A 115,343-nucleotide genomic window follows, 5' to 3' on the forward strand; every position below is an offset into this window, starting at 1 on the left:
ATTCTGGCCGAACTCCTTTGCCGCCGCCATTTGCAGGATGATAGCCTGGATCGAGACCTTCACCGCCGGCAGGGCGATACGGTCCTTGGCGGTGAAGTCCCGGATCGTTTTCACCGCCGGGTTGTTCGTATTCAGGTAGTTAGGCGATGAAATCAGGGCCGAGACCCCTTTGACGGCGCCCTTGGACTTGTCCCACAGCAGGATCATCGGCGCCACGCCCGAGGAGATGTAATCGACGCTCCCGGAGAGGAGCGCGTCATTGGTCGCGCTACCGCCCCCCAGGGTTGCCCAGGTGACTTTGATATCGCCGAGACCGGCCGCCTTGGCATGTTTTTCTATCAGATGCTGCTTTTCCATGATGATCAGCGGCAGGTAGCCGAGGCCGTACTGCTTGGCCAGTCGTACCTCCTTGACCTCGGCCGCGGCATTGAACGGCACGGCAGCGAGGCCGACGAGCGCCAGCGCCGCGATGGCGACGAATGTGTACATGTTTTTTCCCATGTGTGCAGCTCCTTATGGTTGGAATGGTTCAGACAACAGCAGGAGATGGCCGATAACGGGGTAGCCGCGTTCGTTACGGTGCACCGCCATGCCGTACCGCCAGGCGGTCCAGATGCCGATGAAACGGATGCAGCACCTCTTCCCGCTCCTTGCGCACGGCATAGGTTTCATCGCGGATCTGCTCCGGCTCGATCAACCAGACCGCCGCCAGGCCGACATCACCCAGCCGGGCGCGGACCTCGCGATAGTACTCGCTGAACAGCGGGCCCGAAACGAGCGCCTTGTACGTTCGCCCCGTCGTTACCAGCACCCGATTATCGCTCCCGGCGACGGTGACGGACACCGGGCGTTCGAACCAGATGCTGCGCAGCAGGTTGCGGTGGGTTGCGGATGTTTCCAAAAGTTCGAGATGCACCAGCCGACCGTCAGCGTCGAGCCTGAGAAAAGGGCTCGGCACGCTGTGGGGTGCGCCGTTTTCATCCAGGGTGGCGATGCTGGCGACGGTGGCCGGTTCTTTCAGCAGCGACCCGATTGCGTTCCGTAAATCTTCAGACATGGTTTATTCCTCCCACAGCGGCAACAGCCGGGACAGATCGGTGTCGGGATGATTGCCGCAGTTGCGGTAGCTGTCATGTTCGATGGGGAGCCGGTACTTCACCCGCAGGGCGTGCAGGCCGCGGGCCAGGCGGATGTAATAGTCCAGCGAGGCGTTTTTGTAGGCGCCCAGCGCCGTATCCGGCCGGGGCGACCAGACGATGAGCACCGTGCTCACCCCCTGCCGGGCCAGATCCTCGGCCTCGGACAGGGTCCGCTCCAGGGCCTCGTCCTCACTGCGAAATCCGTGGGGACCAGCCAGTTCGATGCCCGCCACCAGGCCGGTGTTCACCCTGCCCGGCCCGAATATCTCCACCGCATCCACCAGCCGCTTTTTCCACTCGCGATACCCGATCCATTCCGCTTTGCCGGGGCAATGCCGGTTGAACAACTCCTCGTTCAGCACCTCGATGTCGGAGGTGTAGCTGGTCAGGCCGGTTTCGGCATAGAGCCTCTTCAACTGCTCCTTCTCGAACGCCGTTCCGATCAACTGGCTGGGAAACTTTGGGGTGCGGAAATTTTTGCCGACCTCTTTCAGGATGGCGATGTAGTAGTCGATCTCGTCGTCAAAGGGGCGTGACCCGCCGACGATGGAGCCGGAGGTCAGAAAGACCGTCGAAAACCGTCCCTCCTCCTTCAGCGCCTCGCCGATCACCGCCCCCACCTCAACCGGATCGAGCCGCGCCGGTATCTTGAGCTCCCTGCTCCCTTTTTTCAGTTGGGTGACGATATCGCAGAAGGCGCACCCCTTGCCGTTGTTCCAAAAGGTGCAATAGCGGTACGGAAAGATGTTCAGCCGCTGGGGACGGGCGCTGACGATATTTTTCATCGGCACGCCGGAACTGCTGTCTTTGCCATAGAATGCCGGGGCGGGCCAGTAATCCACCTCTTCCAGCGCCACTCCCGCATCGAACAGCCAGGGCCGGCCGTCGTGCAGATCGACAACATAGGGGTTCTCTTCCGGCGGCGTCGGTGTCGTGATGATCGAGGTGCCGTCCCGCAGAAGCAGCGACTCGGGCCTGAGGGCGATCACCCCGTCGCGGGTGCCGAAAATGTGGGTACCGGTGGTCTGGTGCTTTTCCGGATCGAGATAGGAGACCGCCTCTTCGGTGTAGTGCACACCCCGACGCTGTACATCGGTCTTGAGGATAATCAGGCGCGGTACGTCCGGGTAGCGGCGAACGGCATCCTCCAGGGGCGTCCCAGGAATTTTTCTTGCCAGGGCAAGAGTCATGACATCACTCCTTTCTCGTCAAACGGTCACCAGTGGATACAACAAAAAAAGAGGTCAAGGAGAGAGAGCGCTTCGCTCGTTCCTTGGCCTCCAGTTTTTCTGGTCAGTCGTTGGAATACTGCGGTGTGATCCTGGGGACATTCCCTGGTATCATCACGTGTAATGTGGAAAATCTAGCAAATCGGATACGGGGTGTCAATCAAATAATATAATTTCTATAAATTTTATATACAACCAGGAACGACACCCATCATAACCCGAAGGTCATGAATAGCAGAGAAGCCCGGTTATAGAAAACTTTCGCACTACCACGTCATAACCTTCGTCCCTGTCTCTAATCCGTCCAGAACATAGCTGGACAACAAAAAAAGAAAAAGCCCCGGAAATTCCGAGGCTTTTTGACTTATCCGGATGGTGCCGGACTTTAAAATGGTCGGTGCGACTGGATTCGAACCAGCGACCACTAGACCCCCAGTCTAGTGCGCTACCAGGCTGCGCTACGCACCGCTATGCTACATCTGATTCCGCAAGAGCAAAAGTTCATCTCTGATATTCCGCAACAGCAGGAGATACTTTTCCTGGGGGGCTGTCGGGAGCTGTTCATCAGCAGCGATGATCTTGCCCTTTGGGGTTATTCTTCTCTTTACACCTTCAATGGTAAACTTCTCGTCATACAGCAACCGGCGGACCAGGAGAATGATATCTACTTCCCGTTTGGAATACAGCCGCTGACCGGTGGTGCTCTTCTCAGGTGACAAAAACTCGAACTCAGTCTCCCAGAAACGGAGTACCGAAGTCTTTACGCCCGCCATCTGGGCAACCTCGCCGATCTTGTAGTACAGTTTGTCGGGGAAGGTGGTGCCCATAACAGTGTATGCTTATTTGGCCTCTTTCGCGACAGTATTGATCGCGTTTTTTAGAACCTGACTCGGTTTGAAAGTAAGGATGCGCCGAGCATCAATGGTAATGGTTTCTCCGGTTTGCGGATTGCGCCCTCTCCGGTCAGCCTTCCGCTTGACAACGAAATTGCCAAACCCTGCTATCTTAATCTTTTCACCATCCTCCAAGGTGCTCTTCAGGATGCTGAAAACGGTTTCAACCATTTCAGCGGACTCCTTTTTCGAGAACCCGATTTTCTGGTGAATTTTTTCTACGATGTCGGCTTTGGTCATAACAACCTCAATCTGCTAAGTTCTACGGCTTCTTTACAAAGGGCAATTTTTATAACATAGGGAACGGCATTACGCAACAGGTTTTTATCTTATTGATACTTTTACCTTATTCAAAAGGCTGTCAACAATCTTCCCATGCACTCTTCCGGTCTCGTCATCGGTGAGCGTGCGCTCATATGAGCGATAGCGGATGCGGACAGCGATGCTCTTAAACCCCTCAGGGATGCCCTTCCCCTGATACACGTCAAAGATATCAACCTGTTCAACCTCTTTGGCCTTGACGCTGTGGATGCACTCGACGATCTTTTCCACCGGCAGTTCCACGGGGGCCAGCATGGCAATATCACGTGTGCTGTCCGGAAAACGGGAGGGGGCCGAAATGGTCCGTTTCTGCCGTGCCAGGGTCAGCATCTTTTCGAAATCAAGCTCAAAACAATAGACCGGCTTATCCAGGCCAAAATTATCCTGAACCGTGGGATGCAGTTCACCGACCGATCCGATCCTCTCCCTGCCGGCTACGATGCTGCATGATTTACCGGGATGATAAAACGGCTCCGGCGCATCGGCCACCCACTTCACACCGCCGATGCTCAACTGGCTGAGCAGGTTTTCTATGATGCCCTTGGCATCGTAGAAATCGACCGCCTCGTTGGCGCGACTCCACCCCAGCCCGTCGCGTGAGCCGGTCAGGGCTCCCACCACATAAAGCGGCTCGTGCGGCATCTCCTCACCCGGAACGGGCAGATACACCCGGCGCATCTCAAAGAGCTTCAGGTCAAGCGAGCGAAAGCTGATGTTGCGGGCAACCGTTTCGAGAACACCGGGCAAAAGGGTGGTACGCATGACCGACTGTTCATCCACCAGGGGGTTGGCCAGACGGATCGTGCTCCGCCGCGAATCATCCCCGGGGAGCAGCAGTTTATCCGCGGCACCCGGTGCAGTAAAGCTGAAATTGATGATCTCGTTCATGCCGTGCTTGACAAGGATATCCCTGACACTCTTCTCGAGCTGCTGGTGCCGCGTCGGACGGTCCGAGACGACGCGCGCCAGCGGCAGGGTCGCTGGAATACGGTCGAAGCCGTTCAAGCGGGCGATCTCTTCTACCAGATCAATCTCGCGCTCGAGGTCGATCCGGTAGCTGGGCGGCACCACCGCCAACGCCCCTTCCGGTAGTTCCTTTACAGCACATTCGAGCCGTTTGAGGATGCCAATGGCCTCCTCCCGCGGCAGATCGATCCCGATCATGGCGTTGGCGCGTTCCGGGCGAAATACGATCGTTTCCGGCTCACGCCTGCCAAGGTAGACATCGAGGCTTCCCTTGGCCACACGGCCACCGGCAAGTTCCATAATCAACGACGCAGCCCGGTCAAGGGCATGGATCACACCGCCGATATCGACTCCGCGCTCGAAACGGTGGGAGGACTCCGTATGCAGGCCAAGCCGCTTACTGGTTTTGCGGATCGCTGACGGCAGAAACCAGGCGCTCTCGAGCAGAATGTTCGTGGTGGTATCGGCAATTTCGGAGTTTTCGCCCCCCATGACACCAGCCAGGGCGACCGGCCGCTCGGCGTCGCAGATGACCAGATCGTCGCCGGTGAGGGTACGCTGCTGGCTGTCCAGGGTTGTAAAACGCTCTCCTTCGCCGGCACGGCGCACCACAATCCGCTGCCCGGCCAGACGATCGCAGTCAAAGGCGTGCAGTGGCTGCCCCAGTTCCATCATCACCAGGTTGGTGACGTCCACAACGTTGTTGATGGACCGCACACCAATGGCGTTGAGCCGCTTCACCAGCCACTCAGGAGAGGGAGCTATGCGGCAGCCGCTCAGATAGCGCGCGGCATAGCGCGGACAATATTCGGCGTCTTCAACCGTTACGCTGATGTTTTTGTCGACCGGCTCACCAGACTCGTTGATCGCGTTTTCAGGACAGCGGATCTTTTGTCCCAGTTTGGCGGCAATCTCACGGGCAATGCCCACGGCACTGAGACAGTCGGCGCGGTTGGGGGTCAGGCCGATCTCAAGAAGGGTGTCCTTCAGCCCCAGGGCGGCAAAGATTGGAGTACCGAGTTTCAGGCCGGCAGGCAGGACCATGATGCCAGCGCTTTCCGCGGACAGCCCCAATTCCTTTTCCGAGCAGAGCATGCCGCAGGATTCTTCGCCGCGGATTTTGGAACGTTTGATTTTGAAATCACCCGGGAGTGTTGCGCCGATCTTGGCCAAGGCAACCGTGTCGCCCTGTTTGAAGTTCTGGGCGCCGCAGACCACGTCCAGCACCTCGGTGCCGCTATTCACCCGGCAGAGGGAGAGTTTGTCGGCGTTGGGGTGTTGTCGTTTTTCCTCGACCACCGCCACCACGACGTCGTCCATCCCCTCGCCAAGCTTCTCCATCCCCTCTACCTCGAGGCCGAGCATGGTAAGCAGATCGGCCAACTGATCGGGGGTGAGATCAAAATCGACGAATTCCTTGAGCCAGTTATAGGTAACGTTCATATCAGGACACCTAGAATATTCTGAATTAGGAGGTTGTTCAAAAATAGTCAGATCGTCGCACCCGCAGAATGCCCCAAGGAGGCGTAGCAGCGCTACGCTGCACGAAGGGGCGTTCGAGGAGGGCGGCGAGATGGCTGTTTTTCAACAACCTCTAGAATTGCCGCAGGAACCGCACGTCGTTCTCGAACAGCAGGCGCATGTCGCTGATGCCGTACTTCAACATGGCGATGCGTTCGATGCCCATCCCGAAGGCAAAACCGGACACCTCTTCGGCATCGTAGTTGACGTGACGGTAGACCTCGGGATCAACCATGCCGGCTCCCAGTATCTCGAGCCAGCCGGTGTTTTTGCAGACCCGGCACCCCTTGCCGCCACAGATGACGCAGGCGATGTCCACCTCGGCCGAAGGCTCGGTAAACGGGAAAAAGCTGGGACGCAAACGAACGCCGGTCTTTTGGCCGAACAACTGATTGGTGAATATGGTCAGTATGCCCTTCAAGTCGCCGAAGGTGATGCCCTGGTCCACCATCAGCCCTTCGACCTGATGAAACATGGGGGAATGGGTGGCGTCGGAATCGCAGCGGTAGACCGTACCAGGGGCAATGATGCGCACCGGCGGCTTTTGCTTCAGCATCGTCCGGATCTGGACCGGAGACGTATGGGTGCGCAGCAGCAGGTTGTTTTCGACGAAGAAGGTGTCCTGCATGTCCCGGGCAGGGTGCTCCGGGGGAAAGTTGAGCGCCTCGAAGTTGTACCAATCATGCTCGATCTCGGGGCCTTCCGCAACGGAAAATCCCAGGCCGGCGAAGATATCGCAGACCTCTTCGACCACCAGGGAGATGGGATGCTTGGTGCCGTTGACCGGGCGACGGCCAGGCAAGGTGACATCGATCCGTTCGGATTGCAGCCGCTGGCTCCGGGCCGCTTCACGCGTTGTTTCCAGTGCGGCATCAAGGCTGGCCTCGACCTCTTCCTTGACGGTATTGACCAACTGTCCGACAATCGGTCGTTCCTCGGGGCTGAGCGCACCGAGCCCCTTCATGAGAGCGGTCAACTCTCCTTTGCGGCCGAGGAATCTGACCCGTATTTCCTGAAGGGCTTCCTCGCTGGAAACGGCGGCTATGGCCTTTGCGGCCTCGTCTCTCAATCTTTCAAGTTGTTCCCGCATGTAGTACCCCGTAATCAAATGAATCTGCAAAATCACTCGGATGCCCGATACGAATCCCGGAGAATAGGGAGAACTCACGGTTGTCTGCCAAAACGGCAAGCAAGGGGACTGAACGGGGCAATGAAGGGATCAGGCCGATTCGTGAACCTTACAAAAAAAGGAATGGGACTGTTTCATCCCATTCCCTCAGTTTTGAAACCAAAACCGGTCTGCTTAGATGCCAGCCTTGGCAAGGGTAGCGATCTGGCTGAACCCGGTCGGATCGGATACGGCGATGTCGGCCAGAACCTTACGGTCGATCTGCACATTGGCCTTTTTGAGACCGAAGATGAATTTGCTGTACGACAGCCCGTTAAGACGGGAAGCCGCGTTGATGCGGGTAATCCACAGACTGCGAAAATCACGCTTTTTGACACGACGGTCGCGGAAAGCGTAATTAAGGGCCCGATCAACCGCTTCGGTCGCACTGCGGAACAATTTGCTCCGTGCGCCCCGGAAACCCTTGGCAAGTTTTAATACCTTGTTGCGTCTGCGTCTCGCTTTGAATCCTCTTTTTACGCGTGGCATGTTCTACTCCTTCGTGATGAATTTCGCCCGATCCATAAGGGGAGACAGGTCCTCATGGTTCTTGGCATTATGCCGTTTCACCTGTGTGCACAGGATTGGGGGGGGTCCCATGGCGGCGAAGCGGTACTGTCCGCATCCGTCACCACATTCCGCACCCAACCGAGTGGTGCAAGCGGTGAAAGCAGGTTATGAAATCGCCCTATTTGTAGGGAATCAACTTGGCAATATTTTTCTGGTCCACATCGGCAACCATGGAGCTCTGACGCAGATTCCGTTTATTCTTGCGGGTCTTGGGGGTCAGAATATGGCTGGTAAAGGCTTTGCTACGCTTGATGCGGCCGGTTCCCGTCTTTTTGAAGCGCTTGGCGGCACCCCGATTTGTTTTGATCTTCGGCATGGTTCTTCTCCTTATGTGCAATGGTAAACGGTAATTATAATCCGCTATTTTTTAACCTTCGGAGCAACAATCATATACATATTACGGCCATCGACACGCGGCTGAGATTCGATCACGGCGACGTCCTGCAGCTCGGTGGCAAAGCGTTCAATGACGGCACGTCCGATATCCATGTGGGTGATTTCCCTCCCCCGGAATACCAACGTCACCTTTGCCTTGTTCCCCTCTTCGAGGAAACGCCTGACGTGCTTGATCTTGAACATGAGGTCATGTTCATCGGTTTTAGGCCGCAGCTTGATCTCTTTGACCTCGACATGAACCTGTTTTTTCTTGGCTTCCTGCAGCTTTTTGCTCTGCTGGTATTTGAACTTTCCGTAGTCCATGATCCGGCAGACAGGCGGAACCGCTGTCGGAGAGACTTCCACCAGGTCGAGCTGCTGTTGTTCGGCGAGTTCAAGCGCCTTGGAAGTAGGAATGACGCCGAGCGCCTCGCCATCGGCGCCGATGACACGGATTTCTGTGGCGCGGATGGTATTGTTGATGTTCACGGTCGGTTTTGCTATGACTGCACCTCCTGAATTACTTGAAGTTCCTGCATTCTAAGGCAATGAAATCAACGAAATCGGCAGGCGTCATGGGGTGCAGGTTTTTGCCGTCGCGATATCGCGGCGTCACGGTCCCCTGCTCCACCTCTTTGTCACCGATCACCAACATATAAGGAACCTTCTGCAACTGAGCCTCGCGAATCTTGAAACTCAGTTTTTCATTACGGAAATCGGACTGCACCCTGACGCCGGCTGCCCTGAGATGCGCCTGCACTTCCTGAGCGAACGCAATCTGGTTGTCGGTAACGGTCAGCACGGTGGCCTGAACCGGCGAGAGCCAGAGCGGGAAACTGCCGGCAAAATGTTCTATCAGAACCCCGATAAAACGCTCGATGGAACCGAGAATCACCCGGTGGACCATGACAGGCCGTTTTTTCTCTCCATCCGGGCCGATATAATTGAGATCAAAGCGCTCCGGAAGGGTAAAATCACACTGGATAGTAGCACACTGCCACCGTCTGTCAAGACAATCACGCAATTTGATGTCGATCTTGGGTCCGTAGAAAGCACCGTCGCCCTCGTTGATCTCGTAGGGACGGCCGGAATCCTTGAGCGCCGACAGGAGCGCGTTGGTGGCCAGCTCCCAGGAGGCATCGTCACCGATGGACTTTTCCGGGCGGGTGGACAGCTCCATCTCGTACTCGAACCCGAAGATCGCCATGACGTCGCTGACAAAGGCAAGAACGCCCTTGATCTCGGCATCCAGTTGTTCGGGAGTGCAGAGTATATGGGCATCGTCCTGGGTGAAGCAGCGGACCCGCAAAAGGCCGTGCAGTACGCCGGCCCGCTCGTGGCGGTGCACCGTGCCCAGTTCGAAATAGCGCAACGGCAGGTCGCGGTAGCTGCGGAGCTGGGACTTGTAGATCATCATATGGGCAAGACAGTTCATCGGCTTAATGCCGAAGCTCTGCTCGTCCACCTCGGTAAAATACATATTCTCGCGGTAGTTCTCGTAGTGCCCGGAGCGCTGCCACAATTCGGTCTTGAGAATCTGGGGACCCACCACGATGTCGTAACCGCGCTTGAGGTGTTCCTTGCGTTCGAAGTCTTCCAAAACCGTACGCAACATGGCCCCCTTGGGGTGCCAGATGGCAAAGCCTGCGCCGACCTCGTCGGAAAAGGAGAAGAGATCCAGCTCACGCCCCAGCTTGCGGTGGTCGCGGCGTTTGGCCTCTTCCAGGCGATTCAGATAGGCTTCAAGCTCCTTCTTGTCCACAAAGGCCGTGCCGTAAATCCGTTGCAGCATACGGTTCTTCTCATCGCCGCGCCAATAGGCGCCGGCAATGGAGAGCAGCTTGAAAGCCTTGATGCGGGAGGTGCTGGGCACATGGGGGCCGCGACAGAGGTCGGCAAATCCACCCTGACTATAGACCGACACCGTTTCAACGCCTAAGTCGTTGATCAGTTCGGTCTTGTAGGGCTCACCCATTCCCTCAAACATGCGGATAGCGTCAGCACTGGCCAGCACACGACGCTCGAGTTTCAGATCGGCCGCGGCAAACTCGGACATCTTGGCCTCTATACGCTCCAAATCTTCCGGGGTAAAGGGCCGATCCATATCGAAATCATAGTAAAAGCCGGTCTCAATGGCCGGACCGATGGTCACCTTGGCCTGGGGAAACAGTTCTTTCACCGCCTGGGCCATCAAATGGGAGGCCGAATGACGAATAATTTCCAAGGCTTCGGGGCTTTTTTCGGTGATGATCTCCACATGCGCGCCATCGCTCATGGGCGCCGTGAGGTCAACCAGTTCGCCATTGATCTTGCCGGCCAAGGCGGCTTTCGCAAGACCGGCTCCAATGGATGCTGCCAGATCGAAAACGTTCGCGCCTGCGGGAAGTTCCCTTACGGAACCGTCAGGAAGCGTGATATTGATACTTGCCATACCAATCTCCTGTGTACTACCGACCTTATGACATCCAAACAGAAAAGGCATCGAAACATCGATGCCCACGCTTGCAGCTTTGCTTAAGCACTGCTTCTTCTTTTAAATGGTAGGCGCGGGCGGTCTCGAACCGCCGACCTCTACCGTGTCAAGGTAGCGCTCTCCCCCTGAGCTACGCGCCTACAAAAAGCTGGAAAGTAATAGCAACATACCGCGAGCTTGTCAAGCAGATATTTTTGAAAATCACCGTAAAGGGAATATGCGATCGGCAGTGGTATCAGTCGCTAACGGCTGATACCACTCGCTATGGTGGAACAAGGGGGCTCTAACGGGCACTACTTGCAGCCGATGGCCGTTGTCGTAAATTCTCCATAACTACCATTGTCATCAACCTTGACATCCAAGGCAACCGTAGCTCCACCGGTTGAGGTGGTGTTGTATATAATTTTGAATTGCGAGGTCAATATGTTTGATATTTTACCGTATATCCCCTGAAGATCGGCAGTGTCAGAAGTCGAAGCCGAAAAACTCTGCCCGCCGGTCTGAAGTGCCAATTGCTGCATCAGCGCCGGGTAGGAATGGTTTGGATGGAGAATCGTGACCGTGAAAACCGGTATTTTTTGGGCGATGGCATGGTTGATGAGATCGGTCAGGGTATGCGTTTTCGGGATATCCTCCCCGTCGGAAAGCAGGATCACAATTCGTTGATCGTTGGTTCGCGCAGCGGTATTATCAACCGCGGCATAGGTCGAATCCCAGATCGAAGACGTTGATGAATCATAGACATAAGGTGCATCGATAGCGTTTTTCAAGACCTGTACCGAGGAAGCCAATGGATAAAAAGGCGTTGGATGGTAGTCTGTCGCAAATTTCATGATCGACACTTCATCGGTTGTTTGCACTGTTGAAACCAGCGAATCAATGAAGCCTTTCGTGTTGTCTTGCATCCATTGTTGTTCAGCAAGACTCAAACTGCCGCTATAATCCATCACAACGGTAACGGAGAGGGAAGATCTTGTCGTGACCGGTGTTATGGCCGGGGCCGGGCTAGTAATTGGAACCCCATTTTCGAATACCGTAAAGAGCGGGGAGGTCAAAGCCGCCGGCTGACCGGTGCTGTCAGCTACGGTCACAAGGAGTTGCAGCTGGGGAGGGATTGCGGTACAGCCAGTTCTTACGACCCCGGTGCTTTTCAGATCCAGGGCCGTCCCTTTCCCGCTTAATGCTACCGTTAGCACCTTGTTCGCGGGGTCATTCGAGGGGATCATCAGGGTGGCGGTGTAACCTTGCTGCCCCGTAGGGGTCAACTGAATGGACGACGTACAGGCGGACGATGGCGCGACGCTCTTCTTGGAGCAGGTATCCGTGCCAGGATCGATTTTGAATTGCGCGTCGCCGGCCAGGGAAAGCTGCCCGAGTGCCAGGGCCGCCGTACCGGTGTTCCGGATCGTCAACAGCTGGGCCGAAGTGCCGTTAACAACAGTCGTCCCAAGGTCAACAGAGCTTTGGGTCGAAATTGTGGGAGATGCCGTAGATGGCGAAGGTGTCGACCCCCCTCCACCCCCGCTCGTGCCAGCGCTCCCCCCTCCTCCGCCGCAACCAGAGAGCGTTAAAATAAACAGGCCGATGACATAGGGAGAACGCAGACGTCGAACGGTTTTCTTGATGTGCTTGAACATGGCAGCCTCTTTCTGACCGGAAGACTTCTGTACCACCGGTTCTCAATACGTTTATGATCTGGACGTGAGCACCTACCCCATACTACAGGGCTTCTGGTATCAGGCATATTTTACAACCACATCTCCTGAGCTATCAGAAAGCACACTTAATGCCAGCCTGCTTTTCAACTGGCATAAATTCTGGCGACATTTACCGGGTCTCAGGAAAATCCTTGAATTTTGGCCCTATCTTTCCATTGCAATATTCATTTTTTCAGTCGGAAGGATGATGCTGTTTCTTGTTCTTTGGTTCTCTATTTCATTATATTTTTGATAATTTTTGTGTTTTACGGATTAGAGGTGCGCCCTCTCCCGGGGCAACGAGGCGCATTAACGTAACAATATTAAGCGCTCTGTTGATAGGGTACCGCAGAACCGCATTTTTGCAAGCCTACCTACCGAATATGTCGGAATTATTAACACCCGTCGCACAAATATTCCGACAACGCACCAACAGCAGATAAGTGGTGAATGCAAGGCCGGAAAATCAGCGAAAGGAAATACCTGATTCCGTAGCAACCAAGGGATTTATGTATGGGGAGGGTAATTCGGGTAAACGAAGCGTTTCGAGGTGACACGCGCCAACGTTTCTATTCAGGACCGGCATAGCCGGTCCACATCACCACGCCGTAGAATGCGGATTTCAACTTTACACAAGAAGGGTCACTGCAAGCTCGTCAGGGATCAACACTCTTTATGGAGTTACCTGCCTTTCCAGCAGGGCCACGTTTTCCACATGAACCGTCTGGGGAAACATGTCTACCGGCTGGATTTCCCGGCAATGATAGCCACGGCTTTTCAGGGCCACCAAGTCGCGTGCCAGGCTCTGGGGATAGCAGGACACATAGATAATCCTGGAAGGTGCCAGACCTGCAACCGTATCCAGCACATCCGGCGCACACCCCTTGCGGGGAGGATTGAGCACCGCAACGTCGATCGACTGCCCCTCCTCCGCCAGATCTTCGAGTAGCTCCGCTGCATCACCGGCTTCGAAGCGGCAGTTTTTGCGGCCATTGAGCTTGGCATTCCGACGGGCATCCGCCACCGCCTCTTCCACAACCTCGATGCCGATCACCTGCGCCGCCTGATCGGCCAGAAATAACGCTATCCCGCCGATGCCGCAATAGAGGTCGAGCACGTTCTCCCCGCCCCCCAGACCGGCCCAGCGCTTCACCTGTTCGTAGATCAGGCGCGCACCCGAGTTATTGACCTGGAAAAACGACCGGGGGGAGACCTGAAACGCAACATCGCCGATCCTCTCCGTCAGGTAGTGCTGGGGCGTCAGGAAGTAATCCTTCTGCCCCAAAATGACATTCCCCTCGGAGGCATTCACGTTCTGGGCCATGACCTCGATTTCGGGTATCATTCCCTGGACAAAGCGTCCCAGGTGATGAACCTCATTATAGGAACGTTGGGCCGTCACAAAGACCACCATGGCTTTGCGCTCGTGCGCGGAAACCCGCACCACAAGATAGCGCAGCAGCCCCATTTTGCTATGGGGGTTGTAGACCGGCACCTTCAGCTTGACGATCCCCAGCCTTACCGCCTCCACAACCCTATTGATCAGCGGGTGATGGAGCGGACATTGATCCAGATCGTAGACATCGTGGCTGGCGCGACGATAAATGCCGATAAACGGATCGGACCACTTGCCGGCGATGGTCAGTTTAGCCGTGGTGCGATAGTGGATCAGATTCTCCGGGGAGAGCAGCGGGTGAACGGTAATACCCGCCAACTCACTATGTTTGGCCAATTCCGCCAGGATCATCCCACGCTTCCAGGCGGTCTGCTCACGGTACTTCATGGCGATCAAAGGACAACCGAGGCAATCGGCGCTTTCCGTACAGGGAGGGCGTTTACTGCGCAGCGGCGAAGGGGTCAGCAGCTTAAGCATGTGGCCATAGGCCGTGCCGCGGGAAATTTGATCAATTCTGACCAGGACGACATCACTCGGCAGGGCTCCGCCGACCCGGAGCGTCATACCGTCGTCGGTACGCGCCGTACCGTAGCCATCCTCATCCAGGGCGGTTATGGCAAACTCCATCACCGCATTGCGTTTGATTTGGGGGGTCCAACGGGTGTCCTTGGATACAACAGGAGCAGTACCGCGCGGGGAAGCGGGCTGTTTTACGGGGCGTTTTCCCCCACGTTTTATTTCACGTTCATCTTTCACGATTTATCGCACCCTTCCTGTAGATACCCATGAAACAGACGGAAGGCCTGTCCCCGGTGACTGATACGATTCTTTTCATCGACGCCGAGTTCCGCCATGGTCCGGTCACAGCCATCGACCAGAAAAAGCGGATCATAGCCAAAGCCGCCTTCGCCGCGTGCGGCGTCGAGAATGCGCCCCCCCACCCTGCCGGTGAAGAGATGCGTATCGCCGGCGGGTGTCACAAAAGCCAGCGTGCAGACAAAGGCCGCCGTTCTCGATTCAGGCGGCACTCCCGCCAGTTCTGTAAGCAGCTTGGCATTGTTGGCGGCATCCCCGGCTCCTTCGCCGGCAAAACGGGCCGAATAGACACCAGGGCGACCTTCGAGCGCATCCACCACGAGGCCGGAATCGTCTGCCAGGGCCGGCAGCCCACTGAAGCTGGCGGCTTCACGAGCCTTTTTCAGGGCATTTTCCGCAAAAGTAGCACCATCCTCCACCGTATCCGGAAATCCCGCGAAATCGTCGGCGCAACGAACCGAAGCGACCAAGCCGGCCAGCAGTGCCTGAATCTCCACCAGCTTTCCCCGGTTACGCGTGGCAACGACGAGCTCTTTCATACCCGCAGAGCCTCCTGCTGAAAGGCAAAGAGTCGCCGTATGCCAGCCATAGCCTGGCCGCGCATGGCATCCATCTGCTCAATGGTGAACGGTTCGGCCTCCGCAGTCCCCTGAACCTCCACAAAGCGGCCACTGGATGTCATGACAAAATTCATGTCGACCTCAGCACTGGAATCTTCCAGGTAATTCAGGTCCAGCATCGGTTCGCCGGCAATAATACCGACGCTGACCGCAGCCACGGCCTCCTTGAGCGGAATATCGACAAAAACACCCTTGTCGCGGAGCCCGACCAACGCATCGGCCAGGGCGACATACGCCCCGGTGATGGAGGCGGTTCGCGTGCCGCCGTCAGCCTGGATAACGTCGCAATCGATATAAATGGACCGTTCGCCCAACCGGGCCAGGTCGGTAACGGCACGCAACGAGCGCCCGATCAGGCGCTGGATCTCCAGTGTCCGGCCGGTTTGCTTCCCTTTTGCCGCCTCACGCGGCGACCGGGTGTGGGTGGCCCGGGGCAGCATTGCGTACTCGGCAGTTACCCACCCGGTTCCCTTGCCCTTCAAAAACGGCGGGACGGATTCCTCCACCGATGCCGTACAGATGACCCGCGTGTCGCCGAATGCGATCAGCACGGAGCCCTCGGCGTGCTTGGTGAAGTTTCGCGTGATGGTGATGGGGCGCAAATCGCAACATCCCCTGCCGTCATTCCTTGTCATTGCCTCACTCCTTCCGGTAAAAAACTGGAAGGTGTTCAATATCCTTTCGTTGCCCGCGTGTCAAACAAAAAGGGAACCTGAAACAGGTTCCCTGGTTTGTTAAAACCTCATGTACAGTGTTCTATCAGCCGAGGTGGGTGTCGTTGCAACGCGTCCGGTTGGCAAGAATGGTGGAGTCAAGCATTTCACCACAGCACGTGCATTTCCATGCATCGAACGAGCGGACGAAATCGTAGAATTTCTCGGCGAACATACGGCCCTTGCAGCGTGGACATTGCATAGCACTCCTCCTCATAGCGAAATTTCAGTAAAATCAGTACCTATGAGTGTTTACACCATGCGTGCCAATTCCAGCTGTGCAATCCAACATAAATTGTCGTATTAAAATATCACCTTTATCTTCATATAGTTAGAAATACCTTTTAATTGTTTCATACCTCTTTTCCCCTATTCCCTCCACATTGAGCAACTCTTCCAGCGCCATTGAACCGCCATTATTTTGACGATAGGCAACAATGCGCCCGGCGATTAAGGGGCCGATGCCGGGGAGCCGGTCAAAATCAGCCGCCCCCATCGTATTGATATCCAAGGGAATTCCCATGAGCATTCTTTCAGAAGCTGGCAGCGGGATGAAGGTCACGTCCCCCTGCCCGTCCTCCCGGATCGTGAGGCGAATATCTTCGCCGTTTTTGAGACGCCGCTCAGCAACGCCTGCCGGTGCAAGTCTTTTGAGAGGCCGCAATGGTTCCGCCATTTTTATGGCGCTTTGCGTCATAATATTGGCGGCCAAAGGATACATGCCGGGATGCGCCACATCCCCTTCCACACGCACGAATCCTTTGACGGAAAAACCCGCCAAAGCGGCCTTTTGTGCGCTTTGACGGGTTCTTATACCAGCAGGGATCAAAAGAGCCGCTGCGACAAGAAGAAGGATTATGCGCTCATAACGAACCATGTCCTGCCTCCCATGCTCCCTCGCGGCGCCATTATCCGGACCAGCGCGGCGCTGGTCCGTGGCTTTTGCCCGCTCACGGTGACGCTGTTCACAAACCGGCTATTCCTGCTCCTCCGATTTGTGCAGCTTGAAATCAATACTGTCGATCAGCGCCTGGTAGGAGGCATCGATGATATTATCGGATACGCCGACGGTCCCCCAGCGCGTATGCCTGTCACCCGACTCGATCAGAACGCGGGTCGATGAAGCCGTACCCTGCCCTGCAGGCAGAACGCGGACCTTGTAGTCCAGGAGTTTGACCTCCTTGAGCTTGGGATAGAATTTTTCCAATGCCTTGCGGATGGCGTTGTCCAAAGCGTTGACCGGACCGCTGCCTTCGGCGGCGGTATGCTCGACCTTGCCGCCGACCCTGACCATGATGGTCGCCTCTGCCAGGGGCTTCTGGTCTTCGCCCCGCTTTTCGTCGATAACCCGGAAGCCAAGTACGGTGAAAAACTTGCGATGGGTTCCCAACGCCTTCATCATCAACAGCTCAAAGGATGCCTCGGCACCTTCGAATTGATACCCACGGTTTTCCATCTCCTTGATATTGTCGAGGATTTCCAGAGTGACCGGATCCTTGCTGTCGAGATTTATGTTGAACTCTTCAGCCTTAGCCAGGATATTCGAGCGGCCGGAGAGGTCTGAAACCAGAACCCGGGTGCAGTTGCCAACCAGTTCAGGCCGCATATGTTCGTAGGTTTCCGGGTGCCGCTGGATGGCGCTGACATGAACCCCACCCTTATGGGCAAAGGCTGAATTCCCCACATAGGCTTGGTGCTTGTCGGGGGAGATATTTGCCAACTCGTAGACAAAGCGGGATAGCTCCCTGAGGTGGCGCATCTGCTCGTCACTGATGCACTCCTTAGCCATCTTGACCTTGAGGGCGGGGATGATGGAACAGAGGTTGGCGTTGCCGCAGCGCTCGCCAAAACCGTTGATGGTTCCCTGAACCTGTACGATCCCCAAGTCCACGGCGTGCAGGGAATTGGCTACGGCACACTCGGAGTCGTTATGGGCATGAATGCCGAGCGGCGTTTTGATCTGTTCCTTTACCGCCTTGATGATCTCGGCCACCTCGAACGGCATGGTCCCGCCATTGGTGTCGCACAGGATGATGCAATCGACGTTGGCCTCTTCCGCCGCCTTGAGGGTTTTAATGGCATAGTCGGGGTTGGCCTTGTAACCGTCGAAGAAATGCTCCGCATCGTAAAAGACTTCCGGCGCATGCTTTTTCAGATATTCCAGAGAATCATAAATCAACTCCAGATTTTCCTCCAGGGAGATGCGCAACGCCTCACGGACATGAAAGTCCCACGTCTTGCCGAAGATCGTGATTGCATCTGCCTCAGCCTTGATCAGGGTGACAATATTGTTATCCTTGTCCGGCGTCACCTTGGCCCGGCGGGTGGAACCGAAGGCGGCAATCTTGGCCTGTCGAAGTTTTTCCTTCTTGATATCCTTGAAAAAAGCGACATCCTTTGGATTACTTCCCGGCCAGCCCCCCTCGATATACTGAATCCCAAGCTCGTCCAGTTTACGGGCTATGCGGACCTTATCCTCCACCAGTAACGAGATGTCTTCTGCCTGGGTACCATCCCGCAGTGTTGTGTCATACAGTTTTACAAGGCTCATCGTTACCTCCCCAAGCATTAACAATATGAAGATTCTAGACCGTTTTACATGAAACAGAAACTATGTTTGTATACTTATTCTGAAAAATTTTCAACAAGCCCGTGGCGCAGAAATCGCCCCCGCACCCAGAATGCACAAAAGGGCTTACAGGTACAACCTGCAAAGCCCTTTTGTCGTTTCATGCTGGTGCCCGGAGCCGGGGTCGAACCGGCACGACCCGAGAGTCGAGAGATTTTAAGTCTCTTGCGTCTACCAGTTCCGCCATCCGGGCGGCGGTTCAACCATTGAGGGGACTGCTTAGCAGTTTACCCGCTCCTTCAATTCCTTACCGGTCTTGAAAAACGGCGTCTTTTTCGCCGGGATGCGCACAACCTCGCCACTCTTGGGATTGCGGGCCTCACGCCCCGAACGTTCACGTATCGTAAAGCTGCCGAACCCGCGGATTTCCACCTTGTCTCCGGTCTTCAGGGCATCTTCTATCGAGTCGAAAACCGTGTTCACAAGGGCTTCAGACACCTTCATATTCAACATCCCATGTGTCTGGACGACTTTCTCGATCAGTTCGCTTTTGGTCATCGCATCAATCTCCTGCTTCGTAGTAAAACGTATATTTATTGATTGTTTTTGTTGTTAAGTTCCTGCTGCAAAAGCTCACCTAAGTTGGAGGTCGCCTCGCCCTGGGAGCTCAGGTATTGGGCAAACTCGGCCTTCTCCGCCGCAGCCTGCATTGCCTTGATGGAGAGCGAAATGCGGCGTTCACGCGAATCGCAACTCAACACCACCGCCTCAAGGCTGTCGCCGATGGCTGCGAATTCCTTGGCAGACGGCACTTTTTCGCGGGACAGCTCGGATACGTGGATCAAACCTTCAATCCCCTCTTCGAGTTCGACAAAGACGCCGAAATCGGTCAGGGAGGTCACCTTGCCGGTCACCTTGGCACCGGCCCGGTACTTGTCGGGAGCAAGGCTCCAGGGGTCCGGCTCAAGCTGTTTGATGCCGAGAGAGAGACGCTCGTTGTCCACATCCACCTTGAGTACCACGGCCTGGACGAGTTGCGCTTTTTCGTAGACATCGCCGGGGTGTTTGACCCGCTTGGTCCACGAGATATCGGAGACATGGACCAGACCGTCGATGCCGTCTTCTATGCCGATGAACATACCGAAATCGGTCATGTTCTTGATCTGGCCTTCGATCTTGGTGCCAACGGGATACTTTTCGGCAATCGTTTTCCAGGGGTTTTCCGACACCTGCTTCAGCCCCAGGGATATCTTGCGGTTGTCCATGTCAATCCCCAGCACGACCGCCTCAACCTCGTCGCCGACCGTGAGTACATCGGCGGCGCGACGGACCCGCTTGGTCCAGGACATCTCGGAAACATGGATCAAACCTTCGACACCCGGTTCCAATTCCACAAAGGCACCGTATTCCATCAAGCTGACAACGCGGCCCCTGATGCGGCTTTCCAGGGGATAGCGGGAGGGGACTTCCAGCCAGGGATCGGAAAGGGTCTGTTTGATGCCGAGGGAAATTTTTCCCTTGGCGCGATCGAACTTGAGTACCTTGGCGGTCACTTCCTGACCCGGCTTGAGGATATCGGACGGCTTGCCCACCCGGCCCCAGGAGAGATCGGAGACATGCAACAACCCATCCACGCCACCAAGATCCACAAATGCCCCGTAATCGGTGACGTTTTTGACAACGCCATTCACAATCTGCCCTTCCTCGAGCTTTGCGAGGGTTACGTCACGGATTGCGGCCCGTTCCTCCTCAAGGATGGCGCGACGGGAGAGAACGATATTGTCGCGTTTCTGGTTCAGCTTGATGATCTTGAACTTGGACTTCAAGCCAATATAGCTTTCGGCATCGGACGACGGCCTGATATCCACCTGAGAGGTGGGGAGGAAGGCGGGAACGCCGATATCCACCGTGTAACCGCCGTTGACCCGTGCCGTAATGGTCCCTTCGATAATGCCGCCTTCCTGCCCGGAACCGCCGATCTTTTCCCAGGCGGCCAGGTAGTCGGCCTTTCTTTTCGAGAGGATATACCCTTTTTTCCCGTCTTCGCGCGTCATGAGGACCCGAATGCGCTCACCGACCTGAACCGTAATCTCGCCATTGGCATCACGGAACTCGTTGGCCGAAACAAAACCCTCCGACTTAAGGCCGATATCCACCAACACGGTATCCTGGTCAATACGGACGACCGTACCTTCTATAATTTTATCCCGTTCAGGCCTTTCTTTGAGACTCTCGTTGTAGAGCGCGGCAAATTCACTGCTTTGCTGTTCAGCGTCGTCGTCTTGCTCACCGGTGTCTGAAGTGTCGAGCCTTTTGAAATCAACCATTAAAACTTACCCCCTGGACGTTTTTCTATCTTGCTGTTTTCCTGTTTTGTATATGATGTTATTGTAAGCATAATAATATAGCAACGAGTTGGAAAAAATTCAATTGCTTTTATTCAGCTCCTCAATCCGGCTCACCACTTCATCGATAATCCATTTGGGAGTCGACGCCCCGGCCGTGACCCCGACCCGCTCAACCCCGTCAAACCAACCGGGATCGATCTCGGCGGCGGTTTCTATGTGGTGGGTGCGCGGCTGGATTTCAACACATACCTCGGATAACCGGCGCGTGTTGGCGCTGTTGAAGCCCCCCACCACCAGCATGCAGTCAACCTGGTACGCCAATTCCTTGGCTTCCTCCTGGCGTATCGCCGTGGCGTCACAGATCGTGTTGAACACCCGGATCTCGCCGCCCCGCAAAAGGCACTCCGATACGACGTTTTTGAGGTTTTCAAACGACTGGGTCGTCTGGGCGACAACCCCGATCTTGTTCATCTTGGGAAGTTTGCTGACCTCCTCGCCGGAACCGACGACAAACACTTTATCGCCGCCATAGGAGACGATCCCCTGCACCTCGGGGTGGTCCGCATCCCCCACTACGACCACGCCGTAGCCGGTCTCGGAGAGCCGTTTGACATGTTCCTGAGCCTTCTTGACAAAAGGACAGGTTGCGTCAACGATCTCCAACTGCTTTTGCACCGCCTCTTCGATCTCGTGGGAAGCTACCCCGTGGGAGCGGATGATGATGGTGCCGCGATCCATGGTGTCCAGGTTCTTGAGTACCTTGACCCCCATCTCCTCCAACTTGTTGACGACCTGGGGGGAGTGGATGATCGGTCCGAGGGTATAGGTTGTTTTATCGATCCCCGCCGCCTCAAAGGCCATCTGGGTGGCCCGCTTGACGCCGAAGCAGAATCCTGCGCGCTTTGCGAGAAGTACTTTCATAGTAGTGTTCCAGCCTGTTGGATTTTTCCCCTTGCAATGTCTTCCATTTTGTTCAGCACCTCTTCAATACTGCTATGGGACGAATCAACGGGAATTGCGTCCTCGGCCTGCCTGAGCGGGGCGATATCACGCTGGGAATCCTGGCGATCCCTCCGGGTGACCGCTTCGATGGTCTCTTCCAGGGTTACCGGTTCCCCGTTACCGACCAGTTCCGCGTAACGACGCTTCCCCCGTTCCTCGGGGGAGGCGAAGAGGAAAAATTTGAGCTCGGCATCGGGAAAGACAGCCGTGCCGATGTCCCGCCCTTCGAGCACCACACCGCCGTCCTGTCCCAACCGGCGTTGAAGCAGCATCATGGATTCGCGCACCGGCCTGAGGGCCGAGATGCGCGAGGTCATCAGGGACATCTCCGGCGTCCGGATCAACTCGGTCACATCCTGTCCGTTGGCATACACCCGCAGGGAGCAGTTGGCGTTATCAAGGCGGATATCCGCGCTGTTGCAGAGACGTTCCACGGCGGCGACATCGCCCGGATCGATCCCCGCTTGACCGACCAGAAAGGCCACAGCCCGATACATGGCACCGGTATCGATCTGCAGATAGCCAAGCCTCTTGGCCAGCAAACGGGCGATGGTACTCTTACCGGCGCCGGAAGGGCCGTCTATGGCGATGATCAGGCCGTTGGGACGTGCGTTCACGGCCATCACCTGTTTGCGACCTGTTCCAACAGCGGGAAAAAGGAAGGAAAGGACGTTGCCACGCACTCAACATCGCGGATGGTAATCCCTCCGTGAGACACCAGGGCCGCAACCGCCAGGGACATGGCAATGCGGTGATCCCCGTAGCTTTCCACCGTGCCGCAGCCGAGGCGTTCCGTGCCGAGGATGTCCATACCGTCGTCGCACTCCTCAACCACGACCCCAAGCGTGCGCAGGTTCGTTGCCATGGCCGCAATCCGGTCGGTCTCCTTGACCCGCAATTCCTTGGCCCCCCTCACCGTGGTCCGCCCTTCCGCGCAGGCTGCCGCCACGCAGATGACCGGGAATTCGTCGATGGCCCGCGGCACCACGTCGCCGGAGATCTGGATGGCCTTCAAGCGCGATGAGCGGACCAGGACATCGGCCACCGGCTCGCCGGAAACTTCGCGTTCGTGGAGCAGTTCGAGAGCCCCCCCCATGGACCTGAGTATGTCGATGATCCCCGTGCGGGTCGGGTTGATGCCCACGTTGCGGATGAGCAATTCCGCCCCCGGCGTGACCAGGGCCGCGACCATGAAAAAGGCCGCCGAGGAGATATCGCCCGGAACCCCGATTTCCTGACCGGTGAGTTCGGTCCCCCCACGAACCGTGACGCCATTTTTGAACACCTCCAGCGAGGCCCCGAACAGGCGGAACATGCGCTCCGAGTGGTCGCGGGAAAGGGTCGGTTCACGGACGGAGGTTTCCCCGTCGGCATACAGGCCGGCCAGCATGATGGCGGACTTCACCTGGGCGCTGGAAACCGGCGATTCATAGCCGATGGCATTCAGGGCGCCGCCGGTGATGGCAAGCGGCGCCAGGGTCCCCTTGTCGCGCCCCATGATGCGGGCGCCCATGCGGACAAGCGGTTCCACTACCCGCTTCATGGGGCGCTTACGCAGATACTGGTCGCCGGTTACCACCGAGAAGAAGGATTGGCCTGCCAAAAGGCCGGTCAAAAGGCGGATACTGGTGCCGGAATTACCGCAATCGATGATGTCCGCAGGCTCCTTGAGACCACGCAGCCCCTGGCCGTGTATCGTCACGGTTTCGCCGTCGTCCTCGATCCGCACCCCCATGGCGCGGAAGGCCCCCATGGTCGCCATATTGTCTTCACCGCGCAGAAAACCTCTGACAGTGGTGACGCCGTTGGCAATAGCCCCCAACATGATGGAACGGTGGGAGATGGACTTGTCCCCAGGGACAGTGATCTCACCTTTGACAGACGATGCTGGTTGTATTGTGATGGATTTCACGCAAAACTCCGTTGGTGCACAGTTGATCTTTCTCGTTCAGAGGATACCATCGCGAAACTGCTTGGCAATGGTAAAAAACTCGGCTAACGCCGCAGGATCGCTGCAGTCGATGCGCCGGCGCAGCTCCGCCAGACTCGCCGAAAAGCCATCGATGCTCGTCAGGAGGGCCGCCCTGTTCATCAGGGTGATGTCACGCCACATGACCGGGTCGGAAGAGGCGATGCGGGTAAAATCTCTGAAACCGCCGGCAGAGTAGGAGAGCACGTTTTCCCCTTCCACATCGGCCGTTCCCACGGCATGCACCAAGGCGTACGCCACGACGTGTGGCAGGTGGGATATTTCAGCGAAGATCCGGTCGTGGTGCCCCGGTTCCATGGAGCAGACATTGGCTCCGGCAGACCGCCAGAGCCGCGCCATTGTATCGTATGCCCCGGCATCGGTGGCAGGGGTCGGCGTCAGGATACAGCGTTTGCCGGTAAAGAGTGCAGCAAAGGCTGCCGCTGCGCCCGAATGTTCGGTGCCGGCAATGGGGTGCCCGCCGACAAAGGTGCATCCCGGCGGCATGAGCGCCTCGCACTCCCGCACAATGGCGAACTTGACGCTGCCGCCGTCGCTGACAATGCAACCCGCGGGGAGAAAGGGGGCAATCTCCCGGACCACCATCGGGATGGAACAGACCGGAACCGAAACGAACACCACCTGGGCATCCCGCACGCCGCGAGCGACGTCGGGTGTGATCTCATCGACAACCCCCAGGGAAAGGGCCTGGTTCAGGTTATCACGATCGGTGTCGACGCCGACGATGGTGCCGACCGCGCCTGCTTCACGCAGGGCCCGCGCAAAGGAACCGCCGATCAAGCCAACGCCGATGACGGTCAGACGCTCAATGATCATGGACATGCCGTCTCGCTCCTATATCGACCGCGGATAGGAACCGAGGACTTTGAGAAATTGACAGCACTCTTTGAGTTCGTCCAGGGCCGCCGCCACTTCCGGTTCGGAAACGTGGCCAAACAGGTCGAGAAAAAATATGTATTCCCAGGCCTTTTTCTTGTAGGGGCGCGATTCGATCTTGGAGAGATTGATGCCGCGCTTGGCAAAAGGCTCCAGCATGCGGCAGAGGATGCCCGGCTCATCCTTGACGGAGAACAGTATGGAGGTTTTGTCGTTGCCGGAGCGTTCGATCTCCTTGCGGGCGATCACCAGGAAGCGTGTAAAGTTGTTGACCTGATCCTCTATCCTGGTCCTGACCACCTTGAGATCATAGAGCGAACCCGCCAGTTCACTGGCGATGGCGGCGGCGGTACTGTCTTCGCTGACCATCTGTGCCGCCACGGCCGTGGAGGCTACGTCCACCAACGGCACGCCGGGCAGATTTTCGTCAAACCATTGACGGCACTGGGCAATGGCCTGGGGATGGGAATAAACCTTCTTGACGTCTTCAAGTCGCCCGGAACGGGACAACAGATCGTGGTGGACCTCCAGCAGGACCTCGGCGGTGATCTTCAGGCTGCTCTCCACGAACATGTCGAGGGTATGGGAAACGACCCCTTCGGTGGAATTTTCCACCGGCACCATGCCGTACAGCGCCTTGCCCTTCTCCACCTCCTCGAAGACCGATGGGATCGACTTGAGCGGCACCAGTTCCGCGGACAACCCGAACTGCTGCATGGTAGCCAGGTGGCTGAAGGTCGCTTTGGGTCCCAGAAAGGCCACTTTCATGGGGGATTCCAGGGCCAGGCTGGCCGATATGATTTCACGGTAGATACTGCGCAGGGCGTCGTTGGGGAAGGGCCCAGGGTTGCGACTCAGCAGGCGTTCATAAATCTGACGTTCGCGACCGGGAACATGGAACTCCATATTGCTGCCGGACTTAAGCTTACCGACCTCGACCACCACCCGTGCGCGCTCGTTGAGGAGCTCGACAATCCGGTTGTCGATAGTGTCGATGCTGGTGCGAAGCTGTTCGATTGTGGGGGCATCCTGTTGCAATGAGACCACCTGAAAAAATACGGGATTTCCCAATAAAAAGAGGGTTAATTTACTGCATAGCCGGTTTAAATGCAACCACAATTAAGTATACGGAATAACCGTCTGGAAGCAAGGCACCTCACGAAACAGGTTTCGGACCGGTCATCCCCCCAACTCGGAGAGCCGCCCCGAAGCGTTCCATCCATGCGTCAAAAATTTGAAGTTTGTCTTTTCCAAAGCCGGAAAGCTTTTCACGAACCCGCTCAGGCGGTGCCCTGTGGGACAACCTGCCCGGTTTTTTGGAGAAAAACAGGTCGGCAAAGCAGATGATCTCTTCTGCCGCCGTTCTGGGAACCATATCCCGAGGGGGAAGCGGCAGCTCCTGGACAGCGATATCCCTGATCGTCAAGCCGACGCCGATGTGGCGTTCGCACACCAGGGCGTGCTGCGGCAAGCCTTCGCGCTCAAGGATCTCCCGCCCCAGAATGCCATGCATGATGTAGGGATGGGGCCCCAGAGCGCCGATCCCCGGGGCAGAAACCCTACATACGCCAATGTCGTGCAGCATGGCCGCTTCCTGTATGAAGGTGCATTCCTCAGGGGAAAGAGAGACCACATGGCCGACAGCCAGGGCAAGTTCCGCCACTACCCTCCCATGGGTGGCCACGATCTCCAACCCAGCACCCTCAAAGTACCTGCCCAGCATTGCCATCACATCCACCATCTGTACACTCACCGCCAAAAGTCAAATTTCAGACACATATTTATATCCCAAACAGGCCCAATCGAGTCAATATTTTGTTACAACCATGCAACATGCTGTTTCTATTGCGTTATTTTTTAGGCATGCCTTATGCTTATACAAAGAAGACTTTAAGCAACGCAGGCACGACCAGTTGCAAACAAACAGGAGCGGTTACCCGTGTACGCCAAGTTCCCATTTTACTCCATAGCGCAAATGTATGCCATCAGCATTGAAGAGCCGGTTGCCATCCTTCTGGGACAGGACAACCTCTACTGGGTCGTCGATCAAGTCTGCGCATCCGACTATCTTGACGACGGGTGTTCCCTGCTCAGCGCTGTCGATTAAGACGTCCGACGCTTCAAACCGATCACTTGTCGAACGAACCGCCTGCATCACCCTTTATACCTCAACCCCCTTCCAAATAAAAGAGTTCTCATCTCCGCTTCCTTCTCCGTTTCACGGCAAACCAATCCCCTTACCACCCCATATTCGACAAAATATTGACCTGCATCATTACTTTCCCCGCTTGGGCAGGTTATCCTGCAACCATACTTAAGAAGGCGAGGAGGTTGACCATGGAACTCAGAAGCGGTCTAGGCGACAAGGCCATCCAGGACGTAATCCAGACACACCCGGAGATCGGCGGGATTCTCAAGCACTATGATATCGGCTGCGTTACCTGCACGGTGGGTGTCTGTCTCTTAAAGGACGTAGTCGCCATCCACGGCCTGACAAAGGACGACGAGGCGGCAATCCAACAGAAAATCAACAGTTACCTTACGGCAAAAGGAGAATAATCATGACACACCCCGGATGCGGCTGCCCCGGCAGCATGGCGCGTACCATCGAACAACCGGAACCAGATGAAGGCAGTACGGTCAGGGTTCGTTCCGAGCTGCGACAGTGGCCGGTGCAACTCCATCTGATACCATCAACGGCATCCTACCTCCAGGACGCGGACCTCCTGATCAGCGCCGACTGTGTGGCCTATGCCATGGGTGGCATGCACCAGGATCTGCTGAAGGGAAAAGCCCTGGCCATCGCCTGCCCCAAACTGGACGACACCACACCCTATGTGGAAAAGCTGGCCGGCATCTTCAGTACCAACGCCATCAAGAGCATCACCGTGGCCATTATGGAAGTGCCCTGCTGCCGCGGTCTGGACATTCTGGTCAGGGAGGCACTGGCCCGGAGCGGGCAGGATACCCCCCTTGAGTGCGTGGTAATCGGCGTCAACGGAGAACGGAGGAATTAATGGAAACCGAGATTACCCAAGCGCTGGTCAACGAACATCGCCTGATTCTGAGGATGGTGGCCCTTCTGGAACGTAATGCCCGCCGGACCGCCGCAGGGGCGTACGACGGATGGCAATTCTACCTGGACGGCGTGGACTTTATCCGCAATTACGCCGACCGCTTCCACCACGCCAAAGAAGAGGATGTCCTCTTTGCGGCACTGTTTGAAAACGGCATGCCCCGCGAGCACAGTCCGGTGGCCGCCATGCTGCTGGAGCATGACCAGGGAAGACAGTATGTGGGGGCCATGGAGACAGCGGCCAAAGAGGCCATGGCGGGCAACGGCGGCGCCGCCGAGCTCGTCGTGGAAAATGCCCTGGCCTACGCCGAACTGCTGCGCGCCCATATCGCTAAAGAGGACGGAATACTCTACCCCCTTGCCGAACGGCTCATACCTGCTAGACTGAAAAGCGATATCATCGCGGGCTATGCAGCGGCAGAAGCGGAAAAACCGGCCGGTTTCGCGGCCCATTATGAGGCGCTCGTAACGAAATACGAACGAGAGGTTGAGGGCATATGGATACCGAACGACTCTGTAGCACCATCATTGAAAATGCCAATGACGCCGTGATGTTTTCCGACAGCAAGGGGATTATCCAATTCTGGAACAGCGGCGCTGAACGGATGTTCGGCTACCGTAGCGAAGAGGCGCTGGGCAAATCCCTGGACCTGATTATACCCGAGAACCTGCGCCAACGGCACTGGGACGGCTACTTTCGGGTCATGGCAAGCGGTACGAGCCGCTACAGCGTCGAAATGCTCTCCGCACCCGCCCTGCGCAAGGACGGTAGCCGCATCTCCACCGAATTTTCCATGGTCGTGGTCACGGACACGGCCGGGCAGGTTCAGGGTGTTGCCGCGATCATCCGCGACGTGACGGCGCGATGGCAGCGGGAGCGGGAGCAGAAGGAACGCATCAGGGAGTTGGAGTTGCTGCAGAAGAACGCGCCACAAGGGTAAGGGGAAACAGGCCTGTCAGGTTTCCCTGCGGCCCTGCAGTCTGGCTTCGCAGTCAGGACAGATGCCGTAGCTGAACATGGCGCCTGAGTGTTTGCTGATATAGGTTTCCAGTTGGTTCCAATACCCCTTGTCGTCACGGATCTTCTTGCAGGAGTCGCAGATGGGCAGCAAGCCGCTCAATATTCTGACATCGCACAGTGCCCCCTGAAGATCCCCGATGAGCCCTTCACGCTCTTTTTCAACCCTCTTCCGGTCGCTGATATCCTCGATCTGAACGATAAAATATTCCGGATCGCCTTCGTCGCCCTTGAGGACTGAGGCGGTCAGTTGCCCCCAGACCAACTCGCGGCCCTTGGTTATGTACCGTTTTTCCACGGTATAGGCGGAAACCTCTCCATCCAGCAGCCGCTCCACATTGGGAATATCCAGATTCAGGTCGTCCGGGTGGGTTACCTCCGCGAAGGTCAAACCTTGAAGCGCCTCTTTTTCATATCCCAGGATGGCGCACAGAGCGCGGTTAACCAGGAGAAACGCACCGTTGAGAGAGACGAGTGCCATCCCGATGGGAGCGTTTTCCAAAGCGCTGCGGAATCGGGCCTCGCTTTCCCGCACAGCCTTCTCCCGGACGGAAAGCTGATCCGCCATCTGGTCGAAGGTCTGGGCCAAATCTCCCAACTCCCCCCCCTGCAGGCAAGCGGAAACCCGCGTGTGAAGATTTCCTGCCGCCAGGCGGTGGGAAGCCTCCTGCAACGCAGTGATCCTGTTGACAAAACAGTGCTTGCCGATAAATAGGGCCAGAAAAATTGCTGCAAGCAGGAACAGTGACAGGAACGCCATATTGTAAAACTGCTTTTCCGCCGCTTTACTCAGGGTCGCCTGGAGAGGAATACCGGCACGAACGTACAGGTAAGGGAACGTTTCATTGCGTAACCGCAATTTGGTGTACGAAATGATCCGCCGGTCGCCGGACACCCCCACATCAATAAACGAGTTTTCCTCAGGACCGTTCACCATGCTCATGAAGATCCCGTCGTTGGCCTTTTTACCGACAAACCCCTCGGGATTCAGGTTTCTGTCGATTATCACCCCGTTATAGTCGATGATATTGAAGGTCGTCCCCTGGGGCAAGCCTGCCTGGTTAAACAGGACATTGTAATGGTCAAAATTGAAGTTGACTGCAATAACGGCCTTAACCTCACCTTTTTCATCAAGAACCGGATACCCGAAACCGATGGTCGGTTTTGTGGAAATTTGACCAATGACATATTCACCGGAAGAAAACTGCCTGGTTTTGACGGCATTCCGGAAGGTACGCTTATCGCGCAGGGAGAACGGCTTGGTAAGAGGCAGAGCCGATGCCCACACATCTCCGGTTGTTGGGTCGGCGATTACAATATTGGCATACTGGGGATTCAAGGCGAGGACACTCGTCAGAATACCGTTGACGGCCGCCGTCTTGTGTTCTCTGACCTGGGGCAATTGCCCCAGCACGGTCACCAGCTGGTGTGCGGCCGCAGTAAGATTTCTCTGCTCGGAGGCAATGCTGTGGGCCAGTTTCCTCGTCTCGGCGACGCCTTCCTGTAGCGCATCATGGTGCTGGTCCAGACCAAAATGGACGATCAACCCCACAGCCGGCAAGGCAAGCAGCAGGGTCAGCAGGAGCAGAAGTTTCCGCAACGAAAGGGAGGAGAGGTAATCGAGCAGGCTTTGTATCATGAACGCGTCCTCGAGAGGCTGTCGGGCAGGCGCTTACAAGATGGCTTGGTTCCGTGAGGCCGGGGCGACAATCGTCACCTCGTGGCATGTTCGCATGTACCTCTAACACGGCACGGCATGACCGCCGCAAAATTAAATGCATTCAAAACTTGCAAAAGCCGGGCCTCAAATTGGATCAGGGAGGAGATCGGTGCTCTATTCGCAAGTTTTCCCCCAAAAGAAGCGACAAAGCCGCCACCCTCATGGGAGCCGGAACAGTGATTGTGCGCCGGCTAGCCGGGCGGAGAGGCTATCGGGCCAAAGGTGGGCTGGAAAACGATAATGGGGATACTCTATCAGGGTATCCCCATCGTCACGGCAGTTTTTCCGACAAGCCCTTATTTACATTCCGCCAAATAGCTGGGTTTCTCCTGGCGAAAACATCTTGTCCAGGGAAAGAAGCACGAGCAGGCGATCCGTTCGGTTGATCACGCCCGTGATGCACTCCTGATCTATACCGCCCGACACCACGGGTGGGGGAGGCTGTATTTCGCTATCGGAGATGCGGACGACCTCCGACACGGCATCGACGATAAATCCCGTTAAATCGCCGTCCACATCCACAACAATGATGCGGGTCTGGCTATTGTTCGCCACTTCGGGCAAACCAAATTTACGACGCATGGAGATAATGGGAATCACCCGCCCGCGAAGGTTTATGATGCCCTCAACGTAGTGCGGGGTGTTGGGCATGTGCGTAATGGCGGTCATGCGGATGATTTCGCGGACCTTCAGGACCTCTATGCCGAATTCTTCGTCCCCCAGGTTAAAGCTGACGAGTTGGTTGAGCTCACCCTTGGACTCATCACTCTTGACCATCAGTTCGTTGGACATTATCTCATTCCTTTCAGTGGTTCAAATCGTTGCCATGCAGCCCATTCTATACCAGTTTGCCAAAGCCCTGTCAAAGCCTGAACAGCCCCAGCCGCAGACATTGACGGAATGCACACGATTGCATCAACGCCGGCGATTTCGTTTGTGCTTCTTTTCCCTCACGTTAACACGGTGCTTCTGCGCCTTTTGCGCCTTCTGCACCTTATGTTTTCTGGCCTTGGCGGACGGGGCGTCATTCTTGATGCTGCTCAGTAACAGTTGGGGTTCTGCAAAGGTGGGATCGGCCTTTTTTGCTGCCTCCAACATCTCCCTGGCCTCGGAGATACGCCCGCTTTTCAGGTAGGCCCGGCCAAGGGCAAAGAGCGCCCGGGCATTATCCGGCTTCAACTCGAGTGACTTTTTGTACTCGCTGAAGGCCAATTCATAATCTTTTTTGAACTCATACACGATCCCCAGGCGGTAGTGGCGTTGCGGATCGTCCGGCGACCGTGCCAGCCAATCCTTGACAAGCCCGGTCAGATCATCAAAGCGCTTCTGCTTGACATAGAGCGTAATCAGGGCATTGCGGGCTTCCTCGTCTTCAGCGTTCAGCCGGAGGACTTCCCGGTAATGATACTCCGCCTTTTCGGGAGACGAACGGCGCATGAATATCCGCGCCAACTCCCGATGCCCTTCGATGCTGGTCGGATCGAGACGCAAGGCCTCTTCATACTCCGGGACGGCGTTCTTCAGATCCTTACCATGGACATAAACCCGCCCCAAGTTCAGGTGGTACAGCGGGTTATCCGCTCTCGTGCGAATCAACTCGCGGTACTGCTCCGCCGCTTCAGCAAAATTGCCGCGCCACGTCAATATCTCAGCCAGCCTGCGCCGGGCATTGACGTCCGAAGGATCGGACTGGAGCGCGCCACGATAGAACGACAGCGCCTCATCGAGCTGTCCCTTGCGCTCATTGAGCAGACCAAGGCGATACAACGTTGCGCCGTCCTTAACTCCTCCCTTGACCAGTGCAGCGAATGTCGCAGCGGCGTCTTCGTCATGACCGGCCGCCATTTGAGCGTCTCCAAGTTTCTGTTGCACACCGGTCCAGTTTGACCGCCCCTTGAGGGCCGTCTGGTAGGCGGTTATTGCCTTGCCGTATTCACGTTCCGCCATGAACACATCGCCTTTGCGGGCAAAATCTTCCGGGTCGATGGTGACATCGATCCCCGCCAGCAAATACTCCTTCCGGGCCGCCTCCCGGTCTCCCTTTTCCATAAGGATATCCGCCAGCAGCTTGTGCCCTTTGGGGTCAGAGGTAGTGGTTGCAAGGTAGCTCCGAAGCTGGCCGGCCGCTTGGTCGAGCTTGCCGGCCTTACGGTAGAGTCCGGCCAAACCGAGATGGGCAGCCGCGTCTCCGGGCTTCAATATCAGGAGCCGGTCGTATTCGCTTGCTGCCCTGTCGTATTGTTTAAGATCTTCATACGCCTTGGCAAGGCCGGCCTGAATGGCTGGGTCACCGGGAAATGCCCGGCGTGCCGAGCTGTAATGAAACAGCGCCAGAGCCGGCAGCGCCCCCTCCCCCATGACCCTGCCCAGGGCACGATGATAGCGGGGATCGGGCTTACCCATGAGCCCTTTAGTCAGTTCAACCGACGCTTCCCGATCATGTCCCCGTTCAAGGAGCAACAGGCCAAGGTTTCCGTGGGCTTCAGCTAAGGTGGCGTCTTTGGCCACTACCTCACGGTACAGTGTAATTGCGTTGTCAACCTTGCCGGACCGTTCGGCCCTGAGTGCCTTAACGAAACGCCCGGCAACACCATCCGGGCATACTTTGAGAATGTCCTCTTCCTGTTTTAAACGTTGCGGGGTAACGCTGACGGCAGTGAGTGTATCGAGAGATTTTCGTGCCTCCGTACAGGGGTCGGACTTGGACAACCCCCAGGTAAAACCGCAACAGAACACGACGGTCACTCCCAAGACAAGCGAACGAACAAATGTCACACCTTGCATCATGGTTATCCAATCCTTCCTTCAGCCCGAGGGGGACCTTACCCCCCCGGACTGAAAACAGCTTTACGGCGTCACGACGACAAGCTCGTCGCGGCGGTTCTTTTTCCAGGCCGCCTCGTCATGCCCCTGGTCGGCAGGCCGCTCTTTGCCATAGCTGATGGTTGCAAGCCGCCCATCGGAAACGCCCAGTGTCGTCAGGTACTTTTTGGCGGCCTGAGCGCGGCGCTCGCCCAAAGCCAGGTTGTATTCGGCAGAACCATGCTCATCGCAATTACCCTCGATACGAACCTTGGCCTCGGGTGCTTTCACGAGCGCAGCAGCGCTCTTTGCCAGCGTGGCGCGGGCTGCATCGGACAGTTGGGAGGAGTCGAAATCGAAATAAATCCTGTCCAGGGCAGATTGGAGTTGTGAAGCCGACGAGGTGCTTTGGGCCTGCGGTGCAACAGCGGCCTGCTTGGCCGGAACAGCCGCCTGTTCTTTGCCGGCTACCGGCGTTGCGGCATCGTTTTTCTGCGGTCCGACCGTCTTGGCGACAGGTGTCGCTGCTATCCCCTCGTCCTTTTTCACGACCTCCTGGTTTGCGCAACCCCCCACAAGCAAGAGCCCACAAACAAGCATCGCGACGCAAAATTTCATACTGTTTTTCATAATTTATACTCCTCTGAAATAAGATAAGATAAGACAAAAATAAGACGCACGCACGCGGCAACCGTTGTCGACGGCATCGCCACGGGCGCTAGATACGGTTACGGGATTAAACGTACGAAGGCGAACGAGGGGGAGCGCGGGGCGTTAATAGCCTTAACAGCAGCAGAGAGGAAACGAACACAATCACGATGTGAAACGACAGCGGCTGACCTACGGGAGTAATGGGAGAGATCGACCAGCCCAGGGCAACTGGCTCATCGCACTGGTTGGCCGGTGCCAGCTGGGCCGATTTTTCAGCCGGCGTTTCCAGGACGGCACGCGGTGTGGCTTTCGGCTTTTGCGGACGTGATATATTAGGAACCTTTATCCCGAGGAACAGGAGGAATAAAGGCAAGGTGAAGATAACCAGACGCCTGGTCGAGCGTTGCCGCATAGCATGGTACATGGTGATAGTAATATCAGATTGTTGCAGCAAAGTGCAATCGAATTGGCCGGCACGCCTCTCGGCAGGCCCCACCGCCCCTGCTACTGTTTGCCATGAGGCGGATCTTTCACTTTATTCTTGTGTTTGGCACCTCGGTCCCCGAGGTCGCAGGCGTTGGACATTCAGGTGGACACACCGAGGCGCGGAAGGATGTACTTTTGGAGTACCACCCACACAACGAGGAATATGATCAGCACTAGCAGTTCTTTCACTCCATCACCTCGCTCATTCGGATTGGGGCTGGGCAGGCATACCGGAATCATACCCCTGCCTCAGGCCTATTATTCAATTTATAATATATAACAAAGAATATATCAATAACAATCGAGACCGGAAGTAAGAATCATGCCGCCTCCGGCCAAGCCAAGCCACTCCTCTCTTAGCCTCCAACCACTGTGATGGTTGTGGACAGTCCATGGTTGAGGTATAGTGTACCCATGTTTTTGATGCCCGAGCGCCAGCCCCCGGAGGTAAGTCCCTTGTTCATCCCCCTGTTTTTAACGGTCCTCTTGTTGGCCGGTGAACTTCATCATCCCTGCCTGTCCGCGGCGGAAACCACAACAGGGATCGCCCAATCGGCCCACGATGACGGAAAAGGCGCGGAGAAGGGGAAAAAGGAGTCGAGCCCGGCCGCGGAAACACCGGCCGTAACCCGTCACACCATCACCATGAAGGGCAAGACACTGACCTATACAGCGACCGCCGGCGAGCTGCCGGTGCAAAACGATGCCGGCGAAACCGAGGCCCAGATCTTTTTTGTCGCCTATAGCGTTCCCAACCCTTCGCCCACCGCCAAACGTCCGCTGCTGTTCATCTTCAACGGCGGCCCCGGTGCGTCGTCGGTCTGGCTGCACCTTGGGGCGGTCGGTCCCCGTATCGTGCGGATGCTGCCCGACGGCAGGATGCCCGCCCCTCCCTTTCATCTGGAGGACAACGACACGACCTGGCTGGAGTGGGCGGACCTGGTGTTCATCGACCCGGTCGGCACCGGCTACAGCCGGGCGGCCAAGGCGGATCTGGCGAAAAAATTTGCCACGGTCCAGGGCGATGTGGACTCATTGGGGCGGTTCATCAGGCTTTATCTGGGACGTTACGAACGCTGGGGAGGGCCATTGTTCCTGGCGGGAGAAAGCTACGGGGCATTCCGCTCCGCGGGTCTGTCCGAATACCTGCTTGAGCACGGCATCGCGCTCAACGGCATCGTGCTGATTTCCTCGGTTATGAACATGCAGCCTCTCAGCTTCGACCAGGGCAATGACCTCCCCTACCCCTTGTTCCTCCCCAGTTATACGGCAACGGCATGGTACCATCACAAACTGGCGCCTCAATTCCAGGCCGACCTGGACAAGACGCTGGCCCAGGTGGAGTCATGGGCGGCCACGGAGTACACGGCGGCACTTGTCCAGGGAGATAGCCTGCCCGCCGAAAAACGCCGCGAGGTTGCCGACAAACTGGCTGAATTCACGGGACTGGATGCGGCCTTCATCGCCAACCGCAACCTGCGTATCGACAACAGAAGCTTCGTCAGGGAACTCCTCCGCGACCGGCAGCAGATGGTTGGATATCTGGACAGCCGCTTCACGGCTCCAGACCTGGAACCGTCGAACCCTCGCGGCTTTGACCCCGCCGTGGCCATCATCAAGCCTCCCTATACCGATGCTTTCAACCGCTATATTCGCACGGAATTGGGGTACAAATCCGACCTGGAATACTTTGTCCTGGGCGGCGGCATCGGACACTGGGATTGGGAAGCGAAGAACAGCTACGCCGACACAAGTGATAATCTGCGCAACAGTTTTGCCAAAAACCCCTACATGAAACTCTTTGTGGCCATGGGGCTGTTCGACCTGGCAACCCCTCATTTTTCCAGCATGTACACCCTCAATCACTTAGGATTGACGCCGGCACTCCAGAAAAGCATTTCAACCCATCGTTACCGTGCCGGACATATGATCTATCTGGACAGCACCTCCCGGGGGCAGTTGAATCGCGACGTGAGGGAGTTCGCCCATAAAGCGCTGGCCGAAAACCCACGCTAGTCTCCTGTGTGGTCCATTCACTGTTGTAACTTCTCCCGGCAGGTGAACCGCCTCCTGAATGTATCATTTCCCTATACAGGTACATTTCGGTCCTGTTTCTTGTAAAATTGAATAATATCAGCATATTGTCGCAACATAACCCTCCGTACGCATCGTCATCGCTGTATGGGACTGGTATACAGACACCCATGCAGCCCCCCACCTTCTGAGCCGCCCCAGGCACGGTTACGCACAATAATATTCAATAATATACGTATGTTAAATTATTGTTCACACCATATATGAGTTATGGCACGGCCGATGCAAATTATATGGGTAAGGAAACACGCTGGACACCCGATGGAAGAAAGGAGAGAGCCATGAGAACCTTATCAGCAACGCTATTGTCCCTGATGATCACTGCAACCAAGGTGCTGGCAGCGGGAGGGGGAAGTGAAGGTGAAGGTTTGGGCTTGCTGGCGACATTCTTCATCGCATTCGGGATATTGATCGTCCTGTTCCAGTTCATCCCCGGTGTTATGCTCTTCGTCGGGATGTTGAAGGGAATCTTCTCAGCCGGTGATGAAAAATCACACGGAACCACGGGCGCAAAATAGCACCACAACCGGTTACCGCGAGAATGGAAATACTCACACAGGTAGTCGTACGGAGAATAAAGGGGAGGACGCCATGAAAGCCACAGTACTTAAAAACGCTCTGCTGTTGAGCATAGGTTACGTTTCCAACGCGTTTGCGGCAAGCGGCGCACGGGAAGATAATAGCGGTCTGTTCGTATGGATATTCCTTGGATTCTGCGCCCTGATCGTCATTGCCCAACTCATGCCGGTCATGCTGCTGCTGTTCGGCTTTGCCAAGGGGCTCAGCAAGGATAAAACCGCCGAACCGCAGACGGTAAAGACCAAATAGGGAAACCGGGCGGGAACGGCTGCCCCGGTTCAGGGATTAATAGCCACGGCAAGCAGAACCGAGTAGACGCGTTCACCTTTGTGCATGGTGGTCGCCCTGCGGATAGCGATGGAGGTAAAACCGGCCTGGGCAAGAAACCCCTCAAGTTCTTCCCGGCTAAAACCATGGTGGAACACGCCGGTCTGGTTATCGTGGAAGCTGCCGTCCTCGGTCTCCAGGTCAGCCAGAGCGACCCAGCCGCCGGGGTGCAACAACCGGCGCAGCGACGTCAAAAGCGGGACGATCTCCGGGATGTGATGCAGGGCCATGGCACTGGTGATGAGATGAAAGGGACCTGCGGACAGTTTCCCCTGTTCCAGATTGCAACAGAGCGCACGCGTATTTTGGATGCCTGTCGCGGCGCATTTGGCGGTCAGGCGATCGACCATCCCTTGGGAACTGTCCATGCCGACCATGCTGTGCAGGGCGGGTGCCAAATCAAGGGTCAGCAGGCCGGTGCCGCAACCGTAGTCCATCCCGTCCCAATCCGCTGAAAGCGGGACCGCATCTCTTATGGCTGCCCCGATGTCCGCTGCCAGCTTTACCCGGCGCGGTTCTTCGTCCCACGTTGATGCTACGGTATCGAAATTTTTCCGTTCCATGGCAATTCCTCCCAAAACAGCTTGATATGGCGTACTCCACGGCGGGCGCCTGACGCTGCGCGTGCGTTGCAGAGAACGCCCCGCCAGAACCGCTTTCCGATGATCACACCTCAAGGGTATACCCAACCAGCGCAACCTGGAATTCCCGCGGCAATTCCCGCGACAGACGTGCCGAGGCGGCAAAACCGGTGCAATGCCCGGCCGCTATCTTCCTGATCCCCCACTCCTTGAGCGCCTGAATGGTTTTTCCCGTTTGCTCCTGGCTGCAAAAGGCCAGGTGGGTCCCGCCGATCACGGCGTACACATCGCGCCGGCCGGTCATATAGGCGATATGCTCCAGCGTATTGACCAGCCCGGCATGGCAGCATCCCAGAACGACCACCAACCCCTTATCGGTCTCCAGCACCAACGACTGGTCGTCAATCGTGGCGTCCAGTTCCTGCCCGGTGCAATCGCAGTACAACCCCTGATCACCGGTTTCGAACGCCGTGGCGCGAGGAACCTCGCCGGACAGGTGGACTCCGGGAGCCAGTTCGCGGAATGCCGTCGAAAGATCGAATGTCGCCCCGGCGTTTTCCAATGTTTCCCGCCCCTGGGACAGGCCGATGGGAAAGCACTCACCCGTATCCTTTACCCGGTAGCGTGGGGCGAAGATACCCGTGTGCCCGTACACCCGACGGGGGCCGAACTCCTGCAGGTAGGGAAGCAGGCCTCCCGTATGATCGAAATGGCCGTGGGAAATAGCCACTTTTCCGACTGCGGAAAGATTCTTGTTCATCCGGCGGGCGTTGTGCAGCAGGGTAAGCCCTTGACCGGTATCGAACAGGATGGCCTCCCCCCCGGACGGTTCGATCAGGGCGGCAAAGCCGTGCTCTCCCAGAGTGCCGCAGATGGGTCCGACTGAATTTTCACACAGGACGGTGATACGAAAGTTCATATGTCACCCTTTCGGCATCTTCGATTCAGGGTGCAACCACGTCGCCCTTAAACATATTAATATACATATATTTAATACCGTGTCAACAACTGCAACAAAAAACCGCCCGGCAGCATCAGGCTGCCGGGCGGCAAAAAGGAGATTCCAATGGCATTCATGGGGGAGTTGCCGCAACCGTCTACCGTCCGACCTCGACGATGGCCTCTTTTATGGCGCTTCTGGTTATGTCGCGGCTGCCGACCAACAGTTTTCGTTTTTTGGTTCTGGTGTTGTCGACCACCACCGTGGGGGTGGCTTTGACCCCAAAGCCGCGAAACAGGGATTCAAAGAGCTTGACGCCGTTCATCAGTTCAACAAAGTTGTGTGGTCGAAGCTTGATACCCAGGGGAGCCACCGCCGCCTGGACCTGCTCCGGGGTGGGGTTCTTCGTTGACCGGGAGAGTTCGTCCAATACATGGCGCAGGCGCATGTATTTATCCTTGTTGTACATGATGAATTGCAGGTTATAGGGGGTATAGTTGGAGGTGTCCGGGTGGATCGGCATGTCGACGAACGCGACGCGGGCCGTTGCGGCAATCTCCGGAAACACCTTCTCTATTTCAGGCTCCACCCTGCGACAGACGGGGCAGAACCAGTCGCTGACAACGTACACCGTGGTGTCGCTCTGGCGCTTCCCGAAGTAGATGTCGGGGCCTGCCGCCTCTGCCTCCTTCTGTACACCGACCAAAGCTGCGCCGAGGCCGATCAGAAGTGCAAGGGCCATCACCACGACATGGGTCAATTTTGCTTTCATGCTTCCTCCTAACGCTGTTTGCGTAGCCAGTAATTCGTAGAGCAGGACGAAACCTGTCGTGACGACCATTGCTGCGATGCCGAGGCAGACCGGGCACCAGGCGCCAATAATGTACTTTTGGATCCAGATCAGCCGCAGTTCGGCACCGGCGGCCCCGCTGACGCCGTAGAGCAACAGCGCACCGGCAAGGGGGATGCGCTTGCGCAGAGCCGCAAGCAGGATCAGCACCCCGAAGAAGAGACAGCCGAACCAGCCGAAATCCATTCCAAAGATTGCAAATTTTGCCGTTTCGCTGCACATGGCCGTGCATATTTTCAGGCCGGAGAGTACTGAGAGGGTCAGGCCCGCCAGAAGCGCCAGCCAGAGCACAACGCCGGCGACCGCTTTGCCTGCACCGCATGATGATAAAGGCATCGAGTTACTCTTGCTTGCTGAAGAATTCATAGAATCGCAAATAATGTATCGCTTATTCCCGTGGGCATCAACCCCATGTGTGATTAAAGCCTCAATATAACACGGCGGGCGTAAAATGCGAGTGCAATTTTCCGTACCGCGTGGGCCCTGAGGCGGTTGCAGGACTCGGCAATAACGGCATGTCGCACCTGTCGTACCACCGGGACGCTCACCCCGCTTGACCCGGCCGCGCATCATATCTATAGTAATGGCAGATTGACTCCATTCAGATCAACGATACCACCTGAGACGAGCGAGATGACATCACCTTTGCACCACAAACCGTTCCTCCTCTTTTTGCTGGCGCGCGCCGCAGCCACCATCGCGTATCAGATGACCGGCGTCGCCGTGGGGTGGCAGATCTATTCCCTGACCCACCGCGCCTTTGACCTCGGTCTGGTCGGACTCGTACAATTCATCCCCTCGGCAGCGTTGGTACTGCTGGTGGGGCATGTTGCCGACCGTTATGATCGTCGCCGGATCGTCTCTCTCGCACAATTCGTGGAGGCGGCGGCGCTGTTCGGCCTCTGTCTGGGAAGCCACGCCCAGTGGGCCGGCAAGGAAGCCATCCTTGCGTTCATCTTCCTGATCGGCATCGCCCGCGCCTTTGAATTCACCACCCTCCAGACCCTGGTCCCCTCGCTGGTGGATCAGGAAACCCTGCCCCGGGCCATGGCGCTCAACGCTTCGGTCAGACAGGCGGCCGTCATTATCGGTCCGATGATGGGCGGTTTCCTCTACATTGCCGGCCCTGCCGTGGTATATGCCGTCAGCGGCGCGCTCTTTCTCCTGTCGGCGGCGGCTATTGTGGCAATCAGGATCGAACGACCGCCGTCACTACTCCGTGAACCGGTTTCCCTCCACTTTGTCTTTGCAGGTATTTCCTATATCCGCAGCCGCCGGGTCGTGCTGGGGGCCATATCCCTCGACCTGTTCGCCGTGCTGCTCGGCGGCGCCACCGCCCTGCTGCCGATCTATGCCCGCGACATCCTCTCCGCCGGCCCTTGGGGGCTCGGTTTCCTGCGTTCCGCACCGGCCGTCGGTGCCTTTGCCGCATCCATCTACCTGGCGCGCCAACCATTGCAGCGCAAGGTGGGGAAGGTCATGTTCGCCGCGGTAACCTGGTTCGGCATCGCCACCATCGTCTTTGCCCTCTCCACGTCCATCGCCCTGTCGTTCGTGGCGCTGGTGGTGCTCGGCTGGTCCGACATGTTGAGCGTGGTCATCCGCTCCACGCTGGTGCAGTTGGAGACCCCCGATGAAATGCGCGGACGGGTCAGCGCCGTCAACGCCATCTTCATCGGCACCTCCAACGAGTTGGGAGAATTTGAGTCGGGGTTGACCGCCGCCTGGTTCGGGGCAATGCCCGCCGCACTGATCGGCGGTATCGGCACCTTGCTGGTCGTCCTGCTCTGGAGGCGTTTTTTCCCCGAGCTGGCGCAACGCGAGCGGCTCCAGGCGGATTAAGACCTGTCCGCACAGACCTTGCAGATCGTTCTCAGTACAATCTGACACTTTCTTTCCAGCACGCCACTGTGGTATTACTAGCGGGACGTGACTCCATCACGGGGAGCCGATTCATGCTTCTTTGGCACATATTCTGGGTTTATACGCGGGTTGCCCTCTTTTCCTGGGGTGGCGGGCCGGCCTCACTTGCGCTGATGCAGCGCGAAACCACGACGGCGTTCTGGTTGCCGCCCGGGGGTACGGCCCCGGTGCCGTGGATGTCCCCTGAAGAGTTTGCCGATGCCGTGGCGGTGGGCAATGCCTTGCCGGGCCCGGTTGCGCCCCAAGTATCGGCCTGTGTCGGCTACAAGCTGGCCGGGGTTCCCGGCGCCGTGGCCGCAGCAGCGGGAACGGTGGTCCCCACGACCCTGTTGATGCTTATCATGGTGGCCTACTTTTTCCATGTCAAGGACAGCCCGAACATAGCGGCGGCCCTCAAGGTGGTGCGGCCGCTGGTGGTCGGTCTCCTGCTCTGGACCGCCTACGACATGGCCTTTTCGGTCTTCGGCGCCGGCAAGAACGGGTGGGGGTCGGCTCTGACCATCGGCTGGGACAAGATCATCTTCGTCCTGGCGGCCTTTGTCCTTTTAACCTTCACCAGGACCAATCCGGCGCTGATCATCTTCGGCGGGGCGTTGATCGGCGGGCTGCTCTACCGCTGACGCACGGCAACATTTGAGAGACAAGGAGCAGGGACAACAGTGATCACACGACCTGGGCAAAGACATCGGCACACCTACGGCCCCCGGGCCGGCCTCGGACGCCTCCTGCGGACCTGTCTTGCCGTTCTGTTCCTGTGCCTCCCGGCCCTGCCCGCCTTCGGCGCCACCGGCGACCAGAGCCGGAATCCCGGCGACAAGGTCATCATCGTCGGCGGCAACCGCGCCTACCCTCCCTACGAGTTCCTTGACAAGGACGGCCAACCGGCGGGGTACAATGTGGATCTCACCCGGGCCATCGCCAAGGTTATGGGGATGAAAGTGGAATTCCGCTTCGGCGCGTGGTCCGAGATGCGCACCGCCCTCATGAATGGCGAGATCGACGTCCTCCAGGGGATCTCCTTTTCGGAAGAGCGATTAGGGTCCATCACCTTTTCCCCTCCCCACACCATCGTGCACCACGCCATCTTTGCCCGCAAGGACACCAAACCGGTCAACTCCATCCAGGAGTTGCACGGCAAGGAGATCATCGTTTTCCGCGACGGGATCATGCATGATTCCCTGAGGAATCTCGGCTTCAGCGGCGACCTGCACTTCTCCGACACCCCGGCCGACGCCCTGCGCCTTCTCGCCTCCGGCGCCCACGACTACGCGGTCGTCGCCATCTTGCCCGGCATGTACCTCATCCGGGAACTCCACCTGACGAACGTCGTTCCGGTGGCGACCAGCATTGCGGCCCAGAAATACTGCTATGGCGTCAGAAAGGGGAATGACGAGCTGATGACCCGCATCAGCGAAGGGCTCGCCATCCTCCACAAAACCGGCCAGTACCAGGCGATCTACGACAAATGGCTCGGCACCCTGGAGCCGCCGCCGGTCTCCTGGGAGCGGGCCGTGCGCTATGGCGCCCTCGCCCTGGTCCTGCTCCTGCTCATTCTGGCCGCCACGGTGGTCTGGTCCCGAACCCTCCAGAAGCGCGTGGCGCTGCGGACCCAGGAACTGGCCCGCGAGTCGGCGGAGCGTAAACGCGCTCTGGAAGAACTACGCCGTCACCAGGACAAACTCATTCAGGCCGACAAGATGGCCTCCCTGGGTATCCTCGTCTCCGGCGTGGCCCACGAGATCAACAACCCCAACGGCTTGATCCTGCTCAACATGCCGATCCTCAAGGAGGTCTACCAGGACGCGGTGGAGGTCCTGGAGGCCCACTACCACGAATCCGGTGATTTCCCCCTTGGCGGTCTCCCTTATTCGCGGATGCGCAACGAGGTCCCCCACATGCTGGACGAGATGCTGGAGGGCTCGAAACGCATCAAGCGCATCGTCGAGGAGCTCAAGGATTTCGCCCGCCAGGACGACAACTCCGGCAGCGACCTTTTCGACCTGAATCAGGTGGCCCAGGCGGCCGTACGCCTGGTCGACAGCTCACTCCGCAAGGCAACGGTCAATTTTTCGGCGGAGTACGCCGCCGATATCCCCCAGGTGCGGGGAAACACCCAACGCATCGAACAGGTTGTCGTCAACCTGCTGCTCAACGCCTGCCAGGCGCTGCCCAACACGGAGTGCAAGATATCCCTGGCCACGTTCCGCGTCAGCAATGCCAGGATCGTGGCCCTGACCATAACGGATGAGGGGGTCGGCATAGCCTCCGAACATATCCCCCGCCTGACCGATCCGTTTTTCACCACCAAGCGGGAAACAGGAGGGACCGGACTGGGCCTCTCGGTGTCGGCGGGGATCGTCAACGAACACGGCGGGACGCTCAAGTTCACTTCGGCCCCCGGCGCAGGCACGACCGTCATTCTGACCCTCCCGGCCGCCGAGGAGACGACCTAATGAGCCAGAACCTGTATCCCCCCTTTTGCATACTCCTCGTGGATGACGAGCCGGCCTGGCTCCGTTCGCTCTCCCTTACCCTGGAGCGGTCCGCCGGTATTACCAATATTCTCACCTGCCAGGACAGCCGGGAGGTGAAGGATATCATCGCCAGCAGGAATGTTGGCCTGATCCTTCTTGACCTCACCATGCCCCACGTCTCGGGCGAAGACCTCCTGACCATGATCGCGGAACATCACCCGGAAACCACCACCATCGTGATCAGCGGCATGAACCAACTGGAGACCGCCGTGCGCTGCATGAGGCTCGGGGCATTTGATTACTTCGTCAAGACGGTGGAAGAGGATCGTCTGGTGGGCGGGGTGCTGCGCGCCATCAGGATGCTGGAACTCCAGCGCGAGAATCACGAGATGTCCAGCCGCGTCCTCACCGGGGCGCTTCGGCATCCCGAAGCCTTTACCGCCATCATCACGGCCAACCAAGCCATGCACGCCATTTTTTCTTATGTGGAAGCGGTTGCGGTTAGCCCCCAGCCGCTCCTCATCACCGGCGAAAGCGGCGTCGGCAAGGAACTCCTCGCCCGCGCCACCCACCTTCTGAGCGGCTGCGCGGGACCGCTGGTGGCGGTGAATGTGGCCGGCCTGGACGATACGGTGTTTGCCGATACCCTTTTCGGCCATACCAAAGGTGCCTTCACCGGTGCCGACCACCAACGCCGGGGGATGATCGAGGAGGCTGCCGACGGCACCCTGTTCCTGGATGAAATCGGCGACCTCAGCATCCCTTCCCAAGTCAAACTTTTAAGACTTCTCCAGGAGGGGGAATACTTTCCCCTGGGGAGCGACCGTCCGAAGCGCCTCAAGGCGCGCATCATCGTGGCCACGCACCACGACCTTGCCCAGAAAGAAGCTGACGGGAGATTCCGCCGCGACCTTTTCTACCGTCTGCGGACCCACCACGTCCAAGTCCCTCCCCTCCGGGAGCGGAAGGAGGACATTCCGTTACTACTCGACTATTTCCTCGGCAAAGTTGCCCATTCCCTGGGAAAAAAGAAACCGACCCCTCCCCGGGAACTGGCCCAACTCCTTGCCACCTACTCCTTTCCCGGCAACGTACGCGAACTGAAAGCCATGATCTACGACGCCGTAAGCGTCCATCGCGACCACATCCTCTCCATGGACACCTTTTTGCGCGGCATCGGCCAACCCGACTCCTCACCCGTCGCCACCGCCCCCGAAGGCAATCCCTTTTCTTGTCTCGAGCGTCTTCCCTCCTTTTCGGAGGCAACGGAACTGCTCGTTTCCGAGGCCATAACCCGTGCCAAAGGCAATCAGACAATCGCCGCGCGCTTGCTCGGCATCTCTCAACCCGCCCTGAGCAAGCGCCTCAAGCTGGCGCGTGAGCAGGAAGAATAACAGCGACGCCTGACCGCCGGGGAGCAACTCCCAGTCTCCCCTGCGCCCTCAGCGATGCCGAACCTCGGGAGATAATGGGGCTATCTGAATTTTTTCGATGCCGGCGCTGACAAATAGAGAACGCGCAGAAGAAAGGGTATAACTAGCGTTATCCCCATAACGTCGGTTATACCACCCTACTTTTGCGCAGTAACGGACGTTTCCCCATCAATCCCCAGCTACGACATAACCAAAGTTATACCCTTTCATCGACAGCAAGAGGCCATAAAACAGTGTTTAGTGTTTAATTTCAACCGCTTAAACACAGGGGTCAACTTGGTATTCAGCTTGCTGATATGGTTTTATATTGCATAACAGCAGACCCAGAGCAGACGACAAGCTGAACCAAATCCGGTTAAAATAAGCAGATGAAAGGGATGTGTATGAAAACGAAGAGGTTTTACCAGCATCTGTACGTCCAAGTGCTTACGGCGATTGCCATCGGCGTTGTCCTCGGCAACTTCTACCCGGAGACCGGCGTTGCCATGAAACCGTTTGGGGACGGCTTCATCAAACTGATCAAGATGATCATCACGCCGGTGATCTTCTGTACGGTCGTAACCGGCATTGCCGGCATGGAGGACATGAAAAAGGTGGGCCGGGTCGGCGCCAAGGCGCTGATCTACTTCGAGGTGCTCACCACACTGGCCCTCGCCATCGGCCTTATCGTGGTGAACGTCATCCGGCCGGGCGAAGGCTTCAACGCCGACGTGACCAAGCTCGATACGAAAGCTCTCGTCGCCTTTACCACCCAGGCAAAGTCCCATTCCACAGTCGATTTTCTGCTCAACATCATCCCGTCGAGCGTGGTTGACGCCTTTGCCAAAGGCGACATCCTGCAGGTGCTTGTCTTTGCCATCCTGTTCGGCTTCGCCCTGTCGGCCCTCGGTGAAAAGGGCAAGGCTGTTTACCGGCTGATCGACCAGCTTTCCCAGGCGCTCTTCGGGATCGTCAACATCATCATGAAGTTCGCCCCAATCGGGGCCTTTGGCGCCATGGCCTTCACCATCGGCAAATTTGGGGTTGGCTCTCTTTCAAAGTTGGGCTTGCTGATGGTAAGTTTCTACCTTACCTGCCTGCTCTTCGTCCTGCTGGTCCTCGGACCGATAGGCAAGTTCTGCGGCTTCAACGTCTTCAAGTTCATTCGCTATATCCGCGAGGAACTCCTGATCGTTCTGGGCACCTCGTCCTCCGAATCGGCCCTGCCCCGGCTGATGGTCAAGCTTGAAAACCTGGGTTGCAAGAAATCGGTGGTCGGCCTCGTCGTTCCCACCGGCTACTCCTTCAACCTGGACGGGACGTCGATCTACCTCACCATGGCAGCGCTGTTTGTCGCCCAGGCCACCAATACCCCCCTTACCTGGACCCAGACTTTTACCGTCCTCGCGGTTCTGCTGCTCACCTCCAAAGGTGCCGCCGGGGTCACGGGAAGCGGTTTTGTCACCCTCGCAGCCACCTTCGCAGCCATCCCCACCATCCCCTTGGCTGGTCTGGCCTTAATCCTCGGTATCGACCGCTTTATGTCGGAAGCCCGCGCCCTGACCAACTTCGTCGGCAATGGCGTGGCCACAATCGTTGTCTCCCGCTGGGAAAACGAGCTTGACGTCGAGCGGATGAAGCATGTGCTCAGCAACAACCTGACCGGCACCGAAGAGTCCCACGGTTTTGCCATCCCCGAGACCGAACCGGAGATGATTGCCGATTAGGCCGCCTGCTGCCGCACTGCAAACAGAAAAAGCCCGCTCATGCGGGCTTTTTCTGTTTGTGGCCTTTTCTCCCTCTTCTCCTGATCCGACGCGGCTCTATGGGAAGTTCGACGGTCGATCGGCGGTAGCCACAATCGTTGGGGAGCCAGCGGAGGGTCGGAACCAGTTCCGGCGTCAACTTCACACAGCTTGGATTGATCTCGAAGCGTCGCTCGAAAATCTTGCAGCGCCGGCTTGTCACATCCAGATAGCGGCACGGTGTCTGGGTGTAGAGAATGGTGCCGCGTTCATCCTCCAGCTTTTCAAAACAGCAGAGACCACACTGTTTGCAGAGGCTGTCCCACTGGGCATCGTTGTTGGCAGCATCAATCATGGCGGGCAGAGTAAACCAGGTGCAGGGGATGTGTCAATAAATAGACCCGCCGGCTGAAGTCCCCGGTGGCGATCTGCCGGTCCGTCACGGCCAGCACAAAAAATAGTGGCGAATCCAGGGGGACGCGAAGAGTACTTCGGTCAGAAGCCTGAAAAGTTGCTCATGTACGGATGGCAGCGTTTGCAGTCATTCATGGGAAAGGCAACCCGCATATGACAGGCGCCGCAGTAGTTACCGAAAATATTCTTGTCCATGGAGAAATCAACGGTGCCCTTCTTCTTGATGTTGAAGATATCCGGGTGGCAGCTGGAGCAGTCAAGCTCGCTGAAATGGTCTTCATGGGAAAAGGTCACGTCGCTTCGGGGAGCCGCCGTGCTGAGCTTCATCGGCAGATGCAATTTTTCCGGGAGCGGCATGGAGGGAGCGGCGAAAGAGAGGGAATTCCTCGGGCTGATCCTGCCGCTCTTGAGCGCTCCAGCCCAATCGATGCCGTTTCCGAAGCCTGCCATGGGCAGCGGGGCGGCAAAGGTCTCGAAGGAGGCCTCCAAGGCCTGGGTATCCTTCATGTGGCATCGGGCGCACAGGGAAGGCTCGCCATCCTGCACCCCGAATGCCGTCACGCCGTCATGGCAGGCTCCGCAGTATTTTCCCGCAGTATATTGGGCGCGGGAGATGCCCGTATCCCCTGCACGCATGCTGAATCCCAGGTCGAGGTGGCAGACGCGGCACGTGTAACGGGCCCGGTGGCTCCAGTGGGCGAACACGACCGGGGCCATCCCGGCCTTTTTGGTCCTACGGCGCATGACGAGGGTACCGTACTTCCAAAACGGCCCGTTGGGAGGAATGGTCTTGAGCACATCGCCCAGCTCGCTTCGATCCATCGCCGGGGCGCTCCCCAGGCACGACAGTAGCACCACGGCGGCAAGAAACAGAGTTGTGCTGTTCATCCTTTTTTTCACTCGAACCTCGTCATCAGGGTCTAGCGGCTCGATGTCAGCCTATTTCTGCGTCTTTTCACTGTTTTTGGCCTCTAGGATGTATACATAGAGACTCTTGCACATCTGGAGCCGTTTCAAATATACCTTGCGGGCTGTTTCGTCCTGTTGTTCGATAACCTTCTGTAACCGCTCGCATCTCCCGATCAAGACCTTCAACTCATTATCGGAAAGTGTCATGACATCCGCGGTCCTTGCGCAGGCCTCCTCGAATTCCGTTCGCCATACCTCGCCGCAATACGCCTGTGACAGGCAAATGGACAGGACGAGGCATGCCGTCAGAACCATGCGCGCCAGTATTGTTGTACGCATCGCCATATCTCCGTTATCCCTGGCTACCCGTTATACCGGCTTGGTATGGCAGCGCAGGCAGTCGGTCTGGGGGAATGCCACTTTGTCGTGACAGACGCCGCAATACTTGCCGTCAAAAAGCTCCACCATGGAGTACTTCGAGGTTCCCTTTTTGATGCCTATGAAGATCTCGGGATGGCACAGTTCGCAACCATTCCAGACCGTGTGTTTTTTGTGGGAGAAGATGATGTCGGGCATCCCTTCGACCTTTGTCTTGAGCGAAAAATCCTGTTGGACCTTGAGCTTCGCCTTCATGATCGAAACCCCTTCAAGTTGGTCAAGCGGCTTGATCAGCCCCTCTTCCTCGGCCTTTTCCCAGTTGATCCCGTTGCCGAACCGCTCCTTCGGCATGGCGTCCGCAAATCGGTAGAACTGTTCTTCCCTGGCCGCATCCCGCTCCAGGGCATGGCACTTCGCGCAGCGCTTAAACTCATCCCTGCTGTACTCCTTGGCGCAGGCCTCAAAGACCTTCTTCTTATTCACGCTCATCCTGCCATTGTGGCAGGTGCCGCAATAGTACCCTTTCATGTTGTCCATGGCACGCACTTTGGTCGCGCCGGCGGTCATCCCGAACCCGATATCCACATGGCAGAGGCGGCAGGTAAAATACTGGCGATGAACCCAATGATCGAACACCACCGGAGGCATACCCGCCTGCTGGGAGTAATTGTTGATGGTAACGCCTCCGAATTCGTAGGGGGGGAGCTTTCTTTTTTTCGTGCCGCTAGCCCAGGCAACACCAACACCCACCAACAGAACCAGTACAACGAAGAGCGGCCTTCTCATGGTTACCTCCTCAGACGGTAGTATCAACCGGTGCGCTATCCCCCGACCCGGCATACGGGAGTACGTCCATACATGTGGAAACAGCTTACTGGGCAAAGACATTCCGCCGGGGCAGCAACGCAGAACGACACACTAAAACAACACAACTACAGCTACTTATCTTCCAAGCTTCCGCATCTGTCAATACTAAACCGGCTATTGCTCCGACTCGATTTCACTAAAATTACGGGCTCGTGCCTCCTCGACGCTTCCGCCGATCATGGCGGCGATGGGCTGGTTCGCCAGAACGCAGTTCCCTGTTTCGCCGTTGTCCCCGTTGATGCCAACCGGCGCGTTCTCCAAACGGACTATTGCGGTTCATCAAATATTAAACGTTGGAACACCGCTGAGTTCTATCCTGAATTCAGCCCCACCGTCAACAGCACCTGCAGTGAGCTTTCCACCCATGTTCTGCTCGATAATGACCTTGGACATGCACAGACCGATCCCGGTCCCTTTCCCCGGTTCCTTGGTGGTAAAATAGGGATCGAAGATCTTAGGCAGGATACTGTCGGGGATGCCGCCACCATTGTCGCGGATCGTCACGACGGAACGGCCGTTATCGCTGAACACCCGAATATGGATGCGCGGGGCCGCACCACCGTGGCCGAGCAGGGCATCCTTGGCATTATTGATGATATTGAGCAGCGCCTGGGAATATTCATTGTCATACCCTACTGCACTGACCTCCCGTTCCTCTTCCAGATCGATGGCGATGCCGTTATTTCTCAGACTCGCTCCCACCAACTCAATGGACTTGGCAACGACCCTGTTGAGGCTGAAGACCGCCTTATCCTTACCGGGACGGAAAAAATTGCGGAAATCGTCGATAGTGCGCGACATATAGAGGATGGCCTCCATCGCCTCCCGGACCTCAAACTCCAGGTTTTCCCGGTTAAGGTGCCCGCTCTCGTAGGAAAGCTGGATATTTTGAATAATACCGCCAACGGCATTGAGCGGCTGCCGCCATTGGTGAGCGATATTGCTGATCATTTCCCCCATGGCGGCCTGGCGGTTCTGCTGGACGAGCATCTGGTCCTTGCGGCGCAGTTCGGCTACAGCCTCGGCGACACGTCGCTCCAGGGAACGGTTCACCTCTTCCAGTTGATCGTCCCGCAGTTGGATATGCTCCAGCATGGCATTGAAACCGGACATGAGTTCGCCCAACTCGTCATCCGTCTCCCGGACCACCCTGATACTGTAGTCCTTTTTGCGTGACACCCGCTTCATCGCGTCAGAAAGTAACAGCACAGGATCGGAGATCAGCCGCTGCAGGCGTGAAGACAGCCAGTAGATGAGCAAAAACGAGCCGGCCAGGATCACGGTGGTAGAGACAAGCGTAGAGTACAGATGGTTGATGAAGACGCTCGTGTCCGAGAGCAGCACCACGGTGCCGACCTTCTGCCCATCCCAGACAACCGGCTTCGCGATACTGAAATACCCGGACAACCCGAGCAGGCGGTCGGCCTCCGAGCGGATTCGCTGCAAGGCGACAGGGTTGGCAGCCGGGGGCGCAGAGGCATCCAGTATTCCGAAGGGGAATTTCTTGGTTACCGCTGTCGCAGACAGATAACTGGTGAACACATGATCGGCGCCATCCAGCACATAGGCGGCGCGTATGGAGCTTTTTGCGGAAAGGGCGGCGAGCGTTTCCTGGGCCGCCTTCGAGTCGTTGAACATCAGGGCGGCAGCACTGTTTGTGCCGATGATCTCGGCAAGCGAAGCCAGGTCTTCCTTCTCGGCAGCGCGAATGCCGTGCGCCTCACGGATGACGAATGCCAGCGATGCCGCCACCAGGGCAATTCCGCAGATCAGCATGATGAGGACCGTCATCTTGCGCCTGATGGAAAGATTTTGTATGGTGGCAAGGAGGCGCTGTTTCATTGTTCCTCTTCCCTGACGATCTTTGCCAGCTTCAGAACCCGGGAACTGATCATGAATCCTGACTTTTGGGCCGCTTCCAGGTTAATCTCAAATCGGACCTTTCCCTCCTGAACGACAAACCCGACCACCCCGCCGGCCTTCGCAAACCCTGGCATATCGCCGATCGTCAACACGCCATGCTGTGCGGCCCTTTCGGTAGCGGCCCGCACCTGGCGACGCTGGGAGTCATTGATCACCAGGATCTGGCACCCGCCGATCTCTCCGGTTCGGAAGATCTGCCTGACGGTTATGGGATGCCCCTTGATGCTTTTCCCCCTGAGGTTTTCTACGGCCTGCCCGAACGGCCCTATGCCCAGAGCGCACAGGGCCAGTGGCGTTCCTTCGTCCCCGAGGGCTCCCGCCGGCCACTCGACGAATTTAGCCATGGTGAACACCATGGCCGCCTTGATCTGGTATTCGCTCGGAGGTCCCGGCAACGCGTGCGCGGTGGCGACAAACAGGAAGGTGGAGCCGGCCAGAACAAGCGTTCCGACAATAGCCCCCCAGCCGATCCGGCGGCCACGCCGAAACGACGCGTACCGTCCTCCTTTGTGAGCCCAGGGGGGCTGTTGCGGGCAAGAGTGCCTCAAAACAGCCATGTGACCATTCCATACATGCTGCGGCCAACGGTTGCAGACTGGGTACTCAATATCTGCTGCTGGAACTCCAACTGTCGGTCGTGCAACAAATTTTGGCCGACAAGCGACAACTCGATGCCCTTCACCGGCTTCCACGCCAAGCGAACGTCCAGGGTCACATAGCTGCCGACCGCCAGATTAGTAAGTCGGTCCACATAGCGCAGCCAGAGGTCAAGTTCCACGTTGCGGGGAAGATCCAAAGAGGAACGGACCGAGAGTTGATGGCGCGGAGCCTCCCCCTTGGGGTCCCAGGGAATGGCATCGGGAGCTGCGTGTTCTTCGACAAATTCAAGGAACGTATAAGCGGTGCGCAGGCGCCACCAGGGGAGCAGATGCGCGTCCACCGCCAACTCGAAACCGCAGGTCTGGGCATTCCCGGAGTTTACGAGATATCCAGGGATAGCCACGTGGGGCGGGTCCGGGGCGGTTTCGAAAAACGGCTGCCCCTGGCTGTGGACATCGAGCCGGTGATAGATATTGTAAAACGCTGCCGCATCAAAGGCGTAGCCTTCTGCGAGCTGAGCCCGGTATCCCAGTTCATAGGCGATGAGTTCGTCCGCCTTGAGGCGGTTTGAACCGTTGAATTGAAAAAATACCGGGGGCGTCTGCTGCGAGGCAGGTGTGGGGGTGTACAGGGTAAACCCGTTCTCGCCGCGGGAAGGGGTTCTAATCGCTCGGGAAACGGCCATCCAGACGGAGTTTTGCCTGTTGGGGGTCCACAGCAAGCGGGCGGTCGGCTGGACTTCAAAACCGGTATAGTCGTTATGCTCGAACTTGGAACCGAGAATGAGGTGGAGCCTGTCGGTGACCAGCGTGATGTCATCCTGCACAAAGGCGCTGTAGAGGCGGTTATCCTGACTGTCGGGGGTGATGAACACATAGGTGGAGTTGGCGATGGTATCATGGGTGAAGCGATAGCCGAGTCCCCAGGTGATCTCATGATCGCTTCCCAGGGGAAAGCGGTTCTGGTAATCCAGGTCCAGGGTGTCGCGTTTTTCTCCGATGACGTAGAGTTCCTGCTCCGACCTGTCATAGTAGAGTTGCAGGGACATGTCGGAACGTTCCGAAAAGGAGCGTTTCCAGCGGGACAGGATCGTGCCGCCAAAGACGGGGGTTACGGTATTGTGCGTGCTTGAGTCGGGCAGCATGTTGACGTAGGTTTCGCCCAATCTGCCGTCATAGACGTCCCCCTGAACCGTCAGGGTATCCTGGCTAGAAGGATTCGAGTCGAGCCGAAAGCCCCCCCGGATCATGTGCCAACTATCGGTGCCGTCGCTTCCATTGCTGTCCTTGAAATGGTCCCGCTCCAGGTATTTCGTGTACAACCGCAGATCGCTATGGCTGCCGAGCGCAACCCCGTACCGGGCACTGCCGAAAGCGCGCTCCCTGGTTCCCCCGCCTGCGGATAACAGCCCCCCGGGGGTCTCGTCGGCCTGTTTGGTGATGATGTTGATGACCCCGTTAACCGCATTGGCGCCCCACAAGGCTGCACCGGGGCCCCGTATGACCTCGATGCGATCGATATCTTCCAGCACCGTATCCTGACGGTCCCAGAACACCCCGGAAAACAAGGGGGTATAGACGACCCGGCCATCAAACAGGACCAGCATCTCGCCGGCAAACCGGCTGTTGAATCCCCGGGACGAGATGGCCCATTTGTTCGAATCGATCCGGGCAACGTCAAGCCCCGGGACCATGCGGAGCGCATCCGCGATGCTGGTCACCCCTGAACGCCTGATATCCTCCTGGGTGACGACAAAGACGGCCGCAGCCGAATCGGCCACCCGTTGTTCCTTTTTGGCGGCAGAGGAAACCTTGAGTTCCATCAGCGCCTCCAGGCTCAAATCGGTCAGTTCACCCGAGCCGGCTTGGCTTTGACCGCCCGGTCCGGCCCCCCAGGAGGTTGCAACGGCAATGAAGAGAACAATGGCGACAAGAACCATACGTCCGATGGCTGTACCGGCATTCGAAACAGTTGGAATCAAATGGGGCCATATCATAGTTTCATGTCTCCAACCAAAGATATTCAGTCGGCATTGCAGTACCATACAGCATTATTAATCGTTTTTAAATACCATGTTACAATTAATATGCATAGCGTAAACAAAAAGTCACACGACAGTTTCAGGCGCAAACCGCAAACCGGCCAAGCCCCCATTTCCATGAATCAGCCCCATTCTCCATCTGTGGGTCTGGACCTCGAGGGATCACTCTGGTAAGCTTCAGGTAAGCCGGAAAGCGTTTCCCGGCTCACCTTTGGCTCGTCAGGGAGAATCCCCGTGTGTCTGGCCGTCTTTGCACTGGATTACCATCCCCGCTACCGCCTCATCCTGGCGGCAAACCGGGACGAATTCTATGACCGCCCCACCCTGCCCGCGGCATTCTGGAAAGACTCCCCCCACATCCTGGCAGGACGCGACCTGCTCTGCGGCGGCACGTGGCTCGGCATCACCGCCGACGGTCGCCTGGCCGCGGTCACCAATTTCCGGGATCCGGCCCGCAATCTGGACACGCCCCGATTCTCACGGGGCGCCTTGACCGCCGACTTCCTGACGGGGACGGCCCCACCCCAATCATTTTTGGAAACACTGCACGCGAAACGGGCCGACTACAACGGCTTCAACCTGATCGTGGCCGACCGGGAAGAACTCTGGTACGACTCCAACAGAGGTAACGCCGTCCCCCTGCGCGTTGCGTCGGGCATACACGGCTTGAGCAACCACCTCCTTGATACCCCCTGGCCCAAAGTGACGACCTCCAAAGAGTATCTGGAGTGCCTCATCCGGGATGACCGGGTCTCAACGGAGGCACTGCTGGAACTCCTTTCCGATGCCACCCATTTCCCCGATCACCTGCTCCCCGACACCGGGGTCGGCAGAGAGCGCGAGCGCATGCTGTCGCCGCGCTTCATAGCCGGCGAGAACTACGGCACCCGCAGCTCCACCGTTATTCTCGTGGAGCGTGAAGGCGTCATCCGTTTCACCGAGCGCAGCTATGCCCCTGGCCGCAGGGTTACGCAAACCGTTGAGGTCAGCCTCCCCGCCCAAGCGACAAACCGAATCTCGACGTAGCGCCCTGCGCGCGCCGTTGAAGGGCCTGAAAAACAGAAGAGGCGCATCAAACGATGCGCCTCTTTGTACGTCAAACCTCAGGGTTCCCTTCCGGTTACGGCTCCTGGCAGACCCGGAAACCGATGTTGTCGTAGGCGGTGCCAGTTTCCGCAGAACCTCTGCCTGTGATGGACAACTCATTCTTCTGGCTGCGCCATGATCCGCCGCGCACCGAATGACCGGTTCCGGCGCTCGGCCCCTTGGGATTCATTTTGGGGCTGGCGGCATAGTAGTCGGCAGCAAAATAATCCTGCACCCATTCCGCTACGTTGCCGGACATGTCCTGGATGCCGAAACCGTTGGGGGCATATTTTCCCACCGGCGCGGTACTCCAGTAGCCGTCGTTCTGGGACGGGTCGTTCCATTCGTAAATGCACTTCTTGTCGCAAAAGTTTGCGTAGCGATACAGGTCGGCATCATTGCTGGTACCGGCATATTTCTCTTGTTTGCCCCCGCTCCGCGCTGCGAATTCCCATTCCGCCTCGGTGGGAAGCCGGTATTTTTTCCCGCTGCTGCGGGAAAGCCACGTGGTGAAGGCCTGGGCATCATTCCAGGAAACACAGACCACCGGGTCCTTTTTGCTCTGGTAGAAGTCGGGATTTTTCCAGGTGGCTGCCGGGTTCAGGGTTTCCTTGCCGGCGCTGATCGTGTAGCAGCCGCCGTTCTTCTCCGCATCGGTCACATAGTTGCTGCTCTCCACAAAACGCTGGAACAACTCCCGGGTAATCTCAACCTTGGAAATACTGAAGGCATTGAGACAGACTTCGTGGGGAGCGAGGGCATTGACGGAGGGGTCCCCCATCGTATAACAGGCGCTGGGAATGGAGACGAGTTGCATGTTGAAGGTGGTATCCGTAACCTCCGTGGGGGTAACAACGACAGGGGCAGGCAGGGCTTTGACAGCCGGCTCGACGGCCGCCTTGACTGTTTGCTGCGCCGGCACGGGCGTTTCAGCCGGGGCGGCGGCCTTTTTCTGTGCAAGTTTTTCTTCGGCAGTCCTCTTCAGGGGGACCTCCTGGGCCGTCTTGGCCTTGTCCTGGGGTTTCTTGGCAACGGGCTTGGGCGCGGCAGGCGCAGACACCGCCTTAACCTCGCCCTTGGTGCCGCCGAAGGGGATGGTCACGCCCAGGGTATATTCGAAGGCGCTGGCATTGGCCACGACGTGCCGCACATCCGCCCGCAGCGCCAGCCGGTCGTACAGGAAGTATTTCACGCCGCCGCCATAGTCGAAAAAGCCCATCGTCTTTCTCGAAACAAGGGCCGAGGGGCCCGACATATTGTAGCCCCCGAACCCGGCAGCCACAAACGGCACGAGCTTCTTGTCCGGCATGAAATGGTACAGCCCTTCGACCCCGTATTTGAAAATGGAGACATCCTTGTCCGTCACCAACTTGGAAGAGGTGATGGAATAATCCAGTCCCGCTTCCACGCCGATGTGATCCGTAAAGCTGTAGCCGCCCTTGAGGGAGTACACGGGGGCTGTACTGAGATGCTGCCCCCCATCATAGGTATAGCCGCCGATCATGGGGGAAACCGAGAACTGCCCCTCCGATACAGCCCCGAACACCGTTCCGGAGAATGCCAATACCAGGGATACGGCCGCACATGCGCACATCTTTTTCAAAAAAACACCTCCCGTTGTTGGCGTAGCCATGGCAGAATAGCATGGTTAGCGGGGGCGGTCAAAGAAGAAGGTTTTCAAACCGGGTTGGCACCAAGCATGGAGGTGCAGAAACGCCATGCGAAGGAAACCGGCCCGAACGACGTCAATTTTGATTGACCCTGCCAGGCTGGTAACAGTATATTTTCAGATCGCGTAAGGCCTTCGTTGACTATGACGGCTATGATAACAATACAAGGGGTGCCGCATGAATTGTACTATCGAACAGTTTGAGGATGTTGTTGCCAAATTCAAATTTTTTGCCGAGTCGGTTGAGCTTGAACTTTCATCCGAAGCGGATGGACTGCGGCAGGAATTGGTCGTGGTTTGCGCTGAGCTACTGGCGACCGTGAGGGAGGAGATCAAGGCCGGGGCTGATTCTATCTTATAATGGACTTCCCGACAGCTGTTTGTCCGACAAGCGGCAGCGAAAACTTTTCTTGGTTACCGGTCTGTTGACCTTTTCGGTGTTTCGTTCTGAGGCGTTACAGGCAATTAAGGAGATGTTATGCACCTGATTGAAATGATGTGGGGCGGCCTTGGCGGCATGGGCTCGGGAACAATTTTACTAAAAATGTGTTTCATGTTCTTCCTGGTGGGGTTGTTTTGGGTGAGCTGCGAATTCGCCAAACATGTTATCACTGTCGGTTCCAAGCTGATAACGGATGCTATGCGCTATCTTGCGGTGATGGTGAGGGGGTGGCCGGAAGGAGCTGATAAACACACAGAGGACAAATAGGGCGGAGGTCACAGAAAAAGGATGAATCTGAGAGGAACTTGCTTCTGGTTGACCACTTTACTCCGCAACAGGGGCAGTTTTTGAACATAGGCTTAAGGCCGCCCCCTGGATTGATAAAGGCTGTTAGCTGACTCTAACAAACTCCGGGACAGGCTGTCGAGCCAGGTATGCAGAATAGTGTATTGTTATGGTTGTCTCTGTCTTCATGGTGGACTTTGGTGCTGATAATGAATTGATTCTTAGTAACGTATCATGTATATTTTTTTATATTTCTCAGTGAATTGGGAAAGAAGGGAATACATGGCTGCTGTCACCATTCAGAAACAGAACGACATAATGATTATTAATGTCTGCGGTAGACTGTCATTTGATGAAATTGCCGATACTATCAAGTACCATTATGACATGGTGACGTGTCATGTATTATGGAACTTTAGCCGCGGTAATGTCGGCGATATCACAACCGAGCAGTTCAAGCAAATACTTGCACTGGCAAAAGAATACCGACCCTTCTGTGAAGGTGGCAAGACCGCCTATGTCAGTACCATCGATAGCAACTTCGGGATGACGCGTATGTTTTCGACAATGGCGGAAATTGCCGGTCTGCCTTACCCCTATAAAGCTTTCCGATCTTTTGAAGAAGCTGTTGATTGGCTGCGAGAGTAGTCAACCTTCTCACCTGCCGAAAATCTGATACTTGCCAACCATAGCATTTTCCCCTCATAATCGTTCTCTATGCGTATTGCTCTTATCTCCCCATACTCCATCGGTGCGATGCGTGGCAACATCACCACCGTCCGCCGTATTGACCAATTTCTCAACAAGGCGCACATCGAGACTCTCGTGTTGGCTGCCGACGTACTTTCAGTCGAGGAAATGGTGCAGCGCCTGCTCCCGTTTTCACCGACGCTGATCCATGGCTTCCATGCCAGATACTGTGGCGAGATTGCCGTGATCCTGGCTGACCGGCTTCAGGTTCCCTCTGTTATAACCATCACTGGCAGTGACCTTCATGATCCAGCTCTGCGCGATCATCCCGCGACCGTCACAGCGTTGGCCCGGGCCGCGGCAATTACCTGTTTCTGTGCGTCGGAAGCAGACGAACTGGTTGCCCGTTTCCCTGGGTTACCGGGACGCGTCGCCGTGGTATCCCAGGGCGCAGAGGCGTTGCCGGGCTGCGGAAGGAGGGATTTCGGCATTCCAGACGACTGCTTTGCCATCTTGCTGCCGGCGGCGCTAAGGCCGGTAAAAAATGTCGAATTTGCCATTGCCGCCACCGAGAAGCTCTGGCAAGTTGATACCAGGTTCCGGCTGGTGATTGCCGGAGGTGAGATTGACCGCAGCTACGCCGACCGCATCCGTTCGATGCTTGATGTTGCGCCTTGGGCACGTTGGCTCGGCGAGGTTCCGCACGAAGAAATGGGCGCTCTTTACCGCCGTGCCGATCTGGTGATCAACTGTTCAATACATGAGGGGATGCCCAACAGTCTCATGGAAGCCATGGCTCTGGGACGGCCGGTCGCGGCGGTTGACATCCCCGGTAATCGCCCGCTGGTTCGACAGGGGGATACCGGCTGGCTATTCGACGACGAATCGACTTTCAGGACACTGGTTGTAACGCTTGCGAGTGATAAAATGCTGCGGCAGGAGATCGGAAAGCGTGCAAGGGAGTACGTCGAGGTCAACTTTTCGCCCTACGCCGAAGTAGAGAAGTACCGGGACCTCTACCGCAGTTTGCTCTGAACCGGGCACACCTCCCCGGCACATGGGAAGGCGACATTGTATTACGGCATTTACTAATGGTACGAACAAAAAATGACTTAACCATAAAGTGGCTAAGTCATTGATTATGCTGGTCGGGGAGACAGGATTCGAACCTGCGACCCCCTGTGCCCAAGACAGGTGCGCTACCAGACTGCGCTACTCCCCGACGCGAAAGAGATACTTAATATCACATGTAAGGTGGCATGGCAATAGAAATTACTTTTCCGTACTGTCCCCAACAAGACGTTCGCGCCATTCCCGGATGATTCCATCATAGGTCAGGTTATAGTCCGCCAATGCCGCTGTAATAGCCATCTCGGTATTCAGACCGTTACCCAGGCCTACGAGGATCTGTTTTACCCGGTGCCAGCCATAGGTGGTCACCAGGTAGTCCACCATGCTGTAGCTCTGCTGGTAGGCCAGGATGGCATCGGCAGAGGCGAGGCCGCTGAAGCTTTTTTCGAGTTTTCTGAAGTCGGTAACGACGCCTTTGCGAACGGCATGCTCCAATTCGATCAGGGGGCGGTTATACTGTGTCCTGCCGAAGACTTCGGCAATACCTTCGTTGAGCCAGAGCGGGCAGTTGCCGCGTGTCAGCTCGAACACCACCACATGGGCATACTCATGATACAGAACTGCCCGTAAGGCCGGGTTTATCTCTTTTGCGGAGCCAAAGGGGAGCCTGATCTTGCCGTCGTAGACCCCGCCGGACCAGTCGGGCGAATCCGTTACGGTTTGGTAGTCGCCACGTTTGTAAATGCCTACCGGCACGCGTGCCTCGGGAAAATGGTCCAGTTCGGAATTGACCGTGTTGGCCGCAGCTTCCAGCACATCCAGGACCGTCAGGGCAAAGGCCGTATCCACGTCCGGATCGTAGGAAAGATCGAAACGGGAGCTATGTCCCTGGTCCATGGACGCTTCGACGGCCGTTTCCTTGCGCGCCTTGCTGAGTACATCGAGGATTTCCTTGCGTCCCGGCGCACGTTTCAGGGCGAGTTCCCATAACTCCACGGCTTGCTGGCGGTCGTCGGTATCGTACAGCACCAAGCCCAGAAAAAAGAGCACCTCGATAGAGTCGCCCGCCTGTGAACGGGCCTGTTCCAGTTCGGAACGGGCTATCTCGTATTTTTTGAGATGGTAATTGCAGATACCTCGCAGCAGGGCATAGACCGCGTCATCGGGATAAAGCTCCTGGGCCTTGAGGAATACCGAATCCGCCTGTTCATACCGTTTTTGCGTGAAGAGTTGGTGCCCATACGCCGCATATGCGCTCGCCAGATTATACGTAATCTTTTCGTTGAGCGGGAACAGGCGGTGGCTGTTTTCCAGTTGTTCCAGATCTTTTTCACTATACCGGGGAGCCGTTGCGGGGGAAGTTTTATCGCTTGATCGGGGGGGATCGTTGTTGACCGGCTCGGCGGCGTAGAGGGGAGAAAACGACAGGCATGATGCCGTCAGGAAAAGGGCGGCGTTGTACAACAGGGAATGCCGGCATCTTCGCAATGCCGGCATTCGGAGTTTTGGGGGGCCGCACGGCGGCATCATGGGCGAGAGAGGAAGGTGTGCACCGATGCTGCGATTCCGGCGCAGTCGAGCCCCAATATGGCGCGCAGTTCGCGCTGCTCGCCCTGGGGTATGAAGCGGTCGGGGTAGCCGAGACGCAGAACCGGTACGCCGGTCAGGCCGTGCTGTTCCAACAGCTCCAGTATGGCCGTGCCGAAACCGCCTTGCAAGGCGTTCTCCTCCAGGGTCACAATTCGGCCGTGCGTGCGTGCGAGTTCCAGGATCAGCGCCTCGTCCAGCGGCTTTACGAAGCGGGCATTGACAACGGCCAGTGCCATGCCGTGCTCTTTTTCAAGTTGCCCGGCCGCCTCCAGGGCGGGGTAGACCATGGTGCCCAGGGCCAGCAGCACGCCAGCGTCCCCCTCGCGGAGCAGTTCGGCCCGGCCCACGGGGAGCGGGGCCAGGGTCTGGTCCAACGGCACGCCATAGCCGTTTCCCCGGGGATAACGCACGGCGGCCGGGCCGCCCAGGTCAAGGGCGGTGGTCAGCATGTGCTGGAGTTCGTTTTCGTCTTTGGGCGCCATCAGGGTCATGTTGGGCAGGTGACGCAGGTAGGAAAGGTCAAAGGCGCCGTGATGGGTGGGGCCGTCGCTGCCCACCACACCCGCCCGGTCAACGGCAAAGGTCACCGGCAGGTTCTGTAGGCAGACATCGTGGAAAACCAGGTCGTAGGCGCGTTGCAGGAAGGTGGAGTAGACCGCGAATACCGGCCGCAGGCCACTGGCCGCCAGACCGGCGGCAAAGGCCACCCCGTGCTGTTCGGCGATACCCATGTCGAAAAAACGTTCGGGGTATTCCTTGGCAAATCCGCTCAGACCGGTGCCGTCGGGCATGGCGGCGGTGATGGCCACGATCCGTTCGTCTTCGGCAGCAAGTTTACAGAGGGTGTTGCCGAAGATTGCGGTGTAGGATGCGGCACCGCCTTTCCCCTTGAGCACCTTGCCGGTTTCGATCTCGAACGGTCCGACACCATGGAAAAGCGACGGGTTGTCTTCGGCGGGTTTATAGCCTTTGCCTTTCTTGGTCAGTACGTGGATCAGGACGGGATCATGGAACTTCTTGATCCCATCCAGGGTTTCCAATAGCTTCGGCAGATCGTGCCCATCGATGGGACCGATATAATTGAAGCCGAAAGCTTCGAACATCATGCCAGGGGTGAAGAGCCCCTTGAAGGACTCCTCCAGCTTGCGGGCGACATGCAGAACCCCCTTGCCAACGTCCATCCGTTTGAGAAACGCCTCCGTATTCTTTTTGAAGCGATACACGAATTCGCTGGAGGAGGTACGGCTCAGAAAGGTGGAGAGGGCGCCGACATTTTCGGCGATGGACATCTCATTGTCATTGAGGATGACGATCAGGTCCTTACCCAGGGCGCCGGCGTTGTTCATCCCTTCGTAGGCCATGCCGCCGGTCATGGAGCCGTCCCCGATCACCGCAATCACCTTGTTCTTGCGCTCATCGAGGTCACGGGCCGCGGCATAGCCGGTGGCGGCCGAGATGGAGGTGGAGGAGTGTCCGACACCAAAAGCGTCGTGGGGCGATTCGGCCCGTTTGGGGAATCCGGTGATGCCGTTCAGGGTACGCAGGGTGGGGAATCGCTCCCTCCGGCCGGTGAGGATCTTGTGGGCGTAGGCCTGATGGCCCACATCCCAGATGATCTTGTCGGCAGGCGAATTGAATATCCGGTGCAGGGCAATGGTCAGTTCCACAACGCCCAGGCTGGGCGCCAGATGGCCGCCGTTCTTTGCGCACGTCTCGATGATCATGGCGCGCAGCTCCGCAGCCACGGCCGGAAGCTGGGACAAGGGGAGTTTTTTCAGGTCATCGGGCGAGTTTATCGTTTCAAGGATAGCCATTGACAGGTCCTTATCTTTTAAAAACATTACTACGGAGGGACACGGAGGAAAGCGGAACGGACAGGATTGAAAAACAGGTTATTCAGGATTTTTAAAATTGCCTTTGTGCATCCAGTTCATCCCTGTAAATGGTTTGTGTCTTTCCTCCGTGGTGAACACTTCCCGTTTCAGTTCTTCCTGTTGACGATATACTGGGCGATGTTCCGTAGCGGATCCGCCTCGGGGCCAAAGATTTCCAAGGCGGCCATGGCCTCGTCCATCATGGTCCGGGCTTCTGCCTTGGCCGCCGGCAAGCCCATTACCGCCGGATAGGTCGCCTTGCCGCGGGCCTCGTCGCTGCCTGCATCCTTGCCGATCTCCTCGGTGGTGCCCTCGATATCCAGGATGTCGTCGGCGATCTGGAAGGCCAGCCCGGCCGCCTCGCCGTATCGTTTGACGGCAGCCAGTTTTGTCTCGTCCGCTCCCCCCAACAGTGCGCCGGCAACCACCGAGGCCTTGATCAGGGCGCCGGTTTTGTGGGTGTGGATGTACTGTACGATGGGCAGATCGATATCCGGCTTGCCTTCACTCTCCATGTCCACGACCTGTCCGCCCACCATGCCGTGGGAGCCGGCGCAGACCGCGATTTCGTTGATGACCGCCAGGCGGGCGGCAGGCGGTACATCGTTGTTGAGGCGCGGGTCGCTGGCCAGCTTGAAAGCCTCGGTCAACAGGGCGTCCCCGGCCAGGATGGCGATAGCCTCGCCAAAAACCTTATGATTGGTGGGGTTCCCGCGCCGGAAATCGTCGTCGTCCATGGCGGGCAGGTCGTCGTGGATCAGGGAATAGGTATGGATCATCTCCATGGCGCAGGCCGCCGGTATGGCGCGCTCCGTATCGCCGCCGACCGCCTGGCAGGCGGCCAGCATCAGAATCGGCCGCACCCGCTTGCCGCCGGCAAAGACCGAATAGCGCATGGCCTTGTGGAGGTTGTGGGGAAGCTCGGTTTCCTTGGGCAGGAAGCGGTCCAGGGCTACGTCAACCCGTATGCATTGTTCCTTCAGGTATGCTTTTAAATCCATGGTTACGGTCCTTTTGTTGCCGCGGAGACACCCGGGTGCCGAGCTAGCCGACCGAAGAGGTGCAGCAAGTATCTGGAGCGGGGAAACTGTGTTGTGTCTCTGTGGCAGAAGTTTTGACTTTGATTTTATTCTTCCGGTTCGAACGGCTCTCGGCCAAAGGTCCCGTCCTTGCGTTTCAGCAACACCTCGACCCGCCGCTCTGCCTCGTCCAGTTTTTGGGAACAGAAGGCGGCGTGTTTGACCCCCTCCTCGAAGGCCTTGAGGGAGTCCTCCAGGGAAATTGAGCCGCCTTCCAGGCGTTTGACGATCTCTTCCAGCTTTTTCAGGGACGTCTCGAATTTTTCCGTTGCCATGTTAAAACCTTTTTTTGCCCGTTTTCAGTATCGGGACATTATACAGATATGCTGTCCACGGTCAAGTATTCACGCTTCCCGGCTCTCTATACGGCATATGGCCGTGCCGCGGCGGAAATTGAGCTTCAACAGTTCGCCCTCCGCAAGCTGCGCGGCGTCGGTGGCCACCGTGCCGTCTTTGCATCGCCGGGCAATGGCGTACCCCCGGGCAAGGGTGGAGAGCGGCGAGAGGACTTCCAGCCGTGCGGCCTGTTCTCCGAAAGCCAGTTTGAGAACCTCCAGTTTCGCTTGTATCAGCCGTTCGCCGTCCGACTCAAGCCGTTGCAGGCGCTGCCGGCGATCGGCAATCAGGTGTATTGGGCTACTGAATGAAAGCGATTGGTTTAGACGATTTAGTTGTTCTCTGCGCCGGATCAGGCCGTTCTCCAAGCTTAAGCCAAGCCGTTCCGTCAGGTCGTCCACCCGCTGGGCCAAGTGTCCCACCAGGGTCGTGGGGTCGTGGAGCGCCCGCCGCAGCAGATCGAGCCGCGATTCCCGTGCAGCCAGGTACGATTCGATTCCCAGCCGCAGGCGATGGGCCAGGGACTCCACCTGACCGCGCAATTCCTCGGCACTGGCGGAAACCAGCTCCGCGGCCGCAGACGGGGTGGGGGCACGCAGGTCGGCGGCAAAGTCGCAGATGGTCCAGTCGGTCTCGTGCCCCACAGCCGAGATGATCGGGATGCGGGAACGGCGCACGGCTCGCGCCACGATCTCTTCGTTGAACGCCCACAGGTCTTCCAGGGAACCGCCGCCGCGGCCGACGATCAGCACGTCCACATCGCCCAGGCGGTTCATGTCGGCGATGGCTGCGGCGATCTCCCGGGCGGCGCCGTCACCCTGGACGCGCACCGGGTAGAGCAGCACCTCCAGTGATGCAAAGCGGCGTTTGAGGACATTGAGGATGTCGTGGATAGCGGCGCCGGTCGGCGATGTCACCACGCCCACCCGTTTGGGAAAACGGGGCATGGGGCGTTTGCGGACCTCGTCGAAAAGCCCCTCCCGGGCCAGGCGTTCCTTGAGCTGCATGAAGGCCAACTGCAGGGCTCCGACGCCGGCCGGTTCCAGGTATTCGCAGATGATCTGGTATTCGCCACGCTGGTCGTAGACGGATAGGCGGCCCCTGACGATCAGGCCCATGCCGTCGGAAAGGCGGAACTTCAGGTTCTTTGCGGCGCTTTTGAACATGACGCACCGTACCTGGGCTCCGGAATCCTTGAGGGTGAAATAGATGTGCCCGGAGGAGGGGAAGGACAGGTTGGAGACCTCGCCCTCGACCCAGACCTGATCAAAGTTATCCTCCAACACCCCCCGGATGAGGGCGGTCAGGCGGCTGACCGTGAGGATGGTTTTTTCGGCAAAGATATCCATGGGGGTATTTTAAGCGCCGCGCACTCCGGCGTCAATCCCTATCACCTGAAGCCGGGGCGCCTCCATGTCTCCGCTTGTCCGAAAGGCCTCTGCCCCTGGGATCCTGATCACCGACCGTCCGGCGGAGGACCGGCGGGGTGAGTGGTTCGCTGCAATACGTGCGGCGTGCGAGCTGCGACTCTTCCGGCCACTACGGCATTCCGGCGTCACGGCTTCAGGTGAGTAACGCGCCAGCCCCATGCGCGGGTCAACCCCGGACATCGCGGGAATGGCTGCGGTCCGGCTTTTCCGCTTTACTTTCAGGCCATATTTATCTATCCTTCACAATTCCATTTTAGTGTGCATAACCGAAGGATTTATGGCCATCAGCAGACTACGAAATTTTTCCATCATCGCCCACATCGATCACGGTAAGTCCACCCTGGCCGACCGCCTCCTGGAATACACCGGCGCGCTTTCCGACCGGGAAAAGCAGGACCAATTCCTGGACAAGATGGATCTGGAACGTGAACGGGGCATCACCATCAAGGCCCAGACCGTTCGGCTCAACTACCGGGCCGACGACGGCAACGATTACGTCCTCAACCTGATCGACACCCCCGGCCATGTGGACTTCACCTACGAGGTGTCCCGCTCCTTAGCGGCCTGCGAAGGCGGGCTCCTGGTGGTTGACGCCTCCCAGGGGGTCGAGGCCCAGACCCTGGCCAATGTCTATCTGGCCCTGGACAATAATCTGGAGGTTTTCCCGGTCCTCAACAAGATCGACCTCCCTGCGGCCGACCCGGAGCGTGTAATCCAGGAGATCGAGGAGATCATCGGCATTGATGCCCATGACGCCGTGCTGGCCAGCGCCAAGGAGGGGATCGGCACCCACGAAATCCTCGAAGAAATCGTCAAGAAGATACCTGCGCCCACGGGGGACCCCTCCGCGCCGCTCAAGGCGCTCCTGTTCGATTCGTGGTACGACCAGTACCAGGGGGTCATTATCCTGGTGCGGCTCTTCGAGGGCACCCTCAAAAAGGGCGACAAGATCCAGCTCATGTCCACCAACCGCTCCTACGAGGCGCTCAAGGTCGGGGTGTTCGCCCCGGTGATGCTTGAGGTTCCGGCACTGAGCGCCGGCGAGGTCGGCTTTGTGATCGCCGGTATCAAGGATGTAGCCGACGCCAAGGTGGGTGATACGGTGACCCTGCTGAACCGGCAGTGCGAACGGGCGCTTGCCGGCTTCAAAGAGGTCAAGCCGATGGTATTCTCGGGCCTGTACCCCATCGATACGGCCCAATACGAACAGTTGCGCGACGCCCTAGCCAAGCTCAAGCTGAACGACTCATCCTTTTCCTACGAGCCGGAGACCTCGGTAGCCCTGGGGTTCGGCTATCGGTGCGGTTTTCTAGGACTGCTGCATATGGAAATCATCCAGGAGCGGCTGGAACGGGAATTCGGGTTGGACCTGATCACCACAGCACCGACGGTTGTGTACAAGGTCCATCGCGTCACCGGCGAGGTGGTCACCATCGAGAGCGCCAACCTGCTCCCCGAGCCACAATTCGTAGATTACCTGGAAGAACCGTTCATCCTTGCCCATATCCACGTGCCCAACGAATTCGTCGGCGGCGTGCTGGCCCTGTGTGAGGAAAAGCGCGGCGTGCAGCGGGAGATCAAGTATCTGACCCCCACCAGGGTCATGATCATTTACGAAATGCCCCTGAACGAGATCGTGCTCGATTTCTACGACAAGCTGAAATCCATCACCAAGGGGTACGCCTCCCTGGACTACGAACACCTGGATTACCGGCGTAGCGAACTGGTCAGGATGAACATCATGATCAACGGCGAGGTGGTGGACGCCCTGTCTCTGATCATTCACCGGGACAAGGCCTATTTTCGCGGCCGCGATCTGGTATCCAAGATGAAGGAGCTGATCCCGCGCCAGATGTTCGAGGTGGCCATCCAGGCGGCCATCGGCAACAAGATCATTGCCCGCGAGACGGTCAAGGCCATGCGTAAGGACGTGCTAGCCAAGTGTTACGGCGGGGACATTACCCGCAAACGCAAGCTCCTGGAAAAACAGAAGGAAGGTAAAAAACGTATGAAAAACGTCGGGAACGTGGAACTCCCTCAAGAGGCGTTTCTGGCGATTCTCAAGGTGGACGATAAATAAATTCCCATTTCCGCAAAGGAACATCCAATGGAAGACAACAGCGAAACATCACCGCAGCCATCCGTATCATCCGCCGAACCATCCCTCAATGCCTCGGCGCCGGACGTAAAGCAGAAGAGCATCATCCGCGAATACGCCGAATCGATCATTATTGCCTTACTCCTGGCGTTGGTCATCCGCACCTACTTGGTGCAGGCCTTCAAGATCCCGTCCGGGTCCATGGAAGACACCCTGGCCATCGGAGATCATCTGCTCGTCAATAAGTTCATCTATGGCACCAAGCTTCCCTTCAGCGACAAACGGCTGCTTACGCTTCGCGACCCGCGTCGGGGCGACGTGATTGTCTTCGAATACCCTGAGGACCCCAGTAAGGATTTCATCAAGCGGGTTATCGGCACGCCGGGCGATGTGGTTGAGGGCAAGGACAAAAAGGTCTTCGTCAATGGCAAGCCCTACGAAAACCCCCATGAGGTGCACAAGGAAAAGGATGTCGTCCCCAAGGAGATGAATCCGCGGGACACCTTTGGGCCGGTCACGGTGCCGCCCAACTCGTATTTCATGATGGGGGACAACCGCGACCGCTCCTATGACAGTCGTTTCTGGGGCTTTGTGAGTCGGGACAAGATCAAGGGCTTGGCGTTCATCAAGTACTGGTCGTGGGACAAGGATAAATTCAGGCCCCGTTTCGGTAGCATCGGGAAACTGATAAACTGATTTTAAGTCGAAAACAAAACCATAATATGCCACAGAGGCACAGAGACACGGAGAAAATCGGGAAAAACTGTTTTGCCTTTCTCTGTGAATCTCCGTGTCTCTGTGGCGGGTGTTTGATTCATTAAAAGCATTATTGAATGGAGGATTGAGATATGGATACGTTGGGAAGCTGGAAACGGACACATTACTGCGGCGATTTGCGCGCCGCCGATATCGGCTCCGAGGTGATTCTGATGGGCTGGGCCCTGCGTCGCCGGGACCATGGCGGTTTGATCTTCATCGATCTGCGCGACCGGGAGGGGATTGCCCAGATCGTCTTCGATCCCGAGGTGTCTGCTCCGGCCCACGGCGTGGCGGAATCGGTGCGCAGCGAGTTTGTCCTGGCGATAAAGGGCAAGGTCATCCCGCGGCCGGAAGGCACAGTCAACCCTACCATGAAGACCGGCGAGGTGGAGATCCGGGTCACCGAATGCAAGCTGCTCAACCGCTCCAAGCCGCTCCCCTTCATGTTGGACGAATTCAGCGAGGCGAACGAGAATATCCGTCTCAAACACCGCTACCTGGACCTGCGCCGTCCCCAACTCCAGAATAACTTGATCCTTCGCTCGAAGGTTGCACAGCTAACCCGTTCATATCTGACGGAAAATGGATTTATCGAATTGGAAACGCCCTTCCTGACCAAGTCGACGCCGGAAGGTGCCCGTGACTTCCTTGTGCCGTCCCGCATCAACCAGGGCACTTTCTATGCTTTGCCCCAATCCCCCCAGATCTTCAAACAGATCCTGATGATCTCCGGCTTTGACCGCTATTTTCAGGTGGTGCGCTGCTTCCGTGACGAGGATCTGCGAGCCGACCGCCAGCCCGAGTTCACCCAGATCGACTGCGAGATGTCCTTCATCGATCGCGAGGACATCATCACTGTCATGGAGGGGTTGATCGCCCGCATCTTCAAGGAAGCCAAGGGGGTCGATGTCCGGCTGCCGGTGGAGCGGATCACCTATGCCGAGTCCATCCGCCGTTTTGGCGTGGATAACCCGGATATGCGCTTCGGTATGGAACTGTGCGACCTGACCGATCTGGTCAAGGGTTCCGGCTTCAAGGTCTTTGCCGATGTGGCGGCCAAGGGGGGCATCATCAAGGGGATCAATGCCAAGGGGTGCGCCACCTTCTCCCGCAAGGAGATCGACGACCTGACCGAGTTCGTCAAGATCTATGGCGCCAAGGGGTTGGCTTACGTCAAGTTCGAGGGTGGTGAGTGGCACTCTCCCATTGCCAAGTTCTTTACGCCGGAAGAGATTGCCGTCATGAATACCTCCTTTGGCGCCGAGGAGGGCGACCTGCTGTTTTTCGTGGCCGACAAGCCCAAGGTTGTCCACGACTCCCTCGGCAAGCTGCGCAACCATCTGGCCGGGATTCTCAAGCTCACCAGCAAGGATGACTACCGTTTCGTCTGGATAACCGACTTTCCGCTCCTGGAGTGGGATGAGGACGAGAAACGGTGGGCTGCGGTGCACCACCCCTTCACCGCGCCGATGGACGAAGATGTGGAGTACGTGGAATCGGACCCGGGCCGCTGCCGCGCCAAGGCCTACGATCTGGTGCTCAACGGTAACGAGATCGGCGGCGGCTCCATCAGAATTCATCAGGAAGAGGTCCAGTCGCTGATGTTCAAGATGCTCGGCCACTCCGAGGAGGACAAACGCGCCAAGTTCGGTTTCCTGCTGGATGCGCTCGACTACGGTACGCCGCCCCACGGCGGTATCGCTTTCGGCATGGACCGCCTGATCATGTTGCTGACCGGCAGCGACTCCATCCGCGACGTCATCGCGTTCCCCAAAACCCAGAAGGGGGCCTGCCTGATGTCGGAAGCCCCCTCGACGGTGGATACCAAACAACTCCGCGAGCTTGGGATCAAGTTGGCGGAAAAACCGGCATAGCGAACCGTAATGGTGCGCTGGCCCACCGCCATACTGCTTCTCGTATGTTGCTGTCTTGTCGCTGCATGTGCCACGCAGGCGCCGCCGCCGTCTTGGCGCCTGCAGGCCATGGCCCTGGTGGATGAACTGTCCTTCCATGACGGTCCGCGCCAGTTTCCGATGGAGTATCGCAATATCGTCGAGACCTTCGAGCATGGTGAGGCGGTGCTGCAGGTGCAGAAAAACGAGAGGGAGGCGGATGCCTATTATCTTCTGGCCCTGCAAAAGGGCGATCTGCTGAAAGCCGAATTGCAACGGTTGAAAAGGGAAGCAGAGGAAGAAGCAAGGCGGCAGGCGGCCGAACGGGCGGCCCGCGCCGAGGAGGAACGGCTTCAACGCGAAGCAGCCCTGGCCGAGGCCCGTCTGCAGGAACGCAATAGGTTGAAGGCCGCCGCCGAGGCTGCGGCGGCCAGAGCAAAAGCCGCTTCAAAGGAGCCGCCCGCCTCGCTTCCTTCCGCCTACACGGTTCGCCGTGGCGAAACCCTTCCACAAATTGCCGGAAGAGCTGAAATCTACAATGACGTTTCACTCTGGCCCCTCATTTACCGTGCCAATCGTGACCAGATACGCGACCCTAAGCGGCTCTGGCCGGGGCAGGTGCTCACCATTCCGCGCCACTTCTCCCATGACGATGCCGTCGAGGCGCGCCGTTATTCCGGCAGAAAATAAAACAACATTATTGTGCAGCAATTTAATTCGCAAAGCAGTCGAAACAACAGGTAGTTTTTTCTTGACAGTCAAATACCTTTTGTATACTGTATACAAAATTAGTGTTCCGTGTTAAATGGAACAATAACAGTAAGTTATAGTTTGCTGGCCTGTTTTGGGGATACGGTTGCCGTAAGCCGTTGATTATCGTCCAAGGGAAAAATCGGTACCTGGCCCGCACCGTATGCGAATGTTTCCGCTAACGATAAAAAACTAAGGAGAGGAACACGCAATGACGACACAAAAAATTATTTGGTCAAAAATCGATGAAGCACCCGCACTGGCAACGTACTCTTTGCTTCCCATCGTCAATGCCTTCACCAAGGCGGCCGGCGTTGTCGTTGAAACACGAGACATCTCTGTTGCAGGAAGGATCATCGCCAATTTCCCGGAAAACCTGACGGAAAGCCAGAAGATGCCTGATTATTTGGCAGAGCTGGGGGCGCTTACTCAGAAACCGGAAGCCAATATCATCAAGTTGCCCAACGTCAGTGCTTCGATCCCACAATTGAAGGCCGCTATCAAGGAATTGCAGGAAAAGGGTTACAATATTCCGGACTACCCTGAAGAACCGAAAACAGATGCAGAAAAAACACTTCACGCCCGCTATGCCAAGTGCCTGGGAAGTGCCGTAAACCCTGTTTTGAGAGAAGGTAACTCCGACAGGAGATCGGCGCGCGCGGTTAAGGAATATGCCAAGAAGCATCCGCATAAAATGGGCGCATGGAGCGCAGACTCAAAGACTCATGTTGCGCATATGAATGCCGGGGATTTTTATCATAGCGAAAAATCCATTACCATGAAAAAAGCCGGCAATGTGAAAATCGAGCACGTGGATCAGGCCGGTAAGGTTACGGTTCTAAAAGAAAAGCTGCCTCTTCAGGCTGGCGAAGTGTTCGATGGTTCGTTCATGAGTGCATGCGCCCTGCGTAAATTCATTGAAGAACAGATTGAAGACGCTAAAGCAAAGGGTGTGTTGTTCTCCGTGCACCTCAAGGCAACCATGATGAAGATATCCGACCCCATCATGTTCGGCCATTTTGTTTCCGTCTACTATAAAGATGTATTCGAAAAACATGCGGCCACCTTTAAAAAGCTCGGAGTTAATCCTGATCTTGGCATGGGCGACCTGTATTTGAAGATTCAGAAGCTGCCGGAAGCCAAACGGGCCGAGATAGAAGCGGATATTCAGGAAGTTTACAAGAAACGGCCTGCGCTGGCGATGGTGGATTCGGACAAGGGCATCACCAATCTGCATGCAAGTAATGACATCATCATCGATGCCTCCATGCCGGTTGTCATTCGCGACTCCGGCGGGATGTGGGGGCCGGACGGAAAACTGCACGATGTAAAATGCGTGATCCCGGATACGTGTTATTCGGAGTGGTATCAGGAGTGCATCGATTTCTGCAAGAAAAACGGTCAGTTCGATCCGACCACCATGGGTTCTGTCTCCAATGTGGGGCTCATGGCACAAAAGGCGGAAGAGTACGGCTCTCACGACAAGACCTTCAAGGTCCCTGCAGATGGCACGGTGCGCGTTGTTGATGAGTCTGGCGAAGTGTTGATGCAGCACACCGTGGAGGCAGGGGATATCTGGCGCGGTTGCCAAGCAAAAGACCTGCCGATCCAGGATTGGGTCAAACTGGCGGTAAAACGGGCGCGGGCAACCGGGGCGCCGGCTGTGTTCTGGCTGGACAAAAATAGAGCCCATGATGCCCAGATGATCGAAAAGGTCAACAAATACCTGAAAGACCACGATACCAGCGGCCTCGAAATCCATATCATGACTCCTGTGGATGCCATGCGCTTCACGCTTCCCCGGGCAAAAGCCGGTCAGGATACCATCTCCGTCACCGGAAATGCCTTGAGGGATTATCTGACCGACCTGTTTCCGATTCTTGAACTGGGTACCAGCGCGAAAATGCTCTCGATTGTCCCGCTTCTGGCTGGTGGCGGCCTCTTCGAGACGGGAGCCGGCGGCTCGGCACCCAAGCATGTTCAGCAGTTTCTACAGGAAGGGTACTTGCGCTGGGATTCACTCGGTGAATTCCTGGCGCTGGGGGTATCGCTGGAACACCTGGCCAGTACCTTCAAGAATGAGAAAGCCCAGCTCTTGGCCGATACGCTTGATCAGGCAAATACCAAGTTCCTTGAAAACAACAAGAACCCGGCCCGCAAAGTTGGTCAGATTGACAACAGAGGCAGTCATTTCTACCTGGCAATGTACTGGGCTGAAGCATTGGCAGAGCAGACCAAGGACAAGGACCTCGCGGCGCGTTTTGCCAAGGTAGCGCAGCAGCTTAAGGAAAATGAGGCAAAGATCAACGAGGAGTTGATCGGTGCCCAGGGAAAACCGCAGGATATCGGCGGCTATTATCAGCCGGACCCGGCAAAGACGGAAAAGGCAATGCGTCCCAGCGCAACCTTAAATGCAATAGTGGACGCTATTGCCTAAAGGAATTAAGAAGCAGAACAAAAATATTCGAGGAGGAAAACAGTATGGCACGGAAAAAGATTGCTCTTATTGGTGGCGGACAGATCGGTGGCGTTCTTGCTCAACTGGCGGCTCTGCGTGAACTGGGCGATGTGGTCCTGTTTGATATCGTCGAAGGTTTGCCCCAAGGCAAGTGCCTCGATATCGCTGAGGCTTCTCCGATTGACGGTTTCGATGTCGAGCTGAAAGGCACCAACGACTACAAGGATATCGCCGGATCCGATGTGGTCATCGTTACTGCGGGCCTCCCCCGCAAACCGGGCATGAGCCGTGACGACTTGATTGAAGTCAATTCCAAGATCATCGCAAGCGTTGGCGAGGGGATCAAACAGTACGCCCCCAACTCCTTCGTGATCGTCATCTCCAACCCGCTGGACGCCATGGTTACCCTGCTGCAGCGCATCACCGGTTTCCCCTACAACCGCGTCATCGGCCAGGCCGGCGTGCTCGACTCCGCCCGTTTCGAAGCCTTCATCGCCTGGGAATTGGGTGTGTCCGTGAAGGACGTCACCGCCATGACCCTGGGCGGCCACGGCGACGATATGGTGCCGCTGGTTCGCTATGCCAGCGTTAAAGGCATCCCGGTCCTGGAACTCCTCGAGCGTAAATACAAGGATAAGGCCAAGGCCAAGGAAGTCATGGAGGCCATGGTCAAGCGCACCCGTGGCGCTGGCGGCGAAGTCGTGGCCCTGCTCAAGACCGGTTCGGCATTTTACTCCCCTGCCTCCGCGGCTATTTCCATGGCCGAATCGATCCTCAAGGACCAAAAACGCGTGCTGCCCACCTGCTGCTTCCTGCAGGGCGAGTATGGCGTCAAGGGCTACTACGTCGGCGTACCGGCGGTCCTCGGCTCCAATGGCGTGGAAAATATTCTGGAGTTTGCCCTTGATGCCGAAGAGCAAGCAATGATGGACAAGTCTGTCGCTGCGGTCAAAAGCCTGGTCGACAGCCTCAAATAGTTCTCGGAAGCGAGTCAGGCTCTTGTTTGGAAATGCAAAAGAAGGGCTAGCGCCCTTCTTTTGCCACATTTGGCCTGATATTTCACACTATTTACTACGGAATAAAGGAGTCTTTCCAGATGGAAAAAACACTGCCAAAGATCGAGATTATCGAAAAGTACTGCAAGGGGTGCCATATCTGTGTGGAATTCTGCCCCACCAAGGTTCTTGAGATGAAGGGCTTTGTCGCCTCCGTCAAGAACCTGGAAGCCTGCATCAAGTGCATGCAGTGCGAACTGAGGTGCCCCGATTTTGCAATAAAAGTTATAACCGACTAATTATACGGGAGGAATGAACAGTGGCAAAAAAAGTAGCGTTTCTTCAGGGTAACGAGGCCGCAGCCCACGGCGCCATCTACGCCGGCTGCAACTTTTTCGCCGGATACCCGATCACACCCTCGACAGAGGTCGCGGAAGTCTGTTCCTTGGAACTTCCCAAACTGGGCGGCAAATTCATCCAGATGGAGGATGAGATCGGCGCCATGGCGGCCATCCTGGGCGCCTCCCTGGCCGGTTCCAAGGTTCTGACCGCCACCTCCGGCCCCGGTCTTTCCCTCAAACAGGAACTGATCGGTTACGGTTGCATCGCCGAGATCCCTTGCGTTATCTACAACGTCATGCGTGGCGGTCCCTCCACCGGTATGCCCACCGGACCGAGCCAGTCGGACGTGATGGCAGCCAAGTGGGGCACCCACGGCGATCACCCGGCAATCTTGCTGGTGCCGGCTTCGGTGCAGGAGACCTACGAAGAGATTATTCGCGCCTTCAACCTCTCCGAAAAGTACCGCACTCCGGTCATGGTCATGCCGGACGAGATCGTGGCCCATATGCGTGAGCGTATCGTATTCCCCGAGCCGGGCGAGATCGAGGTTGTGCCCCGCAAGGCGCCAACCGTCCCCCCCGAGCAGTACAAGCCCTACGACACCAGCTTTGGTGATGTGCCGCCCTTGGCCTCGTACGGCACCGGTTACAAATTTCATGTCACCGGCCTCAACAAGATGCAGGACGGTTTCCCCACCACCAAGGCCGAGATTGTCCAGGCCGAAGAGGAACGTCAGGTCCGCAAGGTTAACGCCAACGTGGACGACATCGTCACCTTCGAGGAATATCTGCTGGATGACGCCGAGGTTGTGGTCATTGCCTACGGTTCCACCTCCCGCTCCGCCCGCTACGCCGTCAATGCGGCCCGCGAGCAGGGCATCAAGGCCGGCATGTTCCGCATCAAGACCTTCTGGCCGTTCCCGGACAAGCAGATCAAGGCCCTGGCCGGCAAGGTCAAGGGTTTCGTAACCCCGGAGATGAACCTGGGCATGTGCACCGGAGAGGTCGAACGATGCGCCCAGGGGAAGGTTCCGGTCCTCGGCATCTTCCGCGTTGACGGTGAGCCGATCAATCCCGATCAGATTGTCGCGAAGATCAAGGAGGTTAAATAACCATGGCTTTTGATTACGATAAGTATATTCGTCCCGGCAAATTGCCCCACATCTGGTGCCCCGGCTGCGGCCACGGCATCGTCATGAAGGGGCTCATCAGGGCGATTGATTCGCTGCAGCTGGATACCAAAAACACCGCCATCGTCTCCGGCATCGGCTGTGCATCCCGTCTTCCCGGCTATATGGACTGCTGCACCCTGCATACCGCCCACGGTCGCGCCGCGGCTTTCGCCACGGGCGTCAAGATGGCCAAACCAGAGATGAATGTAATTCTGGTGGGTGGTGACGGCGACGGCACCGCCATCGGCGGCAACCATTTCATCCACGCCTGCCGCCGCAATATCGACATGACCTATATCATCCTCAACAACAAGATTTACGGCATGACCGGCGGCCAGTTCTCCCCCGCCACGCCGACCGGCGCCAAGGCATCCACGACCCCCTACGGCAACCCTGATCCCCCCTTCGATATCGCCAAACTGGCCATCGGCGCCGGCGCAACTTTCGTGGCCCGTGGCACCGCCTACCACGCCACGCAGATCGATAAACTGATCGCTGAAGCCATTCAGCACAAAGGCTTCTCCGTGGTGGAGATCCTGGACGACTGCCCGACCACCTACGGTCGCCGCAACAAGTTCAAATCGGTCATCGAGATGATGAACCATCTGAAGGAGACCTCCGTTCCGGTCAAGGCCGCCGAAAAAATGACCGCCGAGCAGTTGCAGGGCAAGGTCCTTACCGGTGTCCTCTACAAGGAAGAAAAGCCGGAGTACACCACCGAGTATGCCAAGGTGATCGAGCGCGCCCAGGCCAAGTAATCATTACAGGAAAAAGGAGCGATAGAGAATGTCCAGATATGAACTCAGATTTTCCGGCGCAGGCGGACAGGGGCTGATCACCGCCGGGATCATTATGGCAAAAGCCGCCTCCATCTACGAAGGAAAGCAGGCCGTCCAGTCCCAGAGTTACGGCCCTGAGGCCCGCGGCGGCGCATCCAAGTCGGAGGTCATCATCTCCGATGGACCGATCGACTACCCCAAGGTTACCGCGTGCGACGCACTGCTGGCCATGACCCAGGAGGCCTGTAACAAGTACTCCCATGACCTCAAGGACGGGGGCGTCCTGCTGGTTGACTCCGACCTGGTCACGACGCTGCCCAAAGGCAATTTCAAGACCGTGGCCTTTCCGATCATCAATACCGCCAAGAACGAGGTGGGTCGCGAGATCGTTGCCAATATCGTGGCCTTGGGCGCCATGGTTGCCCTGACCGGCCAGGTAAGCCGGGAAAACGCGGAGAAGGCCGTACTCTCCAGCGTTCCCGAGGCGTTCCTGGAACTGAACAAGAAGGCCTTCAGCATGGGCTACGAAAAGGCTCTGGCCGCCAAGATCTAAAGCTTGCGTGTCAGCAGTCCCACACTAGAGAAGGCCCGGTGCGTTTGCACCGGGCCTTTTATAGTTTTCCATCCATTGTCCTGTGCCCTACGACTAACCGCACGGGGCACTAACGTGTTCCCGCCATGATCCCCGCGCCGTTGGGAAGGTCGATCTCCAGACGCCGTGTGTCCCTGAGACCGGCTGCCTTCATCATCTCCTGCAACTCTCCCTGGGCATAGGATTTCCCGGCTGGCGTCCCCACCAGCATGTTGAGCGAAAACAGGGCAGGGTGGAGTGGGGCCGCCCGGGTGTCGTCCAGGATAAATTCCTGGATCAGCAGCAGGCCCCCGTCATTCAGGGCGGCGGCGGCCTTGGCGACGATCGCCGCGCAGGCTGCGGGTCCTTCACTGTGCAACAGGTGGGAAACCCATACCACGTCATAGCCGGTGCCGATGTCGTCAGTGGTGATATCGCCAGCGCTGAAGGCGATGCGCCCGGAGAGGCCGAATCGGTCCACGGTTTGTTCGGCAAAAGGGCGGGTGGTGGGCAGGTCGAAGATAACCGCGGTCAGGTCGGGATTTCGTTTGCAGAAATGGATGGCATAGGTGCCCGGCCCACCTGCCAGATCGAGCATCCTGCGGCGGCCGTTCAGCTCGATCTGCGCCGCTACCTTGGGTGCTAGGAGGGAGGCAAGGTTGAACATGCCCAGCAAAAAACTCTCCCGCTCCGCTGCGCTGGCCTCGTGGGACGAACGCCTGCGCACCGGGGCACCGTTTTTTACCGCCTCGTCCAGGCGGCTCCATCCCTCCACCAGATGGTGGTGGTGCATGATGATATGCCCCATGTAGGTGTCGGATGTCGTGGAGAGGTATTCGGCGCTGAAGGGGGTGGCGCGGAACGTTCCCTCCTCCTTGGAGAGCAGGTCCATGGCGGTAAGTGCATTCAGCAGCATGTCAAGGCCGCGCTCATCGGCGGCAATAAGGCGCGCCAGCTGGGAAACGGTCAGGGGCCGGTCGGCCAGAGGGGTGAAAACATCCAGCTTGACACCTGCGTGCAGCGTGCAGGTGCTCCAGTAGCTTCCCGAGAGTTGCAATAGTTCCGGCAGGGTCATGCGATGCTCCTTTCGCGGTTTGTTTCCATCTGGAAACTCCCGATGGCAACCAGTTAGTGCCCCATGCCGCCCTCCTCCTGATGTGAGGTCCGCTTCAGGAGGAACAGCAGCGGGAGGATGGCCAGAAAGGTCAGTCCGATGATGAAGAAGATACGGTTGAAGGCCTGGGCGCCGGCCTGTTTGCGCAGAGCCCCGTACATCATGCCCAAGGCCGTCCGGTCGGCCTGGCTTACGGCGATCCCCTTGGCGACCAGGGCTTGTTTCAGGCCCTCGAAACGCATCTGCCAGGCCGGATTATAGGGCGAGATATGGGCGACCAGATTGTTCTGGTAGAACTGTTCCAGACGTGCGAGGAGGGTGGTGGCCATGGCGATGCCGACGCTGCCGCCGATGTTGCGCAGCAGGTTGAACATGCCGGTGGCGTTGCCCATTTCCGGTTTGGGGATGGTGGCCAGGGTAACGGTGGTCAAGGGCACGAAGATCATGGCCAGGCCGAAACCCAGGACAATGCGCGGCCAGGTAAAGTTCCAGAATGCCCCTTGCAGGTTGAGCCCCTGCATGATGAACATGGAGGCGGCACCGATGAGTAGGCCGATGAATACGATCTTGCGGCCGTCGCGCTTCGCCAGGGCTGCGCCCACAAAGGGCATGGTTATGAGGGTGGCCACACCGCCGGGGGCCATGACCATGCCGGCGTTGGTGGCCGAATACCCCATCAGGGTTTGCAGGAAGAGCGGGATCAGCATGATCGAACTGTACAGGCAGAAACCGACCACGAACATGATGAAGTTGCCGGCTGAAAACGAGACGTTCTTGAACAGGCGCAGGTTGATGATGGGATGCTCGTGGGTCAACTCGACCCAGATCAGCGCTATCAGAGAGATGACGGTGATCACGCTGAACGTGATGATGAACCGCGAACTGAACCAGTCGTCCTGCTGCCCCTTGTCCAAGACCACCTGAAGCGATCCCATGCTGGCGGTGAGCAGGAACAGCCCCCAGTAGTCGATGGAGATTCGTTCTTTGCGTTTGAGATAGGCCGGGTCGTAGATGAAGAAGGCGCACATGATGAAGGCGATGATACCTACGGGCAGGTTGATGTAGAAGATCCAGCGCCAGTTGAGGTTGTCGGTGATCCAGCCCCCCAGCGCCGGGCCGACGATCGGGCCGGTCATGGCCCCGATGCCGAAGATGGCCATGGCCATGCCCCGCTGGTTCGGCGGGAATGTCTCCATCATGATGGCCTGACCCATGGGGATAAGGGCGCCTCCAGCTGCGCCCTGCAACACGCGGAAGAAGATCAGCGAGGCCAGATTGGGGGCTGAGCCGCACAAAAGGGAAGCCAAGGTGAACAACGCGATGCAGGTCATCAGAAAGCGTTTTCGCCCGAAGACCCGCGCCAGCCAGCCGGTCATGGGAAGCACCACGGCATTGCTGACCAGATAGGAGGTCAATACCCAGGTGACCTCGTCGGTTCCGGCGTTGAGGCTCCCCTGCATGTGGGGCAGGGCCACGTTGGCCACCGAGGTGTCGATGATCTCCATGATGGTCGGGAGCATGACCGAGATGGTGATCAGCCATTTATTGATATTTTTGTCTTCGGATGTGGACATGGAAGATCCGCTATTCTCTCGCCCGCTCGACTCAGTTAAAGGGGTTCAGATCCTTGAGTATGTCAGAGGTGCTCCGGCCCACCAGTACCGTGGGGATGACGCTCATTCCCACCCGCAGGAGGTGCTCCGGGTCCGAGCTGTTGTCGATGGTAATCTTTACCGGGATTCGCTGGACAACCTTGACGTAGTTGCCGGTGGCGTTTTCCGGAGGGAGCAGGGAAAACGCCGCGCCGGTGCCGGCCATGATGCTGTCCACGCTGCCGCTGAAGGTTCGTCCCGGATAGGTGTCCACCGTGAATTCCACTTTTTGGCCGGGCTTGATATAGGTCAGCTGGCTTTCCTTGTAGTTGGCCGTAATCCAGGCGTCCTGCAGCGGCACCAGCGCCATGAGGGACTGCCCCGCCTGGATGTTGGTGCCCGGCTCGATGGACTTGCGCGTTATATAGCCATCCCTGGGCGCAAAGACCTTGGTGTAGGAGAGCTGCAGTTTGGCCTCATCCATTTGCGCCTTGCGTTGGGCTATTCGCGCCTTGTTGCCGTCCCGGTTGGACAGCCCCGCCTCGGCCTGGGCGCGTTTGAGGGCCTCGGCCGCTTCTTTCTGTTTGGAGTCGGCGACCCGCTTGGCGGTTCTGAGGCGGTCGAGTTGTTCCTTGGGGATCACCTCGCGGCTGAAGAGTGCTTCGCCGCGGGTCAGGTCCAGCACCGCCTGGTCGTAGGTGGCCCGGGCCGACTGGAGGCTCGCCCGCGCCCCTTCAACCTTCTGGTATTCTCCACCGGTTTCGTTTTCCGCCATACCGACGCCAGCCTCGGTCTGGGCGACTTTCACCCGGTAGTCGCGGTCGTCAAGCTCCACCAGCAGGTCCCCTTGCTTGACCAACTGGTTGTCGTTCACCAGCACGCGCGTCACGGTGCCGGAAACCTTGGCGGAAACCGGGACGATGCGGGCCTCGATGAATGCGTTGTCGGTTTCGATGTGGGTCTTGCTTTTGATCAACCATTTTAGTCCGAACCATCCCCCAGCGATGAAGATGATCAGGAGGATGACAAGCGCTTTGCGGCGCTTGTTATTACCCTGTTTGTTGGCATCCTCCGTCCCCGGTGCCGTCGTGTCGAACGGTGGCGGGGTGGTTCCCGTGGCGGTCGGTGTTTTTCCCTCTGACGTTGCTGTGCTCGTATCGTCTGCCATTACTTCCTCCGCTGGCGTAATTGGTTAAAGCTCTCCCACGGCGCGTTTCAGACGGGCCTGGGAAACCTGGTAGTCGTACAGTGCACTGTAGTAGTCGGTCTTGGCCTGGGTGACCAGGGTCTGGGCATCCAGCACTTCCGTTGCCGTGCCGACCCGCTCCCGATACCGCTCTCTGTTGATGCGCAGGTTCTCCTCGCTCTGACGGATGGCGGTTTCCGCCACGCCGATCCGTTCCTTGGCCACGTCGACATCGTTGCGGGAGGTGTCGATCTCCAGATGCACCTGGGATTCTGCCTGACGCAGGGCGTCCTGATTTCTGGAACGGTTGCGCACGGCCTTTTCCGTGTTTGCGGTGGAGGCGAAGCCGTCGAACAGGTTAACCTTGACGCCGATGGTTGCCGCCATGATGGTCTGTTCCAGCGCCTTGTCGTTTTGCACGTAGTTGAGGGCGGCCTGGGTGTAGAGTTCCGGGTAGAATGCGGCCTTGCTTTCGCGCACCTCCATATCGCTGGCTTCCACGCCGTGGCGCAGGGCCAGGACATCATGGCGTCGGGAGAGTGCATCGCTTTCGTCTACCGGCGTCGCCGCGCCGCTCGCTAGGGAGACTCCCTCATCCAGTTCCGCGCGAAACCCGGGTTGGGAATCGGTCAGATAATTGAGTTGAAGCCAGTTGTTTTCCAAGCGGTTCTTCATGGTCAGAAGCTTCTGCCTGGCCGCAGACAGGCGTACCTCGGCCTGTAGCACATCGTTGCGGGTAACGGCCCCCTCCTCGAACAGTGCCTGGGCCACGCGGCGGTGTTCTTCCACCTGGGCGACCTCGTCCGCGGCCGCTGCAATCAGCTTGCGGGTTTCCAGGATGGAGAAGTAGGCTTCGATCACCTGCAAGGCTACGTCCGTGCGGCGGGCTTCAAAGGATTGGACTGAGGAGTCGGCAAGGGCCATGGTCATCCGTTGCCTGGCGTTCCGGCGGCCGAAGTCGTAGATGGTGTAGGTAGCGGAGAGCCCGACAGAGGCGTAGTCCGCCTGTTGGGTCTCGGCTTGAGTGCCAGCGATCTTTGCGCCCTGTGCGGCTTGCTGCATGGTATAAGCGGCCTGTGCATCGATGCGGGGATAGTTTGCCGCCGATGTCTGGCGAATGTCCTGTTCGGCTATCCGGGGAGTCCAGGCCGCCGCCCTGAGGCCGGGATTGTGTTCTCTGGCCCGTTCCAGGCAGTCCTGCAACGTGAGCGGAGCCGCCCAGGCAGAGGTGGCGATCAGAAAAATGCCGCCCGTGAAGAGGCTAAAAAGTAGGTTTCTCATATACCCTCGTTTCTCCGCGAAGAATTTCCAATATGCGTTCAAGTTCGGCAACATCTTTTTTGCTCAAGCCGCTGGTGAGTTTTGCCAAGGCATTTTTCGAACATTCCCGCAACTGGGGTTCCAGTGATCTCCCCCGGGGAGTGAGCTTGATCTGATACGCCCGCCGGTCATGAGGATGTGTGTGCCGCTCAACCAGACCGTATTTTTCCAAACGGTCTATCAGCCCTCCCAAGGTGGTACGATCGACCTGGCTTTTTTCGGACAATTCCACCTGGGTCAACCCGTCCTGCTGCCAGAGGAAGGCAAGGATAGCGTATTGGGGAGGCGTCAGATCAAATTCCTCCAACTCCTCCCTGAAGAGCGCAAAAGCCCGTTGGTAGGCCTTTGCCAGCAAAAAACCAACACTTTTTTCAATATGGTACATGGCGTGGAGACCCTCACCCATCTATAATAATAGTCATTATGCATATAGTCAGTATGCTGTCAATAGGGCGATGGCGATATGAACGGCGTATCGGTACGTTGCAAGAAATAGTTTGAATTTATATGGAATCATGCAATAAATATGTGACCGTGCGAAACGGCATGAAATTCCCGGCGGAACGGCTGCCGGTTTAAGGGAACCATCACTGACATGTTGCTGACCCTGGACTCCGAACATCCCCAGCCCCACCAGGTTGCCCGTGTTGTGGACTGCCTGAAAAATGGCGGCATTATTGCCTATCCTACCGATACGACCTATGGCATCGGCTGCTCCATCTTCAACAAAAAGGGGATCGAGCGTATCTACCTCATGAAGGGACGCGAGCGGCGTAAACCGTTTTCGTTCATCTGTTCAAGCCTGTCCGAGGTCGCCCATTATGCCAGGGTCGACAATAATGCCTTCAAGATCATGAAACGTTTTCTCCCCGGCCCCTACACCTTTGTGCTGGAGGCCACCCGTGATGTGCCCGACCTGCTCTTGACCCGGCAGAAAACGGCGGGGATCAGGATTCCGGACAACCGTATCTGCCTGGACGTGGTCCTGGCGCTGGGAAATCCGATCATAACCACCAGCGCCAACCTTTCCGGGGAGGACCCGGTCGGCGACCCGCTCATCATTGAAGAAACATTTGGGCATCAGCTCGATTACATCATCGACGGCGGTCTGCTCACCACGGACGTTAGTTCGGTAGTGGCGTTGACCGGCACCACCCCCGAGGTGCTGAGGGCCGGTGTAGGCGACGTATCGTGGTGCGTCTGATCAAGACTGAAAAGGGATCCTGTTTATGCGTAAACGTACCGTTCGAAACGGCCTGCGCCTTATCCTGGCCGCCCTTCTGCTGATCGTTTTGGCCAGTTTCTATCATGTGGGCATAGCCGATCTGTTTTCGCTGTCGGACACGGCGGAGATGCGCCTGTACCGTTTGGGCATCTTCTGGGCCGCGGCCTTTGGCGGTTACGGCGTGGTCCTGGCCGCCTTCGGCCTGGTGCTGCCGGGGGATTCCCGTGATGTCCAGGTGCGCATTCTGCCGATGTTTTTCATGGTACTGGCTACGGTGGCGCTCTTTTTCTACCTGCTGGCATCGTCCTTCAATGAGCCGCCCCGGCCGGAACGTCTGCAACCGGGTGATACAATTACGATCTGACTGAGGTGCGGGTAATGGTCCTTGGCGACGCCGCTGCCCCCGCGAAATGTTCCCGGACAGGGGATGGGGGATTGACATCGTTGATTGAAATCGGCACGGCGCTGGCCGGAAGCCTTGCGGTTCATGATGTCCTGGAAGCCATCCTGAAACAGGCCGAACGGCTGATCGGGCCCAGGGCTTGGGCGCTGTTGCTCGTGGATGAGCCTTCCGGAGAGCTGGTCCTTGAGGTGGCTTCCTCGTCCCTGGGCGAACATCATAAAGGAGTCAGGCTTGAACAGGGGGAGGGCATCGGTGGTTGGGTCGCCTTGCACGGCAGGCCGCTGCTCTTGCCGGATGTGCAGAAAGATGGGCAGTTTGCAGCCCATGCCGCCCTCCATATACCCTTCACCACTCGCTCGATCGCCTGCGTGCCGCTCATGATCAAGGAGCGGATCATCGGTGTCGTCGAACTGATCAACAGTTCTGACGAGCCTCCCTTTACCGCCGCCGATGTGACGATTATCTCGGCCATTGCCGACTTTGCCGCCATAGCCCTGGAAAACGCCCGCAACTATGACCGGATCAATGAACTCGTCATCACCGACGACCTGACCGGCCTGTACAATTCCCGTTATTTCGAACAACTTCTCGATACCGAGATCGAACGCGCCTCCCGTTACGGTACGTGCCTGTCGCTTGTGTTTCTTGATCTGGATCATCTGAAGAGCGTCAACGACGCCCACGGCCATCTGGTCGGGAGCCGGATGCTGAGCGAGTTTGGCAGGCTTATTGGCGACAATATCCGCTCCAGCGACATGGCTGCGCGTTTCGGCGGGGACGAGTATGCTGTCGTACTGCCCCAGACCAGCCGTGAACAGGCATTGGCCATGGCAGCCAAACTGCTCGATCTCATGCTCTCTGCCGGTTTTCGCGCCGATGACGGTCAGCCTATCCGGCTGACGGCCAGCTTTGGCGTGGCCAGCTTCCCGCAGGATGCCCAGACCAGGGTGGAGTTGATTCGGGCCGCCGATATGGCCATGTATGACGCCAAACGGGCCGGGAGAGGGATTATCAGATCGTTTGCACACAAGATCGCTTCTTCATGATTGTACATAAAACGGATCGGCTTTAAGTAAGCAAATCAAGTTGACTTACCCGCGAGGTAATTGTAACGTTTGTTCATAATCACGGCATCCCAGGAGGAAAACATGGAAAACAGAACACTAGCCATTGAAACATTAGCGCTCCATGCCGGCCAATCGCCCGACTCTGCTACGCTTTCCCGCGCGGTACCCATCTACCAGACCTCGTCCTATGTATTCAAAAATTCCGAGCACGCAGCCAATCTGTTCGGCTTGAAAGAGCCCGGCAATATCTACACCCGTTTGATGAACCCCACCACCGACGTGCTGGAACAGCGTCTGGCAGCCATGGAGGGCGGCGTCGGGGCGTTGGCGGTCGCCTCGGGTCAGGCCGCCATCACTTCTGCCGTGCTCAATATCACCCAGGCCGGCCAGAACATCGTCTCCACCAATTACCTGTACGGCGGGACCTATAACCTCTTTCACTACACCCTCCCCAAGCTCGGCATCACGGTGAAGTTCGTGGATTCTTCGGACCCCGAGAATGTTCGCCGCGCGATCGACGAAAATACCCGCTTGGTCTACACCGAATCGGTCGGCAACCCCAAAAACAACGTTGACGATTTCGAGGCCATCGGCGCCATTGCCCATGCGGCCGGAATCCCCTTCATCGTCGACAATACGGTCACGACACCGCTTCTGTTCAAGCCGCTGGAGCATGGGGCCGATATTGTCGTCTACTCACTGACCAAGTTTATCGGCGGTCACGGCACCAGCATCGGCGGAGCCGTTGTCGACGGCGGGAAATTCCCCTGGAACAACGGCCGGTTCCCGGAATTCACCGAGCCGGACCCCTCCTACCACGGTCTGAAATACTGGGAGGCCTTGGGGAATCTCTCCTATATCCTCAAAATGCGGGTTTCGATACTGCGGGACATGGGTGCCTGCCTGTCGCCCTTTAACTCGTTCCAGTTCCTTCAAGGGCTGGAAACGCTGCACGTCCGCATGCCGCGCCACGTGGAAAACGCCCGTGCCGTAGCTGTCTGGCTGGAGCAAAGCCCGCTCGTCGCCTGGGTTAACTACCCCGGTCTGGCCAGCCACAAGGATCACGCCCGTGCCCGCAAATACCTGCCCAAAGGGGAGGGGGCCATCATCGGTTTCGGCATCAAGGGGGGCATGGAGGCCGGCAAGAAGTTCATTGACAACGTCAAGCTGCTCTCCCACCTGGCGAATATCGGCGACGCCAAGTCGCTGGTCATCCACCCTGCCTCCACCACGCACCAACAGCTCTCCGAGGAGGAGCAGGAAGCGTCCGGCGTTACGGCGGACTTCATCAGGCTCTCCATCGGCCTGGAGAATATCGACGACATCATAGCCGATATCCAGCAGGCGCTGGAGGCGTCCCAGCGGTAAGCTGAACCGGCTCCACACGATAGTGCCATACAGAAAAAGGGCAACCCATTGGGCTGCCCTTTTTTGAGCTTTATGAGAAGTTTCGCACGCCGTTATGTCGTCGCGTGAAGTTTCCGTTGCTGACGAGAACCGTCGACAGGCACCCCTTGTGATTACCTCTGTTTTTGTGTATTATAAAAAAATTTAGACCATTCCATCCCGCGTCCAGGAGCCCGATTCATGTATAAACTCACGATCCGCACGAGCTTTGCCGCAGCCCATAACCTGATCAACTACCAGGGGGATTGCGAGAACCTGCACGGCCACAACTGGCGGGTGGAACTGACCGTGACCGCCAAGGAGTTGGACAAGGCCGGGCTGGGCATCGACTTCAAGGTACTCAAACGTGAGGCCGGTGTCATCATCAACGAACTGGACCATAAGTATCTCAACGAAAACCCGGTCTTTCACGACGTTTCCCCTTCCTCGGAGCATATCTCGCGCTACCTGTACCAGCGCCTTTCGGAACGCCTCAATAACGACGTTATCACGGTGGATTCCGTGACCGTCTGGGAGTCCGACAACGCCTCTGCCTGCTATTATGAGTAACCCGGCTCGCGTCAGCGAGATCTTTTCTTCAATCCAGGGGGAGGGGTACCTGGCCGGGCGGCGCCAGATATTCATCCGTCTGGATGAGTGCAACCTGGATTGCCGCTACTGCGATACGGTGTACGACAGAGGCACCCCCTGCCAGGTGGAAACCGCGCCCGGCTCGGGCGCCTTGCGCCCACTACCTCAACCGCCCAACGGGGACGCCCTCGTTACGCTGGTAACGGAGTGGTGTAACCGCCTGCCGGGAGCCCATCACTCGATCAGCGTCACCGGCGGGGAACCGCTGCTTCAGGCTGAAACGCTGGTGGAGTGGCTGCCGGGGCTGCGCCGCATCCTCCCGATCCACCTGGAGACCAACGGCACCCTGCACGCCGAATTGGGGCGGGTCATCGACAGCATCGACTATATCAGCATGGATATGAAACTTCCTTCCACGGCGGGCTGCGGTCAAGATCTCTGGCAGGAACATCGCCGTTTTCTGCAGGTTGCCGTGCAGCGGCAGGTCTCGGTCAAGGTGGTCATCGGCCAGGATACGCCATTGGACGAGATCAGCCGGGTCTGTGCCATCATGGCGGCAGTGGAACCCTCCACCCCCTTGTTTCTCCAGCCCCTGACCAACCCGGCAGGCGCGGTTGACGTTACTGCCGGCCAGATCCTGCGCTTGCAGGAAACGGCTGCGGCGCTGCTCCCCGATGTGAGGGTGATCCCGCAGATGCACAAGATGCTGGGGGCGCTGTGATTATTGAAGAGATGACCATGACCGAGTTCGAGGCCGGCCTGGCCCAGACCCGGACCGTCCTGATCCCCTTCGGTTCTGTGGAGGAGCACGGCAGCCATCTTCCACTCTCCACCGATACCCTGGAGGCCTATGAGGTCTGCAAGAAGGCCTCCCTGATAACACCGCTGTTCGTGGCTCCTCCGGTTCACTACGGCAATTGCCGTTCCACGGCGCGGCATCCCGGCACCATCTCCATCTCGACCCAGACTCTTGGGGCGCTGTTCCAGGATATCGTCATCGCACTGCGCGGGCAGGGGTTGCGCAGCTTTGTCGCCCTGACGGGGCATGCCGGGGGGGCGCACCGCATGGCGCTCCAGGATGCGGGGGAAGCGCTGATCGCCCGTTTCGCCGATATCACGGTAGCGGTGGTGAGCGAGTTCGACCTGGCCCAGGATGAGGGGCGGGACATCATCGAAACGCCGGGCGACTCCCATGCCGGTGAAATCGAAACTTCACGTATCCTCCACACCCATCCCCATCTGGTTAAAGGGCGTGCGCCCCGCGAATTTCCCCACTTTCCCAACGGTATGCTGGTGCGCGACAAGCGTCGCTACTGGCCCGGCGGCGTATGGGGCGACCCCGGCAAGGCATCGGCCGAAAAGGGCGCCCGGCTGGAGAATCTGCTGGTGCGAAAACTGGTCGAACTGGTGCGGGAGATGGAAAAGGGCTGTGATGAATAGCGAACAGATCGTCAGGGAATATGACCTGGGCGGTGGCATAACGGCCAGGCTCCGGGATGAAACCCGTCACTATTTCGGCGGTTATTACCATGTGCGCATCGAGGTCAGCGCCGATATACCTCTTTCCGCCTCACCCTTCGCCGGCCCCGAGGAGTATCAGGCCGCGCGCCGGCTCTTGGGGGAGCGGATTCGTTTCCGCCGTGTCCTGGAAAAGATGGCGGTGCCCGAGACCGATATCGCAACCGCGCGCCAGAGCCTGTTGGAGGCATTCGACGCCAATGTGCTTCCCTATCTTTCCCGTCCCGATTTCCCCGAACGCTTCATGCGCAGCGAATATGCCAAATGCCTGAAGTCGTCGGCCCGTCGGTAAGCCCATATGTCGTCACCATCCGTAATTATCGACAAGCTTGCTTTCGGCGGTAACGGTGTCTGCCGCATCGACGGCAAGGTCTGTTTCGTCCCCCTGAGCTGTCCCGGCGATGAGGTCCGTCTGACGGTCATTGCCGAGAAACGCTCGTATGTGACGGCCCGGATCGCCGAGCTTGTTACCCCCTCACCCCTGAGGGTCGTCCCTCCCTGTCCGCTGTTCGGCACATGCGGCGGTTGCAGTTGGCAGCACATCGCCTATTCCCAGCAGCTTGCGGCAAAACGGAGCATCCATGCCGAAACCTTGTGGCGCGGCGGCCGGGTCGAAGGCGAGCGGGTAGGGGAGACCGTGGCCTCGCCCCTGGAGTACGGATACCGCAACCGGGTCCAGTTCAAGCTGCACGTCGGAGCCGCCGGGCTGAAGATCGGTTTTTTCCGTAACGCGACCCATGTTGTGGACGATGCCGTCCAGGGATGCCCCGTCGCCGCGCCGGCCATCAACGAGGCTCTGTCCAGCCTGCGAAGCGTTCTGGCATCGTTTGCCGAAGTGTCAGCCATCCCCCAGATCAACATCGAATGCGGCGACCATGAAACGGTCGCAACGATCAATTACATCGGCAACAACCATGATTCTGTTATCCGTTTTTTCCAACGCCATTTTCACGAATTGGCACCCCTGACCGGTCTATTCCTGCAGGCTGGCCGTAAATCCTCCCTGCAGAGAGTCTGCGGTGCCGGCTACCTTGCCTACGCCATGCCGGCCGTCGCTCCCGGTTCCCCGCCCACCACGCTCACCTTCCGCCCGGGGGGATTCTCCCAGGTGAACAGCCCCCAGAACCGGGCTGTTTTGGAGCTTGTCCGGCGCATGGCCGCATTTCGCGGTGATGAACAGCTGCTCGACCTGTACTGCGGCAACGGCAATTTTTCCTTGCCCCTGGCGGGGAGCGTGGCAAGTGTGACCGGGGTGGAGGGGTATGGGGATTCCATCGCCACGGCCCAGGATAACTGCCGCCTGAACGGTGTATCCAATGCGGAATACGTCTGCGCCGATGCCGCCGAGGGAGTCTCCCGGCTTGCCGCAGCGGGGCGGCAGTTCGATACGGTCATTCTGGACCCTCCCCGCAGCGGGGCGGCGGAAGCCATAACGGGACTCAGCCGTCTGAAGCCGGACACGATCATCTACATATCCTGCGATTCCAGCACCCTGGCCCGGGATTGCGGCCTTCTGGCGGGGCAGGGCTATCACGTGGCTGAGAGTGTTCCGCTCGATATGTTTCCCCAGACATTCCATTTGGAAAGCGTAACCCTGCTTCATAGAGGACAATCGGAGGCATCAGCGTGAATATCCTGAAAAAACTGTTTTCCAAGAATCCTGCTGATATGGTGGCGCGTGGCGGTCGACTCATGGAGGAACACCACTATTACGAGGCGCGCCGTGTCTATGAGGATGCAAGACAACTTCTTTTGAGCGCCAACGGCGTCCAAGGCAAGGAGGAGTTGCTGGTTACCTGCGAAGAGCGGATTTGCAGCGCCAATCATGCGCTGGCCGAACTGAATATCAGTGAAGCGGAATCCGCCTTGGGGCGTGGGCTGCCGGATAAGGCGCTTGAACACCTGGAACTGGCAAAATCACTGACTGACGATGCCCTGCTACGGGAAAAGGCGGAGGGACTGGTTGCGCTCTGTTGTGGAAGCAGCGACGAGCAGAGAGAAACTGTTTCCGTAAGTGGGTGCTCTTCATGCAGTTCCTGCGTTCCGGAAGATCTCGTAACAGATGATTCTAGCGACGTAAACATGCCGCTAATGGAATACTATGATCTGTTGATTCAACAGCTTCCACGCGAAATGTATAGCCGGTATTCCGATTTGGGAGAGGAATTTGCATCCATGTACGTGATTGCGAGCGGGAACCGGTATGGCGACGCTTTAGAGCTGCTTGAAGCGTGGTACACCGGTTCGGATCGTGACATCTACTGCTACGAAAAGGGAATGATCCTGTTTCGGCTCGGCCACGTCGACACGGCTGAGACCAGCTTCCGGGATGCGATTGGGGCAAATGCCGCTAATTCCCTGGCTCATCTGGGGTTGGCCCTGCTGTTGATCGAAGGACAGCGGCTTCATGAAGCGGGGCAGCAGCTTGAAATCATGATGTCGGCCGGGATATTGGCGGAACAATCCCGCCTTCTGCGCGCGGATGTTCACGTGCTTGCCGGTGACACCGACCGGGCAATTGATATGTATAGCGGGCTTCTGACTACTCCGTCAGCCCGCATGGCGGCCGAGAGGCTCCGCGACGTTCTGGTGCAATGCGGCCGCAGCAATGACGCAGCATATATCGTAAGGCGATATCTCGGGGGGTGTGGGCACTGAGGTCGCCGTTACGTTACTTACAACGGCCTGAAGTGGCACAAATCCGGAGGTATGAGCAGACATGAACAAATCTGAGCTTATTGAGCAGTTGGCGGTCAGGAAGGACATCTCCAACAAGCGGGCTGAAGAGATCGTTAATCTCATTTTCAACTCCATGACCGAAGCCATGGTGGAAGGCGAACGCATTGAGATTCGCGGCCTCGGCAGCTTTGTCATCAAGAGTTACGATACCTATACAGGAAGAAACCCCAAAACAGGTGAGCAGATTACGGTCAGCCCCAAGAAGCTTCCCTTCTTCAAGGTTGGTAAAGAACTGAAGGAGCGGGTGCTCGGTTAAGCCTGGCCCCCCCCAATAACAAGCATTATGACGTTTTTTTGATTTGATGCGATGCAATGTGATGCCCCCCTCGCCTTACAGGTGAGGGGGATGAGTGTCGTCGCCATAATCTCTCATTCCCCGTCCGATATTTCTTTCAATCGTTAATTTAATATGTTGCAGTTGACGGTTCCCGTGGTGTGCTGTCGGACATGACGTGGTGCCGGAACAATTAGCTGTGCTTTTCAGGGGGGCTCTGGTATAGTTTTCGAAGAGAAAGCTGTGGCTTTTGGCGCTCACTTTGCGTGGAATCCGCGCACTGAATAGAATAATTGATAACGGGGCATGCTGCTGTTCAGGCTCGTGTCCCCGGAATTAAAGATATGGAGCAGTACCAATATGCCTCTCAGTCTGATTGAGGGCGCTTTGGGTGGGATAGGCCTGTTTTTGCTCGGTATGCGCCTCATGTCGGACGGCATCCGGACCGTGGCTGATGCTCGCATCAGAGACGTCTTTACTAAGCTTACCTCGAACCGTTTCTATTCCATGTTGTTCGGCATGGTCACCGCCTTGGCTGTTAATTCCGGCAGCGCTGCGGTGATCTTTACCATCGGTCTCGTCAATGGTGGCGTCCTGAATATCTTTCAGGCGTTGAGCGTTTTGGGGGGGGTGCTCATCGGGGCTTCACTGCCCCTCCATATCCACATCATTCCCTACAGCCTGATTTCGACCCCGCTCATTTTTTCCGGCGTCGTACTCAAATTCTTCGCCCGCAAACGCCGCTATGCCAACGCCGGTGACCTTATCCTTGGTATCGGCCTGCTCTTTCTTGGGTTGACCCTGCTGGAGGGAAGCTATCGTCCCTTTGATCATCATCCCTTCTACACCACCTTCAATGAGTTGTTTTTTCACCAGCCGATCCTGGCAACCATCTTTGGGGCGCTGATATCGTTTCTCGTTCAATCGGCCCGTTCTTCGGTGACGGTTGTCGCTTCGCTGTCGTCTGGGTATCAGATCGATCCGATTACCGCCTCGCGTATGGTGTCGGGAGGTCTGATCGGCGTGGCGGCGATGGGGGCCTTGGCCTCGGTCGGGGGGAATTCCGTGACCCGCAGGGTCGCCACGACCTACCTGTTTTTTGCCTTCTCAGTGGCCCTGCTGCTTGTGCCCCTTGCCTCACTCATGTTGGAGGCAGCCCAGCGCTTACCATTCGTCGAATTGTCGGGCGCCTGTAGCGAGGGCCAGCCGCTCTTCTGCCAACTGGCATGGGTACACACGGTCTCCAGCCTTCTGGTGGCGTGTATTCTGATCGCAATCAGCGCCCCGTTGGCCCGCATGCTCGGCGGCTCATCCGTAATCACCGGCAATGGGGCGGTTGCATCCCAACCCTGCGCCGGCTACCTTGACGAGCGCATCCTCAATACGCCCCCGCTTGCCATGGAACAGGTCCGCAAGGAGATTATCCGCATGATGTCGGTGACGGCGTTCATGTACGCCGACATCCACGAAGTCCTGTCCGATTTCGACGCCCGCAGGGCGGATACCATTCGACAGCATGAACAGGTCCTCGATTCGCTCAATCACGAGATCACCACGTTCCTTGCCGCCCTGGCCCGGACCGCGGACAGCCCTGAGATCAGCTACGATATCCCCGGCCTTTTCCAGACGGTCAGCGACCTGGAACATGTGGGTGACCGTTGCGAGAACATCCTGGAGGGCATCGTAGCCAAAAAGGAGGCCGGCGTCGTTTTCTCGGAAGATGCGATGGATGACCTGAAACGGCTTGCCCAGGTTGTGGCTACCGCTATCAGCGATACCGAACATATGATCAGGCATGGCTTCATCCGGGATGATTTTGATCTGGCGGCCGCAAAGACGGCGGCTCGCGTCGTCTTTGAGACGGCACGGCAGAACCATTTCGAGCGGATGAGCAATGGCGTCTGCCCGCCGCGGGCCGCCAAGCTGTTCAATGAAATGACCTCCGACTTCGAGGGGATAGCCAGGCTATGCTGGAACATCATCACCTGCCAGGGGAGGAAACGCTGATGGGTACCAGGATTGCGGCTATCGACTTCGGTACCAACACCGCCCGGCTGCTCGTGGCGGAGCCTCGGGATGACGGTTTTGAGCATATCCACCTCGAACGGGAGATCGTCCGCATGGGCGGCGGCTTCACCCGCGAGGAAGGACTCTCCGGGGACGCCCAACGGCGCGGTCTGGATTGTTTGCTACGTTTTGCCGGTATCATCGGCTCGCTGAACGTCTCCCATGTTCGTGCCGTCGCGACCAGCGCCGTGCGGGATGCGGTCAATGGCCAGGCATTCGTGGCGTCGATCCTCGATAAGACCGGCATAGAACTCACGGTTATCGACGGCATACATGAAGGGGAGTTGACCCTGGCCGGGGTTCTGGCCGGGCTTGACCGCAGGGGAGAGGAACTCCTGGTCTTTGATGTGGGCGGCGGCAGCACCGAATATACGCTTGCGCGTGCAGGTCGTGCCCAGTTCGTCCGCAGCCTGCCCATGGGAGTGGTCAGGCTGACCGAAGGCAAGGTGACGCCCGAGGCGGTGTCGGAAAAAATCGGCAGGGAACTGGATCTACTTGTGCAGGAGATGGCGACGGCCCACAGCAGGCCGACATCCGGCGCAACCCTGGTCGGTACCGCCGGCACCGCGACCACCCTGGCGGCCATCGCCATGGAGATGAAGGATTACGACTATCGCAAGGTTAACAATGCCACCATCTCCCGTCGGCAGATCGAGGCCATTTACGCCCGCCTGCTGCCCATGACCCCAGAGGAGCGGTTGACGATCCCCGGCCTGGAAAAGGGGAGGGAAGACCTTATCATCGCCGGGACGCTCATCATCCTGCATACCATGGAAAGGTTCGGGTTCGATACCCTGAAGGTGAGTGATTACGGATTGTTGGAGGGATTGGTGGTTGCGGGCGGCATCGCCGGCTTTTGAGTCGAGGTGCGTTCCGCCAGTTCGCGGGCCTTGGCTTGTGACGCCTCAGCCTTGGAACTATCGCCCAATTTGCTGAACAGATCTGCCAGCGCGCACTGGGCCGCACCGGCCGCCTTAAACCTGCCGGCACTGTAGTGAACGTCATAGGCCCGTTCCAGATAGCGGGCCGTTTTGTTGAGATCGCCGCCGGCGCGGGCCGTGGCCGCCAGCTCCTCCAGGTCCGAGGCGATCTTGGCGCTTGCGCCGATATGTTTATCGATCCCCAGCGCCTCCTTCAAAAGCTGTTCCGCCCCGCCGAAATCCTTGCCGTTCCGGGCGACGATTCCCAGCATCCGCAGAGAATTGGCCCTTTCCTCCCGGTTGTAGTCCCCGCGATTCTCCTCCAGTGCCCTTTTCACCGTCTGACCGGCCTTGAGCCACTCTCCCTGCGCCAAGAGGATACGCCCCACCAGATTGAGCCGCCTTCCCAGGGATGTCGCCGGTCCCGTTGCTACGGACCGTTCCGCCCATGCCAGTGCGGTTGCCGGATCGCCGGAGGCCAGGCAGACAAGTGCCTTCTCATGGGCTGCCTCGCCGTAGAAATCCGCTCGGGGGGTGAGAAGCTCCAGGGCCGCATCAATGGCGGCCGCTGCGGCCGCAAGGTCGTTGTTCAAGCGGCTCAGGCGGGCCAAGTTGATGAGTTCCACCGATTTCGCGGGGATGTCCTCGATGGATGAGCTTACGGCGAGCGCCTCCCTGAGCAATTTTTCGGCTTCGGCACCATCGCCTTTCTGCTCGGCACGGATGGCCCGTTTGAGGAGCATGTCGGCCCGTGATTCCGCCTCGGAACGCACCGCCTTGTTGCCGCCGCCAAAGCAGCCCGCCAGGGCGAGGCAGATCAGCAGGACGACCAGCCGTTGCAGGGACATGCGCAGGTTACTCATAACTGTCACCCTTGATGAATATCTGGTCGCTCGCCGGCGGCGGGGATGAATCCCTGAGCAGCCAGGTGTTCTGGAGGGAATTGAGCAGCTTGTCGGTGCTGAACATGACGTCTTCGGTCTGGGAGAGCAGGCCGGGTAGCCTTGTGCGGGTGTCCCGGGAGATGTGCGCCACATTGCCCAGGGTCTCGTCGGCCTTATCCAGAAGCGGCGGAAGTTTTTTATTCAGCGTATCGATGGCGCTGTTCACCTTGTTGAGGGTCGGCGTCAAGTCGATACTCTCGATCTTCCGGTTGGTGGTGTCGAGTACGCTGCCGGCCTGACCGGCAATGCGGTCGATGTTGCCGTTGGCCGATATGAGCAATCTGTCGGCGTTCCGGCGGGTGCCTTCCAGGTTGCGGGTCAGCACCTCCAGATTGCGGATGCTTTTCTTGAGATCGCCGTTAGGGTCGTTGATATAGCCGATAATGTCCCTGACTTCGATCAATACCGGCTTGACCTTGTCGGCAATCTCTTCGGCCAGTTCGTCCAGCGCCTTTGTCTTCACGTAGCTGATGGCCTCGTTGTTCTTCAACTCCGGCTTGTCGAGGGAACCGACCGAAACCTCGACGATGGTGTCCCCCACCAGCCCCTCCTTCACCAGCTTGACGATGGAATCGTTGCGAATCCAGGTCTGGTACTTTTTGTCGATCTCGATGGCGATATCCACCATGGCCTGATCGTTTAGGGCGATGGACGTGACCCGGCCGATTCTGAACCCGGAAAGTTTGACCGGCATCCCCTTGGTGAAGCCGGTGCCGCGGTCAACGGTAAAGTGCAGGTTGTATTTTGAGGAGAATAAATCCTTTTGCAGGCCGAACAGGACGAGGGCCACGGCAATGCCGATAAGGGCAAGCACAATGAAGATACCGATCTTTCGTTCGAGGTTTTTGAATCTGGGGTCTTGTTCACGTATCATGGTTCGGCGCGTTCCTCACTGGAGCGAAATGATGCTATCGACCGGTACGTCCCGGGCCATGCCCTGAGATGTGGCCAGATAGATGGACGTCATGCCGGCCGCTCCGCGGTGAAATTCCGTTGTGATGGCACCCCATTGGGTTCGTGCCGCCCCCGACAGGTCGTCGAAGCAGTTGGCGTAGACCATGATCTGTGGGGTGCATAAGGCGGCCCGGATAAAGGCTGCCATGCGTTTTTCGTGGAGCGTCAAATGGGCGGGCAGGGCCATAATGTTGCCGCGGTAGCCGAACATCTCCAGGTACCGCAGGGCCGTTTTCTCCGCTTCGGGCGCGATGCTCCCCTGGGTGTAGAGCAGGGGAAGCGTCATGTTCTCCCACAGTTTCAGGTTTGAAATCAGACCGCCCTTTTGCGGGACAATGCCGATACGGTGCCGCATCCGGTATAGCTGTGCCGATGGCAGCCCGGCCATGTCCTGCCCGTCCACATGCACCGAGCCGAAGGATGGCTGGGACAGACCGGTAATGAGCCGCGCCAGCATGGTGCCCACGTCCTCCCGGGCAGTGACGACCAAGGCCGAGCATCCTGCCTGGATCTGGAGCGAAACCCCTTCCACGAGATCCGCACAGACTACGTTTCTGAACTCCACACTCCACGCCATGTCCTACATACTAGCGGCAAATCAAACTATGTCAATTGTTAAGCGTTCGATTCGGGCCCGACGAATGTGCCTCTTTGCAACTGTTTTCATTGTATGAAAACAAAAATCGCAATTACTAAGGATTGCAAACGATTTGCATTCCCGGCGCTCTTTTAGTATAGTTCACAATCCTACGCGGCTTTATACAAACTGACTACCCCAAGGAAACCAGATGAAGAAAGAAATTCTATCCGGCAATGAGGCCATCGCCCGCGGTGCCTATGAGGCTGGTTGTCGTGTGGCCTGCGCCTATCCCGGCACCCCTTCCACCGAGATCCTCGAAAACACCGTCAACTACAAGGAAATCAATTCCTCCTGGGCCCCCAACGAGAAGGTTGCCCTGGAGGTCGCCATCGGGGCCTCTTTCGGCGGCGGCCGCGCCCTGTGCACCATGAAGCATGTCGGCGTTAACGTGGCGGCCGACCCGCTCTTTACCCTTTCCTATACCGGTGTTAACGGTGGTTTGGTGCTGGTCACGGCCGATGACCCCGAGATGCACTCCTCCCAGAACGAACAGGACAACCGCAATTACGCCAAGTTTGCCAAGGTGCCGATGCTGGAGCCTGCCGATTCCCAGGAATGCAAGGAATTTACCCGGCTGGCCTTTGAACTCTCCGAGCAGTACGATACGCCGGTCATGCTGCGCACCACCACCCGCATCTCTCACAGCAAGTCCATTGTCGCCTTGGGCGAGCGGGCAAACGATCTGCCCGAGCCAAAGCTGATCAAAAATGCCGCCAAACTGGTGATGCTGCCGGGCAATGCCCGCGTCCGGCACCCTTTCGTGGAGGAACGCATCAAAAAACTCTCCGAGGCGGGCGCCGACATGGCCATCAACCGCCGGGAACTGCGCGACACCTCCATCGGTATCATCACCTCCGGCGTCTGCTACCAGTATGTACGCGAGGCCTTGCCCGACGCTTCGACCCTCAAGCTGGGCATGGTGCATCCCTTGCCCCAGACATTGATCCGTGAATTTGCCGCCCAGGTGGACAAGCTCTACGTGGTGGAGGAGTTGGACCCCTTTATCGAAGAGCAGGTCAAAGCCATGGGTATTGCCGTGACCGGCAAGGAACTGATTTCGCTGTGCGGCGAGTTGTCGCCGGGCCGCATTCGCACCGCTTTCGGCCTCCAACAGCCCCCTGCCGATGCCGGGGACAAGCTTCCCGGGCGCCCACCCAACATGTGCCCCGGCTGTCCCCACCGCGGGGTCTTCTTCGCCCTCAATCAGCTCAAGGCCTATGTTACCGGCGATATTGGCTGTTACACGCTGGGGTTCATGCCGCCGCTCTCGGCGATGGATACCTGCGTCTGCATGGGCGCCTCCATCGGCATGGCCACCGGCGTCAGCAAGGTCGTATCCGCCGAGGAAAAGAAGAAGGTCGTGGCCGTAATCGGCGACTCCACCTTCCTGCACACCGGCATCAACGGCCTGATGGATATGGTCTACAATAATTCGACCGCCACGGTCGTGATCCTGGACAACCGCATTACCGCCATGACCGGCCGCCAGGACAATCCGGCCTCCGGCTTTACCTTGATGGACGATCCAGCCCACCGCATAGATTTTCCCCTGCTTTGCAAATCGCTGGGAGTCAGGCATATCCGGGTGATCAACCCCTTTGACCTGGAACAGACTAAAAACGTGCTCCGGGAAGAGATGGAACGCCCCGAGCCCTCGGTAATCATCACCGACAAACCCTGCGTCCTGGTCAAGCGGGAAGGAGTCTTCCACAAGGGGCCGGTCTATGAGGTCGCGGTCGAGAAGTGCACCGGTTGCCGCGCCTGCCTCAAGATCGGCTGCCCGGCCATCGAGTGGCGGCCGGCCGGGGACGGCAGCAAAAAGGGCACGGCCTTTATCGACCCGCTGCTCTGCACCGGCTGCGACGTCTGCCGGCAGTTGTGCAAGTTCGACGCGATCAGGAGGGCCAAATGAATAACCGCATAACCAACATCCTGCTGGTCGGGGTCGGCGGGCAGGGGATCCTGCTGGCCGCCGAGATCCTTTCTGAGGCGGTCCTGCTGGCCGGTTTCGATGTGAAGAAGAGCGAGATCCACGGCATGTCCCAACGTGGGGGCTGCGTGGTTTCCCATGTACGCTATGGCGCGGAGGTCTTTTCCCCCACGGTACCGGAAGGGGAGGGGGATATCCTGTTCGGTTTCGAGCTGATGGAGAGCTGCCGCTCCCTGCCGCTTCTCAAAAAGGGGGGAGCCGTGGTGGCCAATGATCTGCGCATCGCGCCGCCGTCGGTGCTGATGGGTCAGGAAGCCTATCCTGAGTGGGTGACGGAACGGATCAGGGAACGTTTTCCCGACTTTCTGCTGCTGGACGGCCAGAAACTGGCCGGCGAGGCGGGCAATGTCCGGGCGGCCAATACGGTGCTTTTGGGGGCGGTTTCCCGGCGTCTGGATATCGATGAACAGTACTGGCTGCAAGCCATCGAAAAAATGGTGCCGAAGAAAGCGGTGGAGGTGAACAAAAAGGCCTTCCTCCTGGGCCGTTCCGTTGATTGGAGTAAGCCATGACCCAGTTGGAATCCATTATCGCGGCCAACCGGCGCTTCACGAAGCCGAACGCCTTTCCGCCGCTGTCCAAGTCGCCCCAAAAGCAGTTGGCTATCTTCACCTGCATGGATACCCGGCTGGTCGATTTCCTGGAACCGGCCATGGGGCTTAAACGCGGCGACGCCAAGGTCATCAAGAACGCCGGCAACATCATCGTGGACCCCATGGCGGGGGCTGTCATCCGCAGCCTGGTGGCCGGCATCTTCATGCTGGGGGTCGAGGAGGTATTCGTCATCGGGCACCGGGATTGCGGCATGGCCGGACTGGAACTGGATGCCGAATCGGTCAAGCGCGACATGATCAGGCGCGGTATCTCTCCGGACGTCATCGATATCCATGTGCCTGATCTGAAGCAGTGGTTGGGTCTCTTCGCCCATCCGCTGGAAAACGTGGAGCGAGTGGTCAAGATCATCCGTCACAACCCGCTGATCCCCAAGGACGTACCGATACACGGCCTGCTGTTCTGCCCCGACGATGGCCATCTGGACGTGGTCGTGGACGGTTATTCCCAGGAGAATTTTGCTGCTCATATACTTGAATGAGGTAACGACGCATGTATTTTAACGAAGAGTTTGAGACCCTGCCGCGCCCGGCGTTGGAGGCGCTGCAACTCAAGCGGCTGCAAGTCGTAGTTGAGAGAGTGTATGCCAATGTCCCGTTTTACAAGGATTCTTTTGATAGGGCTGGGCTCAAACCTGCCGACGTGCGCAGCCTGGACGATCTGCAGCGGTTTCCCTTCACCACCAAGCAGAACATGCGCGACTCCTATCCTTACGGCCTGTTTGCCGCTCCTCTGGAAGAGGTCGTCCGCATCCACGCTTCCTCCGGTACCACCGGCAAGCCGACCGTGGTCGGCTATACCCAGAAGGACATCGAAACCTGGAGTGAATTGATGGCCCGCTCGTTTATGGCGGCCGGCGCCCACAGAGGGGATATCATCCACAACGCCTACGGTTATGGACTTTTTACCGGCGGTTTGGGAGCCCATTACGGCGCCGAACGGCTGGGGGCGTCGGTCATCCCCATCTCGGGCGGCAATACCAAACGCCAGATCATGATCATGCAGGATTTCGGCTCGACGGTATTGACCTGCACCCCATCCTACTCGCTCTTCATGGCCGAGGAGGCCAGTGCTGCGGGAATCGATTTCAAAAAGCTCAAGCTGCGGATCGGCATCTTCGGAGCCGAACCCTGGTCAGAGGCCATGCGGGGCGAAATCGAGGCGAAACTGAACCTGTCAGCCATCGATATCTACGGCCTGTCCGAGATCATGGGGCCGGGAGTGGCCATCGAATGCATCGAGGCCAAGAAGGGGCTGCATATCTGGGAAGACCACTTCATCCCCGAGATCATCGATCCTGCAACCGGCCTGCGCCTGCCCGACGGAGAGTTGGGCGAACTGGTCATCACCACCATTACCAAACAGGGCATTCCCCTGATCCGTTACCGCACCCGCGACATTACCAGCATCACCTACGAGCCCTGTGTGTGCGGTCGGACCCATGCCCGCATAAATCGCATGTGCGGCCGCTCGGACGACATGCTGATCATTCGCGGGGTCAATGTCTTCCCCTCCCAGATCGAATCGATCCTGGTGGGCATCGAAGGGGTCGAACCCCATTATCTGCTTATTGTGGACCGCAAGGATAATCTGGATACCCTGGAAGTGCATGTGGAGGTGGATGAAGGAATCTTCTCCGACGAGATCAAGATCTTGCAACTCTTGTCGAAGCGGATCGAAAAAGAGATCAAGGATGTGCTGGGGATCACCTGCACCGCCAAACTGGTTGAACCCAAGACCCTTCAACGCAGCGAAGGCAAGGCGACACGGGTTATCGACAAACGGAAATTCTAGGAAATTCTAACATCGAAATCTGCCACTGAGACACAGAAACACAGAGGAAAACAGGAGAAAAGCGAAATTCCTTTAGGGGTTACCCCCAAGCTTTTTTACGATTGATTTTGAAGCTCTCCGTGCCTGTGTGGTTCTGTGGCAGAAGCCGGGTTTTGACCCCAGGAGGTACATCATGAAAGTCGAGCAGATATCCATCTTCATCGAGAACAAATCGGGTCGTCTTGCCGAAATCACCCGTATCCTGGGTGAGAACGGCATCAACATCCGGGCTCTGTCCCTGGCCGACACCTCGGATTTCGGCATTCTGCGTTTGATCGTGAATGATGTGGAGAGGGCCAATCAAGTGCTCAAGGGAAAGGGGTTCACCGTCAACAAGACCGAGGTGGTCGCCGTTGAGGTGCCTGACCGTCCCGGCGGGTTGGGGGCCATACTCCAGACCTTGGATACGGAATCGATCAATGTTGAGTACATGTACGCCTTTGTCGAACACTGCGGCGGCAATGCGGTAATCATCTTCCGTTTCGATGAGACCGATAAGGCCATTGAAGTGCTAAAAGTTAATAATTTTAGCGTGTTGTCTGGTGAGCGTCTGTACAGCATGTAATCCGGTTCGATGCATCCGGTTCAACTCTAGGGGGGAGAATGAAAAAGCTGATCGCAGTGTGCGGTGTCGTGTGCGTCGGTCTTCTGTCTGCCACAGCAGTATTTGCCGCGGGAACAATCAAGATCGGCGGGCTGTTCGCCGTGACCGGCCCGGCGGCCTTTCTGGGGGAACCGGAGCGCAATACCGCCAAGATGGTGGTGGAAGAAATCAATAAGGCCGGCGGCGTCAAGGGGCACAAGCTGGAACTGGTGGTCTATGATACCTCCGGCGATGCGACCAAGGCGGTACAACTCGCCACCAAGCTGATCAGGGACGACCATGTGGCGGCCATCATCGGCCCCAGCACCACCGGCGAGTCCATGGCGGTCATCCCGGTGGCCGAGCGTGAAAAGGTACCGCTCATCTCGTGTTCCGCCGGTATCAAGATCACGGAACCGGTTAAAAAATGGGTATTCAAGACCGCCCAGAACGATACCCTGGCTGTCGGAAAAATCTACGAATACCTGCAACGGCATAAACAGTCGAAGGTTGCCATCCTGACCGTTTCCGACGGTTTTGGTGCTTCGGGCCGCGAGCAGCTGAAGGCCCAAGCCAGAAAGTATGGCATCACCATCGTGTCGGATGACACCTATGGTCCCAAGGATACTGACATGACCGCCCAACTGACCAGGATCAGGGGCTCCCGGGCCCAGGCGATCATCTGCTGGGGCACCAATCCGGGGCCGGCGGTTATTGCCAAGAATGCCCGCCAATTGGGCCTCAAAATGCCCCTGTTCATGAGTCACGGCGTATCTTCCAAAAAGTTCATCGAACTGGCCGGTGATGCAGCCGAAGGGATCAAACTCCCTTCCGGCAAGGTGATCGTAGCGGACCTGCTTCCCGCTTCGGATCGGCAGAAGGGGGCCCTGACGGCCTTTGTCAAGGATTACCAAAAGCATTACCGGGCCGAGGGGGATCACTTCGGCGGCCATGCCTGGGATGCGGTCATGCTGCTGAAAAACGCCATCGAACGCGGGGGCGATACACGCGCCACGATCCGGGATCAGTTGGAGAGGACGCGCGGGTTTGCCGGCATCGGCGGGACCTTCAGCTATTCGGCCCAGGATCATGCCGGATTGAACAACGACGCCTTTGTGCTGGTAGAGGTGAAAAAACGTCACTGGTCCATCGTAAAGTAGCAGACGCCTCACTATGAAGGGAAACTCCCTCCCCATGAAAGGGAGGGAGTTTCTGCGTAAGAAACGGACGCCAATGCAGCTCGAACAGATCCTCCAATATTCATTTTCCGGCTTGTCCACAGGAGCGATCTATGCTCTGATCGGCATCGGTTTCTCCATCATCTTCAATGCCACCGGCATCATCAATTTCGCCCAGGGCGAATTCGTCATGCTGGGGGGGATGCTGACGCTCTTCTTTCTGGAGTTGTTGCAACTGCCGCTCTGGGCCGCCGTCCCCTGCGCCGTGGCGGTATCCGCCCTGGCCGGGATACTGTTCGAACGTCTGGCCATCAGGCCGCTGCGCCAGCCGACCCCCATCAATCTGGTGATCATCACCATCGCCGGCAGCATCCTGATCCGCGGCCTTGCCATGCTGCTGTGGGGCAAGGATACCCATGCCATTCCGCCATTTTCAGGGGACGAACCGATTTCCATCGCTGGGGCGACCATCCTGCCCCAACACATCTGGATACTGGCCATCACGGTGCTGATCATTGCCGTCAACAAATTTTTCTTTTATCACACCATCAGCGGCAAGGCCATGCGGGCCTGCTCGTACAACCGCCGCGCCGCCAGTCTTGTGGGTATCGACGTGCGCCGCATGGTACTGCTCTCCTTCATCATCAGTTCCGTGCTGGGATCGCTGGCCGGCATCATCGTGGCCCCCCTGACCATGACCGCCTATGATGTGGGAATCATGCTGGGCTTGAAAGGGTTTTGCGCCGCCATCATCGGCGGGATGAGCAGCGGTATGGCCACCGTGGTGGGGGGGCTGATCCTGGGGGTGCTTGAATCCCTGGGAGCGGGATTGATATCCTCCGGCTACAAGGATGCCATTGCCTTTATCATCCTCCTGCTGATCCTGTTCATCCGGCCCCAGGGGCTGTTCGGCAAGGCCGAATCGGAGCGGGTGTGACGGCATGAGACGCGAGCTGCTCAAATTTTTGTTTTTTGCCGTCCTGATTCTTGCCGCGCCGCTGGTTTTTTCGGGCGGCTACCTGATGAACGTGCTGGTGTTCGTCGGCATCAACACCATGCTGGCGGTGGCGCTCAACCTGCTGTTGGGGTATGCCGGCCAGATCTCTCTCGGCCATGCGGGCTTTTTCGGCATCGGCGCCTATCTTTCCGGGATTTTGACCGCCACCTACGGTTGGAATGCGTGGCTCGCCATGCCGCTGGCGGCGCTCGTAGTCGGCACGCTGGCCGGCCTGATCGGCTTCCCGATCCTCAAGCTCAAGGGGCATTACCTCGCCATGGCCACCCTCGGCCTGGGCATTATCATCTATATCGTGTTCAACGAGACTGTGGATCTTACCGGAGGCCCGTCCGGCTTGTCGGGCATCCCCAACCTGTCCATCGGTTCCCTGGTATTCGACAACGACTTCAAAAACTACTATCTGATCTGGACGTTCGGCCTGGCGGTTGTGCTGTTTTGCGTCAATCTGGCCGGTTCCCGGGTCGGTCGCGCCCTACGGGCGGTTAACGACTCCGAGGTCGCGGCCCGGGTCATGGGGGTCAATGCCCGCATCCTCAAGGTGCAGGTCTTTGCCCTGTCTGCCGTCATATCCTCTCTGGCCGGCAGCCTCTACGCCCATACCATGACCTTTGTCTCCCCGGCTTCGTTTGGCTTTAATTTCTCCGTGGAGTTACTCACCATGGTGGTGATCGGCGGCCTGGGCAGTGTCTACGGCTCGTTTCTGGGGGCGGCGCTCCTGACGCTTTTGCCCGAACTCCTGCGGGGTGCCCAGGACTACGATATCATTATCTACGGTGGCCTGCTGATGAGTATGGTCATGTTCATGCCGGGCGGACTGGTGCGGGGCCTCCCCGAACTTTTCAGAAGAGTGGCCAGGAGACGGGAGGGGGCCGGCAATGCTTGAGGTTTCCGGCATTACCCGCATATTCGGTGGCGTCACGGCTCTGGATGATGTCTCCTTTACCATCGGGCAGGGTTCCGTTACCGGCGTCATCGGCCCCAACGGCGCGGGGAAGACGACCCTGTTCAATATCATTACCGGCATCTACAACCGGACCTCCGGCAGTGTGAAGCTGGGCGGCAAAGACATCACGGGGCTTCCCCCGGAACGGCTGGCGCGCCTCGGCATGGTGCGGACGTTCCAGAACATCGAACTGTTCGGCGCCATGACTGTTCTTGAAAACGTCATGGTCGGACTCCATACCAAGAGTTCCAGCGGGCTCCTGGCCTGTTCCCTGATGATGCCCTGGAGCATTGCCGAAGAGCGACGCATCCGGGAAGCTGCCATGCATTGGCTTGAGTTCACTGGTATCACGGGACTGGCGGACGATACGGCCGGTAACCTCTCCTTTGGCAAAGGGCGGTTACTGGAGATCGCACGCGCCCTGGCGGTGGAGCCCCGCATCATTCTGATGGATGAACCGGCCGCCGGGCTCAACAGCCAGGAAACCCTCGGTTTGGCGCAATTGATTGGAAAAATACGCGGGATGGGTATTACCGTGGTGCTGGTTGAGCATGACATGGAACTGGTGATGGATGTGTGCGACCGGATTGTGGTGCTAAATCTGGGCAAAAAGCTGGCGGAGGGTACGCCGCGGGAGATCCAGGAAAATGCGGAAGTAATTGCGGCATACCTGGGTGATGGGTAAGACTTGGAATATCGGTGACGGGTTAATGTTAACGTCCTTATTTGGCGAGGGTAGTGGCTATTCCGATGTTGCGACTTAAAAATATAAATACCTACTACGGTAAGGTTCATGCCCTTAAGAACGTTTCCCTGCATCTGGGGGAAGGGGAGATCGTGACCCTGATCGGCGCCAACGGGGCCGGTAAAACCACGATCCTCAATACCATCTCCGGGGTGACGCCGGCCGGCAGCGGTGAGGTGCTGTTCCGTAAGGAGCCGGTCACGGCCCTGACGTCGGACAAGATCGTCAAATACGGCATCTCCCAGGTACCCGAGGGGCGCCAGGTGTTCAAGCCGCTCTCGGTCGAGGACAACCTGGAGTTGGGCGCCTATCTGCGTTACCGCAGCCGTGAGGATCGTGCCGTCATCCGTAGGGATATGACGCAGGTGTTTGCCTTGTTCCCCCGTTTGGAGGAACGGCGTCGGCAACTGGCCGGCACCATGTCGGGGGGGGAACAGCAGATGCTGGCCATCGGCAGGGCCTTGATGGCAAACCCCAGACTCCTGCTGCTGGACGAGCCTTCCATGGGGCTGGCGCCCATGGTGGTGCAGGAAATCTTCCGGGTGTTGGAGCGGTTGCGCCGGGAGAACGGCGTCACCATACTGCTGGTGGAGCAGAATGCCAAGGCCGCCCTGAAGCTGGCCGACCGGGGCTACGTGCTGGAGACCGGCAAGATCATCCTGGAAGGGCCGTCGGCCGAGTTGCTGGAGAATGCCGAGGTCAAACGGGCCTATCTGGGAAAGGACAAAAAAGAGATTTGGGAACGATAATACGCCGTCACGGAACCGCCGGGGAGAGTTAGACCTTGAGGATTTTGCGAAGTAATGAGATCCTCTTTTTGTTTTCACTTTAATCCCGGCGTCCGCGTGCCGCAAAAAGGTAATAACTATTGTGCTGATACTTGCCATTGAATCATCCTGCGATGAAACCGCAGCCGCAGTGGTGCGTGACGGCTGCGAGACGCTCTCGTCGGTGGTGTCGTCGCAGATCGCCATCCATGCCGAGTATGGTGGCGTTGTGCCGGAAATTGCTTCGCGCAAACACCTGGAGATGATTACCCCGGTCGTGAACCAGGCGTTGCATGAGGCTGGTTTGGCCATGGGAGACATCCAGGGGGTGGCGGTCACGCGTGGGCCGGGTTTGGCCGGGGCTCTTCTGGTGGGGCTTTCCGCCGCAAAAGCGATCGCCTTTGCCCAGGCCGTTCCCTTTGTGGGGGTTCATCACATCGAGGGGCATATCTTTGCCACCTGTCTGGAACAGCCGGTGGAGTTCCCTTTCCTAGCGCTGGTCGTGTCGGGCGGCCATACCCACCTCTATCTCGTTGAGGGCTTCGGCCGCTATACGACCATCGGCAGAACCATCGATGATGCCGCCGGCGAGGCCTTCGACAAGTCCGCCAAAATCATGGGGCTCGAATATCCGGGCGGCGCCCGGATCGATGCCCTGGCACGGACGGGGGACTGCCGGGCGGTGCGCCTGCCCCGCCCGCTGATCAATGACGGCAGCCTCAATTTTAGCTTCAGCGGCCTGAAAACGGCTATGCTGCAATGGATCAACAAACATCCCGTTGCCATGCCGAGCCAGGATGCCAGCGATCTGTGCGCCTCGTTCCAGGAGGCGGTCTGCGATGTCCTGGCATTCAAGACCGAGGCTGCTCTCCGGCAGTGCGGGGCACGACGTCTGGTTGTAGCGGGTGGGGTAGCCTGCAACAGCGGGCTGCGTGCCCGTATGACCCGCATGGCGGCAGATCTCGGGGTGGAACTGCATATCCCCAAGCCCGCCCTGTGCGGTGATAACGCAGCCATGCTGGGGGTTGCCGGCAATTATTATCTGTGCAACGGTCACGCATCATCCCTGTCCCTGGACGTTACCGCTACCTGGGAGATGGACCGTATCAAGGACATGTTCTTATGACAGCATTGCGTCGTCCCCTCAAGGCCCTTGGCCAGAATTTTCTCGTCGACGGCAACATCATTGCCAAGATCATCCGTGCTGCCGAATTGACCCCGGATGACCGTATCCTCGAGATCGGTCCCGGCCGAGGCGCGCTGAGCGAACTGCTGGCGCAACACGGCAGCAGGCTGACGCTCGTGGAGTTCGACCACTCCCTGGCGGCTGCCCTGAAAGAACGCTATGCCGGAAATGATCAGATCACGGTGATCGACGGCGACATCCTGGCGCTCGACCTTGCCGGAGTGCTGGGCGCGGAACCGGCGGCCTGGAAGGTGGTGGCCAACCTGCCGTACAATATCTCGACGCCGATACTCTTTCGCCTACTGGAGTTGCGCGGTCTTTTCTCGCGATTGGTGCTGATGCTGCAACGCGAGGTCGGGGAAAGGCTGGTGGCCTCCCCGGATTGTGCCGATTACGGCGTGACGACGCTGCTGTTGGGTTTGTGGTTCGATATCCGCCGGGAGTTCATTGTTCCGCCGACCTGCTTTCATCCCCGTCCCAAGGTGGATTCGGCTGTGTTGAGCTTCGTGCCGCTTGTGCGGCCCCGGGTTGAGGTCGGTGACGAGTCGGTTTTCCGAAAAGTGGTCAAGGGGGCCTTTGCCATGCGCCGCAAGACCTTGTCCAACTGCTTGAAAGCGGCTGAACTCGCCTCGCCGGATGAAATGTACCGAATTTTGGAACAGTGCGGGATCGATGGGAAACGCCGTGGCGAGACCCTTTCCATGGAAGAGTTCGCTGCACTTTCCCGGTGTCTGACACCCCTTCAAACTGTGGGACGCTGAGAACAGCAAGGGATTGAGAGAAGGACGCCACAACAAAAAAACCGCCTCTCAGCGGTTTTTTTGTTGTGGCAATGGATATAAATGATTAGGCTTTGGTTTTGGCCGGTTTTGCCTTGACGGCTTTAACGGCGACGGCTTTCGCTGCTTTAACCGGTTTTGCCGGTTTGGCTGCAGCGGCCTTTACCGGTTTTGCCGGTTTGGTGGCGTCCTTTTTGGCGGCACGCACGGCGCGGGCCTTTTCCAGGTTGGCAGCCAGATTGTTTTCGTTGGCAGCCTTGCGGCGTGCCTCGGAGTAGTTCTTGGCAGTCAGAGACTGGGATGCTGGGATATTGAACTGCTTGCGGTACTGGCCCGGTTTCATGTCATGAGCCTGTTTAAGGTGGCGGGTAAGGGTCTTGAACCCCGTTTTGCCGCAGATCAGGCAGCAGACCTGATCGTTCTGGAAGGCTTTTTTGATCGACATGGCCGGTGCACCCGGTGCAGCGGCGCCTTCTGCCGCCGTGGCTCCCTCGGTTTCCAACTTTTTCAGCGTCGTGAAGACCCGGTTGATTTCCTGGATAAGATCGTCACTGTTCATCTCCGTACCGGCCGCATGGGAAGAAACAATACCCGCAGTCAGTTCAACAAGAGTTGCTGTCATACGTCCTCCTTTATATATATTTCACTCTGTAACGGGTTATCACGAAATACCTGCATAAATCAAGAAAATAAATAAGCAAAAAATTGATTAACTACTGAGTTGCCGAATACAAAAACTAGTTGCTAAGCATAACAAGGATGTGGCATGAAGAACATCAGTATACCAACCACGCATGAAACGGAACAACAGCCATGACAGCACCATTGTTTTACCTGCTACTCATAGTGTCGCTACTTTCCCTGATACTGTTGGCCCTGGTGTTGGCGCGGCTCTCGCGCATCGCTTCAAACGCATCGTTTGACGTGCGTATCGATGCCCTGGAGCGGCAGTTGGAGCGCATGGAGCGCATGCTGCGCGATGAACTTGCCAGAAACCGTGAGGAAGCCCAGCTGTCGGCCCGCCAGGGGCGCGAGGAAGGAACCTCGCTCGTGGGGGGGCTGGGGGATTCGCTCCTGAAACGCATGAGCGAGATTGCCGGCTTGCAGAAGAATCAGCTGGACATCTTTGCCGGCCAGTTGAAAAACCTGACCGCGAGCAATGAGGGGCGGCTTGACAAGCTGCGGGAGACCGTGGAGGACCGTTTGCGATTGATCCAGGAGGATAACGCCCGGAAACTGGAACAGATGCGGGCGACGGTGGATGAAAAGCTGCACGATACCCTGGAAAAACGCCTGGGCGAGTCCTTCAAGCTGGTCAGCGAACGGCTTGAATTGGTCCAGCGCGGTCTGGGGGAGATGCAGTCCCTGGCCAGCGGTGTCGGGGATCTGAAAAAGGTTCTGACCAACGTCAAGACCCGCGGCACCTTCGGCGAGGTTCAACTGGCCAGCCTGCTGGAGCAGATACTGGCGCCGGGACAGTACGAAAGCAACGTCGAATCTAAAAAGGGGAGCGGACAGCGGGTGGAGTTTGCCCTGCGCCTGCCCGGCCGGGACGGTACGGCGGAGGGCATGGTCTGGTTGCCGCTGGACGCCAAGTTTCCCCAGGAGGACTATCTCCGCTTGGTGGAGGCCCAGGAGAACGCCGACGCCGTTGCCGCCGAGGAAGCTGCCCGTCAGTTGGAGCGGGCGATCAAGGAGATGGCCAAGGCCATCCGCGACAAGTACCTGGACCCCCCGCATACCACCGATTTCGGCATCATGTTCATTCCTACTGAGGGGCTGTATGCCGAGATATTGCGGCGGCCCGGCCTGGCCGAGACGTTGCAGCGGGAATACAAGGTCTTGGCGGCCGGGCCCACCACCCTGGCTGCGCTCTTGAACAGCCTGCAGATGGGCTTTCGCACCCTGGCCATCGAGAAACGTTCGGCCGAAGTTTGGACCCTGCTTGGCGCGGTGCGGACCGAATTCGCCAAGTTCGGGGTGGTACTCGAAAAAACGAGCAAGAAGTTGCAGGAGGCGGGCAATCATATCGATCAGGCCGCCATCCGCACCCGGGCTATCGAACGCAAGTTGCGGGACGTGCAGGAACTGCCCCAGGGAGAGGCCGCCGGACTCCTGGACCTGCCTGAGATGGGCGAGGGGGATGAGCACTGACTATGTCTGAAAAGGGTAATATAGCGCGGGCGGCAGGTATCCTCGGTTCGGCGACCATTCTGTCGCGAGTCATGGGCATGGTGCGTGACATGGTGGTGTCGCGCCTGTTCGGCGCAGGGTTTGCGAGCGACGCCTTTTTTGCCGCCTTCCAAATCCCCAACATGCTGCGACGTTTTTTTGCCGAGGGGGCTCTGACCTCGGCCTTTGTGCCTATTTTTTCCGAGACTCTCAACAAGCGGGGCGAACATGAGGCGCGGGAACTGGCCAATGCCTGCTTCAGCCTCTTGACCATTGTCATGGCCGGTGTGACCCTGGCCGGCATCCTGTTTTCTCCCGTCATCGTCGGCTTGATGTTTCCCGGATTTCACTCGGTGCCGGGCAAGTTCGAGCTGACCGTACTCCTGAACCGGGTGATGTTCCCCTACATCTTCTTCATCAGCCTGGTGGCGCTCTGCATGGGGATTCTCAACACCGTCCGCCATTTTTTCACCCCTGCCATCTCCACGGTCTTCCTCAATATCTCCATGATCGTTGCAGCCCTCTCACTACGGGGCTTTTTCGATGTTCCCATTACGGCCCTGGCAACAGGCGTGTTGATCGGCGGTGTCGTGCAACTGCTCCTGCAACTGCCGGTGCTGTGGCGCAAAGGATTTCCGATCCGTCCCCGTTTCGGCTTCGGCCATCCCCAGGTGCGCCGTATTGCACTCCTGATGCTGCCGTCCATCTTTGGCGTGGGGGTCTACTACCTCAATATTACCGTCAGCGCCATACTGGCCTCGCTGTTGCCCCAGGGGAGCGTGTCGTACCTCTACTACGCCCAGCGGTTGTTCGAGTTTCCCCAGGGAATCTTCACGGTCTCCGTTGCTCAGGCCGTGCTCCCCTCCATGAGCCGGCAGGCGGCCGAGGGCGACATGAACGGCATGAAGGAGTCCCTCTCATTTGGCCTGCGCCTGACCCTTTTTATCACCATTCCGGCCATGGCCGGCCTTCTGGTCTGCTCGACCCCCATCTTCAGCCTGATCTTCATGGGGGGGGCATTCGACTACGCAAAGGCGGTCAATTCGGCCCAGGCACTCTTCTATTACTCCTTAGGCCTTTCCTTCGTAGCCATGACGCGGGTCCTCGCCCCGGCCTTCTATGCGCTCAAGGACACCAAAACGCCGGTCTGGAGCGCCTTTTGCGCGTTCCTGCTCAATTTTGGTTTCAGCCTGGCTCTGATGGGGCCCTTCAAACATGGGGGACTGGCATTGGCCACCACGATTTCGGCCTTGGGCAACATGGTAATGCTGCTCTGGTTCCTGCGGCGCAAGATCGGCCCCTTCGGCGGGCGGGGGGTTGTGTACTGCGGTCTGAAGTCGTTGGCTGCCGCCGTGCCGATGGCCATCACGGTCCGTTATCTGTGCAGTTGGGCCGATTGGTCGCTCATGGGTCATAAAACAGGCAAAGCCCTGGTGCTTGGTGGCGCCATAGCGTCCGGCGTCGTCATCTACGGGCTCTGCGTCCGGTTGTTGCGGTCGGAGGAGGCATTGGAGGTGCTGGCAATGCTCAAAAGGAAACTGGGACGGAAAAGAAGTACACCTTGAATTTGCGGCATCGCAGGCAAAGAATATCTTTTACGGATGGAACATGTTGAATTTAAAGGGCAACAAATTTTTCTGAAAAAATGACAGTTATGAACAGGTCGACTTGGCATGGAATTTATTTATTGTATCCAAACCGCTGCCAACCGGCTAACTACTCAAAATTCAAAGATACAAACATAACTTGTTGAAATTATTTTGAAATGCGTTTGTGTAAAAAAAAGGCAAAGTGCAAAAATCACTTGTAAAAATATAACTTTTGTATTTCATCAACACCGTTGTCCACAGCTTATCCACAATTTTTGTGGATAAGCTGAAACCTGATGGTAAAAGACGTCACATTCCTGTGACTTATCCCCCCCGGCACGTCGATCATTCGAGTTTTTTAGCCTCTTCCCATAGGATATCCATGTCGGCAAGCGGGGTCTCTTTCATCTTCTTTCCCTGCCCCTGGAGATTTTCCTCCACATACCGGAAACGTCGTTGAAACCGGTTGATCGTTTTACGCAGGGCCTCCTCGGGATTGAGCGACAGAAAACGCCCCAGGTTGACGATGGCGAACAGCAGGTCGCCTAGTTCGTCCTCCATGCGGGTCTCATCGCCCCCGTCCCACGCCTCCTCAAACTCGTGCAACTCTTCCATTACCTTGGCAAAGACCTGGTCGGCATGTTCCCAGTCAAAACCGACCCGCGATGCCTTTTCGGTGATCTTCTGAGCCTTGAGCAACGCCGGTAGATGCGGGGGCACGCCGGACAGGGCCGATGGCCGCTCCTGCCCCTTTTCGGCCTTTTTGATGCGCTCCCAGTTCTCTACCTGTGCCTCGCTGTCACTGATCTCCATGTCGCCGAAGACATGGGGATGGCGTCTGACGAGCTTGTCGCAGAGTTCCTGGATGACGTCGGCCATGTCGAACGCTCCCGCCTCTTCGGCAATTGCGGCATGAAAGACCGGTTGCAGCAACAGGTCGCCCAACTCCTCCTTCAGATGTTCCGGAGATTTTGCGTCGATGGCCTCAATGACCTCGTAGGTCTCTTCCAGCAGATAGCGCGTCAGGCTCTCGTGGGTTTGTTCGGCATCCCAGGGGCAGCCGCCGGGGCCGCGCAGGCGGCGCATGATATTCACCAGGTCGTCGAAGGTGCTGTGGTTTGCGGTCATAACGGTCTCGTTGCTCATTTCGCGGCCACAAGATCGGCGGCCAGTTCATCGTAGACCGCCAGGGATTTTACGCTCGCCGCTTCCTTTTTCGTGATCTCTTCGAAGGATCTCAGCTTGCCGTTGAATCGGTTGGCCTGGGTCTTGAGGTTGCTGGTACTCTCCGACAGAAAGCTCTTTTCCTTGGGGTCGACATCCTTTTTCATCAGCCCCTTGACCTTGTTCCAATATTCATCCGTTCCGCTGGCGTAGTGGTTCACGCTCTCAAGGAAGGAGAGGGCGCCGGAGGAGAGGTCGGCGACCGTGGCCAGTTTTGCTTGGGTGTCGTTCATGTCTTTCAGCAGTTTCTGATCGGCGAAATGGGACGCTTCGGTTATTGTCTTCTCATCGAGCGGTTTGGCCGGGTCGATGGCCTCGACCAGCGCGATGAAGCGTTTGGACGAGTTCAAGTAATTGGTGACTGAAACGGAGGCGTTGTTGAGTGCTATCGTAAACTGGGTGACGAACTTGGTGAAGATTGAAGCCTGTCCGGCGTAGGGGATCGGGAGCATTCTGGCGGCCACCGCCGCATAGGAGCCGGCCTGGATGTACCGGTTATAGCCCGCCAGGTTGGTGCTCATCCATTTGACGAAACCCTGAAAATCGCTGGTGGTTTGACGCTGAGTCTTGACCTCGGCGGCGATTTCCCGGAGGCGCTGGACCTTTTTCTGACGCAGACGTTCGGCTGAGATGGTCTTGACGGTTTCAAGCTGTTTGATTCTGAGTTTGAGCCCTTCGTTCTCCAGTTGGAGATTGAACAGATGCTCCTCGCTCGGTGTGGTCGGGCCGCAGGCATTTTCCTCCGCATGTACGCCGGCGGAGGAAAACAGGATCAGGGCGGCCAGCACACCTATCGTCCCGACTGATGGACGTCGTCTTTCGATCATAATATTGCATCCTTTTCTGTTGGTTTGGTTATGGCGGAAGTGCGCGCGGTTTTTATATAGCTCTGCGCCGGGCACAATGCAACGTCTTTTGCCATGTT

The 115,343-nt window shown here is 57.6% G+C and carries 111 protein-coding genes and 4 tRNA genes (1 of these 115 cut by a window edge); 55 read left to right on the top strand and 60 right to left on the bottom strand.

Translation table 11 applies throughout. From position 1 onward, the window contains the following. The 29 genes from F6V25_RS03755 to F6V25_RS03895 form a co-directional block, all read right to left on the bottom strand. On the bottom strand, window positions 1–501 hold the beginning of the coding sequence (locus tag F6V25_RS03755) for an ABC transporter substrate-binding protein (RefSeq protein ID WP_151127305.1). The gene continues 513 nt to the left of window position 1, outside the view; only the first 501 of its 1,014 coding nucleotides appear in the window; it begins with the start codon at window positions 499–501; the stop codon falls past the left edge of the window. Between the two features lie 73 nt (window positions 502–574). Next, window positions 575–1,057: a pyridoxamine 5'-phosphate oxidase family protein gene (locus F6V25_RS03760; protein WP_151127306.1), complete on the bottom strand. Its 483-nt coding sequence runs from the start codon at window positions 1,055–1,057 to the stop codon at window positions 575–577. Window positions 1,058–1,060: 3 nt separating this feature from the next. Then, window positions 1,061–2,329 (bottom strand): radical SAM protein, encoded by a 1,269-nt coding sequence (locus F6V25_RS03765; protein ID WP_151127307.1) that lies wholly within the window; start codon window positions 2,327–2,329, stop codon window positions 1,061–1,063. Between the two features lie 430 nt (window positions 2,330–2,759). Next, window positions 2,760–2,836 (bottom strand) — tRNA-Pro (locus tag F6V25_RS03770). Between the two features lie 5 nt (window positions 2,837–2,841). Beyond that, window positions 2,842–3,195 (bottom strand): MerR family transcriptional regulator, encoded by a 354-nt coding sequence (locus tag F6V25_RS03775; protein WP_151127308.1) that lies wholly within the window; start codon window positions 3,193–3,195, stop codon window positions 2,842–2,844. A gap of 12 nt (window positions 3,196–3,207) precedes the next feature. Then, window positions 3,208–3,501 (bottom strand): integration host factor subunit alpha, encoded by a 294-nt coding sequence (locus F6V25_RS03780; protein ID WP_149307918.1) that lies wholly within the window; start codon window positions 3,499–3,501, stop codon window positions 3,208–3,210. A gap of 84 nt (window positions 3,502–3,585) precedes the next feature. Further along, window positions 3,586–5,991, bottom strand: coding sequence for a phenylalanine--tRNA ligase subunit beta (gene pheT, locus F6V25_RS03785; protein WP_151127309.1), 2,406 nt, complete (start codon window positions 5,989–5,991; stop codon window positions 3,586–3,588). A gap of 151 nt (window positions 5,992–6,142) precedes the next feature. Beyond that, window positions 6,143–7,159, bottom strand: coding sequence for a phenylalanine--tRNA ligase subunit alpha (gene pheS, locus F6V25_RS03790; RefSeq protein ID WP_151127310.1), 1,017 nt, complete (start codon window positions 7,157–7,159; stop codon window positions 6,143–6,145). A gap of 213 nt (window positions 7,160–7,372) precedes the next feature. Then, window positions 7,373–7,726, bottom strand: coding sequence for a 50S ribosomal protein L20 (rplT, locus tag F6V25_RS03795; RefSeq protein WP_149307915.1), 354 nt, complete (start codon window positions 7,724–7,726; stop codon window positions 7,373–7,375). 199 nt (window positions 7,727–7,925) lie between these two features. Next, on the bottom strand, window positions 7,926–8,123 hold the full coding sequence (gene rpmI / locus F6V25_RS03800) for a 50S ribosomal protein L35 (RefSeq protein ID WP_151127311.1): 198 nt from the start codon (window positions 8,121–8,123) through the stop codon (window positions 7,926–7,928). A 44-nt stretch (window positions 8,124–8,167) separates the two neighbouring features. Then, window positions 8,168–8,686 (bottom strand): translation initiation factor IF-3, encoded by a 519-nt coding sequence (infC, locus tag F6V25_RS03805; protein WP_149307913.1) that lies wholly within the window; start codon window positions 8,684–8,686, stop codon window positions 8,168–8,170. 16 nt (window positions 8,687–8,702) lie between these two features. Continuing rightward, window positions 8,703–10,613: a threonine--tRNA ligase gene (gene thrS / locus F6V25_RS03810; protein ID WP_151127312.1), complete on the bottom strand. Its 1,911-nt coding sequence runs from the start codon at window positions 10,611–10,613 to the stop codon at window positions 8,703–8,705. Window positions 10,614–10,720: 107 nt separating this feature from the next. Then, window positions 10,721–10,795, bottom strand: a tRNA-Val gene (locus F6V25_RS03815). Between the two features lie 153 nt (window positions 10,796–10,948). Further along, window positions 10,949–12,292, bottom strand: a complete 1,344-nt coding sequence (locus tag F6V25_RS03820) for a VWA domain-containing protein (RefSeq protein WP_151127313.1) — start codon at window positions 12,290–12,292, stop codon at window positions 10,949–10,951. A gap of 733 nt (window positions 12,293–13,025) precedes the next feature. Then, window positions 13,026–14,504: a 23S rRNA (uracil(1939)-C(5))-methyltransferase RlmD gene (gene rlmD, locus F6V25_RS03825; RefSeq protein WP_246166951.1), complete on the bottom strand. Its 1,479-nt coding sequence runs from the start codon at window positions 14,502–14,504 to the stop codon at window positions 13,026–13,028. After that, entirely contained in the window at window positions 14,501–15,103 is a 603-nt protein-coding gene (locus F6V25_RS03830; protein ID WP_151127314.1) for an XTP/dITP diphosphatase, read from the bottom strand. Before F6V25_RS03830 ends, rlmD begins: the two co-directional genes overlap by 4 nt. Next, on the bottom strand, window positions 15,100–15,819 hold the full coding sequence (gene rph, locus F6V25_RS03835) for a ribonuclease PH (RefSeq protein ID WP_151127315.1): 720 nt from the start codon (window positions 15,817–15,819) through the stop codon (window positions 15,100–15,102). The genes F6V25_RS03830 and rph overlap by 4 nt, the downstream gene beginning before the upstream one ends. Window positions 15,820–15,943: 124 nt before the next feature. After that, window positions 15,944–16,099, bottom strand: coding sequence for a hypothetical protein (locus F6V25_RS03840; protein WP_149210655.1), 156 nt, complete (start codon window positions 16,097–16,099; stop codon window positions 15,944–15,946). Window positions 16,100–16,228: 129 nt separating this feature from the next. Further along, window positions 16,229–16,774, bottom strand: coding sequence for a ComEA family DNA-binding protein (locus F6V25_RS03845; protein WP_151127316.1), 546 nt, complete (start codon window positions 16,772–16,774; stop codon window positions 16,229–16,231). 99 nt (window positions 16,775–16,873) lie between these two features. Continuing rightward, complete coding sequence (gene cimA, locus F6V25_RS03850; RefSeq protein WP_151127317.1) at window positions 16,874–18,448, bottom strand: citramalate synthase; 1,575 nt, start codon at window positions 18,446–18,448, stop codon at window positions 16,874–16,876. 184 nt (window positions 18,449–18,632) lie between these two features. After that, a tRNA-Leu gene (locus F6V25_RS03855) sits at window positions 18,633–18,719 on the bottom strand. Window positions 18,720–18,745: 26 nt separating this feature from the next. Beyond that, window positions 18,746–19,024 carry an integration host factor subunit beta gene (locus F6V25_RS03860; RefSeq protein ID WP_149210658.1) on the bottom strand — a complete coding sequence of 93 codons (279 nt, stop codon included), beginning with the start codon at window positions 19,022–19,024 and terminating at the stop codon, window positions 18,746–18,748. A 35-nt stretch (window positions 19,025–19,059) separates the two neighbouring features. Next, window positions 19,060–20,793, bottom strand: coding sequence for a 30S ribosomal protein S1 (locus F6V25_RS03865; protein WP_151127318.1), 1,734 nt, complete (start codon window positions 20,791–20,793; stop codon window positions 19,060–19,062). A 99-nt stretch (window positions 20,794–20,892) separates the two neighbouring features. Further along, window positions 20,893–21,735, bottom strand: coding sequence for a 4-hydroxy-3-methylbut-2-enyl diphosphate reductase (gene ispH, locus F6V25_RS03870; RefSeq protein ID WP_149307904.1), 843 nt, complete (start codon window positions 21,733–21,735; stop codon window positions 20,893–20,895). Further along, entirely contained in the window at window positions 21,732–22,433 is a 702-nt protein-coding gene (gene cmk, locus F6V25_RS03875; protein ID WP_420849957.1) for a (d)CMP kinase, read from the bottom strand. Before cmk ends, ispH begins: the two co-directional genes overlap by 4 nt. A gap of 5 nt (window positions 22,434–22,438) precedes the next feature. Next, window positions 22,439–23,728: a 3-phosphoshikimate 1-carboxyvinyltransferase gene (gene aroA, locus F6V25_RS03880; RefSeq protein WP_151127320.1), complete on the bottom strand. Its 1,290-nt coding sequence runs from the start codon at window positions 23,726–23,728 to the stop codon at window positions 22,439–22,441. Window positions 23,729–23,764: 36 nt separating this feature from the next. Next, the gene (locus F6V25_RS03885) at window positions 23,765–24,628 is read right to left on the bottom strand and encodes a prephenate dehydrogenase (protein WP_151127321.1); all 864 of its coding nucleotides are present in this window, start codon (window positions 24,626–24,628) and stop codon (window positions 23,765–23,767) included. 12 nt (window positions 24,629–24,640) lie between these two features. Further along, window positions 24,641–25,720 carry a prephenate dehydratase gene (pheA, locus tag F6V25_RS03890; protein WP_149307900.1) on the bottom strand — a complete coding sequence of 360 codons (1,080 nt, stop codon included), beginning with the start codon at window positions 25,718–25,720 and terminating at the stop codon, window positions 24,641–24,643. Window positions 25,721–25,838: 118 nt separating this feature from the next. Then, complete coding sequence (locus F6V25_RS03895; RefSeq protein ID WP_246166952.1) at window positions 25,839–26,411, bottom strand: phosphohydrolase; 573 nt, start codon at window positions 26,409–26,411, stop codon at window positions 25,839–25,841. 210 nt (window positions 26,412–26,621) lie between these two features. On the opposite strand from F6V25_RS03895, the gene F6V25_RS16925 reads away from it, so the two are divergent. From F6V25_RS16925 to F6V25_RS03915, 5 genes are all read left to right on the top strand, one after another. Next, entirely contained in the window at window positions 26,622–26,789 is a 168-nt protein-coding gene (locus F6V25_RS16925) for a hypothetical protein (protein WP_191966065.1), read from the top strand. Window positions 26,790–27,019: 230 nt separating this feature from the next. Next, window positions 27,020–27,241, top strand: a complete 222-nt coding sequence (locus F6V25_RS03900) for a hypothetical protein (protein WP_151127323.1) — start codon at window positions 27,020–27,022, stop codon at window positions 27,239–27,241. 2 nt (window positions 27,242–27,243) lie between these two features. Beyond that, window positions 27,244–27,699, top strand: a complete 456-nt coding sequence (locus F6V25_RS03905) for an iron-sulfur cluster-binding oxidoreductase (RefSeq protein WP_151127324.1) — start codon at window positions 27,244–27,246, stop codon at window positions 27,697–27,699. Further along, window positions 27,699–28,310: a hemerythrin domain-containing protein gene (locus F6V25_RS03910; protein ID WP_151127325.1), complete on the top strand. Its 612-nt coding sequence runs from the start codon at window positions 27,699–27,701 to the stop codon at window positions 28,308–28,310. Before F6V25_RS03905 ends, F6V25_RS03910 begins: the two co-directional genes overlap by 1 nt. Then, window positions 28,256–28,699, top strand: coding sequence for a PAS domain-containing protein (locus tag F6V25_RS03915; RefSeq protein ID WP_151127326.1), 444 nt, complete (start codon window positions 28,256–28,258; stop codon window positions 28,697–28,699). Before F6V25_RS03910 ends, F6V25_RS03915 begins: the two co-directional genes overlap by 55 nt. 15 nt (window positions 28,700–28,714) lie before the next feature. Here the strand turns inward: F6V25_RS03915 and F6V25_RS03920 are convergent, their stop codons facing one another. From F6V25_RS03920 to pal, 4 genes are all read right to left on the bottom strand, one after another. After that, window positions 28,715–30,415: a HAMP domain-containing protein gene (locus F6V25_RS03920; RefSeq protein ID WP_151127327.1), complete on the bottom strand. Its 1,701-nt coding sequence runs from the start codon at window positions 30,413–30,415 to the stop codon at window positions 28,715–28,717. A gap of 381 nt (window positions 30,416–30,796) precedes the next feature. Then, the gene (locus tag F6V25_RS03925) at window positions 30,797–31,288 is read right to left on the bottom strand and encodes a chemotaxis protein CheW (RefSeq protein ID WP_151127328.1); all 492 of its coding nucleotides are present in this window, start codon (window positions 31,286–31,288) and stop codon (window positions 30,797–30,799) included. A 123-nt stretch (window positions 31,289–31,411) separates the two neighbouring features. Further along, on the bottom strand, window positions 31,412–33,232 hold the full coding sequence (locus tag F6V25_RS03930; protein WP_191966066.1) for a tetratricopeptide repeat protein: 1,821 nt from the start codon (window positions 33,230–33,232) through the stop codon (window positions 31,412–31,414). Between the two features lie 111 nt (window positions 33,233–33,343). Next, window positions 33,344–33,847 (bottom strand): peptidoglycan-associated lipoprotein Pal, encoded by a 504-nt coding sequence (gene pal / locus F6V25_RS03935; RefSeq protein ID WP_246166953.1) that lies wholly within the window; start codon window positions 33,845–33,847, stop codon window positions 33,344–33,346. Between the two features lie 1,044 nt (window positions 33,848–34,891). On the opposite strand from pal, the gene F6V25_RS03940 reads away from it, so the two are divergent. The 3 genes from F6V25_RS03940 to F6V25_RS03950 all read left to right on the top strand — a co-directional run bounded on the left by F6V25_RS03940 (window position 34,892) and on the right by F6V25_RS03950 (window position 37,357). Beyond that, window positions 34,892–36,451, top strand: a complete 1,560-nt coding sequence (locus tag F6V25_RS03940) for a S10 family peptidase (protein ID WP_246166954.1) — start codon at window positions 34,892–34,894, stop codon at window positions 36,449–36,451. Between the two features lie 359 nt (window positions 36,452–36,810). Next, a complete protein-coding gene (locus F6V25_RS03945; protein WP_151127331.1) occupies window positions 36,811–37,047 on the top strand; it encodes a hypothetical protein in 237 nt (78 codons plus the stop codon). Between the two features lie 73 nt (window positions 37,048–37,120). Further along, complete coding sequence (locus tag F6V25_RS03950) at window positions 37,121–37,357, top strand: hypothetical protein (RefSeq protein ID WP_151127332.1); 237 nt, start codon at window positions 37,121–37,123, stop codon at window positions 37,355–37,357. A gap of 29 nt (window positions 37,358–37,386) precedes the next feature. Here F6V25_RS03950 and F6V25_RS03955 read toward each other — a convergent pair whose 3' ends face one another. The 3 genes from F6V25_RS03955 to F6V25_RS03965 form a co-directional block, all read right to left on the bottom strand. Beyond that, the gene (locus F6V25_RS03955; RefSeq protein WP_151127333.1) at window positions 37,387–37,998 is read right to left on the bottom strand and encodes a class I SAM-dependent DNA methyltransferase; all 612 of its coding nucleotides are present in this window, start codon (window positions 37,996–37,998) and stop codon (window positions 37,387–37,389) included. Between the two features lie 103 nt (window positions 37,999–38,101). Then, complete coding sequence (locus tag F6V25_RS03960) at window positions 38,102–38,935, bottom strand: MBL fold metallo-hydrolase (RefSeq protein ID WP_151127334.1); 834 nt, start codon at window positions 38,933–38,935, stop codon at window positions 38,102–38,104. Window positions 38,936–39,113: 178 nt separating this feature from the next. Beyond that, entirely contained in the window at window positions 39,114–40,142 is a 1,029-nt protein-coding gene (locus F6V25_RS03965; RefSeq protein WP_151127335.1) for a vitamin K epoxide reductase family protein, read from the bottom strand. 297 nt (window positions 40,143–40,439) lie between these two features. Between F6V25_RS03965 and F6V25_RS03970 the strand changes: the two genes are divergently transcribed. The 5 genes from F6V25_RS03970 to F6V25_RS03990 all read left to right on the top strand — a co-directional run bounded on the left by F6V25_RS03970 (window position 40,440) and on the right by F6V25_RS03990 (window position 47,342). Next, complete coding sequence (locus F6V25_RS03970; protein WP_151127336.1) at window positions 40,440–41,648, top strand: MFS transporter; 1,209 nt, start codon at window positions 40,440–40,442, stop codon at window positions 41,646–41,648. A 113-nt stretch (window positions 41,649–41,761) separates the two neighbouring features. Beyond that, window positions 41,762–42,349, top strand: coding sequence for a chromate transporter (locus F6V25_RS03975; RefSeq protein ID WP_151127337.1), 588 nt, complete (start codon window positions 41,762–41,764; stop codon window positions 42,347–42,349). Between the two features lie 39 nt (window positions 42,350–42,388). Further along, entirely contained in the window at window positions 42,389–44,182 is a 1,794-nt protein-coding gene (locus tag F6V25_RS03980; RefSeq protein WP_151127338.1) for a transporter substrate-binding domain-containing protein, read from the top strand. Beyond that, window positions 44,182–45,597 (top strand): sigma-54-dependent transcriptional regulator, encoded by a 1,416-nt coding sequence (locus F6V25_RS03985; RefSeq protein WP_151127339.1) that lies wholly within the window; start codon window positions 44,182–44,184, stop codon window positions 45,595–45,597. Before F6V25_RS03980 ends, F6V25_RS03985 begins: the two co-directional genes overlap by 1 nt. A gap of 422 nt (window positions 45,598–46,019) precedes the next feature. Continuing rightward, window positions 46,020–47,342 carry a dicarboxylate/amino acid:cation symporter gene (locus F6V25_RS03990; RefSeq protein ID WP_149307880.1) on the top strand — a complete coding sequence of 441 codons (1,323 nt, stop codon included), beginning with the start codon at window positions 46,020–46,022 and terminating at the stop codon, window positions 47,340–47,342. A gap of 37 nt (window positions 47,343–47,379) precedes the next feature. Here the strand turns inward: F6V25_RS03990 and F6V25_RS03995 are convergent, their stop codons facing one another. The 6 genes from F6V25_RS03995 to F6V25_RS04020 all read right to left on the bottom strand — a co-directional run bounded on the left by F6V25_RS03995 (window position 47,380) and on the right by F6V25_RS04020 (window position 54,447). Next, window positions 47,380–47,715, bottom strand: a complete 336-nt coding sequence (locus tag F6V25_RS03995; protein ID WP_151127340.1) for a YcgN family cysteine cluster protein — start codon at window positions 47,713–47,715, stop codon at window positions 47,380–47,382. 140 nt (window positions 47,716–47,855) lie between these two features. Then, entirely contained in the window at window positions 47,856–48,662 is an 807-nt protein-coding gene (locus F6V25_RS04000; protein ID WP_151127341.1) for a c(7)-type cytochrome triheme domain-containing protein, read from the bottom strand. A 390-nt stretch (window positions 48,663–49,052) separates the two neighbouring features. Then, a complete protein-coding gene (locus F6V25_RS04005) occupies window positions 49,053–49,847 on the bottom strand; it encodes a c(7)-type cytochrome triheme domain-containing protein (RefSeq protein ID WP_151127342.1) in 795 nt (264 codons plus the stop codon). A 360-nt stretch (window positions 49,848–50,207) separates the two neighbouring features. Further along, window positions 50,208–51,770 carry an ATP-binding protein gene (locus tag F6V25_RS04010; RefSeq protein ID WP_151127343.1) on the bottom strand — a complete coding sequence of 521 codons (1,563 nt, stop codon included), beginning with the start codon at window positions 51,768–51,770 and terminating at the stop codon, window positions 50,208–50,210. Further along, window positions 51,767–52,408, bottom strand: coding sequence for a YfiR family protein (locus F6V25_RS04015; protein WP_151127344.1), 642 nt, complete (start codon window positions 52,406–52,408; stop codon window positions 51,767–51,769). Before F6V25_RS04015 ends, F6V25_RS04010 begins: the two co-directional genes overlap by 4 nt. Further along, the gene (locus F6V25_RS04020) at window positions 52,396–54,447 is read right to left on the bottom strand and encodes a TOL_0244 family TonB-dependent receptor (protein ID WP_191966067.1); all 2,052 of its coding nucleotides are present in this window, start codon (window positions 54,445–54,447) and stop codon (window positions 52,396–52,398) included. The genes F6V25_RS04015 and F6V25_RS04020 overlap by 13 nt, the downstream gene beginning before the upstream one ends. Window positions 54,448–54,726: 279 nt before the next feature. On the opposite strand from F6V25_RS04020, the gene F6V25_RS04025 reads away from it, so the two are divergent. Next, window positions 54,727–55,518, top strand: coding sequence for an NRDE family protein (locus tag F6V25_RS04025; RefSeq protein WP_151127346.1), 792 nt, complete (start codon window positions 54,727–54,729; stop codon window positions 55,516–55,518). A gap of 94 nt (window positions 55,519–55,612) precedes the next feature. Here F6V25_RS04025 and F6V25_RS04030 read toward each other — a convergent pair whose 3' ends face one another. After that, the gene (locus F6V25_RS04030) at window positions 55,613–57,172 is read right to left on the bottom strand and encodes an SUMF1/EgtB/PvdO family nonheme iron enzyme (protein ID WP_246166974.1); all 1,560 of its coding nucleotides are present in this window, start codon (window positions 57,170–57,172) and stop codon (window positions 55,613–55,615) included. 253 nt (window positions 57,173–57,425) lie between these two features. On the opposite strand from F6V25_RS04030, the gene F6V25_RS04035 reads away from it, so the two are divergent. The 4 genes from F6V25_RS04035 to F6V25_RS04050 all read left to right on the top strand — a co-directional run bounded on the left by F6V25_RS04035 (window position 57,426) and on the right by F6V25_RS04050 (window position 59,699). Continuing rightward, on the top strand, window positions 57,426–57,608 hold the full coding sequence (locus F6V25_RS04035) for a hypothetical protein (RefSeq protein ID WP_151127348.1): 183 nt from the start codon (window positions 57,426–57,428) through the stop codon (window positions 57,606–57,608). Window positions 57,609–57,725: 117 nt separating this feature from the next. Next, on the top strand, window positions 57,726–57,956 hold the full coding sequence (locus F6V25_RS04040; protein ID WP_151127349.1) for a hypothetical protein: 231 nt from the start codon (window positions 57,726–57,728) through the stop codon (window positions 57,954–57,956). Between the two features lie 300 nt (window positions 57,957–58,256). After that, window positions 58,257–58,622 carry a hypothetical protein gene (locus F6V25_RS04045; protein WP_151127350.1) on the top strand — a complete coding sequence of 122 codons (366 nt, stop codon included), beginning with the start codon at window positions 58,257–58,259 and terminating at the stop codon, window positions 58,620–58,622. A 69-nt stretch (window positions 58,623–58,691) separates the two neighbouring features. Continuing rightward, window positions 58,692–59,699 carry a glycosyltransferase gene (locus F6V25_RS04050; protein WP_151127351.1) on the top strand — a complete coding sequence of 336 codons (1,008 nt, stop codon included), beginning with the start codon at window positions 58,692–58,694 and terminating at the stop codon, window positions 59,697–59,699. Between the two features lie 110 nt (window positions 59,700–59,809). Here F6V25_RS04050 and F6V25_RS04055 read toward each other — a convergent pair. The 6 genes from F6V25_RS04055 to xseA form a co-directional block, all read right to left on the bottom strand. Then, window positions 59,810–59,886, bottom strand: a tRNA-Pro gene (locus F6V25_RS04055). Window positions 59,887–59,936: 50 nt separating this feature from the next. Then, the gene (locus F6V25_RS04060; RefSeq protein ID WP_191966069.1) at window positions 59,937–61,223 is read right to left on the bottom strand and encodes a peptidase MA family metallohydrolase; all 1,287 of its coding nucleotides are present in this window, start codon (window positions 61,221–61,223) and stop codon (window positions 59,937–59,939) included. 38 nt (window positions 61,224–61,261) lie between these two features. After that, entirely contained in the window at window positions 61,262–63,139 is a 1,878-nt protein-coding gene (dxs, locus tag F6V25_RS04065; RefSeq protein WP_151127353.1) for a 1-deoxy-D-xylulose-5-phosphate synthase, read from the bottom strand. Window positions 63,140–63,306: 167 nt separating this feature from the next. After that, window positions 63,307–64,200, bottom strand: coding sequence for a polyprenyl synthetase family protein (locus tag F6V25_RS04070; RefSeq protein ID WP_151127354.1), 894 nt, complete (start codon window positions 64,198–64,200; stop codon window positions 63,307–63,309). Between the two features lie 125 nt (window positions 64,201–64,325). Next, window positions 64,326–64,553 carry an exodeoxyribonuclease VII small subunit gene (locus F6V25_RS04075; RefSeq protein ID WP_149305566.1) on the bottom strand — a complete coding sequence of 76 codons (228 nt, stop codon included), beginning with the start codon at window positions 64,551–64,553 and terminating at the stop codon, window positions 64,326–64,328. A 69-nt stretch (window positions 64,554–64,622) separates the two neighbouring features. After that, window positions 64,623–65,963 (bottom strand): exodeoxyribonuclease VII large subunit, encoded by a 1,341-nt coding sequence (xseA, locus tag F6V25_RS04080; RefSeq protein WP_151127355.1) that lies wholly within the window; start codon window positions 65,961–65,963, stop codon window positions 64,623–64,625. A 358-nt stretch (window positions 65,964–66,321) separates the two neighbouring features. On the opposite strand from xseA, the gene lepA reads away from it, so the two are divergent. From lepA to F6V25_RS04130, 10 genes are all read left to right on the top strand, one after another. Next, window positions 66,322–68,124, top strand: a complete 1,803-nt coding sequence (gene lepA / locus F6V25_RS04085) for a translation elongation factor 4 (RefSeq protein WP_151127356.1) — start codon at window positions 66,322–66,324, stop codon at window positions 68,122–68,124. A gap of 27 nt (window positions 68,125–68,151) precedes the next feature. Continuing rightward, entirely contained in the window at window positions 68,152–68,838 is a 687-nt protein-coding gene (gene lepB, locus F6V25_RS04090) for a signal peptidase I (protein WP_151127357.1), read from the top strand. Between the two features lie 152 nt (window positions 68,839–68,990). After that, window positions 68,991–70,775, top strand: coding sequence for an aspartate--tRNA ligase (gene aspS / locus F6V25_RS04095; protein WP_151127358.1), 1,785 nt, complete (start codon window positions 68,991–68,993; stop codon window positions 70,773–70,775). A gap of 108 nt (window positions 70,776–70,883) precedes the next feature. Continuing rightward, entirely contained in the window at window positions 70,884–71,483 is a 600-nt protein-coding gene (locus F6V25_RS04100; RefSeq protein WP_246166955.1) for a LysM peptidoglycan-binding domain-containing protein, read from the top strand. A 271-nt stretch (window positions 71,484–71,754) separates the two neighbouring features. Beyond that, window positions 71,755–73,980: an NADP-dependent isocitrate dehydrogenase gene (locus tag F6V25_RS04105; protein WP_151127360.1), complete on the top strand. Its 2,226-nt coding sequence runs from the start codon at window positions 71,755–71,757 to the stop codon at window positions 73,978–73,980. A gap of 44 nt (window positions 73,981–74,024) precedes the next feature. Then, a complete protein-coding gene (mdh, locus tag F6V25_RS04110) occupies window positions 74,025–74,978 on the top strand; it encodes a malate dehydrogenase (RefSeq protein ID WP_149305573.1) in 954 nt (317 codons plus the stop codon). Window positions 74,979–75,097: 119 nt separating this feature from the next. Next, entirely contained in the window at window positions 75,098–75,295 is a 198-nt protein-coding gene (locus F6V25_RS04115; RefSeq protein ID WP_149210461.1) for a 4Fe-4S binding protein, read from the top strand. Window positions 75,296–75,315: 20 nt separating this feature from the next. Further along, on the top strand, window positions 75,316–76,449 hold the full coding sequence (locus F6V25_RS04120) for a 2-oxoacid:acceptor oxidoreductase subunit alpha (protein ID WP_151127361.1): 1,134 nt from the start codon (window positions 75,316–75,318) through the stop codon (window positions 76,447–76,449). A 2-nt stretch (window positions 76,450–76,451) separates the two neighbouring features. Beyond that, complete coding sequence (locus F6V25_RS04125) at window positions 76,452–77,267, top strand: 2-oxoacid:ferredoxin oxidoreductase subunit beta (protein WP_151127362.1); 816 nt, start codon at window positions 76,452–76,454, stop codon at window positions 77,265–77,267. 28 nt (window positions 77,268–77,295) lie between these two features. After that, window positions 77,296–77,841 carry a 2-oxoacid:acceptor oxidoreductase family protein gene (locus tag F6V25_RS04130; RefSeq protein WP_151127363.1) on the top strand — a complete coding sequence of 182 codons (546 nt, stop codon included), beginning with the start codon at window positions 77,296–77,298 and terminating at the stop codon, window positions 77,839–77,841. A 109-nt stretch (window positions 77,842–77,950) separates the two neighbouring features. Here the strand turns inward: F6V25_RS04130 and F6V25_RS04135 are convergent, their stop codons facing one another. Genes F6V25_RS04135 through F6V25_RS04155 form a run of 5 tightly spaced genes read right to left on the bottom strand, consistent with a single transcriptional unit; the run spans window position 77,951 to window position 83,456 of the window. Beyond that, window positions 77,951–78,934 carry a methyltransferase gene (locus tag F6V25_RS04135; protein ID WP_151127364.1) on the bottom strand — a complete coding sequence of 328 codons (984 nt, stop codon included), beginning with the start codon at window positions 78,932–78,934 and terminating at the stop codon, window positions 77,951–77,953. 53 nt (window positions 78,935–78,987) lie between these two features. Next, window positions 78,988–80,547: a DHA2 family efflux MFS transporter permease subunit gene (locus F6V25_RS04140; RefSeq protein WP_151127365.1), complete on the bottom strand. Its 1,560-nt coding sequence runs from the start codon at window positions 80,545–80,547 to the stop codon at window positions 78,988–78,990. A 31-nt stretch (window positions 80,548–80,578) separates the two neighbouring features. After that, window positions 80,579–81,733 (bottom strand): HlyD family secretion protein, encoded by a 1,155-nt coding sequence (locus F6V25_RS04145; RefSeq protein WP_151127366.1) that lies wholly within the window; start codon window positions 81,731–81,733, stop codon window positions 80,579–80,581. Between the two features lie 24 nt (window positions 81,734–81,757). Continuing rightward, window positions 81,758–83,032 (bottom strand): TolC family protein, encoded by a 1,275-nt coding sequence (locus F6V25_RS04150; protein WP_191966070.1) that lies wholly within the window; start codon window positions 83,030–83,032, stop codon window positions 81,758–81,760. Further along, the gene (locus tag F6V25_RS04155; RefSeq protein ID WP_151127368.1) at window positions 83,013–83,456 is read right to left on the bottom strand and encodes a MarR family winged helix-turn-helix transcriptional regulator; all 444 of its coding nucleotides are present in this window, start codon (window positions 83,454–83,456) and stop codon (window positions 83,013–83,015) included. The genes F6V25_RS04150 and F6V25_RS04155 overlap by 20 nt, the downstream gene beginning before the upstream one ends. A 210-nt stretch (window positions 83,457–83,666) precedes the next feature. Between F6V25_RS04155 and F6V25_RS04160 the strand changes: the two genes are divergently transcribed. The 13 genes from F6V25_RS04160 (at window position 83,667) to F6V25_RS04220 (ending at window position 95,201) form a co-directional block, all read left to right on the top strand. After that, on the top strand, window positions 83,667–84,275 hold the full coding sequence (locus F6V25_RS04160) for an L-threonylcarbamoyladenylate synthase (RefSeq protein WP_151127369.1): 609 nt from the start codon (window positions 83,667–83,669) through the stop codon (window positions 84,273–84,275). A gap of 25 nt (window positions 84,276–84,300) precedes the next feature. Beyond that, window positions 84,301–84,660, top strand: a complete 360-nt coding sequence (locus tag F6V25_RS04165; RefSeq protein ID WP_149305583.1) for a hypothetical protein — start codon at window positions 84,301–84,303, stop codon at window positions 84,658–84,660. A 71-nt stretch (window positions 84,661–84,731) separates the two neighbouring features. Next, window positions 84,732–85,745, top strand: coding sequence for a GGDEF domain-containing protein (locus F6V25_RS04170; protein ID WP_191966071.1), 1,014 nt, complete (start codon window positions 84,732–84,734; stop codon window positions 85,743–85,745). Between the two features lie 102 nt (window positions 85,746–85,847). Continuing rightward, window positions 85,848–87,134, top strand: coding sequence for a homocysteine synthase (locus F6V25_RS04175; protein ID WP_151127371.1), 1,287 nt, complete (start codon window positions 85,848–85,850; stop codon window positions 87,132–87,134). A 219-nt stretch (window positions 87,135–87,353) separates the two neighbouring features. Further along, entirely contained in the window at window positions 87,354–87,722 is a 369-nt protein-coding gene (queD, locus tag F6V25_RS04180) for a 6-carboxytetrahydropterin synthase QueD (RefSeq protein WP_149305586.1), read from the top strand. Next, entirely contained in the window at window positions 87,715–88,464 is a 750-nt protein-coding gene (locus F6V25_RS04185; RefSeq protein ID WP_151127372.1) for a 7-carboxy-7-deazaguanine synthase QueE, read from the top strand. The genes queD and F6V25_RS04185 overlap by 8 nt, the downstream gene beginning before the upstream one ends. Next, window positions 88,461–89,183: a creatininase family protein gene (locus F6V25_RS04190; protein ID WP_151127373.1), complete on the top strand. Its 723-nt coding sequence runs from the start codon at window positions 88,461–88,463 to the stop codon at window positions 89,181–89,183. Before F6V25_RS04185 ends, F6V25_RS04190 begins: the two co-directional genes overlap by 4 nt. Next, complete coding sequence (locus tag F6V25_RS04195; RefSeq protein WP_151127374.1) at window positions 89,176–89,553, top strand: hypothetical protein; 378 nt, start codon at window positions 89,176–89,178, stop codon at window positions 89,551–89,553. Before F6V25_RS04190 ends, F6V25_RS04195 begins: the two co-directional genes overlap by 8 nt. A 6-nt stretch (window positions 89,554–89,559) precedes the next feature. After that, a complete protein-coding gene (locus F6V25_RS04200) occupies window positions 89,560–90,891 on the top strand; it encodes a class I SAM-dependent RNA methyltransferase (protein ID WP_151127375.1) in 1,332 nt (443 codons plus the stop codon). Then, a complete protein-coding gene (locus F6V25_RS04205; RefSeq protein ID WP_151127376.1) occupies window positions 90,888–91,919 on the top strand; it encodes a tetratricopeptide repeat protein in 1,032 nt (343 codons plus the stop codon). The genes F6V25_RS04200 and F6V25_RS04205 overlap by 4 nt, the downstream gene beginning before the upstream one ends. 61 nt (window positions 91,920–91,980) lie before the next feature. Beyond that, window positions 91,981–92,256, top strand: coding sequence for an HU family DNA-binding protein (locus F6V25_RS04210; RefSeq protein WP_149305592.1), 276 nt, complete (start codon window positions 91,981–91,983; stop codon window positions 92,254–92,256). Between the two features lie 378 nt (window positions 92,257–92,634). After that, entirely contained in the window at window positions 92,635–94,281 is a 1,647-nt protein-coding gene (locus tag F6V25_RS04215; protein WP_191966072.1) for a Na/Pi cotransporter family protein, read from the top strand. Next, the gene (locus F6V25_RS04220; protein ID WP_151127378.1) at window positions 94,281–95,201 is read left to right on the top strand and encodes a Ppx/GppA phosphatase family protein; all 921 of its coding nucleotides are present in this window, start codon (window positions 94,281–94,283) and stop codon (window positions 95,199–95,201) included. The genes F6V25_RS04215 and F6V25_RS04220 overlap by 1 nt, the downstream gene beginning before the upstream one ends. Here the strand turns inward: F6V25_RS04220 and F6V25_RS04225 are convergent. From F6V25_RS04225 to F6V25_RS04235, 3 genes are read right to left on the bottom strand one after another with little or no spacing between them, the layout of a single operon-like run. After that, window positions 95,150–96,124, bottom strand: coding sequence for a tetratricopeptide repeat protein (locus F6V25_RS04225; protein ID WP_151127379.1), 975 nt, complete (start codon window positions 96,122–96,124; stop codon window positions 95,150–95,152). The genes F6V25_RS04220 and F6V25_RS04225 overlap by 52 nt on opposite strands. Beyond that, a complete protein-coding gene (locus F6V25_RS04230) occupies window positions 96,117–97,079 on the bottom strand; it encodes an MlaD family protein (RefSeq protein ID WP_151127380.1) in 963 nt (320 codons plus the stop codon). Before F6V25_RS04230 ends, F6V25_RS04225 begins: the two co-directional genes overlap by 8 nt. Window positions 97,080–97,094: 15 nt before the next feature. Further along, a complete protein-coding gene (locus tag F6V25_RS04235) occupies window positions 97,095–97,736 on the bottom strand; it encodes an ATP-binding cassette domain-containing protein (protein WP_151127381.1) in 642 nt (213 codons plus the stop codon). Window positions 97,737–97,947: 211 nt separating this feature from the next. Here F6V25_RS04235 and iorA point away from each other — a divergent pair, with 211 nt between their 5' ends. The 12 genes from iorA (at window position 97,948) to rsmA (ending at window position 109,415) form a co-directional block, all read left to right on the top strand. Next, window positions 97,948–99,711 carry an indolepyruvate ferredoxin oxidoreductase subunit alpha gene (gene iorA / locus F6V25_RS04240; RefSeq protein WP_151127382.1) on the top strand — a complete coding sequence of 588 codons (1,764 nt, stop codon included), beginning with the start codon at window positions 97,948–97,950 and terminating at the stop codon, window positions 99,709–99,711. Beyond that, on the top strand, window positions 99,708–100,301 hold the full coding sequence (locus F6V25_RS04245; protein WP_151127383.1) for an indolepyruvate oxidoreductase subunit beta: 594 nt from the start codon (window positions 99,708–99,710) through the stop codon (window positions 100,299–100,301). The genes iorA and F6V25_RS04245 overlap by 4 nt, the downstream gene beginning before the upstream one ends. Beyond that, window positions 100,298–100,882, top strand: a complete 585-nt coding sequence (locus F6V25_RS04250; RefSeq protein WP_149305600.1) for a beta-class carbonic anhydrase — start codon at window positions 100,298–100,300, stop codon at window positions 100,880–100,882. Before F6V25_RS04245 ends, F6V25_RS04250 begins: the two co-directional genes overlap by 4 nt. Before the next feature lie 11 nt (window positions 100,883–100,893). After that, the gene (locus F6V25_RS04255; protein ID WP_151127384.1) at window positions 100,894–102,195 is read left to right on the top strand and encodes a phenylacetate--CoA ligase family protein; all 1,302 of its coding nucleotides are present in this window, start codon (window positions 100,894–100,896) and stop codon (window positions 102,193–102,195) included. A gap of 172 nt (window positions 102,196–102,367) precedes the next feature. Then, a complete protein-coding gene (locus F6V25_RS04260; protein ID WP_151127385.1) occupies window positions 102,368–102,799 on the top strand; it encodes an ACT domain-containing protein in 432 nt (143 codons plus the stop codon). Between the two features lie 38 nt (window positions 102,800–102,837). After that, on the top strand, window positions 102,838–103,977 hold the full coding sequence (locus tag F6V25_RS04265; RefSeq protein ID WP_151127386.1) for an ABC transporter substrate-binding protein: 1,140 nt from the start codon (window positions 102,838–102,840) through the stop codon (window positions 103,975–103,977). A gap of 73 nt (window positions 103,978–104,050) precedes the next feature. Continuing rightward, window positions 104,051–104,932, top strand: coding sequence for a branched-chain amino acid ABC transporter permease (locus tag F6V25_RS04270; protein WP_151127652.1), 882 nt, complete (start codon window positions 104,051–104,053; stop codon window positions 104,930–104,932). Window positions 104,933–104,936: 4 nt separating this feature from the next. After that, window positions 104,937–105,896 (top strand): branched-chain amino acid ABC transporter permease, encoded by a 960-nt coding sequence (locus F6V25_RS04275; RefSeq protein ID WP_151127387.1) that lies wholly within the window; start codon window positions 104,937–104,939, stop codon window positions 105,894–105,896. Beyond that, window positions 105,889–106,641 (top strand): ABC transporter ATP-binding protein, encoded by a 753-nt coding sequence (locus F6V25_RS04280; protein ID WP_151127388.1) that lies wholly within the window; start codon window positions 105,889–105,891, stop codon window positions 106,639–106,641. Before F6V25_RS04275 ends, F6V25_RS04280 begins: the two co-directional genes overlap by 8 nt. A gap of 65 nt (window positions 106,642–106,706) precedes the next feature. After that, on the top strand, window positions 106,707–107,450 hold the full coding sequence (locus F6V25_RS04285; protein ID WP_151127389.1) for an ABC transporter ATP-binding protein: 744 nt from the start codon (window positions 106,707–106,709) through the stop codon (window positions 107,448–107,450). A 121-nt stretch (window positions 107,451–107,571) separates the two neighbouring features. Beyond that, window positions 107,572–108,594 carry a tRNA (adenosine(37)-N6)-threonylcarbamoyltransferase complex transferase subunit TsaD gene (tsaD, locus tag F6V25_RS04290; protein ID WP_151127390.1) on the top strand — a complete coding sequence of 341 codons (1,023 nt, stop codon included), beginning with the start codon at window positions 107,572–107,574 and terminating at the stop codon, window positions 108,592–108,594. Then, the gene (gene rsmA, locus F6V25_RS04295; protein ID WP_151127391.1) at window positions 108,591–109,415 is read left to right on the top strand and encodes a 16S rRNA (adenine(1518)-N(6)/adenine(1519)-N(6))-dimethyltransferase RsmA; all 825 of its coding nucleotides are present in this window, start codon (window positions 108,591–108,593) and stop codon (window positions 109,413–109,415) included. The genes tsaD and rsmA overlap by 4 nt, the downstream gene beginning before the upstream one ends. A gap of 85 nt (window positions 109,416–109,500) precedes the next feature. Here the strand turns inward: rsmA and F6V25_RS04300 are convergent, their stop codons facing one another. Continuing rightward, window positions 109,501–110,055, bottom strand: coding sequence for a Ros/MucR family transcriptional regulator (locus tag F6V25_RS04300; RefSeq protein ID WP_151127392.1), 555 nt, complete (start codon window positions 110,053–110,055; stop codon window positions 109,501–109,503). Window positions 110,056–110,246: 191 nt separating this feature from the next. On the opposite strand from F6V25_RS04300, the gene F6V25_RS04305 reads away from it, so the two are divergent. After that, window positions 110,247–111,587 (top strand): DNA recombination protein RmuC, encoded by a 1,341-nt coding sequence (locus F6V25_RS04305; protein WP_151127393.1) that lies wholly within the window; start codon window positions 110,247–110,249, stop codon window positions 111,585–111,587. Window positions 111,588–111,589: 2 nt separating this feature from the next. Then, on the top strand, window positions 111,590–113,170 hold the full coding sequence (gene murJ / locus F6V25_RS04310) for a murein biosynthesis integral membrane protein MurJ (protein ID WP_151127394.1): 1,581 nt from the start codon (window positions 111,590–111,592) through the stop codon (window positions 113,168–113,170). Between the two features lie 369 nt (window positions 113,171–113,539). Here the strand turns inward: murJ and mazG are convergent, their stop codons facing one another. Together mazG and F6V25_RS04320 are read right to left on the bottom strand one after the other, a co-directional pair. Beyond that, window positions 113,540–114,322, bottom strand: coding sequence for a nucleoside triphosphate pyrophosphohydrolase (gene mazG / locus F6V25_RS04315; protein ID WP_151127395.1), 783 nt, complete (start codon window positions 114,320–114,322; stop codon window positions 113,540–113,542). Between the two features lie 14 nt (window positions 114,323–114,336). Beyond that, window positions 114,337–115,245: a hypothetical protein gene (locus F6V25_RS04320; RefSeq protein WP_151127396.1), complete on the bottom strand. Its 909-nt coding sequence runs from the start codon at window positions 115,243–115,245 to the stop codon at window positions 114,337–114,339. Window positions 115,246–115,343: the final 98 nt, after the last annotated feature.

The organism is Oryzomonas japonica (assembly GCF_008802365.1).
Classification (GTDB): domain Bacteria; phylum Desulfobacterota; class Desulfuromonadia; order Geobacterales; family Pseudopelobacteraceae; genus Oryzomonas; species Oryzomonas japonica.

Coding starts and splice junctions, on each gene's coding strand:
- F6V25_RS03900 (WP_151127323.1), top strand. CDS start 27,020: ATGGAACTCAGAAGCGGTCTAGGCGACAAGGCCATCCAGGACGTAATC.
- F6V25_RS03990 (WP_149307880.1), top strand. CDS start 46,020: ATGAAAACGAAGAGGTTTTACCAGCATCTGTACGTCCAAGTGCTTACG.
- F6V25_RS04255 (WP_151127384.1), top strand. CDS start 100,894: ATGTATTTTAACGAAGAGTTTGAGACCCTGCCGCGCCCGGCGTTGGAG.
- F6V25_RS04165 (WP_149305583.1), top strand. CDS start 84,301: ATGCGTAAACGTACCGTTCGAAACGGCCTGCGCCTTATCCTGGCCGCC.
- F6V25_RS04005 (WP_151127342.1), bottom strand. CDS start 49,847: ATGAGAAGGCCGCTCTTCGTTGTACTGGTTCTGTTGGTGGGTGTTGGT.
- F6V25_RS04250 (WP_149305600.1), top strand. CDS start 100,298: ATGACCCAGTTGGAATCCATTATCGCGGCCAACCGGCGCTTCACGAAG.
- F6V25_RS04210 (WP_149305592.1), top strand. CDS start 91,981: ATGAACAAATCTGAGCTTATTGAGCAGTTGGCGGTCAGGAAGGACATC.
- F6V25_RS04220 (WP_151127378.1), top strand. CDS start 94,281: ATGGGTACCAGGATTGCGGCTATCGACTTCGGTACCAACACCGCCCGG.
- F6V25_RS04100 (WP_246166955.1), top strand. CDS start 70,884: ATGGCCCTGGTGGATGAACTGTCCTTCCATGACGGTCCGCGCCAGTTT.
- F6V25_RS04160 (WP_151127369.1), top strand. CDS start 83,667: ATGTTGCTGACCCTGGACTCCGAACATCCCCAGCCCCACCAGGTTGCC.
- F6V25_RS04305 (WP_151127393.1), top strand. CDS start 110,247: ATGACAGCACCATTGTTTTACCTGCTACTCATAGTGTCGCTACTTTCC.
- F6V25_RS04040 (WP_151127349.1), top strand. CDS start 57,726: ATGCACCTGATTGAAATGATGTGGGGCGGCCTTGGCGGCATGGGCTCG.
- F6V25_RS04265 (WP_151127386.1), top strand. CDS start 102,838: ATGAAAAAGCTGATCGCAGTGTGCGGTGTCGTGTGCGTCGGTCTTCTG.
- F6V25_RS04015 (WP_151127344.1), bottom strand. CDS start 52,408: ATGGCTGTTTTGAGGCACTCTTGCCCGCAACAGCCCCCCTGGGCTCAC.
- pheS (WP_151127310.1), bottom strand. CDS start 7,159: ATGCGGGAACAACTTGAAAGATTGAGAGACGAGGCCGCAAAGGCCATA.
- F6V25_RS03840 (WP_149210655.1), bottom strand. CDS start 16,099: ATGCAATGTCCACGCTGCAAGGGCCGTATGTTCGCCGAGAAATTCTAC.
- F6V25_RS04175 (WP_151127371.1), top strand. CDS start 85,848: ATGGAAAACAGAACACTAGCCATTGAAACATTAGCGCTCCATGCCGGC.
- F6V25_RS03965 (WP_151127335.1), bottom strand. CDS start 40,142: ATGCCTTTATCATCATGCGGTGCAGGCAAAGCGGTCGCCGGCGTTGTG.
- rplT (WP_149307915.1), bottom strand. CDS start 7,726: ATGCCACGCGTAAAAAGAGGATTCAAAGCGAGACGCAGACGCAACAAG.
- F6V25_RS04245 (WP_151127383.1), top strand. CDS start 99,708: ATGAATAACCGCATAACCAACATCCTGCTGGTCGGGGTCGGCGGGCAG.
- F6V25_RS03865 (WP_151127318.1), bottom strand. CDS start 20,793: ATGGTTGATTTCAAAAGGCTCGACACTTCAGACACCGGTGAGCAAGAC.
- F6V25_RS03910 (WP_151127325.1), top strand. CDS start 27,699: ATGGAAACCGAGATTACCCAAGCGCTGGTCAACGAACATCGCCTGATT.
- rpmI (WP_151127311.1), bottom strand. CDS start 8,123: ATGCCGAAGATCAAAACAAATCGGGGTGCCGCCAAGCGCTTCAAAAAG.
- F6V25_RS03995 (WP_151127340.1), bottom strand. CDS start 47,715: ATGATTGATGCTGCCAACAACGATGCCCAGTGGGACAGCCTCTGCAAA.
- mdh (WP_149305573.1), top strand. CDS start 74,025: ATGGCACGGAAAAAGATTGCTCTTATTGGTGGCGGACAGATCGGTGGC.
- F6V25_RS04270 (WP_151127652.1), top strand. CDS start 104,051: ATGCAGCTCGAACAGATCCTCCAATATTCATTTTCCGGCTTGTCCACA.
- F6V25_RS04285 (WP_151127389.1), top strand. CDS start 106,707: ATGTTGCGACTTAAAAATATAAATACCTACTACGGTAAGGTTCATGCC.
- aspS (WP_151127358.1), top strand. CDS start 68,991: ATGGATACGTTGGGAAGCTGGAAACGGACACATTACTGCGGCGATTTG.
- F6V25_RS04035 (WP_151127348.1), top strand. CDS start 57,426: ATGAATTGTACTATCGAACAGTTTGAGGATGTTGTTGCCAAATTCAAA.
- F6V25_RS03830 (WP_151127314.1), bottom strand. CDS start 15,103: ATGAAAGAGCTCGTCGTTGCCACGCGTAACCGGGGAAAGCTGGTGGAG.
- rph (WP_151127315.1), bottom strand. CDS start 15,819: ATGACAAGGAATGACGGCAGGGGATGTTGCGATTTGCGCCCCATCACC.
- dxs (WP_151127353.1), bottom strand. CDS start 63,139: ATGGCTATCCTTGAAACGATAAACTCGCCCGATGACCTGAAAAAACTC.
- pheT (WP_151127309.1), bottom strand. CDS start 5,991: ATGAACGTTACCTATAACTGGCTCAAGGAATTCGTCGATTTTGATCTC.
- F6V25_RS04225 (WP_151127379.1), bottom strand. CDS start 96,124: ATGAGTAACCTGCGCATGTCCCTGCAACGGCTGGTCGTCCTGCTGATC.
- F6V25_RS04215 (WP_191966072.1), top strand. CDS start 92,635: ATGCCTCTCAGTCTGATTGAGGGCGCTTTGGGTGGGATAGGCCTGTTT.
- F6V25_RS04020 (WP_191966067.1), bottom strand. CDS start 54,447: ATGATATGGCCCCATTTGATTCCAACTGTTTCGAATGCCGGTACAGCC.
- F6V25_RS04115 (WP_149210461.1), top strand. CDS start 75,098: ATGGAAAAAACACTGCCAAAGATCGAGATTATCGAAAAGTACTGCAAG.
- F6V25_RS04070 (WP_151127354.1), bottom strand. CDS start 64,200: ATGGATTTAAAAGCATACCTGAAGGAACAATGCATACGGGTTGACGTA.
- F6V25_RS04000 (WP_151127341.1), bottom strand. CDS start 48,662: ATGAACAGCACAACTCTGTTTCTTGCCGCCGTGGTGCTACTGTCGTGC.
- F6V25_RS04010 (WP_151127343.1), bottom strand. CDS start 51,770: ATGAAACAGCGCCTCCTTGCCACCATACAAAATCTTTCCATCAGGCGC.
- F6V25_RS03845 (WP_151127316.1), bottom strand. CDS start 16,774: ATGGTTCGTTATGAGCGCATAATCCTTCTTCTTGTCGCAGCGGCTCTT.
- F6V25_RS04300 (WP_151127392.1), bottom strand. CDS start 110,055: ATGACAGCAACTCTTGTTGAACTGACTGCGGGTATTGTTTCTTCCCAT.
- F6V25_RS03885 (WP_151127321.1), bottom strand. CDS start 24,628: ATGTCCATGATCATTGAGCGTCTGACCGTCATCGGCGTTGGCTTGATC.
- F6V25_RS03915 (WP_151127326.1), top strand. CDS start 28,256: ATGGATACCGAACGACTCTGTAGCACCATCATTGAAAATGCCAATGAC.
- ispH (WP_149307904.1), bottom strand. CDS start 21,735: ATGAAAGTACTTCTCGCAAAGCGCGCAGGATTCTGCTTCGGCGTCAAG.
- mazG (WP_151127395.1), bottom strand. CDS start 114,322: ATGACCGCAAACCACAGCACCTTCGACGACCTGGTGAATATCATGCGC.
- F6V25_RS04135 (WP_151127364.1), bottom strand. CDS start 78,934: ATGACCCTGCCGGAACTATTGCAACTCTCGGGAAGCTACTGGAGCACC.
- F6V25_RS03860 (WP_149210658.1), bottom strand. CDS start 19,024: ATGACCAAAAGCGAACTGATCGAGAAAGTCGTCCAGACACATGGGATG.
- F6V25_RS03760 (WP_151127306.1), bottom strand. CDS start 1,057: ATGTCTGAAGATTTACGGAACGCAATCGGGTCGCTGCTGAAAGAACCG.
- F6V25_RS04155 (WP_151127368.1), bottom strand. CDS start 83,456: ATGTACCATATTGAAAAAAGTGTTGGTTTTTTGCTGGCAAAGGCCTAC.
- rsmA (WP_151127391.1), top strand. CDS start 108,591: ATGACAGCATTGCGTCGTCCCCTCAAGGCCCTTGGCCAGAATTTTCTC.
- lepA (WP_151127356.1), top strand. CDS start 66,322: ATGGCCATCAGCAGACTACGAAATTTTTCCATCATCGCCCACATCGAT.
- F6V25_RS04125 (WP_151127362.1), top strand. CDS start 76,452: ATGGCTTTTGATTACGATAAGTATATTCGTCCCGGCAAATTGCCCCAC.
- F6V25_RS03955 (WP_151127333.1), bottom strand. CDS start 37,998: ATGGAACGGAAAAATTTCGATACCGTAGCATCAACGTGGGACGAAGAA.
- F6V25_RS04195 (WP_151127374.1), top strand. CDS start 89,176: ATGAATAGCGAACAGATCGTCAGGGAATATGACCTGGGCGGTGGCATA.
- F6V25_RS03780 (WP_149307918.1), bottom strand. CDS start 3,501: ATGACCAAAGCCGACATCGTAGAAAAAATTCACCAGAAAATCGGGTTC.
- F6V25_RS04200 (WP_151127375.1), top strand. CDS start 89,560: ATGTCGTCACCATCCGTAATTATCGACAAGCTTGCTTTCGGCGGTAAC.
- murJ (WP_151127394.1), top strand. CDS start 111,590: ATGTCTGAAAAGGGTAATATAGCGCGGGCGGCAGGTATCCTCGGTTCG.
- F6V25_RS03950 (WP_151127332.1), top strand. CDS start 37,121: ATGAAAGCCACAGTACTTAAAAACGCTCTGCTGTTGAGCATAGGTTAC.
- F6V25_RS03775 (WP_151127308.1), bottom strand. CDS start 3,195: ATGGGCACCACCTTCCCCGACAAACTGTACTACAAGATCGGCGAGGTT.
- F6V25_RS03960 (WP_151127334.1), bottom strand. CDS start 38,935: ATGAACTTTCGTATCACCGTCCTGTGTGAAAATTCAGTCGGACCCATC.
- F6V25_RS04150 (WP_191966070.1), bottom strand. CDS start 83,032: ATGAGAAACCTACTTTTTAGCCTCTTCACGGGCGGCATTTTTCTGATC.
- F6V25_RS04275 (WP_151127387.1), top strand. CDS start 104,937: ATGAGACGCGAGCTGCTCAAATTTTTGTTTTTTGCCGTCCTGATTCTT.
- F6V25_RS04230 (WP_151127380.1), bottom strand. CDS start 97,079: ATGATACGTGAACAAGACCCCAGATTCAAAAACCTCGAACGAAAGATC.
- F6V25_RS03820 (WP_151127313.1), bottom strand. CDS start 12,292: ATGTTCAAGCACATCAAGAAAACCGTTCGACGTCTGCGTTCTCCCTAT.
- F6V25_RS04140 (WP_151127365.1), bottom strand. CDS start 80,547: ATGTCCACATCCGAAGACAAAAATATCAATAAATGGCTGATCACCATC.
- F6V25_RS03985 (WP_151127339.1), top strand. CDS start 44,182: ATGAGCCAGAACCTGTATCCCCCCTTTTGCATACTCCTCGTGGATGAC.
- F6V25_RS04105 (WP_151127360.1), top strand. CDS start 71,755: ATGACGACACAAAAAATTATTTGGTCAAAAATCGATGAAGCACCCGCA.
- cimA (WP_151127317.1), bottom strand. CDS start 18,448: ATGAGCCTTGTAAAACTGTATGACACAACACTGCGGGATGGTACCCAG.
- F6V25_RS03970 (WP_151127336.1), top strand. CDS start 40,440: ATGACATCACCTTTGCACCACAAACCGTTCCTCCTCTTTTTGCTGGCG.
- F6V25_RS04145 (WP_151127366.1), bottom strand. CDS start 81,733: ATGGCAGACGATACGAGCACAGCAACGTCAGAGGGAAAAACACCGACC.
- F6V25_RS04320 (WP_151127396.1), bottom strand. CDS start 115,245: ATGATCGAAAGACGACGTCCATCAGTCGGGACGATAGGTGTGCTGGCC.
- F6V25_RS04050 (WP_151127351.1), top strand. CDS start 58,692: ATGCGTATTGCTCTTATCTCCCCATACTCCATCGGTGCGATGCGTGGC.
- F6V25_RS04260 (WP_151127385.1), top strand. CDS start 102,368: ATGAAAGTCGAGCAGATATCCATCTTCATCGAGAACAAATCGGGTCGT.
- thrS (WP_151127312.1), bottom strand. CDS start 10,613: ATGGCAAGTATCAATATCACGCTTCCTGACGGTTCCGTAAGGGAACTT.
- F6V25_RS03895 (WP_246166952.1), bottom strand. CDS start 26,411: ATGGCAATGCTGGGCAGGTACTTTGAGGGTGCTGGGTTGGAGATCGTG.
- F6V25_RS04280 (WP_151127388.1), top strand. CDS start 105,889: ATGCTTGAGGTTTCCGGCATTACCCGCATATTCGGTGGCGTCACGGCT.
- iorA (WP_151127382.1), top strand. CDS start 97,948: ATGAAGAAAGAAATTCTATCCGGCAATGAGGCCATCGCCCGCGGTGCC.
- xseA (WP_151127355.1), bottom strand. CDS start 65,963: ATGGATATCTTTGCCGAAAAAACCATCCTCACGGTCAGCCGCCTGACC.
- F6V25_RS03905 (WP_151127324.1), top strand. CDS start 27,244: ATGACACACCCCGGATGCGGCTGCCCCGGCAGCATGGCGCGTACCATC.
- F6V25_RS03975 (WP_151127337.1), top strand. CDS start 41,762: ATGCTTCTTTGGCACATATTCTGGGTTTATACGCGGGTTGCCCTCTTT.
- F6V25_RS03945 (WP_151127331.1), top strand. CDS start 36,811: ATGAGAACCTTATCAGCAACGCTATTGTCCCTGATGATCACTGCAACC.
- F6V25_RS04130 (WP_151127363.1), top strand. CDS start 77,296: ATGTCCAGATATGAACTCAGATTTTCCGGCGCAGGCGGACAGGGGCTG.
- F6V25_RS04185 (WP_151127372.1), top strand. CDS start 87,715: ATGAGTAACCCGGCTCGCGTCAGCGAGATCTTTTCTTCAATCCAGGGG.
- F6V25_RS04075 (WP_149305566.1), bottom strand. CDS start 64,553: ATGGCAACGGAAAAATTCGAGACGTCCCTGAAAAAGCTGGAAGAGATC.
- F6V25_RS03920 (WP_151127327.1), bottom strand. CDS start 30,415: ATGATACAAAGCCTGCTCGATTACCTCTCCTCCCTTTCGTTGCGGAAA.
- queD (WP_149305586.1), top strand. CDS start 87,354: ATGTATAAACTCACGATCCGCACGAGCTTTGCCGCAGCCCATAACCTG.
- F6V25_RS03925 (WP_151127328.1), bottom strand. CDS start 31,288: ATGTCCAACGAACTGATGGTCAAGAGTGATGAGTCCAAGGGTGAGCTC.
- F6V25_RS03765 (WP_151127307.1), bottom strand. CDS start 2,329: ATGACTCTTGCCCTGGCAAGAAAAATTCCTGGGACGCCCCTGGAGGAT.
- F6V25_RS04030 (WP_246166974.1), bottom strand. CDS start 57,172: ATGTGCGCATGTGCGGCCGTATCCCTGGTATTGGCATTCTCCGGAACG.
- F6V25_RS04235 (WP_151127381.1), bottom strand. CDS start 97,736: ATGGCGTGGAGTGTGGAGTTCAGAAACGTAGTCTGTGCGGATCTCGTG.
- lepB (WP_151127357.1), top strand. CDS start 68,152: ATGGAAGACAACAGCGAAACATCACCGCAGCCATCCGTATCATCCGCC.
- F6V25_RS04045 (WP_151127350.1), top strand. CDS start 58,257: ATGGCTGCTGTCACCATTCAGAAACAGAACGACATAATGATTATTAAT.